Origin of the sequence: Virgibacillus sediminis, assembly GCF_042643265.1 — a bacterium.
GTDB classification, from domain to species: Bacteria; Bacillota; Bacilli; order Bacillales; family Amphibacillaceae; genus Virgibacillus_O; species Virgibacillus_O sediminis.
Map to the genome: position 1 here is coordinate 57,672 of NZ_JBHRRZ010000012.1, position 96,959 is coordinate 154,630.

The window sequence follows — 96,959 nt, forward strand, 5'->3', positions numbered from 1 at the left end:
TACGAGCTTTTTTCTCGTTATAAATGTTAATTTCAATGTGTGCTCCTTGTTCTAGTGCCTGTAAATCTTTCGTATGAACGGTTGCCGTTCCATTGTTTTTCTTCGGTTGGATTTCTACTGCCGGCTGCTCATCATTTTCTTCTTCCTCATCTGGTGCATTTTCACCTTTTACAAATGTCCATATATCAGATGTTGTTGAACCTGTATATTGGTCCTGAGCTATTGCATACCAGGAGTATGCTTGCCCTTCTTCTAAACCTGTCCATACTACTTCAGCAGATTCTCCACTAGGAACATTTGAAACGGTGCCGATTTCCGTATCTGTGTACACGTTCACAGCGAAATAATCGGTTGCGACTTGTTTCTCTTGTACAGATAAATCAAGCTCCATCACAAATTCATCTTTACCTGGATGTTCTTCCGTATCATAGAAATTATAATCATCCATATAAGGCGAGTAGGTGTTTACGATGATACGGTTGTTATCTTGGTCAAAATGAAGCAGTCTCATATATCCTTGGCCGCCTTCTGGCCCTGCTTGATAATCGGCAAGCATTTGGTAAACAGTACGGTCCGGCGTTCCGTCCCCATCATCATCAATTTCATCGATATATGTTTGTGCTTCATGATAGTGGCCACTTAGAACGGCAATCACATTTTCATTTGGAACAACGATTTCATTATATAGCTTTTCCCCTAATGGGTGCCTTGTCCCTGTTGCCAGAAGGTATTCATGGAAATTTAAGATTGCTTTTCTGTCAGGATGTGCTTCCAGAACCTCGTTAACCCAGGCAATTCCTTCATCTGTCACGTCCCAGCCAAGGTATACCATGATATAGTCGTTTCCACCGGCAGAGATTAAGTCGTAATGGCCACGATTATTGAGGTAGGATCCACCGTAGTATGGCTTGTCCTGGAATCGATCTTCCCCAAACCACTGGTAGTACTGGGTGTAATCGTTATTCACACCACCGACATCATGGTTTCCTGCCAGTACACCATATGGAATGTCATGCTCATCAAGTGTGCCCATGAATTGATCGGCATGTTCCCATTGGTACGGTTCCGTGGATACATCAACTAAGTCCCCAGTATGGAAAACATATTCGATCTTTAACTCTTCCTCATTTTCTGCGATCCATTGTGTTTGTCTGTCAAAGATATGTGGATAGCTTTCAGAGTAGTATTGGGTATCTGTCATCCATACAAAGGTATAGTCGTATTCGTCTGGTGAGCTTGGAATTTCATCTTGCACCAGGGCTTGGATTTTGTTGTCTTTTACAAATTCCCCTACTTCCACATTTCCAGTTAATTCAAAGTCCTCTGTATCTGCTACCTCGTAAGTTATTAATACCCAATCATTTTTCTCATAGCTCCAAGCATACATGGATACTTTTCTGCCTTCCAATGAATGGCCTTGCCATACTAATTCCACCACATCGTTTTCATCGACATTTTCATCAATAGTTACTTCAAAACGATGGTATGGGAATTGTGTATCGGAATTGGTTGTTAAGTAGCTTCCATCTATCTCAGAAACTTTTGCGATATCCTCTGCTGTTAGGGCTTGTTCCCCTTCTGGGACGATTGTTTGTGGTGGTTCTGTATCTACCGCATTCTCAAATGCTTTTACTTGCTCGGTTTGACTTGGATCGTATTGGTAGCCTTCATAAAAGGTAACATCCATTGCATCATTGGTTGGGTCAGTTACCTTCACTTTTAATGCTGGATCTCCATTAACTGCTGCCTTACGATCATCTCCTGGTGCTTGAAGCTCTGGTTGATCAGGATTCTCATCAACTACGGTGAACGGAATAACCGTTTCTTGTTTGTTTCCAACTGTATCTGTTGCAGTTATGGTTAGTTGATGTTCTCCTGCTTTTAGTTCCGAGGACGCTGTTTCATATGGAATTTCAATTTGCTTCCCATCAAGCATTGCTTGAACCGTATCAACTCCAGCGATATTATCTGTTACATCAGCATCGATGGTAAAGGCACCTTTATATTCTTTTCCTGTCTCTAAACTTGTTTCTACAACAGGTGCACTATTATCGATTAGAACGGTTGCTTGTACTTCTTCATCTGCATCTTTTGCCATCACCACATGCTCGCCATCAGATACACTTGTTGTATCCCAATTATATGTTTTCGAACCCGCATGTTCTTCCGCGATGGTAAATGTGAAATGTTCAAATGGGTTGTCATCATTCATTCCAATGGTTCTTGCTGGATCACTGAAATTCGGATCTCTTAGAATCGTTCCATCCGCTAGAACCAAGCGGACATTTCGCAAATCATAATTGTCCCGGTTTTCTTTGGACTCTAAGTCATATGGGGATGCTTTATTCCCGGAACGGACTGTAATCGTATTTTCGCCTATTTGCAAAGAATCTGGATCAATTGGGATACTAAATGTTTTCCAGTCTGTAAGCCAGTCCTGATCCATCATAAATAGAATCTCATCACCCATTGTGATGGCATTTTTGAAATATGTGTTTAATCCATTTACTTCATAAGCAAAGTAAGCCGTGCGTTCCAAGGATTGATAAATATTCTCTACTTGCTTTGTTCCATTAAAATATAAACTCACATTTTCATCATCCGCTTGGGATGTTCCTTTTACAATGACATTGCCATTCAGGATTTCATTGTCCTCTACATTTAAACGAAGACTAGCATGGTCAAAATCACTTGTAATTGCAATTTCATATGTCTCGCTTTTTACTTCATTCACACCATCTGTTGCCACAAAATAATACTCTGCTTTTTCATTCCCAATTAAATCCGGGGAATAGATGGTATGGCGAAATTTTCCATCCTCATCCGCCTGTAAAATGACATCTTTGTATTCTGGTTGATTGCTTGTTTTATAGAATAAACGGACACTGATGACTTCTTTATCGTCTGTTACATCGGTAACAAGCTGAATATTTTCCTTCTCATTGATTTCTGTAACCTTTGTTTCATTGTTAATAGTTGGTGCTACCGTATCCTCTGCTAATGCTGCCGGTTGTTCTGGAACTTGGAACGATTCTACCGCGCCAGGAGTTGCATCTTCCATCCCTGCATTTACTTTTGTTGACTCAATGGATCCATCTTCAGGAAAACGATAAACAATCCCTTTGTTTGGTAATGTATCGTCGTTCATCGTATCGTTATAATAGGAAACAGCAATTTCCTTTCCGGAGTTTGTTTTCACTACTAATCCACGTGAGCCACCATTGGACATTCCTCCACTATAAATACGTACAATGTCTTCGTTTTCTACTAGATTTGTTCCATAGTTCGCATTAAAGTCTGCAACTGTTGCTTTTCCATTTTTGGCATTAATTAACCAGAAAACAAGAGTTTCCCCAGCAGGAATCACAACCTCCTCTGGTACGGATGGCCAAACAACGTCTCTGGATGGGTCTTTATCATAACGGTAATTCAATTTATAGTCTTTTAGATTCATAGATTCATTCGTATTGTTATATATTTCAATAAACTCATAGCCATCTGCCCCATCAATATTGGAAGTATCTGGCACAATTTCTGTCACTAAAAACTGTGGGACCTCATTGTAATCTACGGCAGCCTTTTCCACTGTGATGGTGTATGTATCTGTTCTGTACTCACTTGATCCGTCTGATGCGATGATATAGTATGAAACATTGTCTTGCACTGCTTTACTTGGAATCTCAGCAGAATAGGAAGATGGATCCTCTGAGCTGGCATGCATGGTCAAGGATGTAAAGTTTTCCGCGCCTTCTTCCTTATAGTAGAGTGTTGCAAATGGTACAGCCAAATTATCGGTAATTGTCGCAGTTATCCTTATAGGTGAAAAAGAGCTGCTTTTAGTAATTGGGGTATGTTCTATTACTGGTGCTTCTGTATCCTCTTCTACATCTGGTAAAGCCACCGGTGTAGCAGGAACCTGAGCCTCGTCAATCATCCCTGGTGTAGGAGGAGCTGCAGCCTGTTCTTTTACCATTTCCGTTCCTTCTACAGGATAGCGATAATGAACATCCACCCCTGTATTATCATTGTCTACACCAAGATAACTTGCAGAAATCATTTCATTTCCTTCATTATCCTTAATAATAATGGCACGATCCCCACCATTACTGAAACCAGGGAATCCAGAGGTATACTCTGCCACTTGATCACTTGTCAAGCTTGTCCCAAAGTTAGCGTTAAAATCATTTAGAGAGCGATCGCCATGATTAAACCAAAGGACCATCGTTTCTTGTGGCTCGATTGTAACCGCAGGAACTTGGAAAATCTTCTCCTCTCCGCTGTTGGTATAATGGTAAAAAAAGGAATAATTCGCTAAAGATAATGGCTGATTTGTATTATTATAGAGTTCAAAAAACTCATAGTAATCCGTACCACCGCCTTCTGAGTTGGGAGAGATTTCTGTAATTAATAGATGCGGATAACTGTCAAAATCCTCCTCTACTGCAGGCGGTTCATTGTTGTCTGTTTGCTCTAAAGTGGTGTTAGCTTCTTCAGCAACTTCCTGTTGAACTGCTTCCTCTTCCGTAGTTTCTGTGTTGTCTTGTATATGCTCTTCCGCCTGAGGTTCTTCTGGTTCTTCTAGTTCTTCTGGTTCTTCTAGTTCTTCTGGTTCTTCTACTTCTGCTGATTCATTTAATGGGGCTGTTTCCTTGTCTGAAGTGGTCTTAGAAGTTTGTTCTTCTTCTGCAGGGCCTTGCTTTGCCTCTTCACTGTCAACAGCTTCTTCCTCAAGTAAAATCTCCTCTGTTTCCACGCTCTCTGCTTCTTCCGCTGCCACCGGCTTGATTGGTAAAACCATTGCAACGTCCGAAAAACATACGATACAAATTAATAACAATGATAAAAACCTATTTCTCTGCTTTTTCGATCCGCTACCCATTGTGACCTCCTTGTAAAATGTATTTAACGTTCTTTATTATGAAGGTCAATTGTTAAATTATGGTTAAAATATTCTAAATTATTATTAATGTCTACAAAATCCGATTACCTAATTTTATAGCATTAAAAAACAATCGTTTTAGCATTGGGCATTCAATAAATGCATTCTCTGATATCGTCCATAGCGCCAAGAAACTTGGTGTGAAAGCTTGAACGATACAATGACTAATCAATGGCTGGACCTTTCTCAATGGAGGAATCGCTTTTTCATAGGAATGTTGCCGCAGCTTAAAACCTTCCCCCTGATTCAATAAACGGTTGGCAAGCGTCTCTTTGTAACGGATCAATATGTTCCGATTTGATAAAAAAACGCCACAGACCTCGCTGTGGCGTTTCATTAGATTTGTTGATCCCTATATATGAATCTAGAAAGGAATCCTCTCTCCTCCCATTCTTCGAGAATAAGGAAGTCAGGACATTCTTTTCCTTCCCTACATCCCCTTCAACATCTCTTCAATCACATGACTTGAGTTGTTCGCTGCTTCTTCTACAAAGTTTTCTTGGATTCCGGCAGCTTCTTCCCCTGCATCATCGGAAGCTGAGCGGATGACGACGTACGGAATTTCATTCAAGTAGGCGACTTGTCCGACGGCCGCTCCTTCCATCTCGACTACATACGCATCAAATGTTTCATAGATCCAGTCCGTTTTTTCTTCGCTTGCAATGAATTGGTCTCCTGTCGCAATCGGCCCCTGGAATACATCCACGTAATCAGGAAGGCCTTCTGTAGCTTCCTCCGCTAGCTTGATCAGTTCTTGATCCGCTTCGAAATACAGTGTGTCCATGTATGGAATTTGTCCCGGCTTGTAATCTTTAGCTGTTTCGTCCATGTCATGATGCACGGTCTTTGTAGAAATGACGATGTCTCCAAGACCTAAATCAGGATGGATACCGCCTGCAACGCCAGAGTTGATCAATACGTCCGCTCCAAAATCACTGATGAGCATTTGAGCTGCGGAGGCCGCATTCACTTTCCCAATTCCGGATTTTACCAGGACAATCGGCTGCCCTTCCAGATTTCCTTCATAAAAGGTCAACTGCCCTTTCTCGGTTGTCTCTTCCACTTCCATATTAGAATGGAGAATGTCAATTTCCACTTCCATTGGACCGATTATTCCTACTACGTTTTCTTTTTCTTCCTCTTCGGCAGCCGCTTCTGTATTCTCAGCCTGGTCCCCACATCCTGCCAGCAAAAGAACCAAAATGACGCTCCCGATTAGACTGCCTACCTTTTGTTTTAAATTCATGCTGTTTCCTCCTAATAAGTAAAATACGAACATTAAATTAAATTACGTAAATAACGTACGCTTTTTATTCTACACAATTCCCTACTACTTGCCAACCCTTCTCCGTGAAATTATTTAAAACGAATATTAACAAGAAAAAGTGTATACTTCCATTAATTGGTAGGAAGTAAATGTTACAAATAGTTTACAAATATTACAAATGGCTCTATGCTAAAAAGGGACTTATATCCTAGGAATAAATTTAGGGGGAAATACATTGAGTACTTTATTGATTTTAGTCGGATTGTTTGGGTTTCTCGGCTTTGGCTTTTTGGCTATCGTGAGTGTAATTAAGAAGAACGGCCTAACCAAGAAGCGTTTCATCAAAAGTGGAGTTCTGTTTGTTGTTATGATTGTCGGTTTCTCGATGATGGATTCAGGTGTTGTAGAAGAGACTGCATCGAAGGAAGCCGGTGCCGAAGAAGAAGAGATTGAAGAAGAAGAGGAAGAACCTAAAGAAGAACAGTCGAAAGAGGAACCGAAAGAGGATCCTAAGGAAAAATCTGAAGAAGAACCTATAGAAAAGCCTAAAGAAGAAGCTAAGGAAGTATCAAAAGAAGAACCTAAAGAAGAAACACCACAATTAACTCTTTCCCAGGAAAATGCATTGCAACAAGCGAATAGTTATCTAGCATATACCGCATTTTCTAAGCAGGGGCTTATAGAACAATTAGAGTATGAAGGATTCAGCAACGAGGATGCGACCTTCGCTGTGGAAAACATAGAAGTAGACTGGAGAGAGCAGGCTGTTCTATCCGCTCAAGATTACCTTGCATATACGGCATTTTCTGAGCAGGGCCTTATTGAACAGTTGGAGTTTGAAGGATTCAGCAACGAGGATGCGACCTATGCTGTGGAGAACATGGAAGTTGACTGGAAAGAGCAGGCCGTTCTGTCTGGCGAAAATTACCTTGACTATAGCTCATTTTCCAGAAGCGGCTTGATCGAACAGTTGGAGTTTGAAGGATTCAGCAACGAACAAGCAACATATGCAGTGGATCAAATCGGGTTGTAAGCAATACTAAATAGATGAAGGGGAGGAAGGGAAACCATCCTCCCTTTTGATGATGAATCAAGAGGTACCTATCTGTGATTGATAGATACCTTCATGTCTCTATTATCTAAACACGATACCGCCATGCGTAATGATAGACTGCCCAGTTATATAGTCGGAGTCATCAGATACCGGAATGATACAAGGTTTGCTACATCCTCAGATTCTTGAGGCCTTCCTAAAAGAATACCACCCGAAAACTCTTTATTTATCCGTAATAAAATTCATCTTAAAAACAACTCACAACATATACTTGTACAATCCTTTTTGATAACCTTCATACTGTGGTAAAGTTAATACGAATAGTGTATTGGAATTGCTTTCAGGCAAACTAGTATTGATAGAATGTCACAGATGATATCCTTGCCCGGCGGAGCCGGCGAAGATCACTTCAATCATCGTAATATTACATAGTAGGAGGAACTGAGAATGTTAGAGTTTGATCCAAATATGGAAGAAATAGCGACAATAAAAGTCATCGGAGTAGGCGGAGGCGGCAATAATGCCGTGAACCGTATGATCGAGCATGGAGTAGAGGGTGTGGAGTTCATTGCCGTCAACACGGATGCACAGGCACTGCAACTCTCCAAGGCGGAAGTGAAACTGCAAATAGGAGGAGAGCTTACCCGAGGGCTCGGTGCAGGGGCAAGCCCCGAGGTCGGGAAGAAGGCTGCACAAGAGAGCAAGGAACAAATCGAGGAAGTACTCCAAGGCGCAGACATGATTTTCGTTACAGCAGGTATGGGGGGAGGAACAGGTACCGGCGCCGCTCCAGTCATCGCACAAATAGCCAAGAACCTGGGATCCTTGACACTCGGTGTAGTTACCAAACCGTTCTCATTCGAAGGAAGAAAAAGGTCCACACAGGCGAATTCCGGAATTGAATCCTTTATAACAGCCGTTGATACACTGATCGTCATACCTAACGACCGGCTGCTGGAGATTGTGGATAAAAACACCCCAATGCTTGAGGCCTTCCATGAAGCAGACAATGTACTCAGACAAGGCGTACAAGGCATTTCCGACTTAATAGCAAAACCAGGGTTGATCAACGTCGACTTTGCCGATGTAAGGACCATCATGGTCGATAAAGGATCAGCTTTGATGGGAATTGGAAGTGCTACTGGAGAAACACGAGCAACAGAAGCAGCCAGGAAGGCAGTCTCCTCTCCATTACTCGAGACTTCCATTGATGGTGCGCGTGGCATTCTGCTGAGTATTACCGGCGGAGATAATCTGAGCCTCTTTGAGGTGCAGGAAGCTGCCGACCTTGTAACATCAGCTGCTGACAGTGAAGTAAATGTGATCTTCGGTTCCGTCATCAATGAGGACCTGAAGGACGAAATCATCGTCACCGTCATTGCCACCGGTTTTGATGAAAATGCCCAACAGAAAAAAGAACAGCCAAGGCAACAACAGCGTCCGGAGCGCCCGGCCAGCCATGACACTCAACAGGCAGCTACCACAGCACCTGAGGAAACACCAAGAGAACGAGAACCGGAGCCGCGGCCACAACAGCCGCAACAGTCCCAACCGGATGAAGACTCACTGGAAATCCCTGCTTTCTTAAGAAACAGGAATCGGAGCCGCAATCGTTAATTGATAATTTGAAGAAAAGCAAATGACCAGTCCCTGTTCAGACTGGTCATTTGCTTTTTTGTAGGGAATTGGAAACTTTTACACGACTGGTTCCCTGAACTTTTTCATATCAGCGATGCAGGCGTGGCGATCATGGAACGATGGTTGGCTGCCATGTTACTCCCACACATCGTTTGCAAGGTCTACAATAAACTTCAACTTATCCCATTGCTGTTCTTCCGTCAGTTTATTGCCGAGATGTGTGGACGCGAACCCGCATTGTGGGCTCAGGCATAGTCGTACATGTGGTACATAATCTGTCCTTTTTAAAAGAAATAGATAATACTTTTATAAGACTATAACAGTATTCCTGGAAAATTGCTCATTAAGAGACGAAATAATAAAAACACCCCAGCATTCCAGCTACATTCATTTAAACCAGCTCAATATGAAGAAAAACCTTATCGCCAGCTTCTTCTTCATGAACAATCCAATTCTTAGAAAGAAGACCTGTCAATTGCTTACGTTCTTCCTCATCAAGTACTAATCCTTTAATACCTCTATCTGTTGTTTGATAATCAACTTCTTCTGTTTTATCAAATTTTAATTTCAACAAGTTCTTTAACCCGTTAAACGTAACGAACTTCACTTGGTATCCTTCTTCAACAATCCGTTGAAAACCCAGAGGATCCTTCTCCCTTAGATGGAGCAAATTACGGAAGTCAAAAGAATCATGCAGACGATTCCAAGCTTCCACATCAGTACCCTCCAGTAATTCTTGATCGGTTACACCTTTACGCTTCAACGTCTCTATCATGTATGCATCCATTAAAGATATCTTTTCAAGCCCCATACATATTTTCTCCTTTCACTGGCGGGTTAACTCCTCCTGTTTGTTTTTCATGGGATAAAAACATGATACATAATCATTATTTTCATCTAACTCTAATGCAGGCACATTTTCCTTGCAATACTCTGTGGCGAATGGACATCTGGTATGAAAAACGCAGCCACTTGGAGGATTGGAAGGAGATGGCAGATCCCCTTTTAAAACAATGCGCTCCCGTTTGTCTTCCTTAGCAGGATATGGTAAAGGAATAGCAGAAAGTAATGCGTTTGTATAGGGGTGACGAGCATTCTCATACAGGGATTCACTATCTGACAACTCCATTACCTCGCCTAGATACATGACACATACTTTATCGGAAATATGTCGGATCACCGATAAATCATGTGCAATAAATATATAGGTTAGACCTAGTTCTTCTTGTAGGTCCTCGAGTAAATTAATGACTTGTGCTTGTACAGAAACATCTAATGCACTGACTGGTTCATCTAATATAATTAACTTCGGATTTAATGAAAGCGCACGAGCAATTCCAATCCTTTGGCGTTGTCCCCCAGAGAATTGATGCGGTAATTTGTTGTAGTCGTCTCTTTTTAATCCTACTAAGTCCATTAATTCCAATACACGACTTTTCAAATCATTGGTTCGCTTGTATGCCTTTAGAGGGGCTGCAATAATATCTCCCGCACGCATCCTTGGATTAAGACTTGTATAGGGATCCTGATAAACTATTTGAATATCTTGTCTGAGTTCGTGCAAATCTTTTTTATTGTATGATGGAATACTTTTCCCTTCAAATAAGATATCCCCGGAAGTTGGGTTTAATAGGCCGACAATCGTCCGGGCAAGCGTGCTTTTTCCACAACCAGATTCACCGACAACTCCTAATGTTTCCCCTTTATTTACGGTAAAATTCACACCATTTACCGCTTTTACATAGTTTGTCGTCCGTTGCAGTACGCCTTGTTTCACTGGAAAATGCACCTTCAAATCCCGTATTTCCAGTAATGGTTCAGACATGTTTCACCCTCCCTTCTTGTTCTTCTCTTTCTACCCGCTCCTTCGCCTCATTGAATTCGGGTTCTGATAAAATACAAGCTGCATAGTGGTCCCCGGACCTTTGCATTAACTCAGGATCTATTTTCTTACATTCTTCCGTAGCGAATGGGCAGCGCGGGTGAAAATGACACCCGCTTGGTCGATTGATTAAATTGGGAGGATGCCCCTCAATATTCAGCAGACGGCGGCGGGATCTCGCATCAATCCGCGGCAGGGACCGGAGTAATGACCATGTATAAGGCATAGAAGTGTGATAGAAAATATCTTCCACATCTCCCTTTTCGACAATCCTTCCCGCATACATTACAAGAACTTTCTTGGCAATCTGTGCAATGACACCTAAATCATGGGAAATAACCATAATCGCTGTGCCATATTTTTCTTGAATTGTCTTCATCAATTCCAATATTTGTGCTTGTATCGTTACATCCAGTGCCGTAGTTGGTTCATCGGCAATTAAAAGTTTTGGATTGCCTGCAAGTGCGATAGCGATTAAGACACGTTGGCGCATCCCACCTGAAAATTGATGGGGATAGGCTTTTAACCTGCTCTCCGGATCGGGAATACCGACATCCGTTAATAGTTCAATTGCTCTTTTTCTCACTTCGTTTTTTGAGAGTTTTTGATGTGTCGATATAGCTTCCATCAATTGATCTCCGATAGTAAAGACAGGATTTAAACTGGACATTGGATCCTGGAAAACCATCGCAATATCGTTCCCGCGTATTTTTGAAAGTTCCTTTTCTTTTAACTGCAGCAAGTCTCTTCCTTCAAACAAAATTTCTCCCTCTGGGTAGAAGGTAGGGGGCTTTTGATTCAGTTGCATAATCGAATGGGCAAGCACACTTTTTCCACTTCCTGATTCCCCCACAATACCGACTGTTTCACCTGGACTAATCGTAAAGGAAACATGATCAACCGCTTTTACTACCCCTCCAGGTGTATCAATATAAGCTTTAAAATTTTTCACTTCCAGCACGGTCTATCCCTCCCATTCATCATGAAGCATATTGCTTTTTCTGTTTAAACCAGCTCTTTTTCGATTTTTTCGTTCCTCTCGCATACGGATCAAATGCATCTCGAAGCCCGTCACCTAATAGATTGAGTGAAAGGACGGTCAAGACGATAAAAATGCCAGGAAAAATCGAATACCAAGGTGCCATGGTTATATAAATCTGTGCTTCCTGTAACATATTGCCCCATGTCGGTGTAGACGGCTCCACCCCAACACCTAAGAAACTTAGTGCTGCTTCAGCCAGTATCGACCGTGCAAAAATAAAGGTTCCTTGTACAATAATGGGGGATAATACATTAGGAAGAATGTATCTTGATAAAATAACAGGATCCTTGACTCCTGAAGTTTTGGCAGCTTCAATGTATTGTATATTTTTAACTTGCAGAACACTGGAACGTACGACTCTTGTCATTACAGGCCAAAAGGAAAAGGTTAATGCAATAATAATGTTCGTTACACTTCCACCTAGGGCTGCTACAAGAGCAAGTGCCAACAGTAAAGAAGGAAAAGCCAGCATCCCGTCTATTACTCTCATAATGATGGAATCTATTTTTTTATAATATCCAGCAATAAGCCCCGTGATTGTTCCTAATATCGTCGAAAGCACGGCAACTGAAAAACCAACCAATAAAGAAACCTTTGCCGCGATAATCGTTTGACCAAAAATATCGCGACCAAAATGGTCCGTACCAAACCAATTTTCTGAGGATGGAGCCATTAATCGTATACTTGAATCCATATCGCTTGAAGAATCAGGAAGCCACCATGAAGCTGTTATTGTTGCCAGTAATAATAAAATCAAAAAGGTAAAAGGAATAAGATTTCTTTTTTTCCGTAACATGAGGACACCCCCCTTTCACTGTATCAATCATATCGAATCCTTGGATCCAAAAAGGCATATAAAAGGTCGACAATTAAATTAATAATGACATATACAAAGGCAATGAATAAAACAACACCCTGTATCACCGGATAATCCCTGCGATGAATCGAATCAATCAATAACTGACCAATACCTGGAATGGTAAAAATCGTTTCAATAATTATCGTTCCACCCAGTAGACCAGCAATCGTTACACCTATCACGGTTGTTGTCGGAATAAGTGCGTTGGAAAATACATGCTTCATTATAACTGTACTTTCTTTCAAACCCTTCCCACGTGCTGTTTTCGTATAATCCTGATTCACTGATTCAAGCATGCTGTCCCTTAGCATCCGGGCAATTAACCCGATTTCTACAGCAGCCAATACAATCCCTGGCAACAGCAAATGATAGATCCAGCCTAATATGTCTTCCGTTATTGGCAGGTAACCTGCTACTGGAAAAATAGGGATCGTGACTCCTAGACCAAGAACTAGCAATAATGCCAACCAAAACTCAGGAATGGAAGTTCCCAGTAGTGAACCGGACAAGAATATAGGATCTAGGATGGTGTTGCGTTTCCATACAATAAAAATAGCTGTCGGTATCGCGATGATCAATGTTAACAGCATCGATACCAGCATGAGACTGAATGTTGGGCCCAGCCGTTCGGCAATGATTTGCGATACAGACTCCTCAGAATAAATAGATTGCCCCAAATCCCCGACAACAATATTTGCTAACCAGTCAAAATATTGGATAACCATTGGTTTATCCAAACCTAATTGTTGTTCCAATTGTTCAATGGCTTCAGGAGAACTATCTTCCCCTAAAATAATGAAAGCAGGGTTGCCAGGGGTTAAGTGAACAATCAAAAATACAATGATACTGACGATAAATAGTACCGGAATGATGGCTAGAAGTCTCCGTATGGTATAATGTAACATCTATTTTCCCCTCCTTTATATCCGTCCATAAAACAAGGGAGCCAGTGTCGTAAAAACCAACATGACTCCCCCTGTAATGATTACTTCTTCCATGTATTCCAAAAACGCGGGCCTAGCCAAGCATCATAGTCTTGAATTTCTTCACTTAAAATATCCAACGTGGTTTCATTTGCTATTTTGAAGAAAGGCAGCTCCTCATACACCGTATGGTTCATTTCGGCTAAAATTTCCTGCCTCTCCTCTGGAGATGCTGCTAATCCCCACTGGTCCATTAACCCTTCCCAACGTTCACTTTCATACCAGCCACTACTGTTTCGATCCGGAACAAGGAAACCTAATTCATTTGGCGAGAATCTAGTAGAGTATCCAATCGTAACGATATCCCAGTTACTCGGGTCCTGCCACCTTTCTAGATAGGTTGCCCATTCATATGGATCTAGCTCAACGGTAAATCCTACTTCTTCCAGCTGTTGTTGTGTCATTTGGGAAATACGTTTATAGTTCTCATTATTATTGGAATACATAATCGTGATTGGCTCACCAGTATAATCTGATTCTTCGAGTAGCTCTTTCGCCTTTTCCGTGTCATGTGCTAAATAGCCATCCGTACCTTCATCTGTATATAGTTCAGTTTGGCTTGGAGCAAACAGGGCTCCATCCAGCTCGTAAAATTCTTCATTCCCATACGTAGATTGTGCAATTTCTTCCTTATCCAATGCATAGTGTAGGGCTTGTCGAACTTTCAAATCATCGAATGGAGGTTCAGATTTATCCGGTATCAGCATGGAATACCCATTAATATACGTCACGGGCTCGGCATTAGGTGTTGATTCGACCACCTCATATAAGTCTGTTGGAATATTTTGAGCGTAATCATATAGATCGGTTTGCATGCCATTTAATTTAACCTGTGGATCTTTTACCATCAAAAAGTTAATTTGATCAAGAACGGCCTCTTTTTTACCAGTAAGCCCGCCCCAGTCCGTTTCTTCCCGTTGGGAGTAATCTTCGAATCGTGTCAGAACAATTTCCGAACCACGTTCCCATCCATTAAATTTATAAGGTCCCGTACCGATGAGCTGCTCGGGAACTAAAGGCTTCTCGCCAGCTTCTTCTGCAATTTCTTTTGGAATGATGACTAAGCCTGTCTTCGGAGCAGCCATATCATCTAGAAAAGCGTTATAGATTTGATTCAATGTGATTTCTACTGTTAAATTATCCACCGCTTTGACATCTGCAATATATTCGCTTGCAACTTGACCAACAGAGGATACAAGCTGCCATCTTTCGAGGGAGGCGACTACGTCTTCTGCTTCAACCGTTGTCCCATCATGAAAGTTTACACCTTCCCGAATATTGATGGTGTACACTTTTTGATCATCTGAAATGGTGTAGTCTTCTGCAATCATCGGTTGAACAGCGAAATCTTTATCAAGTGCAACCAATGTTTCAAAAATATGCCAAGCAATATCCCTAGTCGGACTAGAAGCATTTGCCATAAGGTCTAATGTATCCGGCTCACTGGCGTAAGCAACATCTATTGTTCCTCCGGACTGTTCTTCTCCCGCTTCTGTATTACCTTCCCCAGATCCGTTGCTTGAGCTCTCATTATTACAAGCTACCAAAATAAATGATAATGTAAGAATCGTAAATAATTGTAGAGTATGTTTTAAACGCATGCTGATCTCTCCTAATAATTAGTCAACTAGATAATGTGCAACAATTTTTATAAATGCTTTTTCAATGTTAAGCAAAGCTCTTTCATCAATATCAAATTTCGGATGATGATGCGGATAATGCGTACTTTCACTTTCATTCCTGGATCCTACTCTGAAATAGGTTCCAGGCCTTTCTTTCAAGAAATAAGCAAAATCCTCTGCGCCCATGGTAGGCACTAGTTCAACAACATCTTCCTCATTAAATACTTCTTTAAAAAGCCCTTTTACAATTGCTGTCTCTTCATGGTGATTAAATAAGGAAGGGTATCCTCGTAAATAGTCAATCTCATGGGCTGCGTGGTTTGCACTCGTGATTCCTTGTACAATCGAATGGATTTCTTTTTCCACTAAATCACGTACGTCCTCATCAAAGGTTCTTACCGTCCCCTCAATTATGGCTTCATCTGGAATTACATTAAATGCCGCACCAGCTTGGAATACCCCCAAGGTAACAACAGCAGATTGTAATGGATCCACTCTGCGGCTGACAATCTTTTGCAGGGATTGAACAACCTCACTGCCAATAACAATTGGATCTATCGCTTCATTTGGTCTGGCTCCATGTCCCCCATTGCCTTTAACCGTTATCTTAAACTTATCCACGGCAGCCATTTGGTATCCAGAGCCTACACCAATTTGACCTAATGGGATATCTGATGCCAGATGGGCACCAAACACAGCATCTACTCCGTCCAGAATTCCCTCTTCAATCATAAATTTCGCCCCTCCTGGCGGCTTCTCCTCAGCTGGTTGGAAAACAAAGAGGACTTTTCCCTTTAGTTGGTCCTTATATTTACTGAGCAGCTGCGCTGTCCCAAGAAGTGCTGCTGTATGGCCATCATGTCCACAAGCATGCATAACCCCCGGATTTGCAGATGCATATGGGGTATCATTTTCTTCATGAATCGGCAGGGCGTCAAAATCTGCACGTAAAGCGATTGTTTTACCTAGCCCTTTTCCTTCCAATTCGGCAACCATTCCATGGCCACCGACTTGTGTTTTCACAGAAAGTCCAAAGCTTTTCAATTTCTCTTCAATGAAGGTTGCTGTATGTTTCTCTTCAAATGATAACTCCGGATGCTTATGTAAATATCTGCGCCAATTCTGAACGTCTGAAAATTGCTCATCGATTCTCTCAATAATAGATGAAAATTCTCTAATCTGGCTCAATTGTATCCCCCACAATCTGTACATTAAGTAAAAAGAGTTTAATAGATGAATACACCAAATAATAACCATATTAACCTTAGTTGTCAACTAGGTTTAATATAGTTTTATAACACTGCTATAATAATTGTTCCTTATTTACCGCAATAAGGCTGTGAGGATATGTCCCACTGGTGACAGGACTCCAGAAAAATAACTATATTTATAGTCAATAAATTTCACTGTTTAACTGATAATCTGTTCATTAAAAAAAGGCCTAAGGAGATAGACACACCTTGAGGCCTTTCCATGCTCGGAAAGAGGCTTAAATGTTCCGTATTTCGTATAGGATGTCAGACGGTAACTGTGTTGCATTTTAAACAATATAAATGACTGTCTATCCAACTGCTCAAACATCTGGATATACGCAACCATTTCCCGTTAAATTACCCCAGCATCTCCCTTACAATCTCATGGTTCCTTTCATCAAACTGCTCATTATGGGAGGAAACCATGGCTGTAGCCGGGGCAGCGGGATCGATATAATTCTTCACACTGTTGACGGCATTCACCGCATCTTGAAATGCTCCGACAAGCAAGTTCACCTTACCTTCGTAGAATATATTATCACCTGCTGCAAATATTCCCTCCTGGCTGGTACATCCCTGTGCATTCCCATGGTAAAAGCCATCCTTTGTCCGTTCCATGAGAAGGTTGTCAGAGATGTCCAGGGAGTTGTCCTGGTGATAGCCATGATGGACCAGTACATGGTCCACTCGCTCTTTGGTTATTTCGCCGGTCCATACATTTTCCAGTACGGCCTCATCCAAATAGCTACCAACACCCTCCAGTGATCGGATGACAGTATTCTTCAAAATAGTCGCATTGCTGTTTTCCAGCTTGTCCACCTGGGCTTCATGTGCTCCTGCTTCTCCTCTTCGATACACCAGGATTACTTTTTTAGCAATACTCAACAGCTCTACAGCCCAGTCTATCGCGGCATTGCCACCTCCGGATATCATCACGACCTTGTTATGAAGGGACTTGATGGAAGGCATCTTGTAATGGAGGTTGTTCCCTTCAAAGCGACTGCTTCCCTCGATCTCTAGGCGCTTCGGAGTGATGATCCCTCCCCCATTTGCCAGAATCACTGCCTTGGAATAATGCTTATTTCCATCATCCGTGGTAAGGATAAACTGGTTGTTGCTATCTTTCTCAATAAAGCCCACTTTCTTTTTTGTAAAAACAGTCGGTTGGAATGTAAGTGCCTGTTCTACCAGTTGTTTTGCGAATACGCCCCCTGTGACAGGAGGCTGTCCGCCAACATCCCAAATCATTTTTTCCGGGTATAATGTAACCTTTCCGCCAAGTGATGGTTGTGCTTCCAAAATCTTCGTCTTCATCCCACGCAGTCCGCTATAAAAGGCTGAGTACAGACCCGCAGGCCCTCCACCGATAATCGTGACATCGAATAGCTCCTTCATGATACGTCCTCTCCCATCCATCTATTTATTATTTTTTTAATTTTCATTGACAGCAAGCGGTTTACTATTTACTATCTAACATATGTAATAGATAATGATAATCATTTTCAATTATCATACCATGAATAGTATAAAAATTACATAGGGAGGGTTGAATTATATGCGATTGACCGTTGAAGATGTCCGGGTCGGCTATGAAGACAAGACGATCGTCCATGATCTGAGCATGTGCATCCCGGATGGCAAGATTACTACCATCATCGGTTCCAACGGATGCGGCAAATCCACGCTGCTGAAGGCGATGACCAGGGTAATCGCCCCACAAGCCGGGCAGATTATGCTGGACGGAAAGGCGATTGCCCAGATAAATACAAAGGAACTAGCAAGACAGCTCGCTTTTCTTCCGCAAAATCCAGACAGTTCCGGCGGCCTCCTGGTGGAAGAACTGGTTTCCTATGGCCGTTTCCCCTACCAAAAGGGGTTTGGCAATCTATCCAAAAAGGACAAGGAAATCATCCAATGGGCGCTAAACGTTACCCAGACAGAAGAGTTCCGTGACCAGTCATTGGATTCCCTTTCAGGTGGCCAACGGCAGCGTGTCTGGATCGCCTTGTCATTGGTTCAGGATACGGATATCATCTTTCTGGATGAGCCCACCACCTATTTAGATATGGCCCACCAACTGGAAGTATTGGAATTGCTTCAGAAGCTGAATAAGGAAGAAGGCAAAACCATTATCATGGTGCTGCATGACCTTAACCAAGCTGCACGCTTCTCGGATTTTGTGATAGCACTCTCAAATGGCAGACTCATCCAGGCTGGGATTCCAGAGGAAGTCATCACGCCGGAAGTTTTGGAAGAGGTGTTTCATATAGATGCCGTCATCGGAAAGGATCCGCGAACAGAAAAACCCATGTGTATCACATACAATCTATTAAAAGGAGAGAAGAATCATGAAAAAATTAATATTCCCAATGCTTATACTACTCACCCTCCTCTTGGCAGCGTGTTCCAGCAGTAATGCGGATACAGGCAGCGAGGAAACAACGGAAGAAACCATTACATATGAATCCGAATCAGGGCCGGTCGAGGTACCGGCAAATCCTGAACGTGTTGTCGTGTTGTCCTCCTATGCCGGGGATCTTATCAAGCTCGGAGTGAATATCGTCGGTGTCGACTCATGGTCGGCCATGAACCCCAATTTTGAAGAACACTTGGATCAAGCGGAGGTAGTTTCCAATCAGGACTTGGAGAAGATCATCGAATTGGAACCAGACTTGATCATTGGTCTGAATAACATTGAAAATGCCGACAAACTTCAGGAAATCGCCCCAACCGTTCTGTTCACGTATGGTAAAAACGACTATCTGGAGCAGCATATCGAAATCGGAAAAGTCGTAAACAAAGAAGAAGAAGCGAGAGAATGGGCGGAAGACTTCGAGGCACGTGCGCAAGCCCTGGGCGAGGAAATCAAGGCCAAAATCGGCGAAGATGCCACTGTCACGGTGATTGAAAACTTTGAGAAACAATTCTATCTCTTTGGAGACAACTGGGGCCGTGGGACAGAAATATTATACCAAGCCATGGATCTGAAGATGCCGGAGGCGGTAGCCGAAACCGCATTGGAACCCGGATACTTTGCCATCTCCCAGGAAGTCTTGGGTGATTATGCCGGCGATTATGTGATTTTGAGCTTAACCGAAGATCAGGACACATCTTTCTTGGAAGCAGATTGGTATAACAATATAGACGCAGTCGAAAAGGGGAACGTCTTCCGGGCGAACGCAAAAGCCTTTTATTTCAATGATGCTCTGAGTCTTGAGTATCAGTTGGATTTCTTTGAAGAAAAATTTCTCGGAAACAAGTAACACAGGGGAACAAACGAGATGAAAAAGGTCCGTTCCCTCCCCTTCCCTATGTTGTTGCTTACAGCTTTACTGTTATTGTTCCTAAGTTTCTATGCCGCCCTCACATTCGGTGCGGCTGACACGACCTTCCGGGATGTCTGGCATGCCATGATTGGCGAGACTGGCGGGGATTACTACTCCGTTTTACGGGAAATTCGCTTCCCACAGGTGATTGCAGCATTCTTTGTCGGTAGTGCCCTAGCCGTTTCGGGGGCGATCATGCAGGGTGTTACCCGCAATCCCCTCGCAGACCCAGGCCTGCTCGGCATCACTGCAGGTGCTAACGCAGCCTTGGCACTGACCATGGCACTTATCCCATCGGCATCTTACCTTTCCATCATCATCGCCTGTTTCATCGGAGCTGCGGTCGGAATGGGGATTGTTTACGGGATTGCGGGCTCCATGAATACAGGCCTTTCTCCGCTGAAGCTAGTGTTGGCAGGGGCTGCCGTTACAGCCTTTCTCCAGGCCCTGGCTGACGGAGTGGGGATCCTGTTCCATATATCCAAAGACGTTTCCATGTGGACAGCCGGCGGTTTGATCGGAACCACATGGCAGGCACTTCTGGTGGTTCCTGTCATCATAGCCGGACTGCTAGCCAGTCTAGTTCTCAGCCGCCATTTGACGATTTTGAGCCTGAATGAAGAAGTGGCCGTCGGGCTGGGTCAGAAAACCACCTTGTTGAAAACCTTGCTGATGGGCATTGTGGTAATCCTTGCCGGGGCCGCGGTGGCTCTGGTTGGAAATCTTGCATTTGTGGGACTCATCATTCCCCATATTGTCCGGGGGTTAGTTGGTTCCGACTACCGGATGATTGTTCCCATGTCAGTAGTGGCAGGCGGACTGTTTATGATCCTCGCAGACCTGGTTGGGCGCACCCTGAACGCCCCGTTTGAAACCCCGGTTGTTGCGATTGTAGCCATCGTTGGTTTACCGTTCTTCTTACTATTGGTGCGAAGAGGAGGACGAGCATTTGGTTAGCCATCAGCAAAAAAAACAAAAGAAGTGGATGATCATTCTTCTGCTTATATTTATCGGGGTATTTACCTGCAGCATTTCCCTGGGCGACTCCACTCTTTCCCTAGGGCGTGTCTTTCCGGCGTTATTCGGGTTCGGGGCGTTCAAAGAAGAATTCATCCTATTTTCTATCCGCCTCCCCCGGACCATTATCTTGGCCCTTGCAGGAATGGCCCTTGCCATGTCCGGTGCATTATTGCAAAGTGTCACAAGGAATGACCTGGCAGACCCGGGTATTATCGGGATAAATGCCGGAGCCGGTGTCGGAATCACCTGTTTTTATCTCTTTGTCCAGTCTGATATCCAGCATTATGCCTATGTATTGCCGATTGTCGCTTTCATCAGCGCGATCGTTACTGCATTGTGCATTTACTTCTTTTCCTATGAAAAAGGAAAAGGGATCCAGCCTGTCAAACTCGTATTGGTCGGTGTCGGTTTTGCCTCTGCCCTCTCCGGGTTGATGATGCTGCTGATTTCTTCTGCAGAGCGCAGCGATGTTGAGTTTGTCTCCAGATGGCTCGCCGGCAATATTTGGGGAACAGACTGGCCATTCATCATGGCGCTTCTTCCATGGCTCCTTGTTTGTCTGCCGATTATCTTTTACAAAGCAAACACGTTGAATATCCTGGCCATGAATGAGCCGAGCGCCATCGGGTTGGGTGTCTCCTTGAACAAAGAAAGATTCCTCCTGATCATTATTGCCGTAGCACTGGCAGCTGCAGCGGTATCCGTGACAGGAGGTATCAGCTTTATCGGTCTGATGGCTCCTCATATAGCGAAGAGCTTGGTGGGCCCCAGACACCAATTATTCCTCCCAATCGCTTTGTTGATGGGAATGATTTTACTAACTGCAGCAGATACGATCGGCCGGAACCTGTTAGGATCGGATACTATTCCAGCCGGGATCGTGGCAGCATTCATCGGGGCCCCTTATTTCATTTATTTGTTAAGGAAATCAAATTAACGTATAGAATACTTTAAAACCTGGACACTTCTTCTACAAGGAGGATGGTCCAGGTTATCTTTTTTATTACCCCTTTTGGCTATTATACTTAATACCTTCTATGCTGAAGAGGAATAATCTGCCCTCTAATTTCCCCACCAGGATTTTGTTCGGTATGTGCATTTACATACGTCAATTCTCTTCGCATCAATGTAAGCAAGTCCTTTACATTTCTTACGCCTACATCATTTGGAACGATATCCTTATCTGCAATAACTCCTGTAACTACCCCTCGGCGAGTGGTTATCCCATTTTGTTCTTCTAAAGTCTCTAGGTCAGCGCCAAACAGGAAGGCGAGAACAGGTCCATTTTCATTGCGGGCTCCAAAGTGAATATGCGCTTGAATGAAATTTCTAATATTGTTGACTTCCAGCTTAAATTTAATTTTTCTGCCATCCTCATTAACGAGAAACTTAGCTTCTCCAAACGCATCTGTCCTTACTGGGGGTACTTCGTTTCTCCCTTTTAAATCAGCGATAAATCTCTCCATGAATTCCACCTCCTTCGTACACGGTATGTAAAATGGAGTAACCTTGTATAGGTGAGGGAAATTAAAAGCAAAAAAAAGGCAAATAATTGTGCTGGAACACAAATTAGCCTAAGAGGGGGGATGTATTATCGACCTTCGTATTCTAATGCGATACTCCTATATGAAAAATAGCCGGGAATATGGGAAAGAGGTGATAATATGTAGAAAATAGCTTTCATTGTAGAAATCCGGAACCGATTATTATTTGCATACCAATAATAAAGGTGGTGGAAGTCCTTCATAGCAACGTATGCAAGGACTTCCACCACCTTCCATTCAACTGGCATATTCGTCACAAAGTAGGTAGAACACTCCTACCCCCATCCGATTGACTGGGCGATAATAAGGGTAACGGTGGATATGCCATACCAAATTAGCACTAAGGGTATAATAAACCGCAACCACTTTACATACGAAATCCGGGCAAAGGCCAAGAATGCCATGATCAGGCCTGTTGGATAAATGATATTGCTGAATCCGTCACCAAATTGAAATGCAAGCACCGACGTTTGTCTGGTAACATCCAGCAAGTCAGATAAACCTACCATAATCGGCATAGTGATTAACGCTTGGCCACTGCCTGACCCGACCACAAAATTAAATGATGCTTGGGCAATCATCATCATCACAGCGCTAATTTCCGCCGGCATAGAACTTACAATCTCACTAATCCCATAGATGATCGTATCCAAAATCTGACCGTTTTCTAAAATAACCGAAATAGACCGTGCCAAACCTATGACAATTCCAGCAACGATGAATTTCTTGAATCCCTCATTAAATGTTTCCGCTATACCACTTGGTGTCATTTTGCAAATCAGTCCAAGTACGATTCCCATGAATGCGTACCAGCCACCAATTTCGATAAAATACCAGCCCCAAACCAAAAGACCATATACCATCACTCCTAGCCCGGCAAAAAGAAAGATTAAACCAGCGAGTTGTCTTGTTGAGATCTTTTCAAGATCTGGCTCGTTATCATCAAGATACTCTCCGTCCAGTCCGTCTCCATACAAATATCCTTTAGAGGGATCTCTTTCAATTTTTCTTGCGTAGCGCCATACATACCAGATACCGACCAGCAACACAAGAGACATGACAATAACGCGCAGCCCAATACCCGAATACAACGGAAGTTCCGATATTGTTTGGGCCAGTCCTACTGTCGCCGGGGCAGTTAATGCTACTGATAACCCAGCAGAACAGCTGACAATCACAATAGCAAATGCTGTGAAACGGTCATAACCGAGCCTTAGAATTACTGGAATTAAAGCTGGAATATATATCAATGCCATTTCAAATGCGCCTGTAATTGTCGTAAAAATTCCCATAGGAATCATTAAGGCTGGGATAACCAAAATCTTTTTCGCTTGAAATATTTTAAAGACATAGTGGATAACAATGTTAAGCAACCCTGTTTTTTCAACTACAGCAAACAGCCCACCTATCATAATACCTCCGAAAATCAATTCACCAGCCTGGACCATCCCTGTAGGTATCGCAAACAGAAGGTCAAAGGGCGTCAGCATCTCTGCATCTATAAATTGAAAGGATTCGGGGACTACCAACATGCCGCCAGGTCGTTCCTCTCTTTCAAATGAACCACTTGGTATCAATAATGTTGCGATATACGAAAGGATCAGCAAAGACATTAAAATTACATAGACATGTGGCATTCTAACCTTTGTTATCACATTCTCTAACTTGCTCTCTTCCCTCTCGGCTACATCATCTGTTTCTCTTTGTTTTCTTATTCCCATCCCTTTCCCTCCTTATCAGGCTACAAGCCCGCTTTTTTAACTGCCGAGAAATTTGAAGACAGCATGGACAAAGACTTTGACGCCATATTCGAGTGCATCCTCATCAATATCGAATTTGGGATGATGGTGTGGATATCCAAGGCCCTTCTCCTTATTTCCTGCCCCAACGTTGAAATAAGCACCGGGAGCACTTCCTAAAAATGCCGAAAAGTCTTCCGCCCCCATTTTAGGCTTTATTACCTCTACCGTTTCGTCCCCATAGACTTCCCGGATTGTTTCTTCTATGATTTTTGTTGCATCCTCGTCATTGATCACCGCACGATACCCATGCTCATATCTCAGTTCATAGGAAGCACCATGTGCATCTGTGATCCCTTTTACAACTCTTTCCATAAGTTCGGGCATCGACTTGGAAATGTTATCGTCAAACGTTCGAACGATCCCATTGATTTCAACGGCGTTTGAAATGACATTGCCTGCTTCCCCGCCCAGAAATTTACCGATGGAGAGAACCACACTATCCAGAGGGTCCGTGTTCCGGGAGACAATATGTTGCAAATTGGAAACCACTTGGGCCCCGATCACAATACTATCAACCGTCTGATGCGGCATTCCGCCATGACCGCCCTTGCCATTGACCGTGATCCAGAAGCCGTCCGCTGCGGCCATCATCGGCCCCGGTGCAATCCCTACTTTACCAACTTCAAGATCTGCCATGAGATGTGCGCCAATAACAAAATCAACGCCGTCCATCACACCAGCGTCCACCATTTCCTTAGCTCCACCCGGAAAATGCTCCTCCGCATGCTGGAATAGAAAGCGGACTTCCCCTTGGATTTGGTCTTTCAACCCAGACAAAACCATGGCAGTCCCAAGTAACATGGCAGTATGTCCATCATGTCCACAAGCATGCATGACACCGGGATTATTTGAGCTGAATTCCAACCCCGTATCCTCTTCGATTGGCAGAGCATCCATATCCGCCCGTATGGCAAGTGTTTTTCCTGGCTTTTCTCCGATCAGCCGAGCCATAACACTCGTCTTGGTCGGACGGGTAATTTCCAGATTTCCAAAAGACTGGAGCGTATCGTACACGAATTGGGATGTATTCTTTTCATCATAAGACAGTTCTGGATGTCGATGAAGTTCTCTTCTCCAATGGACTACCTCTTGTTTTATATCCTCTATTTTTTTGTCGATCGTTATTGTCGGCATCTATTCTTCCTCCTACTATTTCTTTCTGATGTAAGCGTTTTACTTTACTTGGTTGGAAACCAAACCCTTTAACACCTTCTGAGTACGATAAATGTTCCAGGGCAAAGTTTGGCATCACATAACGTTCTCTTTACCATCCTCATCCTGTTTAGTGGATTTTCCACTCTGTTTATAGTGATGAGTAAAGTAATCGGCCGTTATTTCTTTTACTTTTCCACTTAATAATAGAACGGCAATCATATTGGGAATGACGATAAATGCGATCATGATGTCCAGTAAAGACCAAATAAGCATGATGCTTCCTGTTGAGCCAAAAATTATCGCTCCAATATAAACATAACGAGTGACGATGGATGCTTTATACCCGAATAAATATTCGGCTTGCTTCTCCCCATAAAAGACCACCACTAGAATGGTTGTAATGGAAAAGAAGAAAATTGCAGTAGTTATGATCATGCCTGCTACACTACTGCCAAAAACTGTCGCCATCGCTTCTACTGGCATTTGAGATGCTTGATCTGCCCCTACGGCCTTCCAAACACCTGTCGAAAGAATGATAATCGCAGTCATCGTACAAACAATGATGGTATCAAAGAAGACTTCAAAAGCACCCCAGAAACCTTGTTTTGCCGGATGTTTATTTACAGCGGTGGAGTGCGCAATCGGTGCACTTCCCATACCAGCTTCATTGGAATATAACCCTCGAGCTATCCCCCACCGGATGATGGCGGCAACTGCTGCACCTGCAAATCCCCCACTGGCAGAGATTGGGGTAAATGCATGGGTGAATATTAACTGGAATACATTCGGCACCTGATCAAGGTGGAACAAAATTACGATACATCCAGCAAAGAGATAGATCAGAGCCATAAGCGGCACTACTTTTTCCGCAAACTTTCCGATCGTTTTGATCCCGCCCACCATTACGGCGATAATAATTGTACTGATCAATAATCCGATTACAATGTTCGGGATGTTAAAGGAACCGTTGATTATACCAGCCAATGAATTAGACTGAACGGAAGCACTGGCGAACACGAATACCACTTGGACAGCAGCAAACAGTACAGCCAGCCACTTCCAGCCCAATCCCTTGTCGATATAATACATAGGCCCTCCGACAAATTCACCCTTTTCATTTCTTTGGCGGTATTTCAAACCAAGTACTACTTCTGCATATTTCGTTGCCATTCCAATTAATGCGACCATCCACATCCAAAATATGGCACCTGGGCCTCCGAGCGCAATGGCAAGAGGAACCCCTACTATATTGGCAGCACCTATAGAGGAAGCCAGCGCACTTGATGCTGCCTGAAATGGAGTGACCGTACCTTCCCCATCCGCTTTTTTAAACATACTGCCCACCGTCGTTTTAACTATATGAGGGAAATATTTAAACTGGAAAAATCCCAGCTTGATTGTTAAAAAAACGCCTCCTCCCACAAGCAATAACATCAATGGTATGCTTATAATTTCTGAGACTTCAGCGATCACACCCATTAATTGATCCAAAAAATCACTCCTAGTTTCAAATCCGCTCAACCTGACTCCCAATCAACGTATGCACTGTTGGTACGAACCACCTTGGAAAGCGCTTAACTTTCTCTTTACAGGAAGTGGTTGCTGCTAGTCTATGAACGTTCATCTTAAACTCTCCTGAACTATTTAGTCAGAGAACTCTCTTTTTGATGAACGCACTTACACCACCCATATAGGTTTCAATCACTTGTACATCAGCAATTTTGTCGGCATCCATTTCCAAAATGTCCTGATCCAGTACAATGAAATCCGCATGATAGCCGGGAGCAAGTTGCCCAACGTCTGGTATTCTAGTAATTTCCTGCGCACTTCTTGTGTATAATGTAATGGCCGTTTCCACATCAATTTGCTCGTCTTGCCCAGTCTCTTCTCCATTATAAGCCTTCCGCGTTACAGCAGACTGTATACCGACAAAAGGATTCACCGGGTCCGCCCATGCTGTTGCAGGGGCATCGGAAGATAGTGCTACTTTTATACCTGCTTCCAACATGGATTTGACTGGATAAGACCGTTTTGTCCGAGCAATTCCCAGGTTGTTCACGTAACTCTCAATTTCCGCAAAAATAAAAACAGGTTGCGGAACAAACGCAATGCCAGCTGATGCTGCTCTTTCAAGTGCTTGCTTTGTTGGTAATGTAGCATGTTCAATCCGGATTGACGGTCCATCATTGATCCAACCCTCTTGATCCTGAAAAGTATCTAGAATCAAATTTATTGCCTGCTCACCCATGGCATGTACAATTAACTGTATATCGTATCGCTTAGCCGCTTCTGCTGCCGCCAGCAATTCCTCCTTACTGGTTGTTGGAATACCATAATTCTCTTTTTTCCCGCCAATATATGGTTCGTCAATCCAAGCTGTCTGACCGGAAATACTACCATCGGCAAATAGCTTGATCCCACCTATGTGAACCTGCTCCTCCCTATTTAACTTAGAATCCAAATCTTCAAGTTTCTTAAAGTCTTCCCAAGCATAGTAGACCACAGTTCGCTGGTTTAAGCCTTTTTGACTCGCTTCTTTGTAGATATCCAGATAATCAACCGGCTTATTATGCGCTAATAGTTCAGTGATCCCTGTAATACCGTGTGCCAATAATTCAGGACTAAGCTCGGCGACACTAGCAGCATTTTCATCAAGGGTTTTTGTAGACTTCAAACTTAATACTAGTTCTCTCGCACTTTCCCGTAAAATCCCTGTCGGTTCTCCATTTTCGTCACGGTCGATTTTACCGCCTGCTGGATCCTTTGTATTTTTATCAATACCTGCGAGTTTCAAGGCTATGCTATTCACTGAAATAATGTGCCCACATGTACGGGTCATTACCACAGGAACATCTTGGGCGCCTTTGTCTAAATCATAGCGGTTTGGAGCGCGTCCTTCAGCAAGTTTCCCTTCATCATAGCCCCAGCTTTCCACCCATTTGTCTCCACCTTGCAGCTCACGTTGCTTGCGTATCTTCCCGATTAGATCTGAAATGGAACGGACGCTTGGCAAAGTACTCGCAAATTGCTTGGAGGTATCTGCCAAGAACAAGGGATGTAAATGGGCATCAATAAAACCCGGAAGCACACGACGACCGTTCAAATCTATCCATTCACCAGTGATATCCTCTAATTCATCCTTCTCCCCAACCCACGCAATCCGTCCATCCTTAACAACCATGGCAGTCGCATTAGGAGTTTTCGAATTGGCTGTAAATATTTTTCCATTATAAAAAATGTAGGCTCCTGATGTACTCATATGTATTCCTCCCTGATATTTGATAATTCTGTCATGCAGAAATACATATGCAAACATTATGCCAACTTCAGATCCTATGATGATTAGTCTGAATGAGATGGCGTTCCAACCGCTCTAGACGTGACATTTCAACAGATTTTTCTGAAGAACAGCATTCCAACAATTCTTTACAGTCTTTTCGCCCATAGAAAAAAGGGGGAAATTTTTCCCCCTCTAAGTAAAAATTTTTTTACCTTAATCCATACTTTTTTAGTTTGTATTTTAGGGACTGCTTGGATATTCCTAACTGCCTTGCTGTTTTTGCAAGGACCCCGCCCTCTTCCTTAATTGCCTTGTAGATTATTTCTTTTTCATAGTTTTCCACATCCGTCTTCAACGAATATCCCTCCGTTGGCTGGGATGCATCTGTGATCTTTTGCGAAGTTCCTTTCCCATTTTTAATCCTGTTAGGAATATCATCCATCGTTATTCTATTAGAAGAAACAAAGTTATAGGCGGTTTCGATTGCATTTCTGAATTCCCTTACATTTCCCGGCCAGCTATACCGATTGAAACAATCTATAACTTCCTGCTCGACACTATCAATGGACATATTCATATTGCTATTGAAAAAGTCCAGGTAATACCTCAGCAATACCTCTATATCTTCTCTTCTATCCTTTAATTCCGGCAGATCAATCTGCACCACACTCAATCTGTAAAAAAGATCTTCTCTAAAGTTTTTCTCTACCACTAAGTTATAGGGATCCTCATTTGTCGCTGAAATCAAGCGGATATCCAGGTCAATATTTCTGCTTCCACCCAGCCTCCTGATCCGCTTCTCCTCAATGGCTTTTAATAGTTTTACTTGAAGATGCATATCCAATGAATTTATTTCATCTAAAAATAGGGTCCCGCCCTCTGCTTGCTCAAATAGACCCGCCATATTCTCAGCCCCTGTGAAACTCCCCTTGACCGTTCCAAATAAAGTACTCTCCATCAAATTTTGTGGGATAGTCGAGCAATTCAAAGATAGGAATGGCTTCGTATAGCGATCACTCAGATTATGTATAGCTTGGGCAACAATCTCTTTTCCCGTTCCTGTTTTCCCGTGAACAAGGACAGAAGAATTGGTCTTGGCAATTTTTTTAATTCTATCCTTGATTTTATTCATGGTTGGATTTTTTGATATCAGATCATCTATCGTAAATATCGTATTATTTTTGCGAAAGATTTTATGGGTTGCATACTTCTCCAATGACTGGATATTTTCTTTTTTAAAATATCGTTTCGAAAATTCAATAGCACCAATCATCCTATCGTTATCTTCTATTGGGAAAGTAGAACTATATGATTCGATTTTACTGCCAATCCTAGTGACCATCTCCTGCCTGCAATTTAATAATGGAGTTTTATTCTTCAATACTGTCATGATCGTACTGTTCTCGTGGGAGAGGTTCGTATAAAAGGAGGTCACATGCTTGCCGATAATTACCTCTGGCCATGGTCCCAGCTCCTTTAGTACGTTCAAATCAGCCACATCATAAAAACTAACGTATCCCTTTTCATCTGTAATCAGTACATTGTCATAATCGGACAGGTTGTTAAAATGCTGTATATCTAGTTCCAAACTGCTCTCCTCCTGTCTAAATTGCTGTTCTTTTATATAAACCATAACAGCCAAGTCAACCTCATAAAGGTCAAAAATTATAACCCGAATTTCTTTATCCGATATTGTAAGCTTTGTCTACTGATGCAAAGGATTTTTGCAGTGCGCGAAATATTATAATCATTTTCTTCTAAAACTTGCTGAACATATAACTTCTCCGCCTCTTGCACTTTCTCACGTAAAGGTGTAGATTCTCCGCCCAACCCTGCGATGTCTTGTATATCCTTTTGGTAGGATTCTTTATGGTATTTTTTTCGAAGACTGACAGGGAGATTCTGTACGTGAATGATGTCTTCATCCATAATCAGATTCATGGTCCCTTCGATTGTATGCTCCAACTCCCTCACGTTGCCTGGCCAATCATGTTGAGAAAGCAATTGCATGGCTTCATTACTGAGTTTCTTCACATTCATGTGGAATAAAGCATTATATTTATTGATAAAACGTTGAGAAAGCAACTGTAGATCCTTCTTTCTATTACGCAAAGGAGGAATAAATAATGTTACGACACTGAGACGATAATAGAGGTCTTTTCGCAAACGGTCATTGGCAATAGCATCGACAGGGTCCTCATTGATGGTGGCAATAATTCGTACATCCACTTCTTTATCTTTCATATCTCCCACTCTTCTGATCGTTTTCTCTTGGATGACTCGTAGAAGCTTTGCTTGAAGTGATGGGGCTAATGAATTGATCTCGTCCAGCAACAGGGTTCCTCCATCCGCTTGCTCGAATAAGCCCGGCCTATCCACAGCCCCGGTGAATGCCCCCTTTTTGGTACCGAATAATAGACTTTCCATCAAGCTCTCTGGTATCGCTGCACAGTTTTGCGAGAGGAAGGTCGCCCCAGACCGGCTGCTGCCGTTATGTATGCTCTGTGCAAATAATTCCTTCCCTGTTCCAGTCTCCCCAACAATCAGCACAGAAGAAGATGTGCGGGTTGCTCTTTTGGACTCTTCGATAACGGATTTTATGCTCTCACTTTCACCGATTATCTGGTCAAAGGTGAATTTTGTGTTCTGTTTACGAAGGACATTTTCCTTAATCACTCGCTCAAGTTGGGTAATATCTTTTGCAATCTCAACGGCTCCCGTAATATTGCCTTGATTTAAGATGGGAAAGGAATCGTTAATTGTTGTAATTTCCTTCCCTTTATTATTAAAATACGTTTGCTTCACGTTCTTCGTGCTTTTGCCCTCTTTTAATGCTCTGACCAGGGTACTGTGCTGTTTATCATGGAACCTGAAGACCTCCAATAATTCCTTGCCAAGGACATCCTCACCTTTCATCGACTCTATCTCCATCATCTTTCTGTTGTAAACAATGGTTTTTCCCTTTTCGTTTATCACATGGATTCCTACATCCAATTCATCCAGCAGATTTTTATACAATTCATTCATGAGCAGGTGATGTTCCATACCATGTGGCAGATTCAATTCCATAAGATCCCCCCGTTCATCGTTCATTCTAATGGAAAATTAGGTAAAGTGCAAAAATTGATTGCACCACTTCTTAGCGTTTTACCTAATAATAAGCAAAATAATTTTGCATCCATTTACTCCATCGAACAGGGAATGCTGTCCTATCAACATTCATATTCTTGGCATGATTTTTGCAAGTAGAAGGGTGAAATAAATTATTGGAGGGGATACCATGATCACACCTTATAACCATGAACCATTTACGGATTTTACCGTGGAGAAAAATAAGAAAGCAATGGAAGCAGCGCTAATGCAAGTAGAATCTGAGCTTGGAAATAATCACGACCTACTCGTCGGTGGAGAACGCATCTCAACAGAGGAGAAAATCGTGTCTATAAACCCAGCTAATAAAGAAGAAGTTGTTGGAACTGTTTCCAAGGCAAATCAGGAAATTGCTGAAAAGGCTATTCAAACAGCATATGAAGCCTTCCAAGCCTGGAAATTTACAAGTGCCATTGATCGCGCCAATATCTTAATGCGTGCAGCACAAATTGTTCGTCGCAGAAAGCATGAATTTTCCGCACTGTTAATAAAAGAAGCAGGAAAGCCTTGGAAGGAAGCGGATGCTGACACAGCTGAGGCAATTGACTTTATGGAATATTATGCACGTCAGATGATTGAACTTGAAAGAGGAAAAGAAATTAAGAGCCGTCCAGGTGAATTCAATCGATACTTCTATGTGCCGACAGGTGTAACCGTCACCATCTCACCATGGAATTTCGCTTTTGCTATTATGGCTGGAACAACGGTGGCACCACTGGTTACAGGAAACACCGTACTGCTGAAACCTGCCAGTGCCACGCCTGTGATTGCTGCCAAATTTGTGGAAGTTTTACAGGAAGCGGGTGTACCGGAAGGCGTAATCAACTTCATCCCGGGAAGCGGTGCTGAAGTTGGCGACTATCTTATTGAACATCCTAAAACTTCACTCATTACATTCACCGGATCCCGTGATGTCGGTACAAGAATGTATGAACGTGCTGCAGTCGTCCAAAAAGAACAAAACCATCTAAAACGCGTTATTGTCGAGTTGGGCGGAAAGGACACCGTTGTTGTAGACAAGGATGCTGACCTTGACCTTGCGGCAGAATCCATTGTTGTTTCGGCATTCGGATTTTCCGGACAAAAGTGTTCTGCGGGATCTCGTGTTGTGGTCCTTGAAGATGTTTACGATGAAGTTCTTGAAAAAGTTATTAAACTGACAAATGAACTCACCGTCGGCGAAGCAAAATCCAATGATATTTATATGGGACCCGTTGTCGACCAAAGTGCTTATGACAAAATTATGGAATATATTGAAATCGGAAAAGAAGAAGGCCGCCTTGTTGCAGGTGGTGAAGGTGACGATTCCAAAGGTTTCTTCATCCAACCAACTGCATTCGCTGATGTGGATATCGATGCACGGATTATGCAGGAGGAAATCTTCGGGCCTGTCGTTGCTTTCGCTAAAGCAAGAGACTTTGACCATGCCCTGGAACTCGCAAATAACTCAGAGTACGGCTTAACAGGTGCGGTCATCACCAACAACCGTGCCCATATCAACCAAGCAACCATGGAGTTCCATGTTGGTAATTTATACTTCAACCGTAATTGCACAGGCGCCATCGTCGGTTATCATCCATTTGGCGGATTTAAGATGTCAGGAACCGACTCCAAAGCAGGTGGGCCAGACTATTTAACACTTCACATGCTGGCCAGAACCGTTTCAGAAATGTACTAGGATGAAATGCGGGTTCCCTCTCACGGGGAACCCACGAACTAAAACCACACTCAAGGACCATCTTTAGGAGGATTCAATTATGACAACAGCTAGTAAAACAAAGGATATTATCGAGCAAACATCGCAATTCGGAGCACAGAATTATCACCCGCTTCCCATCGTCATTTCAGAGGCAGAAGGCGTGTGGGTAAAAGATCCCGAAGGCAATAAATATATGGATATGTTAAGTGCATACTCTGCTGTTAACCAAGGTCATAGAAACCCAAAAATTATCGAGGCATTAAAGAAGCAGGCAGATCGCGTGACCTTGACTTCCCGTGCATTTCATAATGACCAGCTTGGTTCCTTTTACCAAAAAGTCACGGAATTGACCGGTAAAGACATAGTTCTGCCGATGAACACTGGTGCAGAAGCTGTTGAGACAGCTGTTAAGACTGCAAGAAGATGGGCATACGACAGAAAGGGCATTCCTGAGGGACAGGCGGAAATCATCGCATGTGAAGGTAACTTCCATGGCAGGACAATGACAGCGGTTTCCTTGTCATCCGACCAGGATAACAAACGAGGATTTGGGCCCATGCTGCCAGGTATCAAGGTGATTCCTTACGGGGACATCAACGCATTAAAAGAAGCCATCACACCCAATACAGCTGGATTTTTACTTGAACCAATCCAGGGGGAAGCTGGGATTATTATCCCGCCAGAGGGTTTCCTGAAAGAAGCATATGAGGTCTGCAAGGAAGAAAACATATTATTTATTGCAGATGAAATACAGGCTGGCCTTGGTCGGTCAGGAAAAATGTTTGCGTGTGACTGGGAAAACGTCCACCCGGATATGTATATTCTTGGAAAAGCACTTGGCGGCGGAGTGATGCCAATCTCATGTGTAGTTGCTGATGAAGATGTTTTAGGTGTATTCAACCCTGGTTCACACGGTTCAACGTTCGGTGGCAATCCGCTTGCCAGTGCTGTTGCAGTTGCCGCATTAGAAGTTATTGAAGATGATAAATTAGCAGACCGCTCTCTAGAACTCGGCAACTATTTTCAAAATAAACTAAAGGAAATTGATAATCCTGTCATTAAGGAAGTACGAGGAAAAGGTTTGTTTGTAGGGGTGGAATTAGAGCAACCCGCCCGCCCATTCTGTGAAAAGCTGAAAGCAGAGGGATTGCTCTGTAAAGAAACACATGATACCGTAATTCGTTTTGCACCGCCGCTTATCATAACACAGGAAGAGCTTGATTGGGCCATCGGTAAGATCCAACAGGTTTTATCTTCATAATAGGTTTGACTATAACGCTATTCCGAGGTGGATATAATGGGAACTACATCTGTGCTAGAAGAAAAGCATCTAACTGTACAGGAAGAGTCTTTGGAACTGTTTAATTCGACACAAACGATTATTCATGAGGCTTTGCATTATCTAGGTTATCCGGAGGAAATGTATGAGGTTTTGAAAGAGCCATTACGAATGCTTACCGTACGCATCCCTGTCAGAATGGATGATGGAAAAATCAAAGTGTTCACCGGTTATCGCTCCCAGCACAATGATGCAGTAGGCCCCACAAAAGGCGGCGTAAGATTTCATCCAGAAGTCAATGAAACAGATGTAAAAGCGTTATCCATGTGGATGAGTTTAAAATGCGGGATTGTCGATTTGCCTTATGGCGGTGGGAAAGGCGGAATTGCTTGCGATCCCAGGGAGATGTCTTTCCGTGAACTAGAAGGATTAAGCCGGGGTTATGTTCGCGCGATCAGTCAGGTTGTCGGTCCAACAAAAGATATACCAGCTCCAGATGTATTCACAAACCCGCAAATCATGGCTTGGATGATGGATGAATACAGTCGTATCCGTGAATTCGATTCCCCAGGGTTCATCACTGGAAAACCGGTTGTTCTTGGAGGTTCACACGGCCGAGAAACGGCTACAGCAAGAGGGGTAACAATATGTGTGGAAGAAGCAGCGAAAAAACGTGGAATTGAGTTAACCAATGCTCGGATCGTTATTCAGGGATTTGGAAATGCAGGGAGCTACCTAGCTAAATTCATGCATGATGCTGGTGCAAAAGTGGTCGGAATATCCGATGCTTATGGGGCACTTTATGATCAGGACGGACTGGATGTTGATTATCTACTCGATCGCCGTGACAGCTATGGAACGGTTACCAACTTATTCAATAACAGAATTACGAATGAGGAATTGCTAGAAAAGGAATGTGACATTCTCATCCCTGCTGCGATTGCCAATCAAATCACTAAAAAGAATGCGAAAAACATTAAAGCATCTATTGTAGTGGAGGCCGCAAACGGTCCAACAACATTGGAAGCGACCAAAATATTGACTAAACGTGGAATTTTACTTGTTCCCGATGTGCTCGCAAGCTCCGGTGGTGTGACCGTCTCCTACTTTGAATGGGTGCAGAACAACCAGGGTTATTATTGGGGCGAAGAAGAGATCTTAGCAAAATTACGTACTGTTCTAGTCGATTCATTCGAAAAAGTTTATACATCTGCTAGTCAGCACCAGGTAGATATGCGTCTAGCAGCCTATATTGTCGGCATCAGAAAAATGGCAGAGGCCTCCCGTTTTAGAGGATGGGTGTAAAGGAGCTTTAAAGTCCGAGTGAGAGTTTCCCCAAATTACAGAATAAATTCTTAAACAGGAAGGGTGAAATTATGAAGGAAGTCTTCCATACGATTTACAGTCCCAGCCATGGTACCGTGGAAAAAGTTTTCATTCAACCAGAGTCATACGTTTATGAATGGGAAAAATTGTTTTTGATCAGGAGTCATGAACAAAAGGAAAAGGAAGTGTGTATAGGAGTAAGCGGAACTGTCAGTTCTGTGGAAATTTCAGTGGGCCAAGAGGGAAGCCCTGATACACCTTTAGCTATCATTAAAGATGATTTGCAAATAACCGGTAGTGATTGATCTCCTTGTTGGTAGGGGAATGGAATTTATGCTCCCCCACCAACCTAATTATATAGAGAGACTCCATGTAAACAACTGAGGGTCCAACCAAATGCAAGGCCTCTGCACTTGGTTGGGCCCTCGCCATTCTCTTCCCCTCCACCATTTCAAGGCAATACAAATATTCTTAAAGCAGCTTATTATCCTTCGCTTCTTCCGCCATTTCTATCAAGTTATTAACCCCTTGCTGCAGGGTCGAAAAGCGATCATCTTTCACCTCGCCGATTTCCCATCGGTGATAGAGCTGCTGCATAATGCCCGCCAGCTTATAGAATCCGAATGTTAAATAGAAATCCATATTGGAGACATCCATGCCGGAAACTTTCGTATACCTCTCTAAAAATTCTCTTCGGCTGTAGAAGCCCGGCATACTGGTAATGGAAGAAATTCCAGTATAGGGGTCCCCCTCTCCGCTCCAATAGGCAAGCGTGGAACCAAGATCTGTCAGCGGATCGCCAATCGTAGCCATTTCCCAGTCAAAAACACCGATAATTTTACCGGGGTCATCCCGGTCGAACATCATATTGTTCAATTTAAAGTCATTGTGAATGACCGAAACCTTATTGTTTTCAGGGATATTATCGGCCAGCCACTTCTCCAAATCTTCCACGTTCCGAAGGCCGCTAGTTTTAGCCCGATCCAGTCTTTTTTTCCATCCGACTACCTGTCTCTCCACATAGCCATCTGGTTTCCCAAGGCTTTCTAAGCCAGCTTCCTTAACATCGATGTTCTGCAGCTGGGAAAGTGCTGCAATAATTGCTTCTGACATTTGTTTACCAACATCTGGATAATTGCCAAACTCCTCAGGGATTTCCCTATCCACTACCACGCCATCTTTCTTTTCCATAAGATAGAAATGCTTATCCATAATTTCATCGTCTTCACTGTAAATATACGGTTTCGGGGCATACGGATAGACAGGATGAATTTTTTCTAAAATCCGGTACTCCCGCTGCATATCATGCGCCTTCGGAGGAATGTAGCCAAATGGCGGCCTTCTGAGCACCGCTTTCCAATCCCCTATTTGTATCATATAGGTCAAATTGGAAAATCCTTCTGTGAATTTTTGAACCCTCATTTCCCGATCAGGTAAACCTTCTATATGTGCACGCAAGTATTTCTCCACGTTGGCCCAATCTATTGCATGCACTGTTTTTTCCCTTTTCATAGGCAAGTGACGTGCACCTCCATCTTTACTGGCTACCTACTACCCTAAGATTAAACTAGTAAGCTTTCCATTTTATTTATGAGTAAAAACTGGCTGGCGCTTTTCGATAAAGGCACGGACCCCTTCTTTCGCGTCATCGGTAACAAAAAGTTCATCAAATAATTGTTTTTCCAATCGCAATCCCTCTTCTAAAGGGAGATTGCTTCCCTTGTTGATCAGGTGCTTTATCCGGCTTAATGACTGCAGTGACTTTCCGGCAAATTTCCGGGCAAGTTCTTCCGCTTCCCTGCCGCCATTTCCTTTGCCAACGACTTGATCCACTATCCCTATCCTGTATGCTTCGACTGCCGTCAGTAATTCCCCTGTGAACATAATCTCCTTCGCTTTGGAAGCACCGATCAGTCTGGGAAGACGCTGTGTTCCACCCGCACCTGGAAGCAGACCAAGGTTCACTTCAGGCAGGCCCACCTTTATGTGATCCTCCGCAATCCGGATATCACATACCAATGCAAGCTCCAATCCTCCACCAAGTGTGAAACCATTCAGCAGGGCTATAGTCGGTTTCGGGATATTTTCAATCTTTGAAAATACCTCGTGGACATCTATTTCATCTTTTTGTTTACCTCTATCAGGAAACTCTTTTATATCCGCACCAGCCATGAATGCACGTTCCCCTGCCCCCCGCAAAATAATGGAGATGACTTCCCTGTCTTCTTTTAACTCATTGAATACTTCATCCAATTCCTTTGCCACTTTATTACTCAAAACATTCATTGGCGGATTATCGATCACGACGGTCGCAATTCCATTCTCTTTTGTCACAGACAGCAACTCTGCCATTTAACCACTCCTCAGGTCTGGAAAATTATTTTGAACGCAGCATTTAATTTTGAATATAAATTCAACCAAAAGGCATACGTTTTTAAGGCCAGTCTTACATGGAAGGTCCATCCTTTTCATGTCCCCCTTCCTCTAAGCTGACAGGAAAGAAGCCGGTCAGAATGTCATTCAATTTTCCGGCTTTTTAAGTATTCTCATAAGGTATTCGGATATGGAATCAGCGATTTCTTTTTGGTCTTTTTCCCCTTCGGATTTGTACCACTGGATGACCCAGTTCATCGCTCCCAAGATGATATTCCGGGCAATCTTAATGTCAACGTTGTCAAAATACCCTGAATCGATTCCTTCCAAAATTATTTCATCCAACCCTTCCGCATAAAGGGACCGCAGCTCTAGGATGGTATCTAGTTGTTCTCCCTCGAAGAACTGCTCTGGTTTCATCCCTGCCTCAAAGCCAAACCGCTCAGTTATTAGGTAATCTATATGGGCGGCCATAATTCTCCGTAATTTTTCCTCTGTGGCCGGAACTTCCATCTTAATCGCTTTCATATTTTCTATACTTCTTTCCAGAAGCATCTTATAACTTTGATACAGCAGATCCTGTTTATCTTTAAAATAATAATAAACAGATCCCTTGGTCATAAGGAGTTTAGCTGCAATATCCTCCATGGTAGTAGCATGGTAGCCTTTCTCGGCAATGATAGTAACAGCCGATTTCAGAATCTCCTCTTTCTTCTTCGCTGTTTTTTGTGCCCGCAACGACAATTTCCTCACTCCTTTGGCAAATTCAGACATATACTTATATTCATTCTAGCCGTTCATTATTTTATCGTCAATTTAACATTCAAAAGATTGTATCGAAAGGGAGCTAGTTAAGTAATTCAGGGAGGAATAATGATAGTTGCGGAATATACGTGATGATTAGCATGGTGATAATTAGAGCTCCTAGTATTGGGAATAAATACTTGAACGTTCGCTCAAACGGAAGGTCAGAAATTCGTGAGGCGACAAACAAATTAATCCCCATAGGAGGGGTCAACTGCCCCAAAGTTAAATTAATACTGGCAATAATGCCGAAATGAAGAGGATCTACACCTAAATGCAGAGCAATGGGAATGAGAATGGGAACAAAAATCATTAATGCGGAAACTGTCTCCATAAACATACCGACAATTAGTAAAAAAACACTTATGACTAATAGCATGATAAAAGGATTTGTTGTAATTCCTGCTATAAATTGGGAGAGTTGATTAGGGATCTGCTCCAGTGATAATATCCTCCCAAATAATGCTGCCACCCCGACCAGAATCATTATCCCTCCACTGACAGCTGAGGCATTCATGAAAATGGATGGAATATCTTTGAAGTTAATCTCTTTATGGATAAATAAGCTAACTAGTAAACTATAGAACACCGCAATAACCGCTGCCTCTGTGGGTGTGAAGACTCCTCCATAAATCCCTCCCAGAACCACTATAGGAGCTAATAAGGCAAACTTAGCTTCATTTAGTGATTTCACTACATCGTTGAAGGTCTTCTTTTCTGTACCTGTATAGTTCTCCTTTTTGCTGATGAAATAGTTTACAATAATTAGTGTCAACCCAATCATCATACCTGGGATAATACCTGCAATGAATAAGTCGCCAATAGAGACATTTGCTAACACGCCGTACAGAATGAATAGTATACTCGGTGGAATAATCGGTCCCATGGATCCTGCGCTTGCCACCAAAGAAGTGGAATACTCCTTGGAATAGCCTCTTTCTATCATATACGGAAGCATAATTCCCCCTATTACGGCTACAGTAGCGGGGCCTGATCCTGAGATTGCCGCAAATATAAAACTGGTAATAACCGTAATAATTCCCAGTCCTCCCGTGAAGGAACCAACCAGCGTCTCCACAAATTGAATGAGCCTTTTAGCTATTCCCCCTTTGCTCATAATATCACCGGCCAGGATAAATAAAGGAATTGCTATCAGCGGAAGTGAGTCACTTGCTGTGAAAGAAGCGGTAAGATACATATCAATAGTAGCCATATTGTTCACAAGCAGTACGGCAAGGCTTGAAATACCCAGGGCTATTGCTACCGGCATGTTTGTCGCAATAAGGAGAAAAAATAAGCCAAACAACATTAATAAAGTAAATAGCAACTAACTCACCTCGAATCTAACTTCCTGACTTAATATCTTTAAAGGCCAAGTATTCTGTCTGCAATAGTCTCATTGCCATTAGCGCATAACCAATTGGTATGGATAGATAGATCACACCAACCGGAATTCTCATTGCTGATGATAAATTTGTGCTATCCTGCAACATGCCAATACTGTATTGAAAACCCATAAATGCAATAAATAATGAAAAAAGAAACCAAAGCAGATTACCCAGGAACTTTAGGTGGGGACGAATTTTCTTCGGCCATACTAATATAAATGCTTCGATTCGAATGTGAGTTTTTTCCACAATTGCGTAGCTTGAAGAAATGAAGATAAACCAAATAAAGAGATACCGGGATAATTCAGAAGCAATACGAAAGGAATCGTTGAATATATACCTTGCTACAATTTCCATACCCATAACAATAGTGATAAGGGACAGTAACACGAAACATATATATCCTTCTATTGGTGTCTTCTTCCATACCTTCACCAAGGATTCACCTCCCTTAAGTAGTTGCCGAAAATCTCTTCACAGAGATTTTTATTTCGTCTCTGTGGAGAGATATTTCTAACGGCTTGCTACATAATTACTTATCCAGAGAATCCAATACTTTTTCGTAGGTTTCCACTCCAACCGAGTCAATATTTTTTTCAATAACAGGCTGTACTTCTTCAAAGAAGTGATGTCTCTGTTCGGTTGTCAATTCGATCACTTCAGTACCTTCTTCCTTCATCTTTTCAATCGCTTCTTTCTCTTCTTCCTCCACATAGTTAATGGACCACTCCAGCATTTCCTGTGCAGCTTCTTCAACAGCTTCCTGTAAATCAACTGGAAGGCTATTATAGAAATCGCCATTCATTGTCAGAATGTAAGGGACATAACTATGTGCTGTTACTGTTATATGTTGGCCCAACTCGTGATATTGATAATCATGCATTAATGGCAACGTTGTCATTAAACCGTCAATCGTTCCTTGCTGTAGGGCTGAATAAACTTCCGCTTGAGTAATAGGTGATGGGTTCCCCCCTAATTCTTCTACTAAATCCATATACATGGAGGATTGTGGTGTTCTTAATGTTAATCCATTAAGATCATTTGGTTCTTCAATTGGATGGGAATTGTTAAGCATTCCATAGAAACCAATATCGTAAGTTCCAAATATTTTTGTATTTGTTTCTTCTTCAAACTCAGTAAAAATGTCCTCAGCTACAGGGCTATCTACAAACTCATACAATTCATCACGATTCTCAAATAAAAAAGGTATATCAAAAATATTTAGTCCGTCTACGCTTGTTGCCTGGGCACCAACGAAGGAAGACATACCGAATATCTCAGCGTTTCCGTCAAATACTAGTTGTAAAGCTTCTTCATCCGAAGCCCCGAGAGTACCATTATAATAATTTTCAACTTCAATTCGGCCTTCTGTCTTCTCCTCCACTAATTCTTCAAACTTTTTCATGGTAATCGCTACAAAATTATCTTCACTAACAATGATAGGATTTCGGATGGTATATTCTGCATCTCCTGTAGCACTCGATTCCGTCTCCCCTTGACATGCGGCCAATAGCAAAATGATAAATATACTTAATATTGATAACTTCTGCACCCTCATTTATATCCCCCTTGTAAATAATCCTATTTATTCCTCATTTCAATTAGTTATTCACTTCCTCGTTTTAATGGTTATACTGTCTACTTTCTATAACCTCATAGGCCTGCTGTATTAAATGACGAGCACGCTGATGGAATTCCGCGAACCTCTCATCCTCTGTTTTTCCTATCTTCCAGCGATGATAGATTTGCTGCAGTGCCACGCCTAGCTTGAAATAATTCAGCGCTACATAGAAGGTAATATTCCTTATGTCCTTCTTCGTTTTTTCAGCATATCGCTGAATAAATTCCTCGCGGGATATAAAACCGTCCCGGGAAGCTGTGATGGAAGGCAGGCTGTCCTTAATGGAATCTGGATCATCTTTCTGTACCCAATAGACAAGTGCTCCGCCCAAATCAAACAACGGATCCCCAATGGTGGCCATCTCCCAGTCCAGAATGGCGTTAATCTCCGTCAAATCTTGACTAAGCAGCATATTGTTCAGTTTGTAATCATTGTGGATAACTCCGCTCCCAATTTCTTCTGGCACATGGTCTGAGAGCCACATGCTTACGTTGTCTACATAAGGAATGTCATCCGTTTTGACCTTTTCATAACGCTTGATCCAACCTTGTACCTGACGATTGATAAAGCCTTTCGGATAGCCGAATGACGAGAGTCCCGCCTGCTCGTAATCGATCGTGTGCAGATCTGCCAACCGGTCCACTACAGCGTAGGATAATTTCTGCAGCCGCTCCGTTGTAACTTCCATGTCCGGCGGGAATTCTTCATCCAAGACGATTCCCTTTTTACGCTCCATCACATAGAAAGGAACGCCGATTATCTCTACATCCTCACACATGACATAGGGTTCCGGTCCGTATGGGAAAAACGGGTGCAGTCTCTGGAGAAAACCTGATTCCCTCTTCATATCATGCGCTTTAGGAGGCAATGGGCCATTTGGAGGTCGGCGCATCACTGCCTCCCACTCCCCGCAGCGGAGGAAATAGGTCAAGTTGGACACACCGGTGGAGAATTGTTTTACTTCCAAAGGAAGATCAGGGAGTTTTCGGTAGGTTGCTTCGATATAGGACTTTACTGCTTCTCTGTCAAAATCTTCCCCAGTACGGACCTCGGACATTTCTGAACTTCCAGTACTCATGCAAAGTCACCCCCTTCATTTTCCACTATGATGTTCCATCGCCTTCCTTAAACGGTAGCGTTGTATTTTGCCGCTCTGTGTCTTCGGTAATTCCTTGATAAACTCCACTTCTCTTGGATACACATGTTTGGATAATTTTTCTTTCACATGCAGACTCAATTCATTTTTCAACGCTTCTGAGGCTTTATCTTTAAATTCATCTCTTAGTACAACAAATGCCTTAACGATTTCCCCTTTTACCTGGTCCGGTTTGCCAATCACTGCCACCTCTTCTACCGCCGGATGTTCCACTAGACTGCTTTCCACCTCAAACGGGCCAATTCGGTAGCCGGCACTGGAAATAATGTCATCTGACCGGCCTTGAAACCAGAAATATCCGTTCTCATCCTCTGATGCAAGGTCTCCGGACAGCATCCAGTCCCCTTTCATCTTCTCTTCCGTTTTTTTCGGGTTATTCCAGTACCCCAAGAAGAAGAACGGGAAGGCCTTTCGGTCAACGGCAATTTCGCCTGTTTCTCCTTGTTTTACCAAATTGCCCTCCGTATCCAGCAGCCCCACACGGTAACCTGGAGAAGGAAATCCCATGGAACCCGGCTTCACTTCCATGTCGGTGGAATTATAATTATTGATGATCATGCCAGTCTCCGTTGCGCCGTAATGGTCATATATTTCCCTGCCGAAATTCTTCTTGAAAAACCTCACTACTTCTGCGTTCAAAGGCTCCCCCGCACTGCTGAATTTCCGTACATTAATATCATAATTTTTCGCCACCTCCGGACCAGCGGCCATCATGGCGCGGTAGGCGGTCGGTGCGAAGGCGAAATTAGTAATCTGATAATCCTGCAGGAGCTGGTACGTCTTTTCCACTCTGAATTTCCCTTTATAGATCAGGACAGATGCCCCCATACTCAAAGGGGCAAAGGTGCATTGGATGAGTCCAAATGACCAGCCGAGATCAGCTCCGCCAAAGAGCCGGTCGCTCTCCGTTGTCCCCATCGCGTACCGCTGATAGGGATATATACTTACTAGTATCTTATGCCCCCAGACCGCTCCTTTCGGCAGACCAGTTGATCCGGAGGTATACTGGATGGCGGAAGGGTCCATCAGTTTCGTAGGTTCTGTCCTATGTTCTTTAGAGAAAGTGTCCAGAAATTCCCGGAAAGTCAAACCGCCGGGGAATACACCATCAATCAGGATAGTTTCTACAGAAGGTGAGTCACTATCTAATTTCTCTGCTTGTTCCTGATTTGTCACCAGCACTTTACAGGCACTGTCCTGAAGCCGGTGGGATAATGCACCGAAATTGAATGCAGTAAACAGAGGGACATAGATGGCACCGATTTTCCAGGCTGCCAGCACCGTCAGCAAAAGCTCCATGTCCTTGCCAAGCAGTCCTGCCACTCGATCGCCTTTCTCCACTCCATATGAACGGAGGAGATTGGCCATCTGATCTGACTTCTCTTTTAGTTTCCGGAACGTCCATGTCTCTTTTTTTCCAGTTTCATCCTCCCAGTAGACGGCAACGCGTTCCGGATCATCTGCCCAGCGGTCGCAGCACTCATGGGCCATATTGAATCTTTCTTCTGGATTCCAATCATATGTTTTTAACACTTCTTCCCAAGAAAAGTTCCTCACCAGATCCTGATAATTTTGCATCCAATGCCCCCTAATAGGATAGATTTTAGCTTATGTAGGAGAAGAAGCTGCGTTTCTTCTCCATTCTTTCATCCCGGTTATTCACCGAGAAAGACATCTCTTGTATGTTCGGTATCCAGGAATTCTTTTACTTTCTGGATCTTCCCGTTCTCCACCTCAAACAGGAAGTGATACAGGTTATTATAAATTTTGCCGTTGGTCATTTCGGCATAGGATTCCGTCTCCACTGCGACGCGGTTTCCCTCTGCCGTCCATGCCAGCGGTTTTAAGGAAATAGCTCCTTCCTTGGTCGCCGTGGCTAGTCCGGAGTTCATTTCCCTGAACTCTGCCATGGTCTTCTCCCCGGACACCCCTTCTATATTCCCCGCAACCCACCATGTTGCTGAATCAGACATATACGATAAGAATCGATCAATATTCCCTGTAGAGAAAACTTCCATGAATTCCTTGACCAATTGCTTATTTTTTTCTTCTTGGGTCAATTCATTTTCCTCCTTTTGGAGCATAATAAATAATTGGAATATTCCTAAAAATAAAGACGCACCTATTTACTTGAGGCCGTGAGATTCCGGTCCTATATCTTTTGCTTGGCTGCTTTTTTCTTAAAATACGGGATGACATCTTTAGCCATTCTCTCCATGGACTCACGAACCAGTTTATCCGACATGCCGCCTATCCGGTGCCAACAGCTGAGCTGTTTCAGGCCAAATGCCTCCTGCATGCCTTCAATTTCCTCAATTAATGCCTGTGGTCCATCGACATGGATGGTGCCAGCCTCACGCAGTTGGTCAAAGGTAATGCTGGACATTCCCTTGGCAACATCTTCAAACGCTTCATAAGATTTAGCAGCTTTCTTGCCGTCTCCTCCTGGGACTAGACTTGTGACCATATCAAAGTACCAGTCAAAATATTCCTTGGTCCGTTCATAGGCCACTTCGGCATTATCCGCCACATGCATTTGCAGATTGATAGGAAAGTCGATATCCTCCGGTTTCATGCCTTTTTGAATCAATACTTCTCGGGCATCTTTCAATTGGCCCTTCAGCTCATCCAAAGTGGATAAGGTCGGTGTTGCTGTCAGATTCAGCCCCATATTGGCAACCAGATCAAATGTCTGAGGGCTGATCGATGCTACATAAATTGGCGGTGGGGACTGAAGCGGTCTAGGCCTGAGTGTAACATTTTCCAATTGATAGAATTTGCCATCATATGAAAAATCCTCTTGGGTCCAGAGTCCGGTAATGATCTCCAATTCCTCTTTAAAACGGGCCCTTGTCTCTTCCATGCTCACACCCAGCTGCTTGAATTCCGTCGGCTGATACCCTCGCCCTACTCCAAACTGCAGGCGCCCACCGCTGATGATGTCAGCCATCGCGTAATCTTCAGCAATTCGAATCGGATTTCCGAGCGGCAATACGGAAATGAGGCTTCCTATTTTAATCTTTTTTGTCCGTTCGGCAATGGCTGCCATGGCGACTGCCGGGTTAGCCATCGATCCATAAGCGGTAGAGTGGTGTTCGGCAAGCCAGACCGCGTCAAAGCCCAATTCCTCTGCATACTCAATCTGTCCCAGCATTTCATCATAGGCACGCTTAAAGTCTCCATCAGGGGATTCCAATACATAAAAAACTCCAAATTCCATAATTACACGCTCCTCATTTTTATTGGATTTTTTATATTTCAGTAACTGTTCAGGAAGTTATTCATGGTGGAGACCTTCGTAAATTCATGAATTAATCCCCATTCCTAATTTTTTGAGAGTACCGCGGGAGGGCTGTTTACACTTCCAAATACTTTCCTTTAAAGAAGATGAGAGGTTTTTTATCAGGTGCAGTACTGCCGGAGAGGACCTCCCCAACGACAATGGTATGGTCGCCGCCATCGAATAGATTAGCCACCTTGCAATCCAGATATGCCAATGTATCCGGAAGAACGGGACTGCCTGAAGCATCCTCGTAATAACTCACCCCAGAAAATCGATCAATTCCGCTTGTCGCAAATTGCTTGGACAGAGCGATCTGGTCACTCGCTAGTATATTTACGACAAAGCCTTCAGTATTCATAAAATCTTGATAAGTACTAGATTTCTTGTCTATGCTAAAAAGCAGCAATTGTGGATCAAGTGACAATGAGCTGAAAGAATTTGCTGTAAACCCTATCGGATGCCCCTCTTTATTCTTGGTAGTTATGATGGTAACACCCGTTGTGAAGTTTCCGACCGTATTGCGAAATGCCCGTGCATCCAATACTTCACTCTCCAGTTTACTCATGTATGGATCCCCTTCCTTCAAAAATATTAACTCTTATCGATTGGCTGTTTCTCATACAGCTGAACCATATTATTGGATGGGTCATGAAAATAACAGGTATACCCGTGGCTCCCCATCTCGCGGACATCACTCACTTGAATACCATCTTGCTCCACTCGTTTTTTCATTGCTGCTATATTTTCCACTTCAAAGGTCACAACACCCCCGGCCTCCAATTTCTCCGGGACCTCTTCCGTGCCGCCAAGTGCAAATGTCACGTCACCAACCTTGAATTGCGCCCATTGATCTCGATCATTAAATTGAAGCTTCAACCCCATTACTTCCTGATAGAAGTCAATCGCCTCTTTCATGTCATTCGTTCGGTAATATACGTTCTTAATTCTTTGCAATGGCTGGTCACCTCAGTTCGAAATAATGGCCAAATCATCATTTCTTATTTAAACAACAGCTACTGACAGCGCTTACAATTAACACCTAAGAAACCATGATATTAATTTTATTTTCCCTCCTTTACCTGCACAGTTTGAACCCTTCAGCTTAAAAATTATTATACCTATACAAAATTTGAATGTAAAGTATTTTTTAGAATTTATTTATGATTCTAACAATTATGAACAGAATTGGCTCTTTTATTCATTTTCTCCCAGGGTCACCATACGCTCTTTATTAAATTATTTATCTCCTTCTCCAATTCCTGGGTTTCCATGACAAATTCGTTTTCCTCCCCACGAATATCTGTCAATACGTTCGCCACTAACTGTGGAAGGGTCTCTGCATCTATATTAAAATCCCGTAAACGATGGGGAATTTCCAGCCGCTTGATCAGACCGCTTATAATCTCTGGTGCCTGCTCGGCAATTTCCCTCATGTCTTTTCCCGGCTCCGAGAACCCTAATACTTCAGAGATAGCCGCCTGTTGTTCTATGGTCCGGGGAAGCAGAAACTTCATCACTTTTGGGAGCATAATCGCAGACGTCATCCCATGCGGTATATTATATAATGCTCCTAATTGATGTCCAATGCTGTGGGATAAACCGAGCTTAATATTGACGACCGAGAACAGGGAAAGCCATGCGCCTAACTGGCACTCCAGCCGGTACTCCATATTTTCAGGATGGTCATGGGAAAGAGGAAGATAATGATACAGTTTTTTTAAGGCCTGAAGGGCAAGTCCCGAATTTACTGGGTTGGGTGTTGGCGAATAAAGTGTTTCCACTGCATGGTCCACCGCGCGGATGCCTGTGGACAGCCATAGCCAGTCAGGCGTCTGCTTTGTAAACACGGGATCAAGAAAAACTTGTTGTGGTGTCATATGGGGATGGGAGAATTTATATTTTATCTGGTCTTTGCTGTTGGTGGCACCGGCTATACTTGTAAATTCAGCTGCAGATAGGGTTGTCGGAATCGCGAAATTGGGAACATACCTCCCCATTTTCGGCCGTTCTGTACGTAGCATCTCTGAGAATGGATACAATTCCTGTTCGGAGTCAATGCCTTCCGCTAAAGCCAGTGACAGGATTTTCCCTGCATCGATGGGACTGCCTCCCCCGCAGCTGATGATCACGTCTGGGCCAAAAGCGCGAATCTTTTGAATATCCCCCATCAATTGTTTCCCAGGTACATGCTGTTTCACGCTCATTTCATAGGTGGTAATCCCTTCAGCATGCAAGGATTGAATCATTTTCTGATATTCATCCACTTTCAACAGGCTGTTCGTCGTAACAATCAGAGCCCTTTTTCCGTTCAGCTTCCTAATTTCGGTGATCAATTGATCATTGACTATGTCTGCTCCATAATGAACACTTTCTACTGGAAGAAATTGATAAATCATTCTTCTACCACCCCTCGTTTTTTGAGTACAGAAAAGTACATGGTGTTTTGATATTATATCAACGTTAAATTATTGAATCAATAGTTTAAAATTAAAATATTTGTTATTTTTCAAATAATTAGTTGCCAAATTATTTGAAAGGTTGTATAATCATTTTCAGATAGTTGAAAACGCATTCAAAAAAAGGGGGAAATAATTGTGGGATACCAACCGGCAGTTAAAAAATTATTGGATCAGATCAATTCAGCGGATGGGAAGCCGATTCAGGAAATGACAGTCGAGGAAAACCGGGAAGGTCTGGCTGCTCTTTATGCAGATTTAGTGGGCGAACCTCAGGAAGTGGCAAAGGTTGAAAATACCAACATTCCAGCACATGACGGCGGGAAGGTCGGATTAAGGATCTACACCCCGGAAGGCAATGGCCCGTTCCCCGTATTGGTCTTCTACCATGGAGGCGGCTGGGTGCTTGGCGATTTAGATGTGGTTGATCCAATTATGCGGCAGATAACCAACGAGACTGCATCAATAGTTGTATCTGTTGATTATCGTCTGGCTCCGGAACACAAATTTCCTGTACCGGCAGAAGACTGTTATACCGCCACCAAGTGGGTAGCGGAAAATATCCAGAAACACAATGGTGACCCTAAGCGCCTTGCTGTCGCTGGTGACAGTGCGGGCGGAAATCTGGCTGCGGTGGTTCCATTAATGGCCAAAGACCGTGGCGGCCCTGCGATTTCCCTGCAAATTCTCCTTTATCCGGTGACAAACTTCGACACCACCACGACTTCCTACTTAGAAAATGGAAAAGGCAACTACCTGGAGACGGACGCAATGCACTGGTTCAATGATCAATATTTAAACAGCGAGGAAGATAAGAAGAACCCTTATACCGCCCCATTGCTCGCCAAAGACTTGTCTGGCCTGCCGCCTGCACTTATCTTCACAGCAGAATACGATGTTCTGCGGGATGAGGGGGAAGCGTATGCCCAACGTTTGAAAGAAGCAGGTGTATCGGTGGAACATACGAGATTTGATGGACAGATCCACGGTTTCTTCTGGATGCCAACCATTATGGACGATGCTCATAAGGCATTGGCCCAGATTAAAAAAGAAATGAAAAAGCAATTTTCCGCGACCGTATAAAGCTTGACGTAAGAAAGCTATATCTTTCATACAAAACAAACTGCAAAGCCCTAAACGACTCCCCTTATGAGTTGTTTAGGGCTTTGTTTCGTATGGGAATCATTGCAATTCTCTTTTCTGCAAACCTTCTGCCGCCTGTGCATACGAGCGGTATTTTCCATAGTGTAGTAGGTTCTTCGCTCGGGATTGCTGGATCCCTCCATCCAAACAAACACGGCCTACCGGAAAAGATAGGCCGTGTTTGTCCACATACTTATTTATTGTAAAGTTTACCCAGTATTTGTTCATTATGCTCCCCAAGACCGGGAGCTTTTGTGCGGATTTCAGCAGGGGTGCCTGACAGTTTAATTGGAAAACCAATCTGCTTCACCTTCCCCAATGCAGGGTGATCTAGTTCTTGAATCATTTCCCGGGCTTTAACCTGAGGATCAGAAGCTATTTCCTCTATGCTGAGGACGGGAGTTACACATGTCTCTGTACCGGAGAAAAGCTGCAGCCACTCGTCTCTGGTTTTCAGGGAAATGATCTGCTGGATTTCATATTTTAACCGATGCTGCTCGGCAACTGGGGCATCCAGTAAAGGAATAAAATCTTCCCTGCCTATCACTTCACAGAATTTCCTCCAAAATTTCTCTTCCAATGCTCCCACAGCAAGATATCCTTTATCTTTCGTTTCATAGACACTATAGCATGCTTTCCCCCCGCTTAATGCCAGTTCTCCCCTCTTTTCTTCCTTATTTGATGCAAAGTAATCCGGAAGAATCGTCTGCAGCCAGGAGATCGCCCCATCCATCATGGAGACATCGACAAACTGTCCTTTCCCGGTCTTTTGCTGTTCGATCACGGCTAATAAAATACCGACAGTGGCTGGAAGAGCCCCGCCTCCTATATCCGCAATTTGCGTCGCCGGCACGACTGGTCCCCTGTCGGATTCGCCCATCAGATACAGCAAACCTGCATAGCTTATATAATTGATATCATGGCCGGCCCTCAAGGCATACGGCCCTGTCTGGCCATAACCCGTTATGGCACAGTAAACAAGGGAAGGATTCACTTCCTTTAAAACCTCATAACCAAGCCCGAGCCGATCCATCACACCTGGACGAAAGGATTCAACAACCACATCCGCTTCTTCTGCAAGCTTCAGGAATTGTTCTTTCCCCTCCTTCGACTTAAGGTCAATGGAAACACTTTTCTTATTGCGGTTGATGGAATGGAAGAAAGCACTATCTTCATCCAGTTTTGGTTCCTCAGCCCTCGCATAATCTCCGTAAAGCGGCTCTTCCACTTTAATCACTTCTGCCCCAAAGTCGGCTAGAATCAAGGTGCAATAAGGGCCAGGCAATAATCGGGTAAGATCTAAAATACGTATGGATGTAAGTGGCATAGTCATCCTCCTCAGAGTGGAAAATTAAAATTCGGAATGATTCCTTAATCCAGCCGCTCAATGATCGTCGCGTTTGCCATCCCATGCCCCTCACACATAGTTTGCAATCCAAACCTTCCGCCAGTGCGCTCCAATTCACTCATCATGGTAAGCATAAGACGTCCGCCGCTCGCCCCCAATGGATGGCCAAGTGCAATCGCACCCCCATTTGGATTGAGTTTTGCCGGATCTGCCCCTGTTTCCCGCATCCATGCGATTGGGACGGAAGCAAATGCTTCATTTACTTCAAATATGTCGATATCATTTATGGAGAGGCCTGCTTTTTCAAGTGCCTTCTTCGTTGCTGGGATTGGGCCGGTAAGCATGAGTGTCGGGTCCGAGCCGACAACGGTCCGGGCAACAATTCGGAAACGCGGCTTTAACCCCAATTCCTCGGCTTTGTCCCTGGACATAATAAGAAGGGCTGAAGCTCCATCACTGATCTGCGATGAATTTCCGGCCGTGATTTTTCCACCTTCTTTAAAAACAGTGTTTAGCGATGCCAATTTTTCTAAATTAGTGTTCTTCCTGGGCCCTTCATCATGTCTGATAACCGTTGTGTTACCATCCGGCAATTGTACCTCCACAGGCATGATTTCCTTATCAAACCGGCCTTCTTCACTGGCCCGTACTGCCCGGCGGTGGCTCTCGAGAGATAATTCATCCATTTCTTCCCGAGAAATATTCCATTTATCAGCAATTAACTCCGCTGACAAGCCCTGATTGATTATTTCATACTTAGAGGTGAGGGCTCCGCTCAATTCAGTTCCTTGCATATTGGACATCATTGGGACCCTGGACATGCTTTCAATCCCGCCTGCTGCCACTACATCCATATCCCCGCTAATAATTGCCTGGGCTGCAAAATGAACAGCCTGCTGGCTTGATCCGCATTGGCGGTCAATGGTCGTCCCTGGCACATCCACCGGATAACCGGCAATGAGGGCTGCTTGCCTAGCAATGTCAAAAGCCTGTTCCGATACCTGGGTAACACAGCCAAAAATAACGTCTTCAATCAGTTCAGAAGGGATTCCTGTTCGCTTTACCAGCTCTGCCAGCGGTTTTGCTGCCAGCTCCTCTGCACGGATTCCGCTGAGAGCTCCATTATATTTTCCTACAGGCGTCCTTACACCTTCTACGATTACAGCTTCTCTCATATATATTTTCCTTTCTTCCTTCATATTGGAAAAGGTGGGTTTGTTCTTTTACAGCTCCATTCCCCGGGCAATGATTTCCCTCATAATTTCATTCGTACCTCCATAAATCGTTGCCACTGCGGAATCCCGATACCTTCTTGCAATCTCAAATTCTTCCATGTATCCATATCCACCATGCAGCTGCATACATTCCATTGCTGTCTTTCTGGCAAGCTCTGTCGTCCACCACTTGGCCATCGACACTTCACTGGTGATATCTCTTCCAGCCATATGTTCTTCAATTAACCGGTCGACGAAGCTTCTGCCCATCTCAAATTCTGTCCTTAATTCCGCTAGCTTGAACCGAGTATTTTGGTAGGAGGATATGCTTTTCCCGAAAGCTTTCCGCTGCTTTACATAGTCAACCGTCAATTCCAGCATTCTTTCTATAGAGGAGATACTCTGGATGGCGACAATCAGCCTTTCCTGCTGAAGCTTTTCCATTAAATAATAAAACCCCTTATTTTCTTCTCCAAGCAAATTTTCCGCCGGTACACGAACATTTTCGAAAATTAGTTCGGATGTGTCATTGGCATGATGGCCCATTTTCGATAATTTCTTCCCCTTCGTGAATCCAGGCATGCCGGTTTCTACTGCCAATAGGCTAATGGCTCTATGTTTTGGTGCCGCATTCCTATCTGTTTTACAAACGACCACCACGATATCGGCAGAATGCCCATTTGTGATAAACGTTTTCTCTCCGTTCAGAATGTAGGAATCTCCTTCTTTGACGGCGGTTGTTTGAATGCCTGCCAAATCCGATCCCGCTCCGGGTTCCGTCATTGCAATGGCACTGATCATTTCGCCGCTTACAGCCTTTGGCAGCCATTCTCTTTTTCGTTCTTCTTTTGCATAACTTTCTATATACGGGGTAGCTATATCATTATGAAGACTGACACCTGACGCTAAACCGGTACCTATTTTATCCAGTTCCTCAGCAAGGATGACGCAATAGCCGAAATCCGCTCCAAAGCCACCGTACCCCTCATCTGTCGAGGGACAAAGGTAACCGCGCTCCCCCATCTTTTTCCAGAACGCCCGCGGAATCTGCTTTTCTTCCTCCCATTTCTCATAAAATGGGGCTGCCTCCTTATCCAGGAACTTTTTCAGTGATTCACGGAACATCTCATGTTCTTGAGTTAGAAATAACCTTTTCATCACTGGCCTCCCTATTTAGGCTGCATCCGGACTGCGCCATCGAGACGGATGACTTCTCCATTCAACATCGGGTTCACTATAATACTTTCCGCCAGTTTGCCATATTCACTTGGTTTGCCTAATCTCTTAGGAAACGGTGTCATTTGTTCTAACGCGTGAATGGCCTTATCCGGCAGGCTTTGAAATAATGGGGTTTCAAACAAGCCTGGCGCGATTGTCATCACCCTGATTCCCAGGGAGGCAAGATCTCTTGCTATCGGCAGAGTCATACCTACAATTCCTCCTTTGGAAGCACTGTAGGCGGCCTGACCGATTTGTCCATCAAATGCGGCCACGGAAGCTGTGTTAATGATTACTCCTCGTTCCGAATCTTCGTTTGGCGTGTTTTCACTCATTATTTCTGCAGCCAACCGTATTACATTAAACGTCCCGGTGAGGTTGACATCAATCACTTTCTGGAAAGATTCCAGGGAATGTACCCCTTTTCTGCCGAATGTTTTAGCGGATGGCCCGATGCCTGCACAGTTGATCACCGTATTTATGTAGCCGAAACGGCGGACAGCCTGCCCCAAAGCTGCTTGCACACTTTCTTCATCAGATACATCGGTCTTTACATATAGCGCATTCTCCTCACCCAGCTCTTGCACCAGGTTCGCTCCCCGTTCTTCCTGCAAATCAAAAATAACAGCTTTCCCGCCTTGGGAGGTGATATTTCTGACACTTGCTTCTCCCAGCCCGGAAGCTCCTCCAGTGATAACGGCAATTACCTCTGTCATTTTCATCTCGCATTTCTCCCCTCTTTATATACAAATATAGATTCCGATGCGCAATCCTTAAGCCAGCGGGTAATCCGGACTCTCTTTTAACAGAGAGCCCGGACTCCCGGGATGCTATTCTGTCAATGTTCCTCCATCCACCGGGATTGTCTGGCCGGTAACATAATTGGAAAGCTCTGATGCAAGATATAAAGCAATGTTGGAGATATCCTGTGGTTCCCCCAATTTCCTCATTGGAATAGTCTTTAATATCTTGTTCAGCCACTTTTCATCTTCAAACTCTTTTTCGTTAATTTCTGTACTGATCAACCCTGGTGCAATAGAATTTACAATGATTCCATATCTTGCCCACTCGGACGCCAGGGATTTGGTCAGATGAATGACAGCTGCCTTGCTGGCTGTATAAGGGACAATTCGCTTATATGGTTTCAAACCGCCGACAGAGGAAATATTAATGATCTTCCCGCTCTCCTGATCAATCATCGCTTTGGCTGCTTCTTGGCAACTGAAAAACAGCCCCTTGATATTCACATCGAAAATAAAATCGAAATCTTCCTCTGTGACTTCCACAGCCGGTTTTGTTCGATTCACCCCAGCGTTATTTACTACGACGTCAATTCGCCCAAACCTATCTAATGTTTCCTTGTACATTTGTTTGATATCTTCCAGATTTGCCATATCACATGAGATAGGCAATGCTTCCACTTTATATTCCTCAGCAATATCTTCCGCCAGTCTGGCACAGGCTTCCTTGTTTCTACTTGCTATCACAAGATTTGCTCCCTGTCCGGCGAAATCACGGACCATCTGTGCGCCCAGCCCCCTGCTTCCGCCAGCAACCAAAATCACCTTCCCGGTAAGGTCCAATAAATTTCCCTTCATTAATCCCGCCTCCTGCCTGACTATGCGTTCACTTCTTCCATCTTCCGCTTGTACTCCTTAAAGATTCTCTTTGCCACTACCATGCGGTGTACTTCATCCGGACCATCGTAAATGTGGGCCGCCCGTGACTCCCGATAAAAAGATTCAAGCGGTGTATCTTTTGAATAGCCTAACGAACCATGTACCTGGATCGCACGATTAATCACATCATTAATAATTTTTGCCCCATGGAATTTAATAAGGGAAATTTCTTTTCTGGCATCTTCCCCCTGATCCATTTTCCAAGCTGCATGGAGGGTTAATAACCTGGCGGAGGCAATCTCTGCCGCAGAATCAGCAACGAAATTCTGGATCGATTGGAATTCAGCTAGTGGGGTGCCCCGTGTTTTCCGCTTCAGGGCATAATTCACCATTAAGTCAAAGCTTCGGTTCATGACACCCAGCCATCTCATCGCATGGGTGATCCTGCCAGGTCCCAGACGCATTTGCGCCAACTTGAACCCTTCTCCTGGGTTTCCAAGCATGCTGCTTTCGTGTACACGGCAATTATCGAACCGAAGTTCCCAATGTCCGCCCTCACTAAAATCGCCCATAACCTCAATGTCCCTCACCCGTTCAAGGCGAGGATGATCCATGTCTATAATGAACATGCTGGCCCGTTCATGCGGAGCGGCCTCCGGATCTGTAACGGCCATTACGATGACAAAGGAAGAAAGTCCAGCATTGCTGATAAACCACTTCTCTCCATTAAGTACATAGTAATCCCCTTCCTTTTTTGCGGTGGTCTGGATTCCTGTAGGATCTGCACCCGAGACCTCTTTTTCCGTTAAGGCAAAACAGGACCTAATATCGTCATTCACCAGCGGCTCTAAATATTTTTTCTTCTGGTCTTCGTTCGCAGCGTTCAACAAAATCTCCATATTTCCTGTGTCCGGAGCCGCTGTGCCAAAGACACGGGGACCAATAGGGCTGCTGCCAAGAATCTCATTCAACAGGCCGAGGAAAACTGCCCCAAGCCCCAAACCCCCGGCTTCCTCTGGTAAATGGGCCGCCCATAATCCCTGATCTTTCACTTTTTGCTGCAGCGGTTTTAAGATGTGAGACGGCAGTCCTTCCCCCGGGATAATATACTGCTCGGCGGGATATACTTCTTTTTCCATAAACTCTCTGGCTCTGGCAAGCAACTGTTCCTGTTCTTCTGACGGGCGAAAATTGAACATACTCATCAAACTCCTTTTTCATTCACTGTAGTGGATAGTACCCAAAGCTTTGTGGAGGCCGCCTAGGCTGCTTCCAAGAAATAGTACGTTCTATCACTTTAAGAAAACGATTACAATTTAACAGGAAGTTTTTCTATTGTATGTACGACGTGTTGTTAAAAATATTCTAACAGTTTTAATTTTAACTTTCAAGTCAAATTCTAAATATTTGAGTAATTTTTAGTTCGCTGACTCTTATTCCGGAATATTTATCGTCACATGATCTTCCCCCTACTTGTGATTTGAATCACATTTTTCAGCAGTGGGAAGGTGTATACTAGGGGAAAAGAAACTTCCCGAGGAGGATGAAAATGGAAAAAAGGGAATCAAACGGCATACATCCTTATATCCACTTTCACACCATCACCACCATGCCCTTTTCCTGGCATTGCAACTGAAAAGAATTGGAAGAAAAGCGAGCTGACAGTGGAAGAAATGAGAGACAGTCTGAAGTATTTCTGGGAGAAAGACGGCAATCAGCATTTCCGGGATGAAGAGGAGATCTTGTTGCCGGTATATGCTAAGTATCAGTCTAGTGAACAGCCTGAAATAGCCGAAATGCTGTTGGAGCATGTAACCATCCGATCCTATGTACAACAAATCATTACTTCCGATGAAAATTCGGTTTCCTTGATGAATCGTCTCGGACAATTATTGGATAGCCACATCAGGAAAGAGGAACGCATTATCTTCCCGATGATCGAAGATGAGTTACCGGAAAAGGAACTGCAGAAATTGAAACCGTACTTGCACGTCGATGAAATACCGCCACAAAAATAAATGGGCATAAGCCGGAGAAGTTTCTCCTCTGCACATGAACTTTTCGGGTTTTCTTTGCAGCTATTAGTGAAAAATAAATCATAGTAGACAAGTACATCGATCTAGAGGAGCTGACCATACAGTGAGTGATTTTTGCCCAAGCATATGGCCGGAAGAACCGGCACCTGGTACGGAGAGGAATTGTAATGACTGCGGCTTGGCCGAACATGGGACACGCATCATTTGGGGAGAAGGAAATCCGCAGGCTCCGATCATGGTCCTTCTCGACAATCCGGGTGCCCGGGAGGATCGCAGCGGCAGTCCATTTGTCTGTGGCACAAGACATACGTTGCAGGAGACCGTGGATTCTGTAGGACTGGAGATGGATGATTTATACGTAACCTATGTACTGAAACGAAAGCCGACACGTGCCTATGATAAACCAAGAACCAGGGTAATCTGCATGAGACACTTGGATCAGCAGTTGGAGAAACATAAGCCTGACTATATCGTCTGTCTGGGAAATGTAGCTGCCCAATCTTTCTTCGAAGACGAAGAAGTACAGGTGAAGACATTACGGGGGGAGTGCCATGAGGTAAGAGGCATCAAAACAACAGCCGCCTATCATCCTTTGGCTGTAAGAAGACGGCCGAACCTATTACGGTTGTTCAAAGAAGATTGGCAGTATGTAGCAGACCAGTTCTTCAGAAGTCGGAGCACCTGAGGAACTGGTCATTTATATAGGATCATTTACTTCTGCAGAGTGTCTGAGCATTACATTGATTCAGGCGCTCCTGTACACTTTCTGGCAATTGGCGGTAGAATAAACCTTTATATTTGAGGTCGAGCAGTGCTGCAATGCCTGCTAAAATAGTGACTGATAGGATGTAGCACTTATTGTTTTTCATCGTTTGATCCTCCAGAAAAAGTATAGCTTTTACAAACCCTCTAATGCGTGGGAAAAATCGTCACCTATTCCCTGGACACCCCAGATGAATAGATCTCCTTATGGATGACTTCCCTAAGGCAGTTTGCTTAACATGAGATATGCATGCAAAGGAAATTTAATTATGACAAAAATAAAAAGCTACCACAAGGCAGCTTAGACTTGTGATAGTTCATTATTCATAGTGGCTTATATGTTTCCAAGATTTTAAAATTCCGATCGGAAAGTATCTCCAGGTTCAAACGGCAATGCTTTGGACAGCGCACCAGCTAAAATAATTTCGCCGGGGTTTATAAAAAATCTTAAGCTCCGACTTCATTTGCTGGCGAAGCAGCCGCTTCCATTGGGTAGCCCCATCCCCGCTGAGCCATGAGCCGCATCAATGAATTCTCCAGTCCTTTATTCGGCTAGCAATGATTTCACTTGCTAACATCACACATGAAATTAACTTGTGGCCGTTACAGCCTTTTCCAGTTTACGATATTTTCCCTTGGAGAATATTAACGGCTCGCCATCTTCCAAGTTAATATCTGTTACCTGACCAATAAACAGAGAATGGTCCCCTTCGATATATTCAGATTTAACATTGCAGGCAACCTGTGCAATGGCGCCAGGTACAACTGGTTTTCCATCCAAATAATTGAACGGAACTTCTTCATCTGTTTCCACCTGGCCGGCAAAAATCATGGATAATTCTTGTTGATCTTCTGACAGTATATTGACCGAGAACTGACCACTTTCCTGGATTTTTTTCAGCATATGTGCATCTTCTTTCAAGGAAATTACGATCAAGTTTGGATCCAAAGATTGTGACATGAAAGCATTTGCCGTCATTCCATGTATATTTCCAGCGTTTTCTGTAGCAATTACGGTAACACCCGTTGCAAAACTCCCCATTGCATTTCTAAACTTACGACCATCCATCATTAAATCCCCCTTTGCTATTCTAAACATTCGATGTTGGCAGGATGAAGGGTAAAATAGAAGCGCCCAAAAATTAGGTGACTTTCACTCCCTCTGGAGCCAGGTGATGAACAGCCTAATTGAGCGCCAATTTATTCAGGTTTAAACTAACTCGTTATTTTTCATCCATTTTTTGTTAATTGCTGTTGTTTCCACAAATGATTCTGGAACATCCGGTCCCCACCATAGGCGGCCATTGCTTTCATATGCTTCCTGTGTCCATCCAACCGGTTCCTGATCAAGATCACGTTTATAGTCATCGGAATAAATTTCAATTCGATGTCCATCCGGATCTTTGATATACAGGAAGAAAGCATTACTTACACCGTGACGGCCAGGGCCATACTCCACGGAAGCACGATAGCCAGCATCTGCAAGTAAATCCGCTGTTCGGATGACACCTTGTACGCCATCAACAATGTATGCTACATGGTGCAAGGCAGCGTATTCTTTATGCACTAATGCAATGTCATGTGTATTTGTTTCTCTTCTGATCCATGCGGCAAATTTGTCGTTTCCATCTTTACTTTCCACATATTCGGAAATGCTGAAATCAAAATTCTTCCAGTAATCCCATTCTTTGTTGACACTTGGTACACGAAGGTTCATATGGTCAATGCGAAGTGGAGGAATTCCATTTTGCAAGTGCGTTCTTCTCATCGGAAGAATGACATGGTTATTCTCTCCATGGTACACATTGATTTGTGGAGAATGATGATAAAATGCAACAGGATGTCCGCTTGGCGTTGCAACTTTAAGCACTCTTCCATGGTCTTTGTCCTCAGTTTCTTGTACTTCTACCCCAAGTTCTTCATTTTTTGCTTTGATCTCATCCAGTGCTTCTTCGCTGGAAACCCGAAGACCAAAATGATCTAAACATACATTGTCTTTATCTTCATTTAGAATTAAAGAATATTGGTCAAATTCTTCTTCGGCACGTAAATATGCTTTATTTCCCTCTTGTTTTGTTTTGATGAACCCAAGTACTTTTTCATAAAAATCAAGTGATTTCTCTAAATCTGATACATTTAGTTGTGCATAGCCTAAGCGATAAATCATCTTTCTTCACCATCCAGTATGTTTTTGTTTTTTTGAGACGCAGTTATTTAATAAATCAAACGTGCTGCAGCATGAAGTCAGTCAATACTGTGTTGAACTCTTCCACCTGTTCCCACTGCGGCCAATGTCCTGCATCATTAATTACTTTTAATTCAGCACCGGGAATCATTTCCTTAATTGGTTCTGCCTGTTCTACCGTGGAAGTTGGATCATGGTCGGTCCAAACGAGTAATGTAGGAACATCTATCTTTTGGCACCATTCGGGTTTCCAAATATATTTTTGCCTTGGTTCCATTTCCTGCAAATGAACGATATTGTAAACAGCTTTTTGGTAGGATGGCTGTGAGTAAATTTGATAACGATTATAGACAAGCTCGTCCGTTACCACCGATTTATCATACATGAGCCATTCCAAACGTTTTTTAACATTTTCATAGTTAGCGTTTACAACTGCGTTAACTGTTGATTCCTTCAAACCTGCCATAACTTTTGGATCGCTGTTGACGTTTCCTGGTGTGTTTAACACTAAAGCTTTTGCATAGCCAGGATGATGTGCAGCAAACCAGGCCGCTACCCATCCACCTAGAGATTCACCAGAAATATATGCTTGAGATAAATTCATTGCTTTCATAAAGTCCAGCAAGTGATCGCTATAAGAATCGATTCCATACGGCTTGTCCGGTTTATCCGTATACCCATGACCAAGCATGTCAATCACAAGAACACGGAAATGCTTGCTTAAGCCTTGCATGTTCTTTGCATAAGCTTCAATATGGCCGCCAGTGCCATGAAGAAGGATTAGTGGTTCGCCTTCCCCTGCTTCTAGTACTCTCGTCTTTACTCCGTTCGCATCCACATAATAAAGTTTAAATTCCAGATCTGCTAGTTCATTCCATATTGTCAATTCATATCACTCCGTTTAGTAAATTTTAATTGTTTATCTGATTAATTGGTTGGTAGATAAGGCTTTTAGCTTATCCTCGAACTCCGCTATCAAACCCAAATAATTCTTTCCCATATGCCTGTACAGAATCCTCATACAGTGACGTTTTGTGAGTGGCTACGGATAATATGTCACGGAAGAACAATTCGATTGGTCCCCCTTTATACAAGCCAGCACCGCCTAGTGTCAGCAATACCCTCATGGCTATTTCCGTACAGAGTTTTGTTACCTTGGTACGGATAGCAAAGAACTCTGCATTAGGTGTCGGATTAGGATTGCCTTTTGAATTTTCCAGTTTCGTAATATATTGATCCATTAATGCTTCTGCAGCATGAAAGTCTGTGGTTATTTCCGCCATTACACGCTGGCTTCTTGGGGATTCACTTTCCAATAGACCGTTATCCATCAAGCGTCTGCGTTTTTCTGTTGCGCTCTTAAACTCATCGATAATCCGTTTGGTTCCGCCAAGCGCCATGTATGGGAATCCCATGTAGAACGCAGGAAAGTATGGAATATCATAAAATGGATAATCTGTATCATAATCATCTTCAGGTGGACGGCCAACCTCTTCCAATCGGGAAACTGGCAAAACTCTTTCTTTTGGTACATACACATTATCAGCGATAATCTGGTTGCTTCCTGTTCCACGAAGGCCGAACGTATCCCAGTTTTCAACAATGGTGAGTTCAGACGTTTTCAAAATTGGCAGGCAAACTTCCGGTTCATCCATACCAGGCAATTGCATATTTACACCAACACCGATCCAATCGCTATAGTTTACTCCACTTGCAAAATTCCACTTTCCGCTAATGCGGTACCCATCGCCATCCTCTTCATACGTACCAATCGCAGCAAAGATGTCACTGATTAATCCACCCTGATTTACAATTTCGTCTCTTGCATTTTTAGGCAAATAAGCCGGAAGTGTATTGTGCAGCGGATATAGGAATGTCAGCCATGAAGCTGAAACGTTATAGTAGGCGACGGTACGAACAATTTCGCCAAACGTTCGCAGATCAACCTGTGGTCCACCATATTCTTTCGGTAACATCATTTTGGAAATAGAAGAATCTCTCATTAATTGAGCAACGTTTGGAGAAATGGTTGCATTTTTTTCTGCATCGCGTGCTTCTTTTTCTGCCAATTGTCCAATCTCTTTTGCTTCATCAAATAATTGTTCTATTACCTGTTCCTGAGTTAGCTCTTTTGTTGTCATATAAACGCTCCTTTTTTATTAATAATTGTTTGCATGTTCCGACTCTTGGTATCGCTTACATTCATAAGTATAAGGAATTTTAAAAATAATAACTAGAACAAAAACTGTTGTATATCCACAAGATTAAGCAAAAGTTGTCCATAAAGTTCCTCAACACCTTACTAAGTTACTAAGATCCGCTGTCTGGTTACCTGGTTCCTGGGTGAGGAAGCTCTTGCTAGTGGCCAGATACATGAAAGGCAAAGGCATTCCTGAATGGACTTTGTACAGGACTAAAAATCTTCGGACGCTACGCAGATAAAAAATAAGCCATTATCATAACCTTTAATGATAATGGCTTAACGAAACATCTATTCAATTATTTTTCAAAGTCCCACTCACCTAGGGCAATAAGAGATTGCAAAAGCAACAATAGTTCATGCATCACATTCGCATTTCGCAAATCTACTTCCAATATATCTTCCAATTTGCGTATACGATGTCTCAGCCCGCCCATGGATAAGGCCAGGTCGTTCATCGTTTTTTCCAACTTGCCACCATTCAGAAGGTAAAGGTATAGAGTTCTTATGAGTTCTTTTTCGTTTTTCTCCTCAAACACAGGACCAAGTTTTTCTTCTGCTAATAGTTTGATTGCTTGTTTATTTCCTGAATTGATCAATATTCCCAAAATACCAAGATCCCTAAAAAAAGTGATTTCACCACCCGTTGTCAAACCGATACAGACGGTTGCTTCTTCCACATATTTGTTTATCTGTTCGATATCATCGGCCACTGTACTGATACCAAAGGAAAAAGTAAAATTCTTGTACTTTTTCTTAAGTAAGGCATGTAAACCCGTTATTATTTTTTGTTTATCTTGTGTCTTTTTCTTGTCAATGGTATTGCAAATAATTAGCTTTCTCTCGTAGTGGCCGGCAAGTATAGGCTCCTGATGGCTATTAAAATAACGGATAATCGATTCATATATATCTTCACCTAACTGAAATTCTTCCTCCATCGAGTCAAGATTCGTCTCATAGTCAATAACCATGATATAGTACGGATTGCTTAAATCCATCCCCGTATAATTTCCTCTTTTTATAATTTCATTTTTTGGCAGCCGGCCAGCTATCATTCGTTCTAAAAAATTGCCTTTCATTCGTTCCATCGATTCGAATTCCGTTTTTTCATTTAGCATAACGAGGGAAATCGCATTACTGAAACGGTCCAAAAACAGATAATCTTTTTCAAAATTTTGATCGGTCTCCCCCTTGTAAACAAAGGAACAAAAACCTACGATACGTTTTTGAACAATCAGCGGGGTGAATAATCGAGTCTGAATGTCCGTTCTAATAATTTCCCCTTTCGATGGATATGGCTGTTTTGCAAAAAGGTAAGTAGAATCCCCTGAATTCGCTTTCAAATCATCCTGCAACTGATGGTATTGCTCTTCTGTTAAACCAGAATGAGCGATATATTCTTTTTCTGCGGATTCAATAATGATGGGTGTTTGTATCATATCAGATGCCTTATTGACCAGCTTTTTCAAATCACTGCCATTGATAATCTCATCTGTCAACTCTTTCTGAAAATCAGCCAGTTCTTGCAGAAACTTCCGTTGATCAAGCAGTTGCTCATACGTATAGCTTAATTCATTGATAATTGTTTCCTCTTCAAAAAGTTCCACACCTTCTTCATTTTCTTTCTCCCATTCTTCTTTGGTTTTTAACTCCCAGCTGCATTTCTCGTGTCCACAGCCGACACAAGTTATTTCTTTCGCTAGAATGGGTTTATGGAAAATCGTGGACATATAACCACTGCTATAACCAGCAAGCGTATGGCAAACAGGAGTTTCGGAGACTCCTTGTACCTTCAGATACTCTCGTGCTTCATAACTTTCCAGCCAAGAACCCTCACTAAAAATCGATAGTAAGTTGCCATCTTCATCAAACTCCGCCCTGCTTTCATGCTCAATTCCTCTAATATGCCCACTATTTATGTGAAGTCGAGGCCCATAACGTATATACGCTTCTTTTGGAAAGTCTTGTTCTAATGCTTCTTTGCCGTCATGAACGCCCATTTCCCAGCCATAGTGAAATAAAAAACTTTTTACACGCTTTTCTCCAATATTTTTTTTCAATTGTTGGAATAAAATACCGAAAATGGAGGGATTTATCGTAATTTTCCTGTTATTTTCGTCTGAGCTGATCCGATAGCTGTCTTTTGGAACATGAATATACATAGTGTCATCCCCCTTCGAAAACTATGTTTGCTATTTCATTTTTTTAGTTATGATATATTTTATACTACTATCAGCGGTCATTAAAGCCCTTTCAAAAATCTAGTTAATAGAGTTGACAAAGTATATCTTGTTCCATATACTTTGTTTTATCGAAAAATTTACGTAATTTTGAAAGGAATTTGGTAAGTTTGGAATGGTTCTAAACTTCCTTTCTGCTAGAAAAAGGAGGGGTACGAGAATCAAACAAGAGCAGATTATCCAATCATTTTTTGAAAGCGCTCGCACAAAAAAGGAGGTTAAAAACATTGGCATTTTATAAAAGAAAACATGGAGAAGAACAGCCTAGTTGGAATCTAGGCTCCTATCAATTAAGACTTCCATTCATCCATTATAAGCTCGAGACGCCAGAACTGCTCCAAGGTGTCGTTTTATTCACTGCTGGTTTAGGAATGATTGAGGTCATGACGAGTGCAATGGGCATTTCCTATGAAGCAGCTTTAACTATAACTATATTAAATCAGTTTTTAATGCTGTTGCCATCTACATTGGGAGTGCCTTTTGTATCTGGATTCATCACCGCATTAATTCCTCTGATCATCTTGTTTCTGGGAAATTACTCCCCAGGTCCAGAGGCCGTTCAAGCAGTTATTGCCATCCAGCTCGTATTAGCGTTCCTATTCTTGATTTTTGGCATTTCGGGTCTGGGAGAAAAAATAGTTGTCAATCTACCACGATCCCTAAAAGGAGGAATCTTGATTGGGGCCGGAATTGCTGCGATTATGACGGAAATTCAACCTGGAGGACGTTTAGCGGAAACACCGATTGCCATTACGGTCGGAGGATTGCTATGTTTGATTACCATGTTTTCCATATCCTTTAAAAAGCTATCCCTACAAAACAGATGGGTCCGCTTTTTTGCAGGGTTCGGCATTATGCCGGCAATCATTGTTGCAATCATTGTCGGTTGGGCTGTAGGTGAATATCCTACCCCTAATATCGAATGGGGAATCACGGTGCCCGCGATTTCGGAAGTTTGGCAGTTGACTCCGTTCAGCATTGGATTTCCCAGTATTGATTTGCTGATTGCGGCTGTTCCTACTGCAGTACTGGCTTATGTTATCGCTTACGGTGACATCATTGTTGGTGATCAAATGATCAAGCGGGCAAGAGAATCCAGAAACGATGAAAAAATCACGTACAGTTTTAGCAAATTGCATATTTTGACTTTTGTTCGAAACTTGTTGAATGCACTTTTTGCCCCGCACCCAGGAATGGCCGGTCCAATTTACACAGCTGGTACGGCTTCCGTCACGGAGCGTTACAAATTTGGCAGAAAAGCGATGGATTCTATATACTCTGGAACAAACACCATGCTGATCGCGTTTTCCATAGGAATATTCATTCTTCCATTGGTTACGTTTTTCCAACCTTTCTTACCAATTGCCTTGTCTATCACGTTAATCCTTACGGGCTATTTATGTATTACAATTGGAATGCAACAGGTAAAAACGGAAATAGAAATGGGGGTAGCTGGTGTGATGGCAATTGTGCTTGCCATTTACGGAGCAGCACCTGCATTAATCGTAGGAATTGTACTATATTTCACGATTGAACATAGCGGTGCAAAAAAGAAACGAGAGCAAACCAAGAAAGAGAACATAGAAGAAGACAATGTCGGTTAATTCACACCATGAATGAGAGTGTGATGAGGCTATTGAGTTTCCTCTTGTTAAACAAATGTCAACAGTAAAAGCGCTGTATCATATTTTCTGATACAGCGCTTTTTGTATGAAATGCTAAGGTTGTACAGTTTCCCTATTCCAACGCAATACAGATATTTTTTGCTTCGGTAAAGAATTCCATGCTGTGATGTCCGCCTTCACGTCCTACTCCGCTTTGTTGATACCTCGCCTGGATGAGAACCTATTAAGAATTCTTTTTGGTAATATTGCCTTCTTCTTTTGCTGCATCGACTTTAACTGCATCTGAGGCAATGTCATTTACCTTATCGATTGGTTCTTTCACATCATCCAAGATGTCGTTTGTTGATCTTTTAAATTCAGATAAAGTTTGCCCAACCGCTTTTCCTAATTGCGGAAGTTTAGATGGCCCAAAGATAATTAAGGCAATAAGTAAAATTAAAATAAGCCCTGGAATACCAATATTCATCATAAACCTGTTTCCTCCCTGTTTATATAATAGAGGATTATCAACTCTATATATATTTTTTATTAAACTAATGAACCTGTACCTTCTTTAAGGTATTTAATCATACCTTCTGCTGCACGATAAGTTAAAGCACCAGCGGTTGTTGTTGGGTTAGAAACACCGAAATGAGGGAATGCAGAGGAACCGCAGACAAATAAGTTATGTGCTTCCCACATTTGAAGATAATTATTAACAGCACTGGTCTTAGGGTCATCTCCCATTATAGCTCCGCCTCCATTATGCTGGAAGGTGATGTTGCCATGGAAGTGTTCAGGCATTGGCGTGGTAGTAATATGATCAGCACCTAACTTTTCCATAATTTCCGCACACTTTTTGACCGTGAATTCGTGTATATTGCGTTCATTATCGATATAATCATAAGTCATACGAATTAGCGGATCACCTAAGTCGTCTTTATAATTAGGGTCTAAATCTAAATAGTTATCTTTAGAAGGCATAACAGCTCGCTGACTTGAAATCATTAAATGACGATTATGATAATAAAGAGACTTTTCTTTAAATTCCTTTCCCCAAGTGGGTGTACCAGCTGGTACCATATTTGAATCAATTGGACCGGTAAAAGGTACTCGCATTTCTATTTGGCCACCATGGATAAAGTCTAAATCAGAATGGTCAAATAAATCCCCTGTAAAGTCAGTTATCGTTTCCCCTAAACAACCTGTATTTGCGTAATTATTAAATTTTTTATTATCAAAAAACCCTATTGCAGCGCCAGATGTGTGATGGTCAGTAAAGTTTCTCCCAATAACACCCTCTCCAGTATCTGGGTTATATGGCTTTCCAATTTCAGATAATAATAATAAACGAACATTATTAAATACAAAACTTGTGAGTGCAACGATATCAGCTGGTTGCTCAAATTCTTCACCTGTTCTCGTATCAACATATAGAACACCTGTCGCTTTGCTTCCATCGTATAACACTCGAACAACACGTGCATTGTTGCGAAGCTCAAAATTACCTGTATTTTGAGCAGTTGGGATCACTGTTACAATAGGATCTGCTTTTGCTCCATATTCACACACATTGTAAACACAAAAACCACAATATTGACATGCGTTAATGGTTTCGCCATCAGGGTTTGTATATGATTCAGAAAGTGTACCAGAAGGAGTAACAAAGGGCTTGTACCCAAGATCTGCTGTTACCTTGTGGAACATACGCATCGATTCCGTCTTTTTTAAAGGCGGTGTTGGATAAGGATTAGAGCGTTCCGGATAATTAGGATCAGGTTCTCCTGAAACACCTAAAGTTTTTTCAAATTTATCGAAATATGGTTCTAGTTCATTGTAAGTAATGCCCCAATCTTGAATCGTCATATTGTCAGGGATCTTGTTCTCTCCATATCTTTCAATGGTTTTTGACTTAATCTCAAAATCATACGGATAATAACGATGTGTTTGTGCTCCCCAATGGGAACCACCGCCTCCTGTACCTTCTCCATTACGAATCATGGATTTATTTCGCAAAGGAGAAGCTTCTTCTTCGGAATGATGGCGGAGTGTATATGTCTCATCATTTAGTTTCTTTTCGATTTCACCTCTTTTTTGGTATCGAAGTTCATCGTGTGACATTAAATAATCTTCTCTTGTTTTGGAAGGTCCTTTTTCAAGGCCAACCACACTATAACCAGCTTTGGTAAGCTCCGCTGCGACAATGCCCCCCATCCATCCTACACCAACTGTTACAACATCTACTTTAGGTAACTTTTTAGCCATAATTTGCCTCCCATAATAATCATTTAATGCATGTCACTTAAACTCATTTGTCTTTTTTTAACAAACTCACTGGACTCCACAACATCTATATGGGACATGTGAACACCTGGGTACTCTTTCATCTTCCAGCCTTCCATGTTTTTGTTCCCGCCGTATAAAGGGTCAGAATAACACCCTTCTATCGTTAAATTCCTTAGCAAAGTAAAGAAAACAACTGGTGAAACTAATGCCAATTTAATGTTACCGCTTTCAAATCCTTGTAAAATAGCAATTTGCTCTTCTTCTTTTAAAGAACCGAAAACTTCCTTGTGTTTTTCACGACTTACTTCATTTAATTTTCGAACACCTTCTAGCATAATATCACCGCGAGTTAATGGTGTATCACCTTCTTGGAAAGGTTTAACCATGTAATCTTCTGAGTTTTTGCCCCATGGGCCGGCTAATTGCTTGTCAATATAGTATGGAACACCAAGTCCAATCGCACCAGGCCCATTTTCATCTTCCGGGTAAATTATCTCAGTTGCAGCTGTTAATACTTCAAAGTCCTCTTTTCTAGTAAAAAATTGCAATGCTTCTGTATAATTCGGTACCTTTCTTTCAACTTCTTTCACTACTTCTTTCTCCTTTACTCCACCAATAAACGCACCGCCAAATAAGCTGCCAACAGCAAGCCCCCCAACAGTTAGACCTGTACTCTTTAAAAATTTACGCCTAGAAACTTCTTTTTCTTCAGACATACTATTATCCCCCTTGCCCTCAAAAAGTTGGATTCCTGATAAGTCTATTTACCTAAATATATATTTGCGATTTGTAAAAATAATACAACCATTTAAAATTTCGTTCATCAAAATTTGTAACCATCTTGTTTGATGGTTGATCAAATCTCTATATTATTAAGAGATAAAAATCCATCCAATTATTATAGAGCGTCCAATCCTAATACTTTAAAAGCTGAGTAAACAAAAAAAGAAGAAGTTCACTTTATTCATGAACTTCTTTCTATTTTAATAATCGTTTGGGCATTTCTATATCTATTGGCCAGTTGTTGTAACTTCTTAACACAGTTTTATAGTTTTCGCTTGATAGAATTGAACACTTTTCTATCACTGAATCCCTCCATCCATTTATAATTAATAGTCTGGTAACGACTGGTATGGAGAGATAAGGAGCAGGTAAAGAAGTTGGGGAATACCTTGTGTTAGTATGTAAAGGAGTTGCAGTTACAAAGCCTATTAAAATGTTAAAAGCGCTGTATCATATTTTCTGATACAGCGCTTTTGTATGAAAGCTAAAGAATTGGTTTTACGTTTCCCTATTCCAACGCAATACAGATATTCTTTGCTTCGGTGAAGAATTCCATGCTGTGGTGTCCGCCTTCACGTCCTACTCCGCTCTGGTTGAACCCGCCGAATGGAGCGCGCAGGTCGCGGACGAACCAGCAGTTCACCCAGATCGTGCCGGCACGCACATGATGGGATACCCGGTGTGCCCGCTGCAAATTGTCGGTCCAGACGACACCATTCAGCCCGTAATCCGTATCATTGGCGATTTCCAATGCCTCTTCTTCGGTCTCGAAAGGAATTAGCGTGACAACCGGCCCGAAAATTTCTTCCTGGCTGATTCGCGCTTTTGGATCCTCTTGGATATAGATGGTCGGCTCGAGGTAATACCCGTTCTTTAGGTGCTCGGGAAGTTCCGGCCGCTTGCCGCCATGGACAAGGGTGGCTCCTTCCTCCTCGGCAACCTTCAGGTAGCTGGTGACTTTTTCGTAATGCTCTTTACTGACAAGCGGCCCCATGTTCGTCCCGCTATCCTGCGGGTCCCCGACTTTGAAAGAGGCAGCCGCTTCCCTGAACCGTTCGACAAACTCATCGAATATCGACCGCTGTACGAGAATCCTCGACCCGGCCAGGCATACTTGGCCGGAGTTCATGAAGGCCGCCTGGAGGGAGGTCGGAATGGCTTTATCAAGATTCGCGTCCTCGAAAATGATATTGGCTGCCTTCCCTCCCAATTCAAAGGACACTTTTTTCAGGGAGTCGGCACCGCTTTTCATGATCGATTTTCCAGTAGCAGTTTCTCCCGTAAAGGAAATCAGGTCCACATCGGGGTGGGTGGTCATGTATTCACCTGCAGAACCTGGCCCAAAGCCATGAACCACATTCACCACTCCGTCAGGGATGCCTGCCTCCTTGGCAATCTCCCCGAGAAGCGAGACCGTCAGCGGCGTCACCTCAGCCGGTTTGATGACTGCCGTGTTTCCTGCAGCAAGGCATGGCCCCAGTTTCCAGGTAGTTAGCATAAACGGCAGATTCCATGGGGTGATCAAGGATGCCACCCCCACCGGCTCATACCGTGTGTAATTCAAGTAGTCTTCATCCATCGGGTAGACTTCCGCCCCTTGCTTCTCCATAAAATCCGCAAAGAATTTCAAGTTGTTCGCCGCCCGTGGTATTTCCTTTTCCAGTGCTACCGGATATGGCTTGCCGACATCCATCGCTTCCAGCCGGGCCAATTCTTCTTTTCTCTCCAGAATGATCTCGGCCATTCGGCGCAGCTTTTGACAACGCTCCGATAAAGGCATGGTCCTCCATGGCCCTTCCTCGAATGCTTTCCTTGCTGCCCGGCAGGCACGATCCACTTCTTCCTCTTTCGCCTCCTGGACATGGGCGATGATTTCCTGGGTGGCAGGGTTGTAGACGTCGAATTTTGCATCTGTGGAAGATTCCAAGTATTCGCCGTCCACGAAGGATTTCACTTCTTTGACGCGTGTCTGGACTTGTTCCATAATCATCCTCCTATAGATTTTTCCGCTTTTTGACCGATTCTCCGGCTATTCCCCAATGTTCCGGCGCCATTTCGTTAATTTGTACACGTACATTTTCCTTCGGTGCATCCAATACATCGGAAACGACCCCCGTCACCTCATGGATGAGCCGTTCTTTCTTTTCCGCTTCCCGGCCTTCCAATATGTTTATCTGAATAAACGGCATGCTGACATTCCCTCCATTTTTCTATGCTATTTGAACGTATGGCTTCCTTTGGACCGATACGGGCCGAACACCATTAATCCATAGATATCAGGCTGCACAGCACGAATCAGCATTCATGACATGCAGCCTATATGCATTCTACTTGCTCGGAACTTTGCTTGGAATATCCGGGGTGCCGTACAGGAAGTACTCATTCGGGAGCGGAGATCCATACCAGATAATTCCTTGTTCCAATTCGTCTTCTGTCCAGGTAACCGGTTTCCAGTCGGGATCCAAAATCAGGTAACCGGAATCCCCGAACAGTTCCACACGGTTTCCGCCTGGCTCAAATACATACATGAAGTATGCCTGGCTGACCCCATGCTTGCCTGGTCCAGCTTCAATCTTTATGCCGCTTTCCACAAGCAGATCGGCAATGTCCATTAAATGCTGGGGATATCCATACCAGAAGGCCACATGGTGGAAACGACCTTTCCCTCCCCGTTGATCATTCATCAGGGCAATTTCATGGACAAGCGGGCTCACACTCATCCAGGCACCCATTTCCAGGCCGTCATTCATCACGATATTTTCGCGTAATTTGAATCCTAGTTCATCGGCCATGAAATTCTTGTTGGCTGTCACGTCACTGCACATCAAGTTCACATGGTCCAGCCTTCTCGCAGGCACTCCGACATTCGGCCGTCTTTGCGGGCGGCTTTTCAGTGCGGTCTTCTGGTCCTCTGCAGCCTGGTAATATTCCACATCCCAGAGCAATTCCATTTGATGGCCGTCAGGTGTCCGGAATTGATAGGCCTGTCCATGGCCAAGATCGCCTTCGATCCACCCTTGTCCATAACCGCTTTTCTCCAGGGACTGGACCTTGCGGTAGAGAGCTTCCTCCGACCCGGAACGCCATGCGGTATGGGCCATGCCAGGCTCTTTGGCCTCCGTGATTTTCAGGGTATGATGGTAGAAATCCTCATAGGCCCTCAGGTAGACCGACTGTCCAGCCCTTTCCGTTTCTTGAAGCCCGAGAATCTGTGTGAAAAACTTCAATGTTTCCTCCGGTTTCGGTGAATACAACTCCACATGTGCCAACTGTGCTACATCAAAATTTGACATTTTTACTCCCCCTTATAATGAATGAATGTGTATAAAAATCAGCTGAAAAAGTACAAACAGACGGTTTACTTGACCCCGCTCATCTCGCTTTTACCAGCATTGATCCATGTATCATTGGTCCAGCCTTTCAAGTCATAATCACTCATGGCGGATTCTACAAAAGAACGGTAATTGTCCGCCGCACCCACTCCTTCTGCATGCTTCAATGCTTCCAGACGGATGTTGTCGGTATTTCCTCCATAGTTGATTTCATAAAGTTCATGCCGGCCGCCAAACTCGGAACCGATGGAATCCCAAATCATCTTCATCAATTTCACCCGGTCTTCTGCATTGATGCCGGTGCCCCGGTAATATTGATCCAGATATGGACGCAATTCCGGATTCAGGAAATCCTTGGCACTGGACGGCAGCTGGATCAACCCGCCAGCGACCACCTGTTCAAAGATGTTTTTGACTCGCGGCCAGGTCATCGGTGCCAGTACACGATAGGCATTGCAATATTCCCCGTTCGGTACGGCGACCCCGTTTCTTCCCATTTCCGGTTCTGCCGCCATCGATGTAGATAGTCCCCAGAACATATTGCGAAGGGCAATAACCTCCCCTAGGTTAGCTTGGACCCCTCTGAATTGGTTGGTGCCGGATGCTTCTGTGGCCTTGAGCAGGAGGCCGGCCATGAAGTCAAGCTTCACCGCGAACCGGGTGCAACCATGGAATGTGAAGCGGTTGAAGAATCCGGTTTCCGTGAAAAAGTTGTTGGTGATTTCCACATTTTTATAGGCCAATACGTCTTCCCATGGGATGAACACATTATCCAGGACAATCACCGCATCATTTTCATCAAACCGGCTGGACAGCGGATAATCGAAAGGCGTTCCAGTTGTCGCTGCCTGCTGTTCATAGGACTGGCGGCTGATCATCTTCACTCCCGGCGCATTCATCGCAACGAAGAAGATGAGTGCATGGCTGACATCTCCCTCTCCCAAGTCTTTCGGCCCGTAATTGGAAACGAAGTTATAATGGGTCATGGCAGCAGCCGTTCCAACCATTTTGGCTCCACTGACAATGATTCCGTCATCCTTTTCAGCTACCGCCCGCACGAAGACATCCTTGTTCTCATGAAGCGGCTTGGACCGGTCGACCTGCGGATTGACGATAGTATGATTGATGAATGGCACATCCTTCGTCGCTTTTCTGTACCACGCCCTTGCATTGTCTTCGAACCCTTTATAGTAGTCTGCATATGCATCCAATTGGGCGGTGAAAGACGCCTTATAGTCCGGAGTGCGCCCCATGAAGCCGAAATTCATCTTGGACCAGGTTGCAATCGCATCCCTTGATTCCAAGAGATCCTGTGCATGTCTGGAAGTTTTGAAGAATTTATGTGTTTTGTCCCCATATTCCGTCGTGGTCACCAACTTGTTCTCCATCTCTGGATCATGCAGGGCATCATACATCCGCGCATAGGATCGGGCGGAATTCCTATAGGCCGGATGTTCTGTGACATCCTCTACCTTTTCCCCATTGACGTATACTTCCCTTCCATCCCTCAAGCTCTCCAAGTACTCTCTGCCGTTCAGCATGGTTTCGCCTCCTGTTTGTTTATTTTCTAAAAACTCCTTATTTTTAGATTATCAATGTAAGCGTTAACAAACAATAACATCAACCGACGGAAAAAGAAGAGAATTTCCGCAGGTATCTGCTTGTTTTCCAATTAATTTCGCAGATGAATGTGTATGGAGTGTGCCAAGTTGGCCATAAAAACCGTCTGATCTGGTGAAATAGGTTTCGATTTTGGAGGAGCAAGTATAAAAATCAACCGTTTTAGTGTTCAATATAAATGGGTCTGCTTGGTTTTGAAATAATTTATTTAGCGTAACTGGGGCAGTTTCGTGCAATAAGAAGGGAAGCCAATTTATACCACCTATTGCATAAATATAAGTTATATTGTATTTTTATTAGGTGGCATTGATATCGAGACAGCGAGGCAAAGGAAATGATTGGAAAAGGAGCCAAGAGAATGAAAGAAATAGAACTTAGTGACCTTGTACAGGAAACTAAAGATGAAGTAGTGGAATGGAGAAGGCATCTGCATAAACATCCAGAATTGTCCTTTCACGAGGTAGAAACTTCCAATTTCATCTATGATAAGCTGAAAACTTTTGGGGATTTAGAACTATCCCGCCCCACAAAAACGAGTGTGATGGCTCGCTTAATTGGATCTAAGCCTGGTAAGGTAGTGGCAATTCGTGCTGACATTGACGCCCTGGCAATCCAGGAGGAAAATTCCCTTTCATACTCCTCTAATAATCCAGGTGTTATGCATGCATGCGGACATGATGGACATACAGCAATCTTATTAGGTGCAGCCAAAATTCTGGCAAATTTACAAGACCAGATAAAGGGGGAAGTCCGCTTTTTATTCCAACACGCGGAAGAGTTGGGGCCAGGTGGTGCGAAAGAAATGGTACATGCTGGGGTAATGGACGGAGTCGACACAATTATAGGGGCACACCTCTGGTCACCGCTTGAAACGGGAAAATTCAGTGTATCCAGTGGCCCGGTTATGGCATCACCAGATACGTTCTCGATAAAGATTACTGGTCGTGGAGGTCATGCTGGTCTCCCTCATCAAGCAGTTGATGCTATTCCTATCGGGGCTCAGGTAGTCACCAATCTCCAGCAAGTTGTTTCTAGAAATATAGATCCATTGGAAAGTGTTGTTCTTTCCATTACGAAAATTATCGGCGGTACAGCCATGAATATTCTTACAGACACCGTAGAAATCGCGGGAACCGTCCGGCTTTTCAATGCTGAACTCCGCCCCGTGATCGCTGAACTAATGGAACAGATCGTTAAGGGAATCACAGAAGCACACGGGGCTGATTATGAGTTTGTATATAACCAAGGTGCAGACCCTGTTATTAATGATGAAAATGTAGCTGCCGTAATTAAGGACAGTGTTTGCGAATTATATGGGGAAAAGTCATTAATTGGTATGCGGCCTAATATGGGTGCAGAAGATTTTTCCGCTTTCTTAGAAGAGACCCCAGGTACCTATTTTTTCATTGGGTCAGGCAATGCGGAGAAGGGAACGGACTATCCTCATCACCACCCTCGGTTCAATATAGATGAAGATGCATTGCTGCACGGAATAAACATGTTTGTTCACTCGACTTTTAAGTTACTAGATTAATAGCCAAAAGGTGGTTAGAAAATGAATAAGAATTCTATGACGAAGAAACAGAAGATCAATAGAAAATGGGAAATGCCTGATACATATGTTATTCTTTTTATCGTTTTATTAATGGCTGTTGCCGCTACATATTTTGTGCCGGCAGGAACCTTCGAGCGCGAAGTTGTGGATGGAGTAGAGAAAGTGATGCCTGACACCTTCAGCTATGTTGATAAAAACCCGGCTGGTTTCATGGATATTTTCCTTGCGCTGCAGTCGGGAATGGTTCAATCCGCCAGTATCATCTTCCTCGTTCTCTTTGCAGGGGGAGCTTTTGAAGTTATTGAACGATCAGGAGCTATTAATGGCGGAATTCTAAGAGCGGTAAACATAACAAAAGGCAAAGAGTTTTGGTTAATCGCAGTGATCAGTACTTTGTTTGCATTAGGAGGAGCCATCGGTGCTATTGCAAACTCAGTCATTCCATTTGTTGCGATTGGCATAATTATTGCTAAAGCCCTTCGGTTAGATGCAATAATTGCTGTTGCCATCACGTTCGGCGCTACATTTGCAGGTTTTAATGCAGCCTTCTTAAACCCTTATACCGTTGGGATTGCCCAATCAATTGCAGGCGTTCCACTCTTTTCAGGGATGGCACTTCGAATCATTACTTTTTCTATCATCGTGCTTGTCACCATCATGTATACATGGAGGTACGCCAAACGGATTATGGAGGATCCGTCTAAAAGTATAGTAGGAATACTCGAGGGCGGTGTTGGCCAAGAGAATCAATTAACAGTTGAATTTACAACCAGGCACAAACTTATCATTGCTTTCACGGGGCTTGCATTAGCATTCTTTATCTTTGCCACCATTCAATATCAATGGACCATTGATCATATGGCCGCGTTTTTCATTGTTATTGGCGTTATTTCAGGAATTATTGCAGGGATGAATTATAATAAAATTGCAGTAACCTTTTTGGAAGGGTGCCAAAAGCTTGTTTACGGCGCTCTCATTATTGGGGTAGCAAGGGGTATACTTGTTATTATGGAAAACGCCCAAATTCTCGATACGGCTGTTCATGCTCTATCTGTTCCTCTGGAAAACTTGTCACCAGTTTTTGTTGCAATTGGTATGTTTATGGTTAATGGAGTTATTAATTTCCTTGTTCCTTCTGGAAGTGGACAGGCCATGATTGTGATGCCGATATTGACACCATTGTCGGATATGACTGGTATTACACGCCAGGTTGCTGTACAAGCATTCCAGTTTGGAGATGGTTTTACAAATAGTATCCTGCCTACTTCAGGACCACTGATGGCCAGTTTAGCTGTGGCTGGGGTCTCTTGGGTTAAATGGGCAAAATGGATGTTACCTCTTTTCTTAATCTGGTGTGTAATTGCTATAATTATCCTTACGATCGCTGTACTTATCGGATGGGGTCCCATTTAAAAGGTCAGGGCAATAATGTCCTACGTATACTACAGTAAATGATATGAGGTTTGGTGGTCAGATTTTATGAAACGATGGTTATTATATAGTTCACTATTTTTCATGCTGTTTGGAGTGATGGGTTGTTCACCCGACCAAGGTACCGATGAAAAATATGAGGTACTCGTTGTACAAGGAGACGAAAATATAAGTGATAAGTTTGGAAAATTCGCTGGCAATGGCTATCCAGTTTTAGAAGTGGAATATTTCACAAGTTTGGAAGCTGTCAATGAAAGGTATCCTGAAAATGACATCGAAAAAGCACCAGCAGTATTCATTTTTGAATCTGGCGGCGGGGAAATGAAAAAATTGGAATTCAAAACGTACGATGTGGACGAAGCGATTGAATTTCTAAAAGAAACAAAAGAGTAAGCTTTTTTATTAAATCAAATGGATGTCTTAATTGAATCAGATAATGGAAAAACGCTCAGGGGGTTAAATTCTGAGCGTTTTTGCCTATGCTGATGATATTTTGACCCGCCGTAAAGGCGGCCATGTTATTGCAAGGCTAATCCAGCTCTATTTCTCCGATCAGAATCAATGCCTGCAAGGACAGCAGCAGCTGATGATTGGTGGTCGGGTTCCGAAGGTCCATCTGCAACAGCTCTTCTATTTTTCCAAGACGGTACCTGAGACCACTGAGTGACAAGGCGATATCGGAAGCCGTTTGTTCCAGATTGCAGCCGTTCGAAAGGAAAATATGCAAGGTTTTCAGGAGTTCCAATTTTTTATGGTTCATGTTTTCGCATAACGGACCAAGGGTATAGGAGGCAATCCGCTTCACTTCCTGTTCATTGTTGGCATTGATCAGCGGTCCGATCAGACCAAGCGTGTCAAAATGGATAATTTTATTCTTCCTGGTGGCCATTCTTAATGCGGTTAGTGCCTCCCGGTAAGAGTCCACCGCCTGTCCGATTTGGTCGGATGGCAGGCTCATCCCTGCTGAAAAAGTTGCTTCCGGGTACTCTTCTGTAAGGAAATGGAAATAATCCGCACACAGGGTGTCGATGTCATCCTCCCCTTCCCCCTGTTCTGGAACCAACAAGGTGATCCGATTGGTGTATTGGCTGACCAGTATCTTCAATTGGTTGCTTTGGAAGTATTGCAGCGTCGTTTCCAGCAGATCTTCATAGAAGAGCAGCTCCTCTTCCAATGGTTCTTTGCTGGTACAACATTTAATTGCCATGATTTTAAAGGGCTGATGGAGATCGACCTGGAAATAGGTGCTGCGCCGCAGAATTTCATTCGGCTGGTATTTCCCGCTTAGAATTTCCTCCAGGAACCGCCCCTTCACCCGTTCTGCTGCTTCTATTTCCGTTTTTTCATTCAACAGATATAGGGAGGAGACAGAAGAAATTTGCTCGATGATCATCCGGTGGGCATTGGAGTCGGAATCAGACACAGCGCCTTCCTCCCCGCAGAAGGAACAATAGCCGATGATGTCATCCTGCAAATAAATCGGTGTGATTAACCGGGTATGGTTGTCCAATTTCAATAGCTTTGTCTGATTGATTGGTTTTTTATTCCTCATCGGGTGTTCCATGTAGCAGCGGAAATCATGACAGGCGACTTCCAATTGATCCTTGGTAAACCCTTGCTGTGCCAACACATTTTTCTTTGTATCCTCGATCAGAATAGGAATATCCATATATTCATTCACTACTTGGACAATCGAATGGAGGTCACGTCTCTTCAACAGTTCATTGGTCAATTTTTTATGGACGGTATAGGTTCTCGCGAAATTATTCCGTTCTTCCAACAGTTTCTCATATGTCACTTCCAGTTCTTTGACAATAGGCGATTCCTGGTAAAAAGGCAGCTCGTCATCCGCTTCCCCATCCCACAGGTCCAGTGATTTGCCGACATATCTGCAGTGGGAATCCCCTGTCCCCTGACAGGCGACCTCTTTGAAAATGATGGTCCTGTCGAAGATCTCACTGAGATAACCGCTGGCATAGCCTGTCAGTGTATAACATACAGGGGTGGGCGAACAGCCGAATTGCCGGACATGTTCTTCAGCCTCATAAGAATTCTCCCAAATTCCTTCCATATGGACAGAGCCCTTCTCACTGCCATCCGGCTGGGTTACCTCTATTTTCTCGGGCGTGGATTGCACATGTCCTTGCATGGTATGAAGGACAGGACCATATTCCGCCAATTTTTCCAGTGAAACACCTTTCCTTTCCTTGATCTTTCTCGCGTCATGCCTCCCCAATTCTTCTCCATACCGTATTAAGAAACCTTTCACCCGCTTCTGGCCGATATTCTCCAGCAGATCCTTTCTCAATGTACCAAACGCAGAGATCGATGTAAGGATGGACCGGTCACGATCGAAATAGATTGTTCCATCTTCCAATATTTGCAGGCCATCACTCAAATTGTGTTCTACTAACATTGAATACCTCCATCATTGAATTCTCTCCTGCCTAACCCTTAAATGAAACTGAATCATTTTTTGTAACCGCATACATTTCTTTGGAGAAAACCATAGATAGATGCGTTGCTGTTAATTATTACTCTCTATTTGAATTCTGAATATTAATAATTAATATTATATAACATTAGCCTTCTAAATAAAAAACAAATAGCTTTAGTTTTACAGAAAAAATCAGCAGGTTCTTGTTGGTCGGGGCAGAAGGAACTGGAAAATGACGGCCGAAATGCCCCAAAAGCTACTGTTCACTGTAACTTTTGGGGCGCAATTCTTCCTCTCTATTTACAGCTTGATACCAGCCACGGCCAACCGCCGGCTCCCCTGTAATACTCCGCCAACTGTAAGCGGATCAAGGATGAGTGAAAAGATCTGTGAATTCATGGACCTTCATGTTCACCAGCTGATTGTAGTCACAGGTTTTTTCCTTGATGGATTGCAGCTGTTTTCCTGGATACTTGGTAGACAGATTCGTTGCGTATTTCTCCAAGATTTTAGGGATTGCTTCATTTCTGCGGAAACGATGGCCCAGCGGATACTCGCAGTCAACCTTTTCCGTCGAGGTGCCATCATTGAAATGGACTTGGACGGCATTGGCAATCGAGCGCTTATCCGGATCCAGATAATCCTCAGTATACTGTTTATCTTCTTCTATGACCATTTTATCCCGGAGTGCATCAATCCTCGGATCCTGTGCCTCTTCATCTTCATAGTCTTCTGCTGTAATATTCCCCTTCAATAATCCAACAGCAGTTATATATTGGAGGCAGTGGTCCCTGTCTGCCGGGTTAGTCAACGGACCTTTTTTATCGATAATCCGGATTGCCGATTCATGGGTGGTGATGGTGATTCGGCTGATATCCTCCCACCGGTTTTTCACCTCAGGGGAAAGTTGTACGGCTGCTTCCGCTGCCGTTTGGGCATGGAATTCAGCTGGATAGGAAACCTTGAACAGCACATTTTCCATGACATAGCTGTCCAATGGTTGGCTGATCGTCAAACGCTGCTTATTGAATAGTACATCCTCAAAGCCCCAGCCCGGTGCACTGAGGGCTGTTGCATATCCCATCTCCCCTTTTACGGCCATCATGGCAAGCCGAACTCCCCTGCTGGTCGCATCACCTGCAGCCCAGGACTTTCTTGATCCGGTATTTGGTGCATGCCTGTACGTGCGGAGACTGGAATTATCAATCCATGCATGGGACAGGGCATTGATGACTTCTTGACGACCGCCGCCCAGCAGTTTCGTAACGACTGCCGTAGTTGCTATTTTGACATAAAGGACATGGTCGAGCCCTACCCTGTTCAAGCTGTTGTCGAGGGCAAGTACGCCTTGGATTTCATGGGCCTTGATCATCATTTCCAGGACTTCCTTCACCGTCACCGGCTCTTCGCCTCTGGCAATCCGCTCCTGGCTCACATAGTCGGCCACTGCCAGGATTCCGCCCAGATTATCGGATGGATGACCCCATTCGGCAGCCAGCCAGGTATCATTATAATCCAGCCAGCGGATCATCGTACCGATATTGAAAGCACCCTGGACCGGGTCAAGCACATGAGGTGTCCCCGGCACCCTTGTTCCATTTGGCACAACTGTTCCCGGAACAACAGGGCCCAGCAATTTGGTGCATTCCGGATAGTTCAGGGCGAGGATTCCGCAGCCAAGTGTATCAATCAGCACATAATGTGCAGTAGAAAAGGCCTCTTCACTGGTGATTTCGTGATCACAGACATAATCTGCAATTTGCTCCAACACTGTATCATTTTTCTTCTCTGTCTCGACTTTCAGCATCGTTATTTCTCCCTTTCCTTTACAAATTGGTTTTCCTTATGTCATATATTATTTTCCTGTGTAATGAACCCTCGGGCGGAACAAACGGTTATTCTCATGCTGCTCGATGACATGTGCGGCGATTCCAGCTGTCCTGGATGTAAAGAAGATTGGCGTATATAATGGGATAGGGATACCAAGCATCCAATAAACCGGTGCAGCATAATAGTCCAAGTTCGGATACAGTCCCTTCTCCTCTTCCATCACCTTTTCACCAGCCTCACACATTTCAAGTAAACGATGATCTCCCTTTTGATCGCAAAGTACCTTGAGCGCTTCTTTCATCACGATGGCTCTTGGGTCCATCCTCTTCATGTAGACACGATGGCCGAATCCCATGATCTTCTCTTTCATGCGGAGTTTACTGTACATCAACTGTTCAAATTCCGATGCAGAATCCGCCTCATTCAGCATATACATCACCGCTTCATTCGCTCCTCCATGGAGACTTCCCTTCAAGGAGGCGACTGCCCCTGTCAAGGCACCGTACATATCAGACTGGGTAGAAGCAATCACCCTTGCAGTGAAAGTGGAATTTGGCAACTCGTGCTCACTGTAGAGCAGCAAAGACCGGTCAAAAATATCCGTCTCGAGTTGGGAAGGCTCCTTCCCTGTGATCATATAAAGGAAATTCGCGCTGTAGGACAGGTTCTTGTTCGGCTTTATGGAACCCTCCCCATTCAACAGCCGATAGCTGTTCACTGTTATGGCAGGAAGTTTGCCCAGAATATCATAGGCCCTTCTTTTGTTTGCCGAAAGTGACCGATTCTCCAGATCGCCATCATATCCTGCAAGAGCGGACAGGCCTGTCCGAAGCCCATCCATCGGGTGGGTAGTTCCTGGCAACGCTTTCAACACTTCCGTAATGCCTGCCGGGGGTTCACTAAGCTTGTTCAGCTTGCCTTCCAACTCTTCTTTTTCCTCAATGGATGGAAGATTTCCCTCCAATAATAAATGGGCAATTTCTGCGTAGCCGACCCTGCCCGATAAATCAATCAGGTCCTCCCCTCGGATGATAATCTTTTCCTGGACCGTATCCAGCAGGGAAATTTCCGTTTCAGCAGCGATGACACCTTCCAGGCCTGCAGTATATGTCTTCATAAACCTCTCCTCCTTTATGTAATTTTTATAATTTTATTATAAGTTTGAATTTGTTATAAAAAAAATATATAATTTCTATGACCAGACATAGAATATTTCTATTTCTCCTGGAGGTGGCAATAGATATGAATTATCACGATTGGGAAATGCTGGACGTCTTAAGATCCACCGAAAACATCACAAAAGCATCGCAGCTTCTGTTCGTCTCTCAGCCCACCGTGACGTCACGGATACAGAAATTGGAAGAGCATTATGGAGTGAAACTTATCCTGAGAAAGCAAAAAGGGATCACCTTCACCCCCGAGGGGGAGCAACTGGCACAGCACGCGACAAAGATGCTCCATGAACAAAGAAAGATAGAAGATAAAATGGACAATATGAAGTCCCAAGTCTCCGGTACACTCCGGGTGGGAGTTTCCAATTTCTTTGCCCTCAACAAGATGCCGAAGCTCCTCCGCCTTTTCAAACAAGAATATCCGAACGTGGAGTTCCAGGTTGTGACAGGCTGGAGCAGTGAGGTCCACCGATTGATTCTCAATCATGATGTACATATCAGTTTCATCAAAGGGGATTACACGTGGAAAGAGAAGAAGGAATTGCTTTATGAAGAGGAGATCTGTGTCGCGGCCCCTTGGGAATTTGAGTGGGAAGACCTGCCGGAAGCTCCTCGAATCGATTACTATACGGATGAAAAAATGAAAGGCATTGTCGACGCCTGGTGGTACAGCAACTACACACAACGCCCCAATATCAATATCGAAGTGAACCAAGTGGAGACATGTAAAGAGATGGTAGTGAACGGTCTAGGCTATGCCATTCTTGCCAACCTCGTGGTACGGAACTATCCGGAGCTTTTCATCAAGCCTTTGCTCGATTCCACAGGCAGGCCGATTACCAGGAAGACATGGATGTATTATCTGGAAGACTCAATGGAGATGAACATCGTCCGGGCTTTCGTCCATTTCATCAGGGGGTTGGATGTGAAGGCATTGTAGCAATCTCACACGGGGACAACTAATGACAGAGAAAAAGCGGAGGTTAAACTGCTCTCAGTCCTCCGCAACAGAAACTTCACCTTCCTCTTGTTTTAAATAATATAAACTGCCTTGATTAATCTATCGCAAATAAACTATTGCTTCTCATTATTTTACAAGGATAAAACCTCAATGACCCCTATCATGCCCGCCTCAGCATGTCCGGGAATTTTGCACACATAACTGTATTTGCCAGGAGTAACCGGAATAAATGAAATTGCCTGTTTATCTCCTGGCATCGTATGAACATGAATATCATTATTACTATTTTGATGGTTATATGAAGTTTCCCGTACCATCATATCTGCTTTCAGTTCTTTGATTTGCAAATCATGTTCCACTTCTCCTATATTCTCTAGAGTTATTGTAACCTCTTCTCCGGCCATTATCGCTGTATGGGTTGGGGAGAAAGAATATTCCTCAGCCTGTACCACCAAATTGTTCGAACTCAAACTCTGATGGCTGTTATCGGTATTTAGTGAAGTGGAAGAACTGGCCCCATCTGATTGTATCCGATAATAAAAAGGACAAATAATAAAGTCATAGGAACCGGCTGACTTAGCAATATGGAGCTTTTGATAAATTCTTGTTGCATTAACTGAAAAAGAATAATAATTGTTCCAACCAATAAGAGGAACATTATTCTTATCAAAGTATCTTGGTGTTCAGGTGCAAAAGTCCGGCTGACCTTCACTAAAATGCAGAAATAAAAGACCGATATCCAATTAAGGAGATTACCCTTTTATATAGCAACTCTTAAAAAACTTTGAAAGCTGGTACTTGCATTACTTTACACTTATTATTTCGGTCTTTTTCTTCCACAATAAAACCAAATTCCTATGCGGTAATGATCTACCCAATCTTCAATGAAAAAAGAGATGTGATTCATGATCACACCTCTGAGTTGTTCCTATAAAAATATTTTTTGTGAAGAATAGACCAAGACCATTCCCTAAGAATTGTTTTGGCTTTCCCCTTCTTTCGCAGTCTGCTCCCATGTTTCTCCACTATCTTCTGTGTAAAAAATATCTTTCTTGAATGTAGTGACCATAAATGTTTCGGCTGATTGAGGATTTTGAGCAATATAACTAATGGCATCCTCTTCTTTTATTTCTGGAGCCTGTATTTGTTGTTTTTCTCCAGATAAATCAATCACTTGTAATGTCGTCTCTTTTCCTATCCCTTTAGCAGCAAGCATCTTACCATCATGCGTAAATGTTAAAGCTGGCGTCGGGCTTCCGTCTAAGACTTGTTCAAATGTGTCACCTGCATTCTGTGATAGGTAAACCCCTTTTTCGGTACTTACGGCCACCGTAGATTGCTCTTCCGGATGAGCGGCCATTGCAATGATTTCCCCAGATACTCCGTTCATGGAACCTTTTTCCCAATCTCCTGCTTCGTTGGTGGTCATATACAAACCTGTATCATCCATACTGGAATTAGGCGCCGGGTTCATCACATAGATGGCTCCGGAGTTATATCCCGCGGCCATAAGATGAAAATCCACTTCCCCTTCTAACCCCAAAACTTCAATCGTTTTCCCTTCATCCGTACTTTTGATAATACCAAGCGGGTTTTCATAGTCCGTCTGCATGGAAGGGTGTCCGCTGCTATAGAAGCCCTCAGCCGTCATCGTGAATCCCATGTAATCATGTCTCGGTCCTTCTACTTTCTTCCAAACTCCGTCTTCATAAACTCTGAGTCCGCTGTGGGCGGGAATGAATGCTTTCTCACCATCCTCCGTAAAAGCAAGGCCGTGGATGTGAGGAAACTCGACTTCTTCAACACTTCCCTTATTCTCTACCTCAGGTGCAGCTTGTTGTAATTCTTCTTCGGCTGGGTCGGTTCCACATCCCGTAATGATCATTGCAGTTAATACAGTTAAAATAAATGTACTTAAAGGTTTCATGGTACTTTTCCTCTCTTTTCTATTTTTAAAATAATCAAGTAAACAATAAAAGCTGCCAGGATTTGGGTTCCCTTAATATACATCCTCATCCGCCGGCATTCAACCCAAATGCTTCCGCCAATAATTCAATCCCTTTTCTTCGATTCCTGGCATCGTAAAATTGAGGGATGATTGTTACTTCGTCAGCTAGATACAACTCAGCCACTTCCTCTATGCCTGCCTTCACCTGTTCCGGGTCACCGATAATCACACGTGTCCGGTTGCTCGCGGCCTTTTCCTCCTCGATCCTGCTCCGTCCACGCTCCTTCGCTGTTTGGATGGATGGGTAGTATGGAGGCTGGTGGCTCGATTCAACAGAAAGCAGCCATAAATCGAATGCCTGGGCGATATCTTCAGCTTCCTCCGCTGTTTCAGCGATAATCACGAAAACCGCAATCATGACTTTCGGCTTTTCTAGTAAGGACGTCGATTTAAAATTATTCCGGTATTCTTTGACTATCTCCTGGCCGTTCGACCTGGAGGAAGGGGCAAAATGAGCGTATGCATACGCAGAACCCCATGCCCCGGCCAGCCTGGCACTCCCTGACCCGCTTCCCAATATCCATATTTGCGGGATGGTGTCGATTGCCGGCATTGCAATCAGCTTTTTAAAACGATGCTCTTCTTCCGTGTCGTCTGTTAGGTATTTATATATATCTTCCACCTGCTGCTCATAGGAAATCCGCTTATCTCTCGCCTCATTCAAAGCCCGATTGACAATTTGGAAGCTCGGCGACCTGCCTATCCCTAAATCAATCCGATTGGGATGGAAGGCCTCGAGCATGCGGAAATTTTCGGCTACCTTATACGGACTGTAATGCGGCAGCATAACCCCGCCTGAACCGATTCGTATCCGACTAGTCGACACAGCCAGTTGCATCATCAGCATCTCCGGCGTGCTTCCTGCAACAGAGGACACGTAATGGTGCTCCGCCACCCAGTACCGGTGATAGCCGAGCTCATCTGCAAGCTCGGCTAAATCCCTTGTATGCAGCAACGCTTCACGGGCATCCGAGCCTTCGAATATCGGCGAATAATCCAGTATATTTAACAGGACCAAATCTCAGCCCTCCTTTTTCAAAATGATGGCCTATACGCGTAGGACTGTGTCTTCATTATAGGAAAAAGGTGAACAGATGGATACCGATTCGTTTGGTTTTAGGGAGAGGGGGGGTTCAGGAGATCGAAGTGAGATTATAGAAGGTCTATCCAAATCGTTAACAAATACAGCATGGGAAGCAGGCTGAGGGCTTTATCCGTTCAGAAATGAATCGGGGTTCTGACCATCCAAGTTTAAATGAATGATCAGAACCCCGACTAACCCGGTCTTGGGATATGGAATCCTAAATAATATCATATGACTGCGGTTTTCCCTCCTCTTCTTCCGGAAAATCACTCGGCAAACAATGGAATCCATAATGTGAGTTGTGGAATAAAGGTGACCAGCAGCAGGACAAATATAGCAACCAGGACAAATGGCCATATCAATTTGACAAAAGATTCTAGTGGGACTTTTCCTAACGATGTCGCTAAAAACAGCCCTGATCCGACTGGCGGAGTCAAGATTCCTATCGTCACGTTCAGGCAAATCAGCACTCCGAAATGAATAGGGTCAATGCCAAATGTCGGCAAAATCGGCACAAAAATTGGTGTCAGAATGATAATGAGGGCGATACCCTCAATCACCATACCCAGCAACAGGAACAAAATGTTTACCAACAGCAAGAAAATTATCGGACTGCTCGATACGGTTGTCATCAACTCTGCAATTGTTTGTGGAATACGTTCAAATGTCATAGCCCAGCCGAAAATGCTTGCCATCGCAATAAGCAAAGTCACTATGGCAGTTGAAATTGCTGTGTTTACCATAATGTTTGGCAGATCCTTTAAATTGATATCCTTGTAAAAGAAAAAACTTACCACCAATGCGATGACACAGGCTATACCCGCTGATTCCGTCGGAGTGAACACACCTGTAACAATACCCCAAATCAATATGCCTGGAACCAACAATGCAGGGATAACGGTCAGCAACGACTTTCCTCTTTCTCCCCAGGAAGCTTTAGGTTTTGAAGGAAAGGACTCTTTATATCCGATATAGGCAATTAAAAGGGTAAAAGCGAGAGAAATCAGAATCCCAGGAATGATACCCGCAAGGAACATATCTCCGATTGATGTGCCCGAGGTTGCCCCATAGATAATGAAAAGCATACTTGGCGGTATAATCGGGCCAAGCATCCCGGCTGATGCTGTAGTAACCGCACCAAATTCGCGTTTATACCCTTCCTTTTCCATAGCTGGGACCATGATTTTGGTCATCATAGCAATCTGCGCTGCAGCTGATCCAATAATAGAAGCCAGAAAGGTATTTGCCACAACATTCACGTAAGCTAGACCGCCTCGGAAATGGCCAACGAATTTTTGTGCAAAGGTGATAAGACGGGTGGTGATCCCGCCAGTATTCATGATTTCACCGGCCAGCATAAACAATGGAATAGCCAGTAAACCATAGCTTTCCAATGAAGAGAAGACCCGCTGTGGTAAATTAATAAGCATATCACTAGTCCCGCTTGCAAATAACAGAACCACACCAGAAATACCTAAAACAATAGCTATTGGAATTCTTATCAAAAGCAGGATGGCAAATATCAGAACTGTGAGCGTCATTCCATCACCTTCCCTGCTCTGGTAAAGCGCAATGATTCAAGAAACCAATTGATAAAATGAATGGTCATAAAAAATAAACTTACTGGAATGCATAAATACATATAAATCATAGGAGTTTGTGTTGTTACCGATCTTTGCAATAGAATAGTTGGATTTGTTATCCAGCTAATCGATAAATAGAGTATATAAATGGAGAACACAGCACAGATAAGCAAACCTGCAGTGATTAGAACATTTCTTAATCTATCGCTGACTTTATTGACAAAGAGGGTTACTGCTACTGCCTCTCTCGTTTTTATACTCATACTGGCTCCGATGAAACTCGACCAGACAAATGTATAAAGTGCAAGCTCTTGTCCCCAGATCAATGGGGAACTTAGAAAATAACGAAAAAAGATATCAAATACCATCGCCAGCAGCATAACGGGTATTAAAATAATTACTAATGCCTTTTCCAATTTAAAGATGCCGTTGCTTACAGCTCTCATTATCATCCTCCCCCTTTAGTAAATGTTAAATTGATCTGCAATAGTCTTGAATTGTCCTCCGGCGGTCATTCCCCCATCGAGAACGACTTCAGATCCTGACATATAGGAAGAATCATCCGAAGCAAGAAACGTCACTACCTTGGCAATTTCGGTAGCCTCTCCTGCCCTTCCTAAAGGATTCATTCCATTGGTCGCATGGATAAGCTCTTTAATAGATTCATTCAATGGTGTATCAATGTACCCTGGATGGACAGAATTTACCCTGATGCCGTATTTTCCGAATTCCATTGCAGCAGATTTTGTCATTCCTCTGACAGCCCACTTGGAAGCTGTATATGCTACGGCAAAATATCCAGTCAAACCTGTTATGGAGGACATGTTGATAATAGAAGCATTACCGGACCTTTTTAACAAGTCCAAACAGTACTTCATTCCAAGAAACACACCTGTCTGATTGACAGAAATAATATGATTCCAGTCCTCTAGTGTGCAGTCCTCAAATGTATCCCGTTTATTTACTCCAGCGTTATTTACGAGCACATCCATTTTATCTATTCGCTGGTCTAAAAAATCCGTCAATGCCTGCCAACCATTTTCACTTGTTACATCAATACCGTATGGAATAATGATAGAATCTCCATATTCCGCAACCTTTTTTGAGACCTCTTTCAGTCTTGAATGATTTTGGTCTACCATAATGACTGTTTCGGCATCTTCTTTTACAAATTCTATTACATCTGCCAACCCTAGACCGCTGGCGGCTCCGGTTACCAATGCAGTTTTTCCTTTTAATTTTCCTGTCATGACGATGCCCTCCATATGGTATCAAAAGAGATGATTTGCACTAAGAAGCTTTTGTCTGAAAGCATTTACTTCAAAAAGTAAAGTGCTGTCACTTTGTTCACTGACCAAGGATGTATGAAAACAGAAAATAAGACATTTATGGAGAGCTTGATCCCAACTAGGGTCTAAGCCTTTGGGGTAAGGAACCAAACTCCCCGGAATGCCAGAAAAATTCTTATTTCTCTTTTACTGTGTCAATGAATTCTTTGATCAACTCATTTTTCTCGGAGTATTCTTCATGGACTTTCTGTGCCTCTTCAACAAATGCATCCCGGTTGTCCAGTTCGGTAACATTTACCAGCTGTTCTACCTCTTTTAAGTCCTCAACATCATTAATGAGCAACTGTTCCTTACCCCATTCAAGTGACTCAGCCATTGCTTCATCAATGATTTCCCGATCTTCCGCAGGCATATTTTCATAATTCTGCAGGCTTGCTGCTACAATACCCCCGAACACCATGTGTTTGGACAATACATAGTTCTCCGTGATTTCATGGTATTTTTCCGATAATAATGCATTCGTATCTATAGAAACACCATCAATAACACCTGTCTGCAAGGCATTATATACCTCAGGCAATCCCATAGCTATCGGACTTGAACCAATATCCTCCCAGAATCCTAATACCGAAGCTCCCCCAGTAAAACGCAATTTCTTTCCATCTACGTCTTCCAATGTGTTAATCGCTTCATCTTTCATTAGCAGGCTGTGGGTACCAGTATGCAAATAACCCATTCCTTTAAGCCCTTGTTCCTCAAGCAACCCCAGCATTTCCTGTGCAGGCTCTGTCTTTGAGGCCTCAATGCCAGCTTCTAGATCCTCAAATAAGAACGGCATATTCCAAGCATCTAATGCAGGTATGCGCGTGCTCAGATATGGGACCGTAAGTAGAGCAAAATCAAGTGAACCACTGTTCATTTGCTGTACCATATCTGCTTCAGGCCCTAATTGAGCGGCAGGATAAAGGTCGAGTTGCATTCTGCCATTAGATTTCTCGTCTAATTCTTCCTTAAACTTCTCCGCAAATGCATGCCAATTATGAGCGGTTTGGGTAACATAGGATATTTTAAATTCGTATGTTTCTCCTCCCTCACTGCCTGCAGCACCTGTTTCATTGTCACCGTCTCCACATGCACTTAAGAAAAGAACCATTGACATCAAAATGAGGGCAAATACTGTTTTTGTATGTTTCATAAATCTTCCTCCTTTTTTCTATAAACCGAATGGTTGAGAATGGACTTGTAATCCTACAAAGATAATAAAAAATAAGGACGCACCAATATTTACTAGTGTCTGTAAGTTCTCTTCACCCCAATCTATTTAGCGATCTGAATACCTTAAGTCAAGCAGCTTTCATCCTTTCATTCCTCCTGATTTTGGTTTTTTATTCAATAATTATCCGAACTTCAGAAACCGCTTACATATTCTTGTAGAAATGAAGGTTTTCATTATTCAAATAATTACTGTAAAAGATACACTTTTACAAGTCAGCGGATGCATTTCTAGTAGATATTTCCCATTATATTGGGGTGTAAAAGGAAAAGAAAGGGTTGGGTTCCTCTATGCGCAACATTTATTAAAAAATTTAGAACAATTAAAATAATTAATGCTTGCTCGTTTCTTTGTGTTTCCCTAATGCAACAAACTTGTATAATACTGCATGTACATCATTCTCTTCTTATATGATAATCACTATAGAAAGGAGGAAAAAAGATGAACTCTCAAGAATTACAAGAATTCCAAAAGGCTCTGGGAAAACAGATACTTACTTATAGAAAAAAGAAAATGTGTACACAGGAGCAACTTGCGTATGAGGTTGGTGTAACTAGTAACTATATAGATAGATTGGAAAATGGGAAAGAAGACCCTGCGGTTAATCTGTATTTTCAATTGTGCATCACCTTAAATGCACCTTTCTTTGGCTGCTGCCATATCAAGCAAGAAAATGACTGAGCCAAGGTTTCATCCGGTACCACATTTTTCAGGATGAATCCTAAGGAAACAGTCGACCCAGAGAGTGGCTCAGCTCGTATCTTCCTTACAAACTAGCAAAACCCTAAACGACTCTAGTAAGAGTTGTTTAGGGTTTTGCTCGACTAGTACCATCTTCGCTATTGCCTTACTTTAGCTAACTTTGCAATGTCCTTTACGTAAGGAACATAAGGGCACCGGACACAAGTCATGTAAATTTACCCTAAAATCGAAGTCACTGGTAACTCGCGACGTACCGCATTTTTTAACTCTCCTAAATCAATTTTCCCATCTTTACTCTTTATTCTTGCCCGAACTATGTCTCCATCTTTTAGATAGCTGTCATTTTCTGATTGGCTCTCCAGTAAGGCATTGGTTTTTTCTTCGACAGAAAGAGTTGGATTAGAAACCATTTTTAGAATCTCAGGTGTTAATTTCATTGCAACACCGCCAGTAGTTCCAGATAAAATCAAATCTCCCTTTGATAAATCCATGATTTGAGATAACTCTGTAATTGTTTCAGCCGGTTTAAATAACAACTGACTTGTGTTAGCTGATTGACGGAGCTCATCATTTACCCAGAGGTCCAATTCGAGATCATGAATGGCTGGTATTTCTTCTTTATCCAGCAAATAAAAATATGGGCCTACAGGACAGAAAGTGCGATAACTTTTCCCCTTGAGCCATTGACCTTCCACTAATTGCACATCACGCGCCGAGACATCATTACCTATCACAAGCCCTGCCAAAAATTCACCTAAGTTTTCATCAGTAGCTTCTACAGCATTACTAATTTCTCTCCCTATTACTAGACCTAATTCAATTTCGTAGTCCAGCAACTTTACGTTAGGAGGGCATAAAATGTTATCCTCCGCACCACAAAGAGAACTGTCTGCTTTGCTAAAAATCAAATTAAAAGGAGGACGATTTGCTTCCATTCCGGATTCTTCCCGGTGTGTCGAATAATTTGCTCCTTGGCAAATTATCCTGGCCGGTTTAGTTATCGGGCTTAGCAAGGTCACTTCCTCAAACGAAACAGTGGAGGCGTTTACATCATCTGCAATCCTTCTTGCTTCTTCCTCCCCATTATCTAGAAGCTCGGCTAGAGTTGAATAATTATCTTCCAATACCTTAATCTGGTTATTTGATACAACTCCCCAATTTGTTTCATTATTCTTTTTGAAGCGGACAATTTGAATTCCCATGAACAATTACCTCTCTTCTTTATTTAATTTGTGTGTTTTGAAGCAGCGTTTTTTCAAATAACTCTTTTACTCGCAAAATCATATTTTCCATTACACTTTTTGCTTGTTCTTCATCTCCATTTATTACAGCTTTATAAAGATCCTTATGCCTTTTTATTATCTCCGAATCAGGCTCTCCTTGCTGTAGGTCCGGATTCTCACGTAAAGTGGACAAGCTTTTTTCTCTACTAATTACTAAACCATTGTGCAGCAACTTTAACAAACTGATCATCAATGTGTTATGCGAAGCCTCTATAATTCTAAAATGGAATTCATAATCGGCTTTTGCCCACTTTTTCATATCCCCCAATGCATTTTCAAGGTCTTTGAAACGTTCAGTGATCTCCTCTTTATCTTCTTCAGTTGCATTTCTGGCTGCTAATTGGGCAGCAATAGGCTCTATTCCTAATCTAACGTCTGTCATATCAAGATAAAACTCTCCATCCCTGCCTTGGTAATCACTTAGCCAAGTAATTACGTCAAGATCCCACCATTGCCATTGATTGCTGGGTAAAACAATAGTTCCTGAGCGTTGGTTTGCGCGAATTATATTTTTTGAGGACAAGCCTTGAAGAGCCTCCCTTACTACAGTACGACTCACACCATATTGTTCACTCAGTTCTTCAACTTTGGGTAACTTTTCACCTGGCTGTATAGCCCCGCTGACAATTCTTCTGCCAATTTGACTTTCAACCTCCCTACTTCTGCTTCCCATTTCTTTAGCTCCTTTATAAGTTGATTTATATCCTCCCTTTCATATAAATAATACTTAACTGAATTAACTAATAAATAATATTTATTTTATATTACCGTCGCTAGAATTAGTTGTCAATAATATTTAGAAAATTATTAGTGATTTTTTAAATACAAGATGTCCATATACCGGCCCATTGGTAGATCCACCAGTCCTAAACATCCATAGAATGGGGGTACTTTGAATTAACAAAGCACCCCCCCATTCTAAAGTCGGTAGGCCATTCTTCAGCTTCCATTTCATTATTGAACTGCAGAATAAGACTCTCTATTGGAGAAGGTATCTGCTGTCTCAGTTACTGGAGATTGGACGTATCATGCTTATTTACATAATAAAAGACGCTATCCTTGTAAAGAATAGCGCCCTTTTGCTATATAAGGAAATACCACTCATCCCATTTTTTTCTTGGCTAACGAGTACCATTGTTTAATATATTCAATTTGTAAAAATTCCTCATATTTTTCAACGTAATTCAAGAACCAATGTACCAAGCCATCCCACTCATCTAAATCGCCACGTGAATGGATTTCCCATCCTAATTGTTCAAGTGTAAAGTTTGATTTTGCACTATTTCGTATCATAGACGTACATATGAGGTTTGTGCCTTCGTCTGTACCTCCCTGAGCTATTGGAAAAACATGATCGATTGTAGGCATCAATTCCCAATAAGCAATATGGCACTCGCTCATCTTCCAGTTCTTATGGAACGGAAAACTGTCGGGAAATTTAGTTGATAATAGGCGAAGTACAGGAGGAAAAATTAGCCTATAACCACTATAACGATCTATAAAGCCATCACGTAAAAATATTTCTAGCATTTTTGATTTTGTATAGGAACGATTTAAATACTCGATATTTTGAAAGGGATATTGTCTTTTAATTACCTCTTCTGCTTTGTTTTCATTATCCAGATCTAGAAGATTGCAGACCTCTTTTAACACATTAGCTGCCATTACATTTACCCTCTCCATTGGTAATTAGTTATAGTTTTAACTTCTTTCATCATACTTACTGAATGAGACTCCTCAGTGATTCAGTAATCGATAGCTGGACCATTAAGTTATCTCTTTTTCCTAGCATTTAAGGTAAACCAGCCTCCAATAATCCCAGATAAAACAGCCAAGAAAACTATTATAAGTTCAGTATTCAAAATAATCACCTCTAATATTAAATCTAATAATTGCTTTGCTGCGGTAAGCTCAACTTATAGTCATCCCTTCCGTTCACCGAATATATCAGGCCATGAATCCCAGCCAGGCCCGCCCAATCCCCGAACGACTATCAGTCACTAGCGCCAGCTTGTTTTTTGAGACTATATTTTAAATCCCGAAAAGCCCTGACATTGTGTGTCAGGGCTTGGCAGAATTAATAAACGCCGTCATAACATGCTGGTAACGTTCCATAACCTAGTTAGCCTTTATTCAATGGCTCTTCAAGCTTAGTCATGGTGCTATTCCGCAGAACAGGGAAACTTCCGGTGTAAAGGAATGAGTGATATTACTCACTCTTCGGTTAACTTCTTAATTGCTTCCTTCACATTCAATGCAATCAGGATGGATTTAGATTCGATACCTAAATTTATAGCTTGCATGGCCAACTCCGGCCTTAATCCTGTAATGACGTAATCTACTCCCATTACGGACAATACACTACGGATTTTAAATATGTAATCCAAAACCATGGAGTCTAGACTATATGTACCAGAGAAATCCAAAATGATTCTATCTATATTCTGGTTCGTTACATTTTCCGGGACTTTTTCCAATAGATGTAAGGCCCTTTCCTCATTAATAGCTCCTACTAATGGAAGTATCGCAATCCCGTCAAATAGCGGAACCAATGTTGAGGATAGCTCGTGTATTTCCTTTGTTATTTCCCGCTGCTTTTTCTCCGCCAGCTTTTTTTCTGTTATATCCCGTACGTACGTTTGAATTGCTTTTGTATCTCCTATCTTTACAGGATGGCAATATAGCTCTACATCCACTGTCGTGCGGTCCATACGATATATGGTTTCTTCAATAACTTTTGCTGGTTGTTCATAAGCCGATTTAATTCTTTTATCTATTGCCGATTTGGATGTCTCCTTAAAAATATCTAACGGACTTGCCCCGACAATTTCTTCTCTAGAAGCTTTGAAAAATGTTTCAGCTGCACTATTTACATATATAATTTTTAAATCCGAATGTATGATTAATGGTTCTAATGCATATTCTGCTACTTGTCTGTAATCAATCTCTGAGATGTTCTCACTCATTCAGTCACTCCCCTTCCATTGAAAATACTATATTAGTTTCAAGTTACATACAAATAAATCAACTCATCAATGATCATCGGAATACTTGATTAGCTGCTCAGCTTTGTCTCGCTGGGCCTTACTCCAGCTTGAGCTCACCCAAGTGTAAAAGATATTCAAATCTACGTGCCTTGTGCTCGAGTTTTTGATTGAATCCCCTATATGGTAGAGCCTTCTTAAATCACTTCATGCATACTAAAAAACCCGGGAAGCGATATTCACTTCCCGGGTTTTGCTTTGCCTGGCAGCGTCCTACTCTTGCAGGGACAAAGTCCCAACTACCATCGGCGCTGGAGAGCTTAACTTCTGTGTTCGGCATGGGAACAGGTGTGGCCTCTCCGCCATCGCCACCAGACAACTTGCATTATAGGGTTGATTTGCACCCTGAAAACTAAATAAGAGTAGATACCGTGACATCGAAAAGAATCTAGTTAAGTCCTCGATCGATTAGTATTCGTCAGCTCCACGTGTCACCACGCTTCCACCTCGAACCTATCAACCTCATCGTCTCTGAGGGATCTTACTCACTCGAAGTGATGGGAAGTCTCATCTTGA

Annotated in this window: 82 protein-coding genes, 2 rRNA genes and 2 pseudogenes (1 of these 86 only partly in view); 19 read left to right on the top strand and 67 right to left on the bottom strand. The window is 43.0% G+C overall.

The annotated features are described in order from the left end of the window. Both ACFODW_RS06580 and ACFODW_RS06585 read right to left on the bottom strand, forming a co-directional pair. Positions 1-4,879, bottom strand: the 5' portion of a protein-coding gene (locus tag ACFODW_RS06580; RefSeq protein WP_390304493.1) for a lamin tail domain-containing protein. It extends 134 nt beyond the left edge of the window; 4,879 of the gene's 5,013 nt are visible here — the first part of the coding sequence; its start codon is at positions 4,877-4,879; the stop codon falls past the left edge of the window. 490 nt (positions 4,880-5,369) lie between these two features. Beyond that, the gene (locus tag ACFODW_RS06585; protein WP_390304495.1) at positions 5,370-6,185 is read right to left on the bottom strand and encodes a 5'-methylthioadenosine/adenosylhomocysteine nucleosidase; all 816 of its coding nucleotides are present in this window, start codon (positions 6,183-6,185) and stop codon (positions 5,370-5,372) included. A 256-nt stretch (positions 6,186-6,441) separates the two neighbouring features. On the opposite strand from ACFODW_RS06585, the gene ACFODW_RS06590 reads away from it, so the two are divergent. Further along, positions 6,442-7,239, top strand: a complete 798-nt coding sequence (locus ACFODW_RS06590) for an Ltp family lipoprotein (RefSeq protein ID WP_390304497.1) — start codon at positions 6,442-6,444, stop codon at positions 7,237-7,239. Between the two features lie 102 nt (positions 7,240-7,341). Here ACFODW_RS06590 and ACFODW_RS06595 read toward each other — a convergent pair. After that, a pseudogene (locus ACFODW_RS06595) lies at positions 7,342-7,478 on the bottom strand (SDR family oxidoreductase); the annotation flags it as partial. Positions 7,479-7,707: 229 nt separating this feature from the next. On the opposite strand from ACFODW_RS06595, the gene ftsZ reads away from it, so the two are divergent. After that, positions 7,708-8,877, top strand: a complete 1,170-nt coding sequence (gene ftsZ, locus ACFODW_RS06600; protein ID WP_390304499.1) for a cell division protein FtsZ — start codon at positions 7,708-7,710, stop codon at positions 8,875-8,877. A gap of 156 nt (positions 8,878-9,033) precedes the next feature. On the opposite strand, the pseudogene ACFODW_RS06605 reads toward ftsZ, so the two are convergent. The 9 genes and pseudogenes from ACFODW_RS06605 to ACFODW_RS06645 form a co-directional block, all read right to left on the bottom strand. Next, positions 9,034-9,177 (bottom strand): annotated as a pseudogene (locus ACFODW_RS06605) (5-methyltetrahydropteroyltriglutamate--homocysteine S-methyltransferase); the annotation flags it as partial. Between the two features lie 112 nt (positions 9,178-9,289). Next, complete coding sequence (locus ACFODW_RS06610; protein ID WP_390304500.1) at positions 9,290-9,709, bottom strand: hypothetical protein; 420 nt, start codon at positions 9,707-9,709, stop codon at positions 9,290-9,292. Between the two features lie 15 nt (positions 9,710-9,724). Next, complete coding sequence (locus ACFODW_RS06615; protein ID WP_390304502.1) at positions 9,725-10,723, bottom strand: ABC transporter ATP-binding protein; 999 nt, start codon at positions 10,721-10,723, stop codon at positions 9,725-9,727. Further along, positions 10,716-11,741, bottom strand: a complete 1,026-nt coding sequence (locus ACFODW_RS06620; protein WP_390304504.1) for an ABC transporter ATP-binding protein — start codon at positions 11,739-11,741, stop codon at positions 10,716-10,718. Before ACFODW_RS06620 ends, ACFODW_RS06615 begins: the two co-directional genes overlap by 8 nt. 19 nt (positions 11,742-11,760) lie before the next feature. Then, entirely contained in the window at positions 11,761-12,618 is an 858-nt protein-coding gene (locus ACFODW_RS06625) for an ABC transporter permease (protein ID WP_390304506.1), read from the bottom strand. Positions 12,619-12,641: 23 nt separating this feature from the next. Then, a complete protein-coding gene (locus ACFODW_RS06630) occupies positions 12,642-13,586 on the bottom strand; it encodes an ABC transporter permease (protein ID WP_390304508.1) in 945 nt (314 codons plus the stop codon). A gap of 80 nt (positions 13,587-13,666) precedes the next feature. Continuing rightward, positions 13,667-15,265, bottom strand: coding sequence for an ABC transporter substrate-binding protein (locus ACFODW_RS06635; RefSeq protein WP_390304510.1), 1,599 nt, complete (start codon positions 15,263-15,265; stop codon positions 13,667-13,669). An 18-nt stretch (positions 15,266-15,283) separates the two neighbouring features. Beyond that, on the bottom strand, positions 15,284-16,465 hold the full coding sequence (locus ACFODW_RS06640) for a M20 metallopeptidase family protein (protein ID WP_390304654.1): 1,182 nt from the start codon (positions 16,463-16,465) through the stop codon (positions 15,284-15,286). 431 nt (positions 16,466-16,896) lie between these two features. Beyond that, on the bottom strand, positions 16,897-17,934 hold the full coding sequence (locus ACFODW_RS06645) for an NAD(P)/FAD-dependent oxidoreductase (RefSeq protein ID WP_390304512.1): 1,038 nt from the start codon (positions 17,932-17,934) through the stop codon (positions 16,897-16,899). A 160-nt stretch (positions 17,935-18,094) separates the two neighbouring features. Here ACFODW_RS06645 and ACFODW_RS06650 point away from each other — a divergent pair, with 160 nt between their 5' ends. From ACFODW_RS06650 to ACFODW_RS06665, 4 genes are read left to right on the top strand one after another with little or no spacing between them, the layout of a single operon-like run. Continuing rightward, positions 18,095-18,955 (top strand): ABC transporter ATP-binding protein, encoded by an 861-nt coding sequence (locus tag ACFODW_RS06650; protein ID WP_390304514.1) that lies wholly within the window; start codon positions 18,095-18,097, stop codon positions 18,953-18,955. Then, positions 18,888-19,802, top strand: a complete 915-nt coding sequence (locus ACFODW_RS06655) for an iron-hydroxamate ABC transporter substrate-binding protein (RefSeq protein WP_390304516.1) — start codon at positions 18,888-18,890, stop codon at positions 19,800-19,802. The genes ACFODW_RS06650 and ACFODW_RS06655 overlap by 68 nt, the downstream gene beginning before the upstream one ends. An 18-nt stretch (positions 19,803-19,820) precedes the next feature. Further along, complete coding sequence (locus tag ACFODW_RS06660) at positions 19,821-20,822, top strand: FecCD family ABC transporter permease (protein WP_390304518.1); 1,002 nt, start codon at positions 19,821-19,823, stop codon at positions 20,820-20,822. Positions 20,823-20,850: 28 nt separating this feature from the next. After that, positions 20,851-21,822: a FecCD family ABC transporter permease gene (locus ACFODW_RS06665; protein ID WP_390304657.1), complete on the top strand. Its 972-nt coding sequence runs from the start codon at positions 20,851-20,853 to the stop codon at positions 21,820-21,822. A gap of 88 nt (positions 21,823-21,910) precedes the next feature. Here ACFODW_RS06665 and ACFODW_RS06670 read toward each other — a convergent pair whose 3' ends face one another. The 7 genes from ACFODW_RS06670 to ACFODW_RS06700 all read right to left on the bottom strand — a co-directional run bounded on the left by ACFODW_RS06670 (position 21,911) and on the right by ACFODW_RS06700 (position 31,735). After that, complete coding sequence (locus tag ACFODW_RS06670) at positions 21,911-22,351, bottom strand: CHRD domain-containing protein (protein ID WP_390304520.1); 441 nt, start codon at positions 22,349-22,351, stop codon at positions 21,911-21,913. Positions 22,352-22,704: 353 nt separating this feature from the next. After that, positions 22,705-24,150, bottom strand: a complete 1,446-nt coding sequence (locus ACFODW_RS06675; RefSeq protein WP_390304522.1) for a YfcC family protein — start codon at positions 24,148-24,150, stop codon at positions 22,705-22,707. Between the two features lie 36 nt (positions 24,151-24,186). After that, entirely contained in the window at positions 24,187-25,365 is a 1,179-nt protein-coding gene (locus tag ACFODW_RS06680; RefSeq protein WP_390304524.1) for a M20 family metallopeptidase, read from the bottom strand. A 114-nt stretch (positions 25,366-25,479) separates the two neighbouring features. Then, positions 25,480-26,877 carry an alanine/glycine:cation symporter family protein gene (locus tag ACFODW_RS06685; protein ID WP_390304526.1) on the bottom strand — a complete coding sequence of 466 codons (1,398 nt, stop codon included), beginning with the start codon at positions 26,875-26,877 and terminating at the stop codon, positions 25,480-25,482. Between the two features lie 157 nt (positions 26,878-27,034). Continuing rightward, the gene (locus ACFODW_RS06690) at positions 27,035-28,645 is read right to left on the bottom strand and encodes an amidohydrolase (RefSeq protein ID WP_390304528.1); all 1,611 of its coding nucleotides are present in this window, start codon (positions 28,643-28,645) and stop codon (positions 27,035-27,037) included. A gap of 229 nt (positions 28,646-28,874) precedes the next feature. Further along, the gene (locus ACFODW_RS06695; protein ID WP_390304530.1) at positions 28,875-30,254 is read right to left on the bottom strand and encodes a sigma-54 interaction domain-containing protein; all 1,380 of its coding nucleotides are present in this window, start codon (positions 30,252-30,254) and stop codon (positions 28,875-28,877) included. 77 nt (positions 30,255-30,331) lie between these two features. Continuing rightward, positions 30,332-31,735, bottom strand: a complete 1,404-nt coding sequence (locus ACFODW_RS06700) for a sigma-54 interaction domain-containing protein (protein ID WP_390304532.1) — start codon at positions 31,733-31,735, stop codon at positions 30,332-30,334. 211 nt (positions 31,736-31,946) lie between these two features. Here ACFODW_RS06700 and pruA point away from each other — a divergent pair, with 211 nt between their 5' ends. The 4 genes from pruA (at position 31,947) to ACFODW_RS06720 (ending at position 36,425) form a co-directional block, all read left to right on the top strand. Next, the gene (pruA, locus tag ACFODW_RS06705) at positions 31,947-33,494 is read left to right on the top strand and encodes an L-glutamate gamma-semialdehyde dehydrogenase (RefSeq protein ID WP_390304534.1); all 1,548 of its coding nucleotides are present in this window, start codon (positions 31,947-31,949) and stop codon (positions 33,492-33,494) included. Positions 33,495-33,573: 79 nt separating this feature from the next. Then, entirely contained in the window at positions 33,574-34,776 is a 1,203-nt protein-coding gene (locus tag ACFODW_RS06710) for an ornithine--oxo-acid transaminase (protein WP_390304536.1), read from the top strand. Between the two features lie 36 nt (positions 34,777-34,812). Further along, positions 34,813-36,099 carry a Glu/Leu/Phe/Val family dehydrogenase gene (locus tag ACFODW_RS06715; protein WP_390304538.1) on the top strand — a complete coding sequence of 429 codons (1,287 nt, stop codon included), beginning with the start codon at positions 34,813-34,815 and terminating at the stop codon, positions 36,097-36,099. Positions 36,100-36,170: 71 nt separating this feature from the next. Beyond that, positions 36,171-36,425, top strand: coding sequence for a hypothetical protein (locus ACFODW_RS06720; protein ID WP_390304540.1), 255 nt, complete (start codon positions 36,171-36,173; stop codon positions 36,423-36,425). Positions 36,426-36,591: 166 nt separating this feature from the next. On the opposite strand, the gene ACFODW_RS06725 is transcribed toward ACFODW_RS06720, so the two are convergent. The 13 genes from ACFODW_RS06725 to ACFODW_RS06785 all read right to left on the bottom strand — a co-directional run bounded on the left by ACFODW_RS06725 (position 36,592) and on the right by ACFODW_RS06785 (position 49,141). Then, a complete protein-coding gene (locus tag ACFODW_RS06725) occupies positions 36,592-37,632 on the bottom strand; it encodes a phosphotransferase family protein (protein WP_390304660.1) in 1,041 nt (346 codons plus the stop codon). 72 nt (positions 37,633-37,704) lie between these two features. Further along, positions 37,705-38,472 (bottom strand): enoyl-CoA hydratase, encoded by a 768-nt coding sequence (locus ACFODW_RS06730; RefSeq protein ID WP_390304542.1) that lies wholly within the window; start codon positions 38,470-38,472, stop codon positions 37,705-37,707. Positions 38,473-38,640: 168 nt separating this feature from the next. Then, entirely contained in the window at positions 38,641-39,237 is a 597-nt protein-coding gene (locus tag ACFODW_RS06735; protein ID WP_390304544.1) for a TetR/AcrR family transcriptional regulator, read from the bottom strand. Positions 39,238-39,340: 103 nt separating this feature from the next. Beyond that, entirely contained in the window at positions 39,341-40,624 is a 1,284-nt protein-coding gene (locus ACFODW_RS06740; RefSeq protein ID WP_390304545.1) for a TRAP transporter large permease, read from the bottom strand. Between the two features lie 16 nt (positions 40,625-40,640). Next, complete coding sequence (locus ACFODW_RS06745) at positions 40,641-41,120, bottom strand: TRAP transporter small permease (RefSeq protein ID WP_390304663.1); 480 nt, start codon at positions 41,118-41,120, stop codon at positions 40,641-40,643. Positions 41,121-41,217: 97 nt separating this feature from the next. Then, positions 41,218-42,243, bottom strand: coding sequence for a TRAP transporter substrate-binding protein (locus ACFODW_RS06750; RefSeq protein ID WP_390304547.1), 1,026 nt, complete (start codon positions 42,241-42,243; stop codon positions 41,218-41,220). A 64-nt stretch (positions 42,244-42,307) separates the two neighbouring features. Next, a complete protein-coding gene (locus ACFODW_RS06755) occupies positions 42,308-43,384 on the bottom strand; it encodes a phosphotransferase family protein (RefSeq protein WP_390304549.1) in 1,077 nt (358 codons plus the stop codon). 15 nt (positions 43,385-43,399) lie between these two features. Beyond that, positions 43,400-45,040, bottom strand: coding sequence for an acyl-CoA synthetase (locus ACFODW_RS06760; RefSeq protein WP_390304551.1), 1,641 nt, complete (start codon positions 45,038-45,040; stop codon positions 43,400-43,402). Between the two features lie 77 nt (positions 45,041-45,117). Next, positions 45,118-45,522, bottom strand: coding sequence for a nuclear transport factor 2 family protein (locus ACFODW_RS06765; protein ID WP_390304553.1), 405 nt, complete (start codon positions 45,520-45,522; stop codon positions 45,118-45,120). Positions 45,523-45,614: 92 nt separating this feature from the next. After that, positions 45,615-46,682: an LLM class flavin-dependent oxidoreductase gene (locus ACFODW_RS06770; protein ID WP_390304555.1), complete on the bottom strand. Its 1,068-nt coding sequence runs from the start codon at positions 46,680-46,682 to the stop codon at positions 45,615-45,617. Positions 46,683-46,818: 136 nt separating this feature from the next. Next, positions 46,819-47,310: a flavin reductase family protein gene (locus tag ACFODW_RS06775; protein WP_390304557.1), complete on the bottom strand. Its 492-nt coding sequence runs from the start codon at positions 47,308-47,310 to the stop codon at positions 46,819-46,821. A 26-nt stretch (positions 47,311-47,336) separates the two neighbouring features. Further along, positions 47,337-47,699 carry a VOC family protein gene (locus tag ACFODW_RS06780; RefSeq protein ID WP_390304559.1) on the bottom strand — a complete coding sequence of 121 codons (363 nt, stop codon included), beginning with the start codon at positions 47,697-47,699 and terminating at the stop codon, positions 47,337-47,339. A gap of 260 nt (positions 47,700-47,959) precedes the next feature. Continuing rightward, positions 47,960-49,141, bottom strand: coding sequence for an iron-containing alcohol dehydrogenase (locus tag ACFODW_RS06785; RefSeq protein WP_390304561.1), 1,182 nt, complete (start codon positions 49,139-49,141; stop codon positions 47,960-47,962). Between the two features lie 198 nt (positions 49,142-49,339). Here ACFODW_RS06785 and ACFODW_RS06790 point away from each other — a divergent pair, with 198 nt between their 5' ends. Then, positions 49,340-50,284 carry an alpha/beta hydrolase gene (locus tag ACFODW_RS06790; RefSeq protein ID WP_390304563.1) on the top strand — a complete coding sequence of 315 codons (945 nt, stop codon included), beginning with the start codon at positions 49,340-49,342 and terminating at the stop codon, positions 50,282-50,284. A gap of 253 nt (positions 50,285-50,537) precedes the next feature. Here the strand turns inward: ACFODW_RS06790 and ACFODW_RS06795 are convergent, their stop codons facing one another. From ACFODW_RS06795 to ACFODW_RS06820, 6 genes are all read right to left on the bottom strand, one after another. Further along, on the bottom strand, positions 50,538-51,671 hold the full coding sequence (locus ACFODW_RS06795; RefSeq protein ID WP_390304565.1) for a CaiB/BaiF CoA transferase family protein: 1,134 nt from the start codon (positions 51,669-51,671) through the stop codon (positions 50,538-50,540). Between the two features lie 44 nt (positions 51,672-51,715). Beyond that, positions 51,716-52,867: a thiolase family protein gene (locus ACFODW_RS06800; protein WP_390304567.1), complete on the bottom strand. Its 1,152-nt coding sequence runs from the start codon at positions 52,865-52,867 to the stop codon at positions 51,716-51,718. Between the two features lie 48 nt (positions 52,868-52,915). After that, positions 52,916-54,064, bottom strand: coding sequence for an acyl-CoA dehydrogenase family protein (locus ACFODW_RS06805; RefSeq protein ID WP_390304569.1), 1,149 nt, complete (start codon positions 54,062-54,064; stop codon positions 52,916-52,918). 11 nt (positions 54,065-54,075) lie between these two features. After that, positions 54,076-54,846: a 3-hydroxyacyl-CoA dehydrogenase gene (locus ACFODW_RS06810; protein ID WP_390304571.1), complete on the bottom strand. Its 771-nt coding sequence runs from the start codon at positions 54,844-54,846 to the stop codon at positions 54,076-54,078. Positions 54,847-54,954: 108 nt separating this feature from the next. Next, entirely contained in the window at positions 54,955-55,722 is a 768-nt protein-coding gene (locus tag ACFODW_RS06815; protein WP_390304573.1) for an SDR family NAD(P)-dependent oxidoreductase, read from the bottom strand. A 20-nt stretch (positions 55,723-55,742) separates the two neighbouring features. Continuing rightward, a complete protein-coding gene (locus tag ACFODW_RS06820) occupies positions 55,743-56,942 on the bottom strand; it encodes an acyl-CoA dehydrogenase family protein (RefSeq protein ID WP_390304575.1) in 1,200 nt (399 codons plus the stop codon). A 474-nt stretch (positions 56,943-57,416) separates the two neighbouring features. Here ACFODW_RS06820 and ACFODW_RS06825 point away from each other — a divergent pair, with 474 nt between their 5' ends. Further along, entirely contained in the window at positions 57,417-57,761 is a 345-nt protein-coding gene (locus ACFODW_RS06825; protein ID WP_390304665.1) for a hemerythrin domain-containing protein, read from the top strand. Between the two features lie 121 nt (positions 57,762-57,882). After that, entirely contained in the window at positions 57,883-58,464 is a 582-nt protein-coding gene (locus ACFODW_RS06830; RefSeq protein WP_390304577.1) for a uracil-DNA glycosylase, read from the top strand. A gap of 22 nt (positions 58,465-58,486) precedes the next feature. Here the strand turns inward: ACFODW_RS06830 and ACFODW_RS06835 are convergent, their stop codons facing one another. The 6 genes from ACFODW_RS06835 to ACFODW_RS06860 all read right to left on the bottom strand — a co-directional run bounded on the left by ACFODW_RS06835 (position 58,487) and on the right by ACFODW_RS06860 (position 65,088). Continuing rightward, positions 58,487-58,648 carry a hypothetical protein gene (locus ACFODW_RS06835; protein WP_390304579.1) on the bottom strand — a complete coding sequence of 54 codons (162 nt, stop codon included), beginning with the start codon at positions 58,646-58,648 and terminating at the stop codon, positions 58,487-58,489. 482 nt (positions 58,649-59,130) lie between these two features. Then, on the bottom strand, positions 59,131-59,610 hold the full coding sequence (locus ACFODW_RS06840; RefSeq protein ID WP_390304581.1) for a flavin reductase family protein: 480 nt from the start codon (positions 59,608-59,610) through the stop codon (positions 59,131-59,133). A 141-nt stretch (positions 59,611-59,751) separates the two neighbouring features. Then, on the bottom strand, positions 59,752-60,708 hold the full coding sequence (gene hpaD / locus ACFODW_RS06845; protein ID WP_390304583.1) for a 3,4-dihydroxyphenylacetate 2,3-dioxygenase: 957 nt from the start codon (positions 60,706-60,708) through the stop codon (positions 59,752-59,754). 55 nt (positions 60,709-60,763) lie between these two features. Further along, the gene (locus ACFODW_RS06850; RefSeq protein WP_390304585.1) at positions 60,764-61,612 is read right to left on the bottom strand and encodes an alpha/beta fold hydrolase; all 849 of its coding nucleotides are present in this window, start codon (positions 61,610-61,612) and stop codon (positions 60,764-60,766) included. Between the two features lie 70 nt (positions 61,613-61,682). Further along, entirely contained in the window at positions 61,683-62,867 is a 1,185-nt protein-coding gene (locus ACFODW_RS06855; protein WP_390304587.1) for an acyl-CoA dehydrogenase family protein, read from the bottom strand. Positions 62,868-63,225: 358 nt separating this feature from the next. Further along, the gene (locus tag ACFODW_RS06860) at positions 63,226-65,088 is read right to left on the bottom strand and encodes a V4R domain-containing protein (RefSeq protein WP_390304589.1); all 1,863 of its coding nucleotides are present in this window, start codon (positions 65,086-65,088) and stop codon (positions 63,226-63,228) included. Positions 65,089-65,393: 305 nt separating this feature from the next. On the opposite strand from ACFODW_RS06860, the gene ACFODW_RS06865 reads away from it, so the two are divergent. Further along, entirely contained in the window at positions 65,394-66,770 is a 1,377-nt protein-coding gene (locus tag ACFODW_RS06865) for a solute carrier family 23 protein (protein ID WP_390304591.1), read from the top strand. A 244-nt stretch (positions 66,771-67,014) separates the two neighbouring features. Here the strand turns inward: ACFODW_RS06865 and tatA are convergent, their stop codons facing one another. The 7 genes from tatA to ACFODW_RS06900 form a co-directional block, all read right to left on the bottom strand. Next, entirely contained in the window at positions 67,015-67,260 is a 246-nt protein-coding gene (gene tatA, locus ACFODW_RS06870; protein ID WP_390304593.1) for a twin-arginine translocase TatA/TatE family subunit, read from the bottom strand. Between the two features lie 59 nt (positions 67,261-67,319). Then, positions 67,320-69,035, bottom strand: a complete 1,716-nt coding sequence (locus tag ACFODW_RS06875; protein ID WP_390304595.1) for a GMC family oxidoreductase — start codon at positions 69,033-69,035, stop codon at positions 67,320-67,322. 23 nt (positions 69,036-69,058) lie between these two features. Further along, positions 69,059-69,772, bottom strand: coding sequence for a gluconate 2-dehydrogenase subunit 3 family protein (locus tag ACFODW_RS06880; protein ID WP_390304597.1), 714 nt, complete (start codon positions 69,770-69,772; stop codon positions 69,059-69,061). Positions 69,773-70,347: 575 nt separating this feature from the next. Continuing rightward, positions 70,348-71,823, bottom strand: a complete 1,476-nt coding sequence (locus ACFODW_RS06885; RefSeq protein WP_390304599.1) for an aldehyde dehydrogenase — start codon at positions 71,821-71,823, stop codon at positions 70,348-70,350. Between the two features lie 10 nt (positions 71,824-71,833). Next, on the bottom strand, positions 71,834-72,028 hold the full coding sequence (locus ACFODW_RS06890; RefSeq protein ID WP_390304601.1) for a 4-oxalocrotonate tautomerase: 195 nt from the start codon (positions 72,026-72,028) through the stop codon (positions 71,834-71,836). A gap of 138 nt (positions 72,029-72,166) precedes the next feature. Next, complete coding sequence (locus ACFODW_RS06895) at positions 72,167-73,132, bottom strand: catechol 2,3-dioxygenase (protein ID WP_390304603.1); 966 nt, start codon at positions 73,130-73,132, stop codon at positions 72,167-72,169. A 65-nt stretch (positions 73,133-73,197) separates the two neighbouring features. Beyond that, positions 73,198-74,712, bottom strand: a complete 1,515-nt coding sequence (locus ACFODW_RS06900; protein ID WP_390304605.1) for a 4-hydroxyphenylacetate 3-hydroxylase family protein — start codon at positions 74,710-74,712, stop codon at positions 73,198-73,200. Between the two features lie 437 nt (positions 74,713-75,149). On the opposite strand from ACFODW_RS06900, the gene ACFODW_RS06905 reads away from it, so the two are divergent. From ACFODW_RS06905 to ACFODW_RS06915, 3 genes are all read left to right on the top strand, one after another. Continuing rightward, entirely contained in the window at positions 75,150-76,325 is a 1,176-nt protein-coding gene (locus tag ACFODW_RS06905) for an amidohydrolase (RefSeq protein WP_390304607.1), read from the top strand. 36 nt (positions 76,326-76,361) lie between these two features. After that, on the top strand, positions 76,362-77,759 hold the full coding sequence (locus tag ACFODW_RS06910; RefSeq protein WP_390304609.1) for a YfcC family protein: 1,398 nt from the start codon (positions 76,362-76,364) through the stop codon (positions 77,757-77,759). A 66-nt stretch (positions 77,760-77,825) separates the two neighbouring features. Beyond that, a complete protein-coding gene (locus tag ACFODW_RS06915) occupies positions 77,826-78,170 on the top strand; it encodes a hypothetical protein (protein WP_390304611.1) in 345 nt (114 codons plus the stop codon). Between the two features lie 136 nt (positions 78,171-78,306). On the opposite strand, the gene ACFODW_RS06920 is transcribed toward ACFODW_RS06915, so the two are convergent. The 3 genes from ACFODW_RS06920 to mmgD all read right to left on the bottom strand — a co-directional run bounded on the left by ACFODW_RS06920 (position 78,307) and on the right by mmgD (position 83,161). After that, positions 78,307-80,193, bottom strand: a complete 1,887-nt coding sequence (locus ACFODW_RS06920) for a XylR N-terminal domain-containing protein (protein WP_390304613.1) — start codon at positions 80,191-80,193, stop codon at positions 78,307-78,309. A 388-nt stretch (positions 80,194-80,581) separates the two neighbouring features. After that, on the bottom strand, positions 80,582-82,021 hold the full coding sequence (locus ACFODW_RS06925; RefSeq protein ID WP_390304615.1) for a bifunctional 2-methylcitrate dehydratase/aconitate hydratase: 1,440 nt from the start codon (positions 82,019-82,021) through the stop codon (positions 80,582-80,584). Between the two features lie 48 nt (positions 82,022-82,069). Next, positions 82,070-83,161, bottom strand: a complete 1,092-nt coding sequence (gene mmgD / locus ACFODW_RS06930; protein ID WP_390304617.1) for a citrate synthase — start codon at positions 83,159-83,161, stop codon at positions 82,070-82,072. Between the two features lie 125 nt (positions 83,162-83,286). Between mmgD and ACFODW_RS06935 the strand changes: the two genes are divergently transcribed. After that, complete coding sequence (locus ACFODW_RS06935) at positions 83,287-84,156, top strand: LysR family transcriptional regulator (protein WP_390304619.1); 870 nt, start codon at positions 83,287-83,289, stop codon at positions 84,154-84,156. A gap of 152 nt (positions 84,157-84,308) precedes the next feature. Here the strand turns inward: ACFODW_RS06935 and ACFODW_RS06940 are convergent, their stop codons facing one another. The 7 genes from ACFODW_RS06940 to ACFODW_RS06970 all read right to left on the bottom strand — a co-directional run bounded on the left by ACFODW_RS06940 (position 84,309) and on the right by ACFODW_RS06970 (position 91,336). Further along, positions 84,309-84,647 (bottom strand): plastocyanin/azurin family copper-binding protein, encoded by a 339-nt coding sequence (locus ACFODW_RS06940; protein WP_390304621.1) that lies wholly within the window; start codon positions 84,645-84,647, stop codon positions 84,309-84,311. Positions 84,648-85,147: 500 nt separating this feature from the next. Continuing rightward, on the bottom strand, positions 85,148-86,104 hold the full coding sequence (locus ACFODW_RS06945; RefSeq protein WP_390304623.1) for a F510_1955 family glycosylhydrolase: 957 nt from the start codon (positions 86,102-86,104) through the stop codon (positions 85,148-85,150). 85 nt (positions 86,105-86,189) lie between these two features. Beyond that, the gene (locus ACFODW_RS06950; RefSeq protein WP_390304625.1) at positions 86,190-87,203 is read right to left on the bottom strand and encodes an LLM class flavin-dependent oxidoreductase; all 1,014 of its coding nucleotides are present in this window, start codon (positions 87,201-87,203) and stop codon (positions 86,190-86,192) included. 332 nt (positions 87,204-87,535) lie between these two features. Next, the gene (locus ACFODW_RS06955; protein ID WP_390304627.1) at positions 87,536-88,810 is read right to left on the bottom strand and encodes a TRAP transporter large permease; all 1,275 of its coding nucleotides are present in this window, start codon (positions 88,808-88,810) and stop codon (positions 87,536-87,538) included. Then, complete coding sequence (locus tag ACFODW_RS06960; RefSeq protein ID WP_390304629.1) at positions 88,807-89,298, bottom strand: TRAP transporter small permease; 492 nt, start codon at positions 89,296-89,298, stop codon at positions 88,807-88,809. The genes ACFODW_RS06955 and ACFODW_RS06960 overlap by 4 nt, the downstream gene beginning before the upstream one ends. A gap of 15 nt (positions 89,299-89,313) precedes the next feature. After that, positions 89,314-90,102 carry an SDR family NAD(P)-dependent oxidoreductase gene (locus tag ACFODW_RS06965; RefSeq protein WP_390304631.1) on the bottom strand — a complete coding sequence of 263 codons (789 nt, stop codon included), beginning with the start codon at positions 90,100-90,102 and terminating at the stop codon, positions 89,314-89,316. A gap of 214 nt (positions 90,103-90,316) precedes the next feature. Continuing rightward, a complete protein-coding gene (locus tag ACFODW_RS06970) occupies positions 90,317-91,336 on the bottom strand; it encodes a TRAP transporter substrate-binding protein (protein ID WP_390304633.1) in 1,020 nt (339 codons plus the stop codon). 519 nt (positions 91,337-91,855) lie between these two features. Here ACFODW_RS06970 and ACFODW_RS06975 point away from each other — a divergent pair. Continuing rightward, complete coding sequence (locus ACFODW_RS06975; protein ID WP_390304635.1) at positions 91,856-92,095, top strand: helix-turn-helix transcriptional regulator; 240 nt, start codon at positions 91,856-91,858, stop codon at positions 92,093-92,095. Positions 92,096-92,331: 236 nt separating this feature from the next. Here ACFODW_RS06975 and ACFODW_RS06980 read toward each other — a convergent pair whose 3' ends face one another. The 6 genes from ACFODW_RS06980 to ACFODW_RS07005 form a co-directional block, all read right to left on the bottom strand. After that, on the bottom strand, positions 92,332-93,318 hold the full coding sequence (locus ACFODW_RS06980) for a fumarylacetoacetate hydrolase family protein (RefSeq protein ID WP_390304638.1): 987 nt from the start codon (positions 93,316-93,318) through the stop codon (positions 92,332-92,334). A gap of 19 nt (positions 93,319-93,337) precedes the next feature. Then, a complete protein-coding gene (locus ACFODW_RS06985; RefSeq protein WP_390304640.1) occupies positions 93,338-94,072 on the bottom strand; it encodes a FadR/GntR family transcriptional regulator in 735 nt (244 codons plus the stop codon). A gap of 428 nt (positions 94,073-94,500) precedes the next feature. After that, positions 94,501-95,064: a hypothetical protein gene (locus tag ACFODW_RS06990; RefSeq protein WP_390304643.1), complete on the bottom strand. Its 564-nt coding sequence runs from the start codon at positions 95,062-95,064 to the stop codon at positions 94,501-94,503. 548 nt (positions 95,065-95,612) lie between these two features. After that, positions 95,613-96,365 carry a PAS domain S-box protein gene (locus ACFODW_RS06995; RefSeq protein WP_390304645.1) on the bottom strand — a complete coding sequence of 251 codons (753 nt, stop codon included), beginning with the start codon at positions 96,363-96,365 and terminating at the stop codon, positions 95,613-95,615. 278 nt (positions 96,366-96,643) lie between these two features. Next, positions 96,644-96,759 (bottom strand): 5S ribosomal RNA (rrf, locus tag ACFODW_RS07000). 72 nt (positions 96,760-96,831) lie between these two features. Then, a 23S ribosomal RNA gene (locus ACFODW_RS07005) occupies positions 96,832-96,959 on the bottom strand; the annotation flags it as partial.

Bases quoted from the DNA above. Each gene is read 5' to 3' on its own strand.
- ACFODW_RS06585 (WP_390304495.1), bottom strand. From the start codon at position 6,185: ATGAATTTAAAACAAAAGGTAGGCAGTCTAATCGGGAGCGTCATTTTG.
- ftsZ (WP_390304499.1), top strand. From the start codon at position 7,708: ATGTTAGAGTTTGATCCAAATATGGAAGAAATAGCGACAATAAAAGTC.
- ACFODW_RS06610 (WP_390304500.1), bottom strand. From the start codon at position 9,709: ATGGGGCTTGAAAAGATATCTTTAATGGATGCATACATGATAGAGACG.
- ACFODW_RS06615 (WP_390304502.1), bottom strand. From the start codon at position 10,723: ATGTCTGAACCATTACTGGAAATACGGGATTTGAAGGTGCATTTTCCA.
- ACFODW_RS06625 (WP_390304506.1), bottom strand. From the start codon at position 12,618: ATGTTACGGAAAAAAAGAAATCTTATTCCTTTTACCTTTTTGATTTTA.
- ACFODW_RS06630 (WP_390304508.1), bottom strand. From the start codon at position 13,586: ATGTTACATTATACCATACGGAGACTTCTAGCCATCATTCCGGTACTA.
- ACFODW_RS06635 (WP_390304510.1), bottom strand. From the start codon at position 15,265: ATGCGTTTAAAACATACTCTACAATTATTTACGATTCTTACATTATCA.
- ACFODW_RS06645 (WP_390304512.1), bottom strand. From the start codon at position 17,934: ATGAAGGAGCTATTCGATGTCACGATTATCGGTGGAGGGCCTGCGGGT.
- ACFODW_RS06650 (WP_390304514.1), top strand. From the start codon at position 18,095: ATGCGATTGACCGTTGAAGATGTCCGGGTCGGCTATGAAGACAAGACG.
- ACFODW_RS06655 (WP_390304516.1), top strand. From the start codon at position 18,888: ATGAAAAAATTAATATTCCCAATGCTTATACTACTCACCCTCCTCTTG.
- ACFODW_RS06660 (WP_390304518.1), top strand. From the start codon at position 19,821: ATGAAAAAGGTCCGTTCCCTCCCCTTCCCTATGTTGTTGCTTACAGCT.
- ACFODW_RS06665 (WP_390304657.1), top strand. From the start codon at position 20,851: ATGATCATTCTTCTGCTTATATTTATCGGGGTATTTACCTGCAGCATT.
- ACFODW_RS06670 (WP_390304520.1), bottom strand. From the start codon at position 22,351: ATGGAGAGATTTATCGCTGATTTAAAAGGGAGAAACGAAGTACCCCCA.
- ACFODW_RS06675 (WP_390304522.1), bottom strand. From the start codon at position 24,150: ATGGGAATAAGAAAACAAAGAGAAACAGATGATGTAGCCGAGAGGGAA.
- ACFODW_RS06680 (WP_390304524.1), bottom strand. From the start codon at position 25,365: ATGCCGACAATAACGATCGACAAAAAAATAGAGGATATAAAACAAGAG.
- ACFODW_RS06690 (WP_390304528.1), bottom strand. From the start codon at position 28,645: ATGAGTACATCAGGAGCCTACATTTTTTATAATGGAAAAATATTTACA.
- ACFODW_RS06700 (WP_390304532.1), bottom strand. From the start codon at position 31,735: ATGGAATTGAATCTGCCACATGGTATGGAACATCACCTGCTCATGAAT.
- pruA (WP_390304534.1), top strand. From the start codon at position 31,947: ATGATCACACCTTATAACCATGAACCATTTACGGATTTTACCGTGGAG.
- ACFODW_RS06710 (WP_390304536.1), top strand. From the start codon at position 33,574: ATGACAACAGCTAGTAAAACAAAGGATATTATCGAGCAAACATCGCAA.
- ACFODW_RS06715 (WP_390304538.1), top strand. From the start codon at position 34,813: ATGGGAACTACATCTGTGCTAGAAGAAAAGCATCTAACTGTACAGGAA.
- ACFODW_RS06720 (WP_390304540.1), top strand. From the start codon at position 36,171: ATGAAGGAAGTCTTCCATACGATTTACAGTCCCAGCCATGGTACCGTG.
- ACFODW_RS06725 (WP_390304660.1), bottom strand. From the start codon at position 37,632: ATGAAAAGGGAAAAAACAGTGCATGCAATAGATTGGGCCAACGTGGAG.
- ACFODW_RS06730 (WP_390304542.1), bottom strand. From the start codon at position 38,472: ATGGCAGAGTTGCTGTCTGTGACAAAAGAGAATGGAATTGCGACCGTC.
- ACFODW_RS06750 (WP_390304547.1), bottom strand. From the start codon at position 42,243: ATGAGGGTGCAGAAGTTATCAATATTAAGTATATTTATCATTTTGCTA.
- ACFODW_RS06755 (WP_390304549.1), bottom strand. From the start codon at position 43,384: ATGAGTACTGGAAGTTCAGAAATGTCCGAGGTCCGTACTGGGGAAGAT.
- ACFODW_RS06760 (WP_390304551.1), bottom strand. From the start codon at position 45,040: ATGCAAAATTATCAGGATCTGGTGAGGAACTTTTCTTGGGAAGAAGTG.
- ACFODW_RS06770 (WP_390304555.1), bottom strand. From the start codon at position 46,682: ATGGAATTTGGAGTTTTTTATGTATTGGAATCCCCTGATGGAGACTTT.
- ACFODW_RS06775 (WP_390304557.1), bottom strand. From the start codon at position 47,310: ATGAGTAAACTGGAGAGTGAAGTATTGGATGCACGGGCATTTCGCAAT.
- ACFODW_RS06785 (WP_390304561.1), bottom strand. From the start codon at position 49,141: ATGATTTATCAATTTCTTCCAGTAGAAAGTGTTCATTATGGAGCAGAC.
- ACFODW_RS06795 (WP_390304565.1), bottom strand. From the start codon at position 51,671: ATGCCACTTACATCCATACGTATTTTAGATCTTACCCGATTATTGCCT.
- ACFODW_RS06800 (WP_390304567.1), bottom strand. From the start codon at position 52,867: ATGAGAGAAGCTGTAATCGTAGAAGGTGTAAGGACGCCTGTAGGAAAA.
- ACFODW_RS06805 (WP_390304569.1), bottom strand. From the start codon at position 54,064: ATGAAAAGGTTATTTCTAACTCAAGAACATGAGATGTTCCGTGAATCA.
- ACFODW_RS06810 (WP_390304571.1), bottom strand. From the start codon at position 54,846: ATGAAAATGACAGAGGTAATTGCCGTTATCACTGGAGGAGCTTCCGGG.
- ACFODW_RS06815 (WP_390304573.1), bottom strand. From the start codon at position 55,722: ATGAAGGGAAATTTATTGGACCTTACCGGGAAGGTGATTTTGGTTGCT.
- ACFODW_RS06820 (WP_390304575.1), bottom strand. From the start codon at position 56,942: ATGTTCAATTTTCGCCCGTCAGAAGAACAGGAACAGTTGCTTGCCAGA.
- ACFODW_RS06825 (WP_390304665.1), top strand. From the start codon at position 57,417: ATGAGAGACAGTCTGAAGTATTTCTGGGAGAAAGACGGCAATCAGCAT.
- ACFODW_RS06835 (WP_390304579.1), bottom strand. From the start codon at position 58,648: ATGAAAAACAATAAGTGCTACATCCTATCAGTCACTATTTTAGCAGGC.
- ACFODW_RS06840 (WP_390304581.1), bottom strand. From the start codon at position 59,610: ATGGATGGTCGTAAGTTTAGAAATGCAATGGGGAGTTTTGCAACGGGT.
- hpaD (WP_390304583.1), bottom strand. From the start codon at position 60,708: ATGATTTATCGCTTAGGCTATGCACAACTAAATGTATCAGATTTAGAG.
- ACFODW_RS06855 (WP_390304587.1), bottom strand. From the start codon at position 62,867: ATGACAACAAAAGAGCTAACTCAGGAACAGGTAATAGAACAATTATTT.
- ACFODW_RS06860 (WP_390304589.1), bottom strand. From the start codon at position 65,088: ATGTATATTCATGTTCCAAAAGACAGCTATCGGATCAGCTCAGACGAA.
- tatA (WP_390304593.1), bottom strand. From the start codon at position 67,260: ATGATGAATATTGGTATTCCAGGGCTTATTTTAATTTTACTTATTGCC.
- ACFODW_RS06875 (WP_390304595.1), bottom strand. From the start codon at position 69,035: ATGGCTAAAAAGTTACCTAAAGTAGATGTTGTAACAGTTGGTGTAGGA.
- ACFODW_RS06880 (WP_390304597.1), bottom strand. From the start codon at position 69,772: ATGTCTGAAGAAAAAGAAGTTTCTAGGCGTAAATTTTTAAAGAGTACA.
- ACFODW_RS06885 (WP_390304599.1), bottom strand. From the start codon at position 71,823: ATGGAACAAGTCCAGACACGCGTCAAAGAAGTGAAATCCTTCGTGGAC.
- ACFODW_RS06890 (WP_390304601.1), bottom strand. From the start codon at position 72,028: ATGCCGTTTATTCAGATAAACATATTGGAAGGCCGGGAAGCGGAAAAG.
- ACFODW_RS06895 (WP_390304603.1), bottom strand. From the start codon at position 73,132: ATGTCAAATTTTGATGTAGCACAGTTGGCACATGTGGAGTTGTATTCA.
- ACFODW_RS06900 (WP_390304605.1), bottom strand. From the start codon at position 74,712: ATGCTGAACGGCAGAGAGTACTTGGAGAGCTTGAGGGATGGAAGGGAA.
- ACFODW_RS06905 (WP_390304607.1), top strand. From the start codon at position 75,150: ATGAAAGAAATAGAACTTAGTGACCTTGTACAGGAAACTAAAGATGAA.
- ACFODW_RS06910 (WP_390304609.1), top strand. From the start codon at position 76,362: ATGACGAAGAAACAGAAGATCAATAGAAAATGGGAAATGCCTGATACA.
- ACFODW_RS06915 (WP_390304611.1), top strand. From the start codon at position 77,826: ATGAAACGATGGTTATTATATAGTTCACTATTTTTCATGCTGTTTGGA.
- ACFODW_RS06920 (WP_390304613.1), bottom strand. From the start codon at position 80,193: ATGTTAGTAGAACACAATTTGAGTGATGGCCTGCAAATATTGGAAGAT.
- ACFODW_RS06925 (WP_390304615.1), bottom strand. From the start codon at position 82,021: ATGCTGAAAGTCGAGACAGAGAAGAAAAATGATACAGTGTTGGAGCAA.
- mmgD (WP_390304617.1), bottom strand. From the start codon at position 83,161: ATGAAGACATATACTGCAGGCCTGGAAGGTGTCATCGCTGCTGAAACG.
- ACFODW_RS06935 (WP_390304619.1), top strand. From the start codon at position 83,287: ATGAATTATCACGATTGGGAAATGCTGGACGTCTTAAGATCCACCGAA.
- ACFODW_RS06945 (WP_390304623.1), bottom strand. From the start codon at position 86,104: ATGAAACCTTTAAGTACATTTATTTTAACTGTATTAACTGCAATGATC.
- ACFODW_RS06955 (WP_390304627.1), bottom strand. From the start codon at position 88,810: ATGACGCTCACAGTTCTGATATTTGCCATCCTGCTTTTGATAAGAATT.
- ACFODW_RS06960 (WP_390304629.1), bottom strand. From the start codon at position 89,298: ATGAGAGCTGTAAGCAACGGCATCTTTAAATTGGAAAAGGCATTAGTA.
- ACFODW_RS06965 (WP_390304631.1), bottom strand. From the start codon at position 90,102: ATGACAGGAAAATTAAAAGGAAAAACTGCATTGGTAACCGGAGCCGCC.
- ACFODW_RS06970 (WP_390304633.1), bottom strand. From the start codon at position 91,336: ATGAAACATACAAAAACAGTATTTGCCCTCATTTTGATGTCAATGGTT.
- ACFODW_RS06975 (WP_390304635.1), top strand. From the start codon at position 91,856: ATGAACTCTCAAGAATTACAAGAATTCCAAAAGGCTCTGGGAAAACAG.
- ACFODW_RS06980 (WP_390304638.1), bottom strand. From the start codon at position 93,318: ATGGGAATTCAAATTGTCCGCTTCAAAAAGAATAATGAAACAAATTGG.
- ACFODW_RS06985 (WP_390304640.1), bottom strand. From the start codon at position 94,072: ATGGGAAGCAGAAGTAGGGAGGTTGAAAGTCAAATTGGCAGAAGAATT.
- ACFODW_RS06990 (WP_390304643.1), bottom strand. From the start codon at position 95,064: ATGGCAGCTAATGTGTTAAAAGAGGTCTGCAATCTTCTAGATCTGGAT.
- ACFODW_RS06995 (WP_390304645.1), bottom strand. From the start codon at position 96,365: ATGAGTGAGAACATCTCAGAGATTGATTACAGACAAGTAGCAGAATAT.